107 protein-coding genes, 1 other RNA gene and 1 pseudogene (1 of these 109 cut by a window edge) are annotated in these 110851 nt (G+C 64.0%); 37 read left to right on the top strand and 72 right to left on the bottom strand.

Annotated elements, in window-relative coordinates:
* The 4 genes from RFN28_RS13555 to RFN28_RS13540 all read right to left on the bottom strand — a co-directional run.
* On the bottom strand, positions 1-378 hold the 5' portion of the coding sequence (locus RFN28_RS13555; protein WP_320287833.1) for an ATP-binding cassette domain-containing protein. Its footprint begins 417 nt before the window's first position; 378 of the gene's 795 nt are visible here — the first part of the coding sequence; it begins with the start codon at positions 376-378; the stop codon falls past the left edge of the window.
* Positions 379-464: 86 nt separating this feature from the next.
* Entirely contained in the window at positions 465-1478 is a 1014-nt protein-coding gene (locus RFN28_RS13550; RefSeq protein WP_320287832.1) for a substrate-binding domain-containing protein, read from the bottom strand.
* Between the two features lie 81 nt (positions 1479-1559).
* Positions 1560-2465 (bottom strand): sugar phosphate isomerase/epimerase family protein, encoded by a 906-nt coding sequence (locus RFN28_RS13545; RefSeq protein WP_320287831.1) that lies wholly within the window; start codon positions 2463-2465, stop codon positions 1560-1562.
* A gap of 2 nt (positions 2466-2467) precedes the next feature.
* Positions 2468-3499, bottom strand: a complete 1032-nt coding sequence (locus RFN28_RS13540; RefSeq protein WP_320287830.1) for a Gfo/Idh/MocA family protein — start codon at positions 3497-3499, stop codon at positions 2468-2470.
* 194 nt (positions 3500-3693) lie between these two features.
* Here RFN28_RS13540 and RFN28_RS13535 point away from each other — a divergent pair, with 194 nt between their 5' ends.
* From RFN28_RS13535 to RFN28_RS13525, 3 genes are all read left to right on the top strand, one after another.
* Positions 3694-4719 (top strand): LacI family DNA-binding transcriptional regulator, encoded by a 1026-nt coding sequence (locus tag RFN28_RS13535; RefSeq protein WP_320287829.1) that lies wholly within the window; start codon positions 3694-3696, stop codon positions 4717-4719.
* Between the two features lie 164 nt (positions 4720-4883).
* On the top strand, positions 4884-6365 hold the full coding sequence (locus RFN28_RS13530) for an esterase-like activity of phytase family protein (protein WP_320287828.1): 1482 nt from the start codon (positions 4884-4886) through the stop codon (positions 6363-6365).
* A 100-nt stretch (positions 6366-6465) separates the two neighbouring features.
* Complete coding sequence (locus RFN28_RS13525) at positions 6466-7938, top strand: MATE family efflux transporter (RefSeq protein WP_320287827.1); 1473 nt, start codon at positions 6466-6468, stop codon at positions 7936-7938.
* A gap of 20 nt (positions 7939-7958) precedes the next feature.
* Here RFN28_RS13525 and RFN28_RS13520 read toward each other — a convergent pair whose 3' ends face one another.
* Complete coding sequence (locus tag RFN28_RS13520; protein ID WP_320287826.1) at positions 7959-9164, bottom strand: MFS transporter; 1206 nt, start codon at positions 9162-9164, stop codon at positions 7959-7961.
* Between the two features lie 138 nt (positions 9165-9302).
* Here RFN28_RS13520 and RFN28_RS13515 point away from each other — a divergent pair, with 138 nt between their 5' ends.
* On the top strand, positions 9303-9878 hold the full coding sequence (locus RFN28_RS13515) for a TMEM175 family protein (protein ID WP_320287825.1): 576 nt from the start codon (positions 9303-9305) through the stop codon (positions 9876-9878).
* Between the two features lie 58 nt (positions 9879-9936).
* Here RFN28_RS13515 and RFN28_RS13510 read toward each other — a convergent pair whose 3' ends face one another.
* On the bottom strand, positions 9937-10218 hold the full coding sequence (locus tag RFN28_RS13510) for a hypothetical protein (protein WP_320287824.1): 282 nt from the start codon (positions 10216-10218) through the stop codon (positions 9937-9939).
* Between the two features lie 149 nt (positions 10219-10367).
* Here RFN28_RS13510 and RFN28_RS13505 point away from each other — a divergent pair, with 149 nt between their 5' ends.
* The gene (locus RFN28_RS13505; RefSeq protein ID WP_320287823.1) at positions 10368-11234 is read left to right on the top strand and encodes an SDR family NAD(P)-dependent oxidoreductase; all 867 of its coding nucleotides are present in this window, start codon (positions 10368-10370) and stop codon (positions 11232-11234) included.
* A gap of 63 nt (positions 11235-11297) precedes the next feature.
* Here the strand turns inward: RFN28_RS13505 and RFN28_RS13500 are convergent, their stop codons facing one another.
* The 3 genes from RFN28_RS13500 to RFN28_RS13490 all read right to left on the bottom strand — a co-directional run bounded on the left by RFN28_RS13500 (position 11298) and on the right by RFN28_RS13490 (position 13196).
* Positions 11298-11726, bottom strand: coding sequence for a low affinity iron permease family protein (locus tag RFN28_RS13500; RefSeq protein ID WP_320287822.1), 429 nt, complete (start codon positions 11724-11726; stop codon positions 11298-11300).
* 279 nt (positions 11727-12005) lie between these two features.
* Complete coding sequence (locus RFN28_RS13495; protein ID WP_320287821.1) at positions 12006-12647, bottom strand: DapH/DapD/GlmU-related protein; 642 nt, start codon at positions 12645-12647, stop codon at positions 12006-12008.
* Between the two features lie 63 nt (positions 12648-12710).
* Entirely contained in the window at positions 12711-13196 is a 486-nt protein-coding gene (locus tag RFN28_RS13490; protein WP_320287820.1) for a CreA family protein, read from the bottom strand.
* A 204-nt stretch (positions 13197-13400) separates the two neighbouring features.
* Between RFN28_RS13490 and RFN28_RS13485 the strand changes: the two genes are divergently transcribed.
* The 3 genes from RFN28_RS13485 to RFN28_RS13475 all read left to right on the top strand — a co-directional run bounded on the left by RFN28_RS13485 (position 13401) and on the right by RFN28_RS13475 (position 16794).
* Positions 13401-13985, top strand: coding sequence for an SCO family protein (locus RFN28_RS13485; protein WP_320287819.1), 585 nt, complete (start codon positions 13401-13403; stop codon positions 13983-13985).
* A complete protein-coding gene (locus tag RFN28_RS13480) occupies positions 13985-14857 on the top strand; it encodes a 50S ribosomal protein L11 methyltransferase (protein WP_320287818.1) in 873 nt (290 codons plus the stop codon). The genes RFN28_RS13485 and RFN28_RS13480 overlap by 1 nt, the downstream gene beginning before the upstream one ends.
* A gap of 92 nt (positions 14858-14949) precedes the next feature.
* Entirely contained in the window at positions 14950-16794 is a 1845-nt protein-coding gene (locus RFN28_RS13475) for an aminopeptidase P family protein (RefSeq protein ID WP_320287817.1), read from the top strand.
* Between the two features lie 3 nt (positions 16795-16797).
* Here the strand turns inward: RFN28_RS13475 and RFN28_RS13470 are convergent, their stop codons facing one another.
* From RFN28_RS13470 to ligA, 4 genes are all read right to left on the bottom strand, one after another.
* Positions 16798-17094 (bottom strand): AzlD family protein, encoded by a 297-nt coding sequence (locus RFN28_RS13470; protein WP_320287816.1) that lies wholly within the window; start codon positions 17092-17094, stop codon positions 16798-16800.
* Positions 17091-17819 (bottom strand): AzlC family ABC transporter permease, encoded by a 729-nt coding sequence (locus RFN28_RS13465; protein WP_320287815.1) that lies wholly within the window; start codon positions 17817-17819, stop codon positions 17091-17093. Before RFN28_RS13465 ends, RFN28_RS13470 begins: the two co-directional genes overlap by 4 nt.
* A 107-nt stretch (positions 17820-17926) precedes the next feature.
* Positions 17927-18613, bottom strand: coding sequence for a DUF2461 domain-containing protein (locus tag RFN28_RS13460; protein ID WP_320287814.1), 687 nt, complete (start codon positions 18611-18613; stop codon positions 17927-17929).
* Positions 18613-20820 carry an NAD-dependent DNA ligase LigA gene (ligA, locus tag RFN28_RS13455; protein ID WP_320287813.1) on the bottom strand — a complete coding sequence of 736 codons (2208 nt, stop codon included), beginning with the start codon at positions 20818-20820 and terminating at the stop codon, positions 18613-18615. The genes RFN28_RS13460 and ligA overlap by 1 nt, the downstream gene beginning before the upstream one ends.
* 60 nt (positions 20821-20880) lie before the next feature.
* Between ligA and RFN28_RS13450 the strand changes: the two genes are divergently transcribed.
* Positions 20881-21018 carry a hypothetical protein gene (locus RFN28_RS13450; RefSeq protein WP_320287812.1) on the top strand — a complete coding sequence of 46 codons (138 nt, stop codon included), beginning with the start codon at positions 20881-20883 and terminating at the stop codon, positions 21016-21018.
* Between the two features lie 83 nt (positions 21019-21101).
* Here RFN28_RS13450 and recN read toward each other — a convergent pair whose 3' ends face one another.
* The 19 genes from recN to mraZ form a co-directional block, all read right to left on the bottom strand.
* The gene (gene recN / locus RFN28_RS13445) at positions 21102-22775 is read right to left on the bottom strand and encodes a DNA repair protein RecN (RefSeq protein WP_320287811.1); all 1674 of its coding nucleotides are present in this window, start codon (positions 22773-22775) and stop codon (positions 21102-21104) included.
* 10 nt (positions 22776-22785) lie between these two features.
* Positions 22786-23655 carry an outer membrane protein assembly factor BamD gene (locus RFN28_RS13440; RefSeq protein WP_320287810.1) on the bottom strand — a complete coding sequence of 290 codons (870 nt, stop codon included), beginning with the start codon at positions 23653-23655 and terminating at the stop codon, positions 22786-22788.
* A 203-nt stretch (positions 23656-23858) separates the two neighbouring features.
* A complete protein-coding gene (gene lpxC / locus RFN28_RS13435) occupies positions 23859-24806 on the bottom strand; it encodes a UDP-3-O-acyl-N-acetylglucosamine deacetylase (protein ID WP_320287809.1) in 948 nt (315 codons plus the stop codon).
* Between the two features lie 359 nt (positions 24807-25165).
* Positions 25166-26827 (bottom strand): cell division protein FtsZ, encoded by a 1662-nt coding sequence (ftsZ, locus tag RFN28_RS13430; protein ID WP_320287808.1) that lies wholly within the window; start codon positions 26825-26827, stop codon positions 25166-25168.
* A gap of 68 nt (positions 26828-26895) precedes the next feature.
* Positions 26896-28203 carry a cell division protein FtsA gene (ftsA, locus tag RFN28_RS13425; RefSeq protein ID WP_320287807.1) on the bottom strand — a complete coding sequence of 436 codons (1308 nt, stop codon included), beginning with the start codon at positions 28201-28203 and terminating at the stop codon, positions 26896-26898.
* The gene (locus RFN28_RS13420; protein ID WP_320287806.1) at positions 28200-29141 is read right to left on the bottom strand and encodes a cell division protein FtsQ/DivIB; all 942 of its coding nucleotides are present in this window, start codon (positions 29139-29141) and stop codon (positions 28200-28202) included. The genes ftsA and RFN28_RS13420 overlap by 4 nt, the downstream gene beginning before the upstream one ends.
* Entirely contained in the window at positions 29129-30055 is a 927-nt protein-coding gene (locus tag RFN28_RS13415) for a D-alanine--D-alanine ligase (RefSeq protein WP_320287805.1), read from the bottom strand. Before RFN28_RS13415 ends, RFN28_RS13420 begins: the two co-directional genes overlap by 13 nt.
* 518 nt (positions 30056-30573) lie before the next feature.
* Complete coding sequence (gene murB, locus RFN28_RS13410) at positions 30574-31539, bottom strand: UDP-N-acetylmuramate dehydrogenase (RefSeq protein ID WP_320287804.1); 966 nt, start codon at positions 31537-31539, stop codon at positions 30574-30576.
* Complete coding sequence (murC, locus tag RFN28_RS13405) at positions 31536-32942, bottom strand: UDP-N-acetylmuramate--L-alanine ligase (protein ID WP_320287803.1); 1407 nt, start codon at positions 32940-32942, stop codon at positions 31536-31538. Before murC ends, murB begins: the two co-directional genes overlap by 4 nt.
* The gene (murG, locus tag RFN28_RS13400) at positions 32939-34063 is read right to left on the bottom strand and encodes an undecaprenyldiphospho-muramoylpentapeptide beta-N-acetylglucosaminyltransferase (protein ID WP_320287802.1); all 1125 of its coding nucleotides are present in this window, start codon (positions 34061-34063) and stop codon (positions 32939-32941) included. The genes murC and murG overlap by 4 nt, the downstream gene beginning before the upstream one ends.
* Before the next feature lie 6 nt (positions 34064-34069).
* The gene (ftsW, locus tag RFN28_RS13395; protein ID WP_320287801.1) at positions 34070-35221 is read right to left on the bottom strand and encodes a putative lipid II flippase FtsW; all 1152 of its coding nucleotides are present in this window, start codon (positions 35219-35221) and stop codon (positions 34070-34072) included.
* Positions 35221-36621 carry a UDP-N-acetylmuramoyl-L-alanine--D-glutamate ligase gene (gene murD, locus RFN28_RS13390; protein ID WP_320287800.1) on the bottom strand — a complete coding sequence of 467 codons (1401 nt, stop codon included), beginning with the start codon at positions 36619-36621 and terminating at the stop codon, positions 35221-35223. Before murD ends, ftsW begins: the two co-directional genes overlap by 1 nt.
* Before the next feature lie 8 nt (positions 36622-36629).
* Positions 36630-37712 carry a phospho-N-acetylmuramoyl-pentapeptide-transferase gene (mraY, locus tag RFN28_RS13385; RefSeq protein WP_320287799.1) on the bottom strand — a complete coding sequence of 361 codons (1083 nt, stop codon included), beginning with the start codon at positions 37710-37712 and terminating at the stop codon, positions 36630-36632.
* 27 nt (positions 37713-37739) lie between these two features.
* Positions 37740-39173, bottom strand: coding sequence for a UDP-N-acetylmuramoylalanyl-D-glutamyl-2,6-diaminopimelate--D-alanyl-D-alanine ligase (locus RFN28_RS13380; protein WP_320287798.1), 1434 nt, complete (start codon positions 39171-39173; stop codon positions 37740-37742).
* Positions 39170-40624 carry a UDP-N-acetylmuramoyl-L-alanyl-D-glutamate--2,6-diaminopimelate ligase gene (locus RFN28_RS13375; RefSeq protein ID WP_320287797.1) on the bottom strand — a complete coding sequence of 485 codons (1455 nt, stop codon included), beginning with the start codon at positions 40622-40624 and terminating at the stop codon, positions 39170-39172. Before RFN28_RS13375 ends, RFN28_RS13380 begins: the two co-directional genes overlap by 4 nt.
* Before the next feature lie 54 nt (positions 40625-40678).
* On the bottom strand, positions 40679-42403 hold the full coding sequence (locus RFN28_RS13370) for a peptidoglycan D,D-transpeptidase FtsI family protein (RefSeq protein WP_320287796.1): 1725 nt from the start codon (positions 42401-42403) through the stop codon (positions 40679-40681).
* Positions 42400-42795: a cell division protein FtsL gene (gene ftsL, locus RFN28_RS13365; protein ID WP_320287795.1), complete on the bottom strand. Its 396-nt coding sequence runs from the start codon at positions 42793-42795 to the stop codon at positions 42400-42402. Before ftsL ends, RFN28_RS13370 begins: the two co-directional genes overlap by 4 nt.
* Before the next feature lie 4 nt (positions 42796-42799).
* The gene (gene rsmH, locus RFN28_RS13360; protein ID WP_320287794.1) at positions 42800-43816 is read right to left on the bottom strand and encodes a 16S rRNA (cytosine(1402)-N(4))-methyltransferase RsmH; all 1017 of its coding nucleotides are present in this window, start codon (positions 43814-43816) and stop codon (positions 42800-42802) included.
* On the bottom strand, positions 43813-44271 hold the full coding sequence (gene mraZ / locus RFN28_RS13355; protein WP_320287793.1) for a division/cell wall cluster transcriptional repressor MraZ: 459 nt from the start codon (positions 44269-44271) through the stop codon (positions 43813-43815). Before mraZ ends, rsmH begins: the two co-directional genes overlap by 4 nt.
* A gap of 395 nt (positions 44272-44666) precedes the next feature.
* Here mraZ and RFN28_RS13350 point away from each other — a divergent pair, with 395 nt between their 5' ends.
* Positions 44667-45782, top strand: coding sequence for a cystathionine gamma-lyase (locus tag RFN28_RS13350; protein WP_320287792.1), 1116 nt, complete (start codon positions 44667-44669; stop codon positions 45780-45782).
* 5 nt (positions 45783-45787) lie between these two features.
* On the opposite strand, the gene RFN28_RS13345 is transcribed toward RFN28_RS13350, so the two are convergent.
* The 7 genes and pseudogenes from RFN28_RS13345 to RFN28_RS13315 all read right to left on the bottom strand — a co-directional run bounded on the left by RFN28_RS13345 (position 45788) and on the right by RFN28_RS13315 (position 49812).
* Entirely contained in the window at positions 45788-46015 is a 228-nt protein-coding gene (locus tag RFN28_RS13345; RefSeq protein ID WP_320287791.1) for a type II toxin-antitoxin system RelE/ParE family toxin, read from the bottom strand.
* A gap of 75 nt (positions 46016-46090) precedes the next feature.
* Positions 46091-46364, bottom strand: a pseudogene (locus RFN28_RS13340) (type II toxin-antitoxin system ParD family antitoxin).
* A 149-nt stretch (positions 46365-46513) separates the two neighbouring features.
* An RNA gene (rnpB, locus tag RFN28_RS13335) (RNase P RNA component class A) lies at positions 46514-46914 on the bottom strand.
* A gap of 163 nt (positions 46915-47077) precedes the next feature.
* Positions 47078-47788 carry a lytic transglycosylase domain-containing protein gene (locus RFN28_RS13330; protein ID WP_320287879.1) on the bottom strand — a complete coding sequence of 237 codons (711 nt, stop codon included), beginning with the start codon at positions 47786-47788 and terminating at the stop codon, positions 47078-47080.
* 186 nt (positions 47789-47974) lie between these two features.
* Positions 47975-48742, bottom strand: coding sequence for an N-acetylmuramoyl-L-alanine amidase (locus RFN28_RS13325; protein WP_320287790.1), 768 nt, complete (start codon positions 48740-48742; stop codon positions 47975-47977).
* Positions 48739-49458 (bottom strand): TerB family tellurite resistance protein, encoded by a 720-nt coding sequence (locus tag RFN28_RS13320; protein ID WP_320287789.1) that lies wholly within the window; start codon positions 49456-49458, stop codon positions 48739-48741. The genes RFN28_RS13325 and RFN28_RS13320 overlap by 4 nt, the downstream gene beginning before the upstream one ends.
* Before the next feature lie 150 nt (positions 49459-49608).
* Positions 49609-49812 (bottom strand): hypothetical protein, encoded by a 204-nt coding sequence (locus tag RFN28_RS13315; RefSeq protein WP_320287788.1) that lies wholly within the window; start codon positions 49810-49812, stop codon positions 49609-49611.
* A 172-nt stretch (positions 49813-49984) separates the two neighbouring features.
* Between RFN28_RS13315 and RFN28_RS13310 the strand changes: the two genes are divergently transcribed.
* A complete protein-coding gene (locus RFN28_RS13310; RefSeq protein WP_320287787.1) occupies positions 49985-53644 on the top strand; it encodes a hydantoinase B/oxoprolinase family protein in 3660 nt (1219 codons plus the stop codon).
* A gap of 26 nt (positions 53645-53670) precedes the next feature.
* Here the strand turns inward: RFN28_RS13310 and RFN28_RS13305 are convergent, their stop codons facing one another.
* Positions 53671-54771: an acyltransferase family protein gene (locus RFN28_RS13305; RefSeq protein ID WP_320287786.1), complete on the bottom strand. Its 1101-nt coding sequence runs from the start codon at positions 54769-54771 to the stop codon at positions 53671-53673.
* Between the two features lie 392 nt (positions 54772-55163).
* Between RFN28_RS13305 and RFN28_RS13300 the strand changes: the two genes are divergently transcribed.
* Complete coding sequence (locus tag RFN28_RS13300; protein WP_320287785.1) at positions 55164-56462, top strand: BtaA family protein; 1299 nt, start codon at positions 55164-55166, stop codon at positions 56460-56462.
* The gene (locus tag RFN28_RS13295; protein WP_320287784.1) at positions 56459-57124 is read left to right on the top strand and encodes a class I SAM-dependent methyltransferase; all 666 of its coding nucleotides are present in this window, start codon (positions 56459-56461) and stop codon (positions 57122-57124) included. The genes RFN28_RS13300 and RFN28_RS13295 overlap by 4 nt, the downstream gene beginning before the upstream one ends.
* An 8-nt stretch (positions 57125-57132) precedes the next feature.
* Here RFN28_RS13295 and RFN28_RS13290 read toward each other — a convergent pair whose 3' ends face one another.
* On the bottom strand, positions 57133-58518 hold the full coding sequence (locus tag RFN28_RS13290; RefSeq protein ID WP_320287783.1) for a serine hydrolase domain-containing protein: 1386 nt from the start codon (positions 58516-58518) through the stop codon (positions 57133-57135).
* Here RFN28_RS13290 and RFN28_RS13285 point away from each other — a divergent pair.
* The 3 genes from RFN28_RS13285 to RFN28_RS13275 all read left to right on the top strand — a co-directional run bounded on the left by RFN28_RS13285 (position 58496) and on the right by RFN28_RS13275 (position 60952).
* Positions 58496-58756 (top strand): hypothetical protein, encoded by a 261-nt coding sequence (locus RFN28_RS13285; RefSeq protein WP_320287782.1) that lies wholly within the window; start codon positions 58496-58498, stop codon positions 58754-58756. The two genes, RFN28_RS13290 and RFN28_RS13285, sit on opposite strands and share 23 nt — an antisense overlap.
* Before the next feature lie 42 nt (positions 58757-58798).
* Entirely contained in the window at positions 58799-59590 is a 792-nt protein-coding gene (locus RFN28_RS13280) for a glycoside hydrolase family 25 protein (protein WP_320287781.1), read from the top strand.
* A gap of 183 nt (positions 59591-59773) precedes the next feature.
* Complete coding sequence (locus RFN28_RS13275; RefSeq protein WP_320287780.1) at positions 59774-60952, top strand: lytic murein transglycosylase; 1179 nt, start codon at positions 59774-59776, stop codon at positions 60950-60952.
* Positions 60953-60969: 17 nt separating this feature from the next.
* On the opposite strand, the gene RFN28_RS13270 is transcribed toward RFN28_RS13275, so the two are convergent.
* Positions 60970-61866: a LysR family transcriptional regulator gene (locus tag RFN28_RS13270; RefSeq protein WP_320287779.1), complete on the bottom strand. Its 897-nt coding sequence runs from the start codon at positions 61864-61866 to the stop codon at positions 60970-60972.
* A gap of 121 nt (positions 61867-61987) precedes the next feature.
* Between RFN28_RS13270 and RFN28_RS13265 the strand changes: the two genes are divergently transcribed.
* Entirely contained in the window at positions 61988-62719 is a 732-nt protein-coding gene (locus tag RFN28_RS13265; RefSeq protein ID WP_320287778.1) for an SDR family oxidoreductase, read from the top strand.
* Here the strand turns inward: RFN28_RS13265 and RFN28_RS13260 are convergent.
* Positions 62716-63936: an alanine racemase gene (locus tag RFN28_RS13260; RefSeq protein ID WP_320287777.1), complete on the bottom strand. Its 1221-nt coding sequence runs from the start codon at positions 63934-63936 to the stop codon at positions 62716-62718. The genes RFN28_RS13265 and RFN28_RS13260 overlap by 4 nt on opposite strands.
* A 205-nt stretch (positions 63937-64141) precedes the next feature.
* On the opposite strand from RFN28_RS13260, the gene RFN28_RS13255 reads away from it, so the two are divergent.
* A complete protein-coding gene (locus RFN28_RS13255; protein ID WP_320287776.1) occupies positions 64142-65062 on the top strand; it encodes a DMT family transporter in 921 nt (306 codons plus the stop codon).
* 450 nt (positions 65063-65512) lie between these two features.
* Here the strand turns inward: RFN28_RS13255 and metF are convergent, their stop codons facing one another.
* Positions 65513-66430 carry a methylenetetrahydrofolate reductase [NAD(P)H] gene (gene metF, locus RFN28_RS13250; protein WP_320287775.1) on the bottom strand — a complete coding sequence of 306 codons (918 nt, stop codon included), beginning with the start codon at positions 66428-66430 and terminating at the stop codon, positions 65513-65515.
* Positions 66430-67437 carry an ArsR/SmtB family transcription factor gene (locus RFN28_RS13245; RefSeq protein WP_320287774.1) on the bottom strand — a complete coding sequence of 336 codons (1008 nt, stop codon included), beginning with the start codon at positions 67435-67437 and terminating at the stop codon, positions 66430-66432. The genes metF and RFN28_RS13245 overlap by 1 nt, the downstream gene beginning before the upstream one ends.
* Before the next feature lie 148 nt (positions 67438-67585).
* On the opposite strand from RFN28_RS13245, the gene tsaA reads away from it, so the two are divergent.
* The 3 genes from tsaA to RFN28_RS13230 all read left to right on the top strand — a co-directional run bounded on the left by tsaA (position 67586) and on the right by RFN28_RS13230 (position 69484).
* Positions 67586-68092: a tRNA (N6-threonylcarbamoyladenosine(37)-N6)-methyltransferase TrmO gene (gene tsaA / locus RFN28_RS13240; protein ID WP_320287773.1), complete on the top strand. Its 507-nt coding sequence runs from the start codon at positions 67586-67588 to the stop codon at positions 68090-68092.
* Positions 68089-68403: a DUF2293 domain-containing protein gene (locus tag RFN28_RS13235; protein WP_320287772.1), complete on the top strand. Its 315-nt coding sequence runs from the start codon at positions 68089-68091 to the stop codon at positions 68401-68403. Before tsaA ends, RFN28_RS13235 begins: the two co-directional genes overlap by 4 nt.
* A gap of 124 nt (positions 68404-68527) precedes the next feature.
* Positions 68528-69484, top strand: coding sequence for a D-amino acid aminotransferase (locus tag RFN28_RS13230; protein WP_320287771.1), 957 nt, complete (start codon positions 68528-68530; stop codon positions 69482-69484).
* A 51-nt stretch (positions 69485-69535) separates the two neighbouring features.
* Here RFN28_RS13230 and RFN28_RS13225 read toward each other — a convergent pair whose 3' ends face one another.
* Positions 69536-70153, bottom strand: a complete 618-nt coding sequence (locus RFN28_RS13225; RefSeq protein ID WP_320287770.1) for an MOSC domain-containing protein — start codon at positions 70151-70153, stop codon at positions 69536-69538.
* Complete coding sequence (locus RFN28_RS13220; RefSeq protein ID WP_320287878.1) at positions 70128-70919, bottom strand: TetR/AcrR family transcriptional regulator; 792 nt, start codon at positions 70917-70919, stop codon at positions 70128-70130. Before RFN28_RS13220 ends, RFN28_RS13225 begins: the two co-directional genes overlap by 26 nt.
* Here RFN28_RS13220 and RFN28_RS13215 point away from each other — a divergent pair.
* The 3 genes from RFN28_RS13215 (at position 70918) to RFN28_RS13205 (ending at position 72450) form a co-directional block, all read left to right on the top strand.
* The gene (locus RFN28_RS13215) at positions 70918-71337 is read left to right on the top strand and encodes a tautomerase family protein (protein ID WP_320287769.1); all 420 of its coding nucleotides are present in this window, start codon (positions 70918-70920) and stop codon (positions 71335-71337) included. The genes RFN28_RS13220 and RFN28_RS13215 overlap by 2 nt on opposite strands.
* Positions 71338-71366: 29 nt before the next feature.
* The gene (locus RFN28_RS13210; RefSeq protein WP_320287877.1) at positions 71367-71765 is read left to right on the top strand and encodes a VOC family protein; all 399 of its coding nucleotides are present in this window, start codon (positions 71367-71369) and stop codon (positions 71763-71765) included.
* 118 nt (positions 71766-71883) lie between these two features.
* Complete coding sequence (locus RFN28_RS13205; protein ID WP_320287768.1) at positions 71884-72450, top strand: methyltransferase family protein; 567 nt, start codon at positions 71884-71886, stop codon at positions 72448-72450.
* 7 nt (positions 72451-72457) lie between these two features.
* On the opposite strand, the gene RFN28_RS13200 is transcribed toward RFN28_RS13205, so the two are convergent.
* The 3 genes from RFN28_RS13200 to ettA form a co-directional block, all read right to left on the bottom strand.
* Entirely contained in the window at positions 72458-73579 is a 1122-nt protein-coding gene (locus tag RFN28_RS13200; protein WP_320287767.1) for a beta-ketoacyl-ACP synthase III, read from the bottom strand.
* Between the two features lie 121 nt (positions 73580-73700).
* Positions 73701-74468, bottom strand: a complete 768-nt coding sequence (gene tam, locus RFN28_RS13195) for a trans-aconitate 2-methyltransferase (RefSeq protein WP_320287766.1) — start codon at positions 74466-74468, stop codon at positions 73701-73703.
* Positions 74469-74507: 39 nt separating this feature from the next.
* Complete coding sequence (gene ettA, locus RFN28_RS13190) at positions 74508-76157, bottom strand: energy-dependent translational throttle protein EttA (protein WP_320287765.1); 1650 nt, start codon at positions 76155-76157, stop codon at positions 74508-74510.
* Positions 76158-76469: 312 nt separating this feature from the next.
* On the opposite strand from ettA, the gene RFN28_RS13185 reads away from it, so the two are divergent.
* Positions 76470-77696, top strand: coding sequence for a GGDEF domain-containing protein (locus RFN28_RS13185; protein ID WP_320287876.1), 1227 nt, complete (start codon positions 76470-76472; stop codon positions 77694-77696).
* Between the two features lie 34 nt (positions 77697-77730).
* Here the strand turns inward: RFN28_RS13185 and RFN28_RS13180 are convergent, their stop codons facing one another.
* Entirely contained in the window at positions 77731-78741 is a 1011-nt protein-coding gene (locus RFN28_RS13180) for a ribonuclease T2 family protein (RefSeq protein WP_320287764.1), read from the bottom strand.
* Positions 78742-78948: 207 nt separating this feature from the next.
* On the opposite strand from RFN28_RS13180, the gene RFN28_RS13175 reads away from it, so the two are divergent.
* The 3 genes from RFN28_RS13175 (at position 78949) to RFN28_RS13165 (ending at position 82846) form a co-directional block, all read left to right on the top strand.
* Positions 78949-79881, top strand: coding sequence for an alpha/beta fold hydrolase (locus RFN28_RS13175; RefSeq protein WP_320287763.1), 933 nt, complete (start codon positions 78949-78951; stop codon positions 79879-79881).
* A 143-nt stretch (positions 79882-80024) separates the two neighbouring features.
* Complete coding sequence (locus RFN28_RS13170; protein WP_320287762.1) at positions 80025-81200, top strand: CaiB/BaiF CoA transferase family protein; 1176 nt, start codon at positions 80025-80027, stop codon at positions 81198-81200.
* Positions 81197-82846, top strand: coding sequence for a thiamine pyrophosphate-binding protein (locus RFN28_RS13165; protein WP_320287761.1), 1650 nt, complete (start codon positions 81197-81199; stop codon positions 82844-82846). The genes RFN28_RS13170 and RFN28_RS13165 overlap by 4 nt, the downstream gene beginning before the upstream one ends.
* Before the next feature lie 100 nt (positions 82847-82946).
* On the opposite strand, the gene RFN28_RS13160 is transcribed toward RFN28_RS13165, so the two are convergent.
* The gene (locus tag RFN28_RS13160) at positions 82947-83396 is read right to left on the bottom strand and encodes a CHRD domain-containing protein (protein ID WP_320287760.1); all 450 of its coding nucleotides are present in this window, start codon (positions 83394-83396) and stop codon (positions 82947-82949) included.
* Between the two features lie 166 nt (positions 83397-83562).
* Positions 83563-84846, bottom strand: coding sequence for a cystathionine gamma-synthase family protein (locus tag RFN28_RS13155; protein WP_320287759.1), 1284 nt, complete (start codon positions 84844-84846; stop codon positions 83563-83565).
* Positions 84847-84967: 121 nt separating this feature from the next.
* Here RFN28_RS13155 and RFN28_RS13150 point away from each other — a divergent pair, with 121 nt between their 5' ends.
* Positions 84968-85426 (top strand): Lrp/AsnC family transcriptional regulator, encoded by a 459-nt coding sequence (locus RFN28_RS13150; protein WP_320287758.1) that lies wholly within the window; start codon positions 84968-84970, stop codon positions 85424-85426.
* 39 nt (positions 85427-85465) lie between these two features.
* On the opposite strand, the gene RFN28_RS13145 is transcribed toward RFN28_RS13150, so the two are convergent.
* The 4 genes from RFN28_RS13145 to RFN28_RS13130 all read right to left on the bottom strand — a co-directional run bounded on the left by RFN28_RS13145 (position 85466) and on the right by RFN28_RS13130 (position 89699).
* Complete coding sequence (locus tag RFN28_RS13145) at positions 85466-86437, bottom strand: ABC transporter substrate-binding protein (RefSeq protein ID WP_320287757.1); 972 nt, start codon at positions 86435-86437, stop codon at positions 85466-85468.
* Positions 86438-86476: 39 nt separating this feature from the next.
* Positions 86477-87631 (bottom strand): ABC transporter permease, encoded by a 1155-nt coding sequence (locus tag RFN28_RS13140; RefSeq protein WP_320287756.1) that lies wholly within the window; start codon positions 87629-87631, stop codon positions 86477-86479.
* Positions 87628-88506 (bottom strand): ABC transporter permease, encoded by an 879-nt coding sequence (locus tag RFN28_RS13135; protein ID WP_320287755.1) that lies wholly within the window; start codon positions 88504-88506, stop codon positions 87628-87630. The genes RFN28_RS13140 and RFN28_RS13135 overlap by 4 nt, the downstream gene beginning before the upstream one ends.
* 401 nt (positions 88507-88907) lie before the next feature.
* Positions 88908-89699 carry an ABC transporter ATP-binding protein gene (locus tag RFN28_RS13130; protein WP_320287754.1) on the bottom strand — a complete coding sequence of 264 codons (792 nt, stop codon included), beginning with the start codon at positions 89697-89699 and terminating at the stop codon, positions 88908-88910.
* Positions 89700-89818: 119 nt separating this feature from the next.
* Here RFN28_RS13130 and RFN28_RS13125 point away from each other — a divergent pair, with 119 nt between their 5' ends.
* Positions 89819-90223: a cupin domain-containing protein gene (locus RFN28_RS13125; RefSeq protein WP_320287753.1), complete on the top strand. Its 405-nt coding sequence runs from the start codon at positions 89819-89821 to the stop codon at positions 90221-90223.
* Positions 90224-90246: 23 nt separating this feature from the next.
* Here RFN28_RS13125 and RFN28_RS13120 read toward each other — a convergent pair whose 3' ends face one another.
* The 4 genes from RFN28_RS13120 to aptA all read right to left on the bottom strand — a co-directional run bounded on the left by RFN28_RS13120 (position 90247) and on the right by aptA (position 94788).
* Positions 90247-90624, bottom strand: a complete 378-nt coding sequence (locus RFN28_RS13120) for a hypothetical protein (protein WP_320287752.1) — start codon at positions 90622-90624, stop codon at positions 90247-90249.
* Positions 90625-90626: 2 nt separating this feature from the next.
* Positions 90627-92078, bottom strand: a complete 1452-nt coding sequence (hydA, locus tag RFN28_RS13115; protein ID WP_320287751.1) for a dihydropyrimidinase — start codon at positions 92076-92078, stop codon at positions 90627-90629.
* A gap of 63 nt (positions 92079-92141) precedes the next feature.
* On the bottom strand, positions 92142-93392 hold the full coding sequence (locus tag RFN28_RS13110) for a Zn-dependent hydrolase (RefSeq protein WP_320287750.1): 1251 nt from the start codon (positions 93390-93392) through the stop codon (positions 92142-92144).
* Positions 93393-93459: 67 nt separating this feature from the next.
* Positions 93460-94788 (bottom strand): omega-aminotransferase AptA, encoded by a 1329-nt coding sequence (gene aptA / locus RFN28_RS13105; RefSeq protein ID WP_320287749.1) that lies wholly within the window; start codon positions 94786-94788, stop codon positions 93460-93462.
* Between the two features lie 253 nt (positions 94789-95041).
* Here aptA and RFN28_RS13100 point away from each other — a divergent pair, with 253 nt between their 5' ends.
* Positions 95042-95671 (top strand): TetR family transcriptional regulator C-terminal domain-containing protein, encoded by a 630-nt coding sequence (locus RFN28_RS13100; protein WP_126093035.1) that lies wholly within the window; start codon positions 95042-95044, stop codon positions 95669-95671.
* Positions 95672-95975: 304 nt separating this feature from the next.
* Here RFN28_RS13100 and RFN28_RS13095 read toward each other — a convergent pair whose 3' ends face one another.
* A complete protein-coding gene (locus RFN28_RS13095; RefSeq protein ID WP_320287748.1) occupies positions 95976-96848 on the bottom strand; it encodes a helix-turn-helix transcriptional regulator in 873 nt (290 codons plus the stop codon).
* 103 nt (positions 96849-96951) lie between these two features.
* Between RFN28_RS13095 and RFN28_RS13090 the strand changes: the two genes are divergently transcribed.
* Positions 96952-97797, top strand: coding sequence for an SDR family oxidoreductase (locus RFN28_RS13090; RefSeq protein ID WP_320287747.1), 846 nt, complete (start codon positions 96952-96954; stop codon positions 97795-97797).
* On the top strand, positions 97794-98516 hold the full coding sequence (locus tag RFN28_RS13085; protein ID WP_320287746.1) for an SDR family oxidoreductase: 723 nt from the start codon (positions 97794-97796) through the stop codon (positions 98514-98516). Before RFN28_RS13090 ends, RFN28_RS13085 begins: the two co-directional genes overlap by 4 nt.
* Before the next feature lie 12 nt (positions 98517-98528).
* On the opposite strand, the gene RFN28_RS13080 is transcribed toward RFN28_RS13085, so the two are convergent.
* The 6 genes from RFN28_RS13080 to RFN28_RS13055 all read right to left on the bottom strand — a co-directional run bounded on the left by RFN28_RS13080 (position 98529) and on the right by RFN28_RS13055 (position 103864).
* Positions 98529-99023 (bottom strand): DUF3592 domain-containing protein, encoded by a 495-nt coding sequence (locus tag RFN28_RS13080; protein WP_320287745.1) that lies wholly within the window; start codon positions 99021-99023, stop codon positions 98529-98531.
* A gap of 216 nt (positions 99024-99239) precedes the next feature.
* Positions 99240-99698 (bottom strand): carboxymuconolactone decarboxylase family protein, encoded by a 459-nt coding sequence (locus tag RFN28_RS13075; RefSeq protein ID WP_320287744.1) that lies wholly within the window; start codon positions 99696-99698, stop codon positions 99240-99242.
* Positions 99699-99710: 12 nt separating this feature from the next.
* Positions 99711-100238, bottom strand: coding sequence for an RrF2 family transcriptional regulator (locus RFN28_RS13070; RefSeq protein ID WP_320287743.1), 528 nt, complete (start codon positions 100236-100238; stop codon positions 99711-99713).
* Between the two features lie 97 nt (positions 100239-100335).
* A complete protein-coding gene (gene preA, locus RFN28_RS13065) occupies positions 100336-101649 on the bottom strand; it encodes an NAD-dependent dihydropyrimidine dehydrogenase subunit PreA (RefSeq protein ID WP_320287742.1) in 1314 nt (437 codons plus the stop codon).
* Between the two features lie 2 nt (positions 101650-101651).
* Positions 101652-103016, bottom strand: a complete 1365-nt coding sequence (locus tag RFN28_RS13060; protein WP_320287741.1) for an NAD(P)-dependent oxidoreductase — start codon at positions 103014-103016, stop codon at positions 101652-101654.
* Between the two features lie 113 nt (positions 103017-103129).
* Positions 103130-103864: a gamma-glutamylcyclotransferase gene (locus RFN28_RS13055; RefSeq protein WP_320287875.1), complete on the bottom strand. Its 735-nt coding sequence runs from the start codon at positions 103862-103864 to the stop codon at positions 103130-103132.
* A gap of 180 nt (positions 103865-104044) precedes the next feature.
* On the opposite strand from RFN28_RS13055, the gene RFN28_RS13050 reads away from it, so the two are divergent.
* Positions 104045-104815 (top strand): VOC family protein, encoded by a 771-nt coding sequence (locus RFN28_RS13050; RefSeq protein WP_320287740.1) that lies wholly within the window; start codon positions 104045-104047, stop codon positions 104813-104815.
* 144 nt (positions 104816-104959) lie between these two features.
* Here the strand turns inward: RFN28_RS13050 and RFN28_RS13045 are convergent, their stop codons facing one another.
* Both RFN28_RS13045 and RFN28_RS13040 read right to left on the bottom strand, forming a co-directional pair.
* Complete coding sequence (locus RFN28_RS13045; RefSeq protein WP_320287739.1) at positions 104960-105187, bottom strand: hypothetical protein; 228 nt, start codon at positions 105185-105187, stop codon at positions 104960-104962.
* On the bottom strand, positions 105184-105447 hold the full coding sequence (locus RFN28_RS13040) for a hypothetical protein (RefSeq protein ID WP_320287738.1): 264 nt from the start codon (positions 105445-105447) through the stop codon (positions 105184-105186). The genes RFN28_RS13045 and RFN28_RS13040 overlap by 4 nt, the downstream gene beginning before the upstream one ends.
* A 201-nt stretch (positions 105448-105648) precedes the next feature.
* Here RFN28_RS13040 and RFN28_RS13035 point away from each other — a divergent pair, with 201 nt between their 5' ends.
* Positions 105649-106047 (top strand): DoxX family protein, encoded by a 399-nt coding sequence (locus tag RFN28_RS13035; RefSeq protein WP_320287737.1) that lies wholly within the window; start codon positions 105649-105651, stop codon positions 106045-106047.
* 21 nt (positions 106048-106068) lie between these two features.
* On the opposite strand, the gene RFN28_RS13030 is transcribed toward RFN28_RS13035, so the two are convergent.
* On the bottom strand, positions 106069-108495 hold the full coding sequence (locus RFN28_RS13030) for a GcvT family protein (protein WP_320287736.1): 2427 nt from the start codon (positions 108493-108495) through the stop codon (positions 106069-106071).
* A gap of 71 nt (positions 108496-108566) precedes the next feature.
* Complete coding sequence (locus RFN28_RS13025) at positions 108567-110105, bottom strand: trimethylamine methyltransferase family protein (protein ID WP_320287735.1); 1539 nt, start codon at positions 110103-110105, stop codon at positions 108567-108569.
* Here RFN28_RS13025 and RFN28_RS13020 point away from each other — a divergent pair.
* Entirely contained in the window at positions 110104-110295 is a 192-nt protein-coding gene (locus RFN28_RS13020) for a hypothetical protein (RefSeq protein WP_320287734.1), read from the top strand. The two genes, RFN28_RS13025 and RFN28_RS13020, sit on opposite strands and share 2 nt — an antisense overlap.
* Before the next feature lie 21 nt (positions 110296-110316).
* The coding region (locus tag RFN28_RS13015; RefSeq protein WP_320287733.1) for a transglycosylase SLT domain-containing protein at positions 110317-110851 on the top strand (535 nt) is incomplete at its 3' end.

Below are 110851 nucleotides of genomic sequence, written 5' to 3'. Positions count from 1 at the left end.
CAGCCGGCTCGCTTCCTCGATCTCCTTGTTGACCTTCAGCCAACCGAGAAAGCCGGTGAGCTCGCGGCCCATGAAGATGTTGCGCACGATCGTCTGCTGGACGGCCAAGGCCCGGTCCTGGAACACCGTTTCGATGCCGGCGTCGCGCGAGCGGGCGGCACTCCATCCGGTCACCGGCTTGCCGCGCACGAGGATCTCGCCGCTGGTCGGCTTGACCACGCCGGACAGGATCTTGATCAGCGTCGACTTGCCGGCGCCGTTGTCGCCGATCAGGCCGACCACCTCGCCGCGATCAACGCTCAGGTTGACGCCGCCTAGTGCATAGACCTGGCCATAGGATTTCTTGATGTCGCGCAGTTCGATGATGCGTTCGCCCATGCGATCCTCGCTTGAATTGTCTGCCTGCCGACCGCTTGCCGGCGATCCGGCCGGCCGGGCGTAGTCCCGGCCGGCCGCCTGGGAGGTTAACGCAGCGCCTGCTTGGCCAGCTCGGAAACAATCTCGTAGTTCTGCGGCGTGACGAAGCCGGCGCCGGTGTCGACATTCATCGGCGCCAGCCCCAGCACCACCTGCTGGCAGAGGCTGAGGATCGGCAAATAGCCCTGCAGGAACGGCTGCTGGTCGGCCGTCAGCTGCACCCAGCCGCCCTTGAACCCTTCGACGATCTGCGGGCTGGTATCGAAGCCGAAATTAAAGATGTCGCCCGGCTTGCGGCCTGCCGCCTGCATGTAGGTGGCGACGTTGCCGAGCATCTGTCCGCCAGGATAGCCGACCGCCTTGACATCAGGGTGGTTGAGCAGCGCCGCGGTGATCACCGGAATGGCGAGGTTCGGATCGGACGCCCACTCGCCGCTCGGCGGCGAGGAGAGCTGGATCACCTCGACACCGGCTTCCTTCAAGGCCGCCACCGTGCCGCGCTCGCGCGCGCCTCGGTTCTCGTTCTCGAACGGACCGATCATGATCGCCTTGTCGCCGGCCTTGAGCTTGCCGAGCTTGAACGCCTCGACGCCGAGCGCGCGGCCCTGCTGCTCCTGCTGGGCGCCGACATAGCCGCCGCCGAACGCCGCCACCACTTTCGGCACCGGCACGTTCTGGTACATCATCTTGATGCCGTCCTTATGCGCCTGCTCGGCCAGCGGCATGATCGCAGCGTCGCCCGGATGGCCCATCATGGCGATGCCCTGGGGCTTGACCGCGACCGCCTCGCGCAATTGCTGGACCATCTTCTCGACATCCCATTGGGAGAAGATGTAGTCGACCTTCGGCCCGAGATCGGCAGCCGCCTGCTTGGCGCCATTGTAGACGATGGTGCCGAAGGCGTCGCCCTCGGCGCCGCCGACGAAGAAGCGGATATGGACGTCCTTGCACCATTGGCCGTCCAGCGCGAGCGCCGGCAAGCTGGAGATCGAGGCGCAGAGCGCCGCGGCAGCCGCCACGACGGTCGAGCGCAGAACAGTCCTTCTGGTCGTGATGCTCATGCACGTTCCTCCCTTTTGTCCCTCGCAACAGAGGGTTTTCGAATTGATCTGGTCGGCCGGCTCCTCCCGCCGGCCGTGTCCTCACACCGGGTTTGGCAGGTAGCTCGTTCCTCCCCTGCACTGCTTCAGATATTCCAGCGCCCGCACCTGGCCGGTGATCTCGAGATCCCCGCGATAGACCGGGTCGTGCCAGCCTTCGATGTCGATGGCGCCCGTGTAGCCGGCGAGCCGCAACTCGCTGATCACCCGCGTCCAGTCGCTGTCGCCGAAGCCCGGGGTGCGCATCTGCACGAAAGGCAGACGGCCGAACACGCCATGCTCTCGGATCACGTCCCAGCGCACGGTCGCGTCCTTGCCGTGGACGTGGAAGATGCGCGGCGCCCATTTGCGGATCTGAGGGATCGGGTCGATCAGATAGACGAGCTGGTGGCAGGGCTCCCATTCGAGGCCGAGATTGTCGTTGGGCAATTCGTTGAACATCAGCTCCCAGGCGTCGGGATTGTGGGCGATGTTCCAATCGCCGCTCGCCCAGTTGCCGTCCATCGCGCAATTCTCGAAGGCGATGCGCACGCCCCTGTCGGCGGCGCGCCTGGCCAGCGGCCCCCACACCTCGCGGAAGCGCGGCAGGCTGTCGGTCAGCGGCTTGCCGCGGATGCGGCCGGTGAAGCCGCTGACCGTGGAAGTGCCGAACAGATGCGCATTGTCGATCATCGTCTCCCAGGCCTTGAGCACGCCGCGGTCGACATCGCCGCTTTCCAGCGGATTGCCGAACACGCCGATCGACGACACCGTCACATCGGCATCGCCGATCGCCTCGCGGATCTCGCCGGCCAGCCGCGGCAGGTCCTTATCCCCCAGCGTCTGCCAGAAGAAGGGCTGGATGCTCTCGAAGCCAAGCGGCAGGATCTGCCTGACATAGGCGGCCGGGTCGTCGAGATTGGCCCGCACCATCGTGCCGATCCTGATGTCGAGAAGCGGGTTTGGCATCGTCATCCTTCCTGGGTCGCGATCGCCACGCGCCGTCCGGTCTCCGCGCTTTCGATCGCGCCGAAGACCATGGCGAGGCTTTTGATGTTGTCGGCGCCGCGGGTCTCCGGCTCGGTGCCGGTTTCGATCGCACGCATGAAATCCTGTATGATGCCGAGATGTCCGCCGACGCGGTCGGTCGGGTCGAGCGCTGGCACCTCGATCGGCTGGGTCTTGTCGATGATACCGTCACGGCCGGACGCAACCACCTCCGCCTTCAGGCCGTCATGGCCGTCCCACAACAGGCTGCCGCGCTCGGCGACGATGCGCCAGCTGCCCTCCCAGCTGGTGCGGAAGCCGTCGGCGCACCAGGAGCCGGCATAGGTGAAGACCTTGCCGCCGCCGAGGTCGAAGACGGCGCTGGCCGACGAGCCCTGTCGGTACCAGGAACTGGTCGGCTCCCATTCCTGGCAATAAACGCTGGCCGGCTCGCCGGCGACCATGTAGCGCGCGGCGTCGAAGGTGTGGATCGCCATGTCGAGCAACAGCACATGCGCCATCTCCTCGCGAAAGCCGCCGAAATGCGGCGCGATGAAGAAGTCGGCGTGGACGCTGGTCGGCTTGCCGATGGCGCCGGAATCGAGGAAGCGCCGGATCCGCCTGACATTCGCGACATAGCGCCGGTTCTGGACGACGGCATGGACGCGCCCGGCCTGCCGCGCCGCCGCGATGATGGCCCGCGCGTTGTCCGGGCTGTCGGCCAGCGGCTTTTCGGTGAGCAGATGGCAATGGTGGGCGAAGGCGGAGAAGGCGACTTCGCGCCGGGCCGCGGGAACCACGACGTCGAACACGGCGTCGGGTTTTGTCTCATCGAGAACGGCGTCAACGCTGGTGCCGATGACGGCGGCGGCAAGCCCATATTCGCGAGCCCTCGCCTGCGCCCGCTCGGCATCGAGATCCACGAGGCCGACGATCGCCAGCCCCTCGATCCGCCTTGCGGCATCGAGCCACTGCCTGCTCATAGCTCCGCACCCGACCAGGACGACCTTCATCATCCAGCGCTCCTCCTCCGCTCGGCCCCTCCAGGCCGAGTGTCACGGCATCCACGTCACCGTAAACGTTTTTCCGTAAACGTTTACGACAACACACCCGATAGCGTAGAATGTCAATCACCTGCTCGCGAAAATCGACATCCACTGCTTGGCCTGAAGGGCGGCCGGTGCTAGCGAAGACAGGGGGAGAACCGGCTTTGGCGTCCAGCATCCACGATCTCGCGCGTCACCTGAACATTTCGATCGGCACCGTGTCCCGCGCGCTGAACGGCCGCGCCGATGTCAATGCGGAGACGCGCCAGCGCGTGCTTGAGGCAGCCAGGAAGCTGAACTATTCGCCCAACCAGTCGGGCCGCAGCCTGCGCCAGGGCGCCACCCGTTCAATCGCTTTCATGCTGCAGCCGCATCCCGGCGACCAGCAATATGGCGAGCCGTTCTTCATCCCGTTCCTGACCGGTCTGCAGGCGCGGCTCGCCGAGTATGACCTGGATCTGATGGTCGTCATGGGTGAGCCCGGCCAATATCAGCAGGAGAGGCTGCGCCGCGTGGTTGAGACGCGCCGGGCCGATGCGGTCGTGTTGGCCAATACACGACGGGAAGACGATCGGATCGACTATCTCAGCAAGGCCGGCTTTCCTTTTGCCACGCTTGGCCGAAGTCAGTCCGGCGGCGACACCTATCCTTCGCTTGATATCGATTTCGAGAAGGCGGGTGATGAAGCCGTCGACCGGCTGGTCGCGCGCGGCCACCGCCGCATTGCCGCCATCCGCCCTTCGCTTGATCTCAACTTCGGCTACCTGTTCCTCGACGGCTACCGCAAGGCGCTGAAGCGGCACGGCATCGAAGTCGACCCCGGCCTGATCGCCGACGGCTTCATCAACGAGGCCGGCGGCTACCAGGTGACGCCGCGCGTGATGCTCTCCAAGGACCGGCCGACAGCCATCATCTTCAACAATGACGCAATGGCGCTCGGCGGCTGCAAGGCGCTGGCCGAGATGGGCATCAGGCCCGGCCACGACATCGCGGTGATCGTCATCGTCGACACGCCGCTTTGCCGCTACTTCTCGCCGGCGCTGACGGCCTTCCGTCCATCACTGGAACCGATGGGCCGGCGGCTGGCCGAAATGCTGCTCGCCTCCCTCCCCGCCTTCGCCGGCCCTGAAGGCACGCGCATCATGCGCGAAGTCTGGCCGCTGGAGCTCGTCGCGCGCGAGAGCGATTGAGCGGCCTCCTTCTCCCTTGTGGAGAAGGATAGGGCGCACCCCTTCTGTCACGCAACCATCACGTTCAAGTCCTAGACCGCGTGTCGGAAAGGTGGCCGCACTCCGGATGCCGCCCCCCATTCAGGCTTTGGCCTCCGGCATGCTCGACAAGAAGGGGATATTTCATGAAGCATCTCAACCGAACCGTCGTGCTCGGCGCGGCACTGGCCCTGTTCACCGCCCTCACCCCGGCGCTCGCCGACGGCGTCGCCTATGTCAACAAGGGGCTTGTCGGAGTCGGCCGCATTCCGGCCAGCCAGAAGGACAAGTTCGGCGAGACCTTCGGTTCGGGCTCGGGCATGGCGATCGACACCAAAAGCTGGGCGCGTGACGGCGCGGGCTACAAGGGCTCGCTCTGGCTGCTGCCGGATCGCGGCTACAACGTTGCCGGCACCACTGACTACCGCCCGCGCCTCAACACCGTTGCGATCGAACTGACCCCGACCGCCCCGGGCGCCGCGCCCGCCGCCGGACACGAACAGTCGGGCCTGAAAGCGACGCTCGCCGACACGAGGCTCTTGACCGACGACAAGGGCGCCGACGCCACCGGCCTCGACCCGTTGAACGGCGTGCGTAAGGCCGCCGGCGACATGCCGATGCTGCCGCAGGCCGACAACGGCAAGCTCTCGCTGGACGACGAGGCGATCGTGCGCCTGCCCGACGGCACCATGTTCATCTCCGACGAATACGGCCCGAATATTTACCGCTTCTCGGCCGACGGCCACCTGATGTCGGCAACACAGCCGCCGGCCGCCCTGGTGCCGATGCGCCGCGGCAAGCCGAACTTCGCTTCGGACAATCCCGGCCCCGGCGCTGCCGAGCCCGATCCGAAGGATCCCGAGACCGGCCGCCAGAACAACCAGGGTCTCGAAGGCATGTCGATGACGCCGGACGGCAAATTCCTGATCGCCGTCCTGCAGTCGGCGACCCGCCAGGATGGCGGCGATTCCGGCTCGACCCGCCAGAACACGCGCGCGCTGGTCTATGACGCCTCCGACCTCGCCCACCTCAAGCTGGCGCACGAATATGTCGTGCCGCTGCCGGTGTTCAAGGACGCCAAGGGCAAGACCAAGGTGGCCGCGCAGAGCGAGATCGTGGCGCTGTCCGACAAGAGCTTCCTGATGCTGGCGCGAGACAGCGGCAACGGCCAGGGCGTGAAGGGCGACGAGTCGCTCTATCGCAAAATCGAGGTCGTCGACCTCTCCGCCGCCACCGACATCGCGGGCGGCCCGTTCGACGCCGCCGACAAGCCGGTCGCGCCGAAGGGCGTGCTCGACCCGTCGGTGACGCCGGCGAAGCTGACGGCCTTCATCGACATCAACGACAAGGGCGAGCTCGGCCGCTTCGGTCTGCACAATGGCGCGCCGAACGACAAGAACAACCTCTCGGAGAAGTGGGAAGCAATGTCGCTGGCGAGCGTGCTCGATCCGAAGCTGCCCGACGACTATTTTCTGTTCGTCGCCAACGACAACGACTTCCTGACCCAGGACGGCTTCCAGGTCGGCGCGCCCTACAAGGCCGAGGACGGCGCCGATGTCGACACCACCTTCCTCGTCTATCAGGTTACGCTGCCCGGCCTGTCGGGAAGCAGCCTCGCCGCGAACTGACGCTGCCATTGACCGCCAGCGTCCGGCCCAGCCTGGAAGGGATGCATCCATATCAGGCCTGCGATAGCATCGCGGGCCTGATTCATTTTCGGTGCCCGCCATGGATGACGACAAGCCCGCTCGCCGGCGGACCAGCGATCTGACCAGCGGCCCCATTCCCCGCACGCTGCTTTTGTTTGCCCTGCCCGTGCTCGGCTCCAACGTGCTGCAGTCGCTCAACGGCTCGATCAACGCCGTCTGGGTTGGACGCTTCCTCGGCGAGGCGGCGCTGACCGCGACCTCCAACGCCAATCTGGTTCTGTTCCTCATCCTCGGCACGGTCTTCGGCATCGGCATGGCGGCGACCATCCTGGTCGCGCAGTCCGTCGGCGCCCGCGACCTTCCCGAGGCGCGGCGCATCGTCGGCACCAGCGCCACCTTCTTCTTCCTCGTCTCGGTGGTGTTCGCTGTCTGCGGCTGGATCTGGGTCGACGCCATTCTCGCCGGCCTCGGCACGCCGGCCGACGCCTTGCCGCTGGCGCGCGCCTATCTGCGCATCATCTTCGTCGCCGTGCCGATGATGAACCTCTTGTCCTTCGTCATGACGGTGCTGCGCGGCGCCGGCGATTCGCGCACGCCGTTTGTCTTCATGGCCCTGGCTGTGGTGCTCGACGTCGTCCTGAACCCGCTGCTCATTCGCGGCGTCGGCCCCTTCCCCGAGCTCGGCATCGCCGGTTCGGCCACCGCGACGCTGATCGGCCAGACGGTGAGCGTGGTCGCCATCCTGATCGTGCTCTATGCACGCAAGAATCCGCTGCGGCTGGCGGGCAGCGATCTCGCCCTGCTCACGCCCGACCCTGCGCTTTTGCGCATCGTCGTCTTCAAGGGCATTCCGATGGGCCTGCAGATGATCGTCATCTCGGCCGCGGCGCTGACCGTGATGGGGATCGTCAACGCCTACGGCTCGCAGGTCGCGGCCGCCTACGGCATTGCGGCGCAGCTCTGGACGTATATCCAGATGCCGGCTTTGGCCATCGGCGCCGCTGTCTCCTCGATGGCGGCGCAAAATGTCGGCGCCGGACGCTGGGATCGTATCGGCAAGGTCGCCGCCTCGGGAGTCGGCTTCAACCTCGCGCTAACCGGCGCACTGGTGGCGCTGCTTTTCCTCTTCGACAGGTCCGTGCTCAGCCTTTTCCTGAGCGGCGACAGCATGGCGATCGACATCGCCGCCCACATCAACAAGGTGGCGTCCTGGTCCTTCATCCTGTTCGGTGTCACCATCGTGCTGTTCGCCACGGTGCGCGCCACAGGCGCTGTCATGCCGCCGCTGGTCATCCTGATCATATCGGTGCTTATCGTGCGCACCGGCTTCGCCTATTCCTTCCGAAGCATCATCGGCCAGGAGGCGCTGTGGTGGAGCTTCCCGGCGGGCTCGATCAGCTCTCTGCTGCTGGCCGCCACCTACTATCGGTTCGGCCGTTGGCGGACCATGCAAACGATCGAGGGGCGTCCTGCCGCCGGCGAACCGCCGGACACCGGCCTCGGCGTGCCGCGCCAGCGCGCCCGTCTCGCGCCCGAGACACCGAACGGCTGACATCAGATTGGAACGGCAAATCACCGGGCGTATTTGGCGCCGAACCCCAGCGCTACCAGCGCAAAGATCGTGATCATGCCGGCAAAGGCCAGGCTTGCCACGGTCGCGCTCGTCCAGCTCGACAGCACGCCGATGCCGATGACCGGCAGCGCGTTGCCGCAGAAGCAGCAGACGAAGAAGGCCGAGACCACCTCGCCGCGGCGGTCGGCCGGTGCGATGTGGTTCACCACTTGCAGACCGCCGCGATAGCCGAACGCGGCGGCAACGCCGCACAGCGCCGTGCCGATGATCATGGTTGCCGCGGAGGCGAAGACCTGCGCCGCGACGATCAGCGCCACGGTCGGGATCATCAGGACAAGCGCCGCGAGCATGGTAAAGCGGCTGGACAGCCGCGCGGTCGCCAGGATCGTCGCCGCCGCCACAATCGACAGCTCGAAGAACAGACCGCCGGCCTCCGCATGACTGGTGACATGAAGCTGCTGCGCCAGGATGCTTGGCGCCAGCGCCGCGTAGAAGCCGACCAGCGCCATGGCGCCGAAGCCGGTCACCGCCGGGGCGACGAATTGCGCGCGGATGCCGGCCTGAACCGAAAGCCGCGGCCGCATCGGCATTTCGGCGAGCCGCCTGGTTTCAGGCACGGTTTCTCGCGTGCGCCAGATCAGCAAGGTCACCAGCAGGAGCAGGGCGAGATAGACGGTAAAGATCAGCCTGAGCGGCCAGGGCGCGTATTCGGCAAGCAACCCCGACAGCAACGCGCCGCCCCCAAGGCCGAGGAAGTTGGTGCTGGTGGCAATGATGGCGGCACGCGATTTGTCCTCGCCTTCGATCAGTTCGGCGAGCCACGCGGTGCCGGTGCCCGCCCCTACCCCGATGCCGAGGCCGCTGAGGATGCGGGCGATGTCCAGCCAGGCGACATTTTCCGCCAGCAGGAAGAACGCGGCGCTGACCACGGCAACGCTCATTGCCGCCAAAGCGGCCGGACGGCGGCCGATGACATCCGACAATCGTCCGAAAAACAAGAGCGCCGCCAAATTGCCGACCACATAGACGGCGTAGACCAGCGTCAGTGTGATCTGCGAGAAGCCGAAGGCTTGCTTGTAGATCACATAGAGCGGCGTCAGGGCCGTGCTGCCGGCAAAGAGCGCCGCGATCATCGCGGCAACGGCAACCATTGCGACGCCGCCGCCGAGTTCATTGTCGCGCGTCATGGATTGAGCGTAGGTCATGAGAACCTCCGGCCGGTTGCAGGTCCAAACCATGTAATGCTGGCCTCGCCGCTTTCCGAACGCCCTCCTGACAATTCTGTCAGTATGGCCTTGGGCGAAATCCTCCCGTAACGTCTGCCGACCTGCGAAGGAGGAACCATGGGCAAGGGAAGGGTCGAGGCGTTCACCGACGGCGTCGTCGCCATCATCATCACCATCATGGTGCTGGAGCTGAAGGTCCCGCACGGCGAGGACCTTGCCGCGCTGGCGCCGCTCTGGCCGATCTTCTTCAGCTACGTCCTCTCCTTCGTGAACGTCGGCATCTACTGGAACAACCTGCACAACATGTTCCACACCGTGCAGAGGGTCGATGGCCGTGTACTGTGGGCGAACCTCAACCTTCTGTTCTGGCTGTCGCTGATGCCGGTGACCACCGCCTTCATGGGCGAGAACCACTTCGCGCCGGTGCCGGTCGCCGTCTACGGCGTCGACCTGGCGCTTTGCGCCGTTGCCTACAACATCCTGGTCATCAAACTGCGCCATCTGCACGGCGCCGAGACGACCTTCGCCAGGGCCTTAGGCCAGGACCGCAAGGGCAAGATTTCACTGGCCCTCTATCTGGCCGGGATAGCGCTGACCTTCGTCAGCCAGTGGATCGGCGTGGCCATCTATGTGCTGGTTGCGACCATCTGGTTCGCGCCGGACAAGCGCTTCGAAAGGCTGATCGAAAAATAGCCGGGGCAATTCCAGGAAAAGTGCGTAGCGGTTTTCCGTCCAGAAGTTGCGAACCGCCCTACTTCCGCATCGCCTTCAGCTTCTCGGCCGCCGAAGCGGCAAGGTCGGCATAGCGCTCTTCCAGCCGCTCCGCCGCCTTGATGACGGGAAAGTCATGCCCGAACTTCTCCAGCGCCAAGCGCAGTTTCTCGGCGAAGTCCGCCTGTTGTTCCAGCGCCGAAAACAGCGTCTTGACCTGCGCCTCGCTGATTTCGGGGTTGGCAAGCATCTTCGGCACATCGCGGCCCATCTGCTCGCCGGTGGCGGTCTGCTCTTTCAGGATTCCGATCCAGTCGGTCAATACCGAACTCCTTTTTCCGGCAGCATGCGCGGCGCAAGCTGCTGCGGTCAACCCATTGCCGCTGTTGCGGTCAACATTGCGGCGATCGAGGCTTGTCTCGGCTCCGGCCGGCGTTAAGTTCGGCTCGACCTCGAACAAGGACATCGACCATGACCGCCGACGCCGAAATCCAGACCGCCCTGCCCGCCTTCGCCTCCGGCAATGTCGCCGTCATCACCGGCGGAGCCAGCGGCATCGGCCTTGCCGCAGCCAAGCGCTTCGCGGCCATGGGCATGAAGACGGTGCTTGCCGATATCGGCGGCGCGCGCCTCGACCAGGCCAGGCAGGCGCTCGCCGCGATCGGCGGCGACGATGCTGTTCTGACGGTTCCCACCGACGTCTCCAAGGCCGACCAGGTCGACCGGCTGGCGGAAGCGGCCTATGGCGCCTTCGGCGCGGTCTCGGTGCTGATGAACAATGCCGGCGTCGGCAACAATCCGGGCAAGCCATGGGAAAACCGTGACGCCTGGAAGCGGCTGCTGGACATCAATTTCTGGGGCGTCGTGCACGGCGTCGAGGCCTTCGCGCCGCGCATGCTGGCCGCGGACAGGCCCGGCCTGATCATCAACACCGGCTCCAAGCAAGGCATCACCACGCCGCCCGGCAATCTCGCCTACAACGTCTCCAAGGCCGGCGTGAAGACATTCACCGAGGGTCTGGCGCATGCGCTGCGCAACGAGCCTGGGGCAAAGGTCTCGGCGCACCTCTTGATACCGGGCTTCACCTATACCGGCCTGACCGAAGGCGCGACGGAAAAGCCGGCCGGCGCCTGGACGGGCGAGCAGGTGATCGATTTCATGCTGGCATCGCTCACACGCGGCGACTTCTACATCCTGTGTCCGGACAACGAGGTTGCGCGGCCCATGGATGAAAAACGCATGGCCTGGGCGATCGGCGACATCATCGAGAACCGCCCCGCCCTGTCACGCTGGCATCCGGACCACAAGGACGCATTCGCAGCCTTCATGAACCGCTAAAGCAATTCCAGGAAGTGTGAAAAGCTTTTGCGTCCGGAGTTGCGTCAAAACGAGGAGGTCCGTTCAGGCGGCTTTCCTCTTGGGACCGTGCTTCCTCGCCACGGCCTTCTTCGCGGCTTCTTCGGCAACCTTTCGGTCATGCCGTTTTGCCGCCGCCTCGCATTTGGCGCGAATCTCCTCGACCTCAGATTCCGTCAGATGCTCGATGCCAATGAACTGATTGTGGGCGCGGCTGACACGGATCAGCTCGTCGAGCTTGGTCTGGATAGCGGCGCCATCCCGGTTCTGCGTGTTCTGGATGAGGAATACCATCAGGAAGGTGACGATGGTGGTGCCGGTGTTGATGACCAGTTGCCAGGTATCCGAGAAACCGAAAACCGGGCCGCTCAGCGCCCAGACGATAACGATCGCCACGCAGACCGCGAAGCTTGGGGGCATGCCGGCAAGGTGAGACACCCAACTGGCAACCTTGGTGAAGAGTTTCTCGATCATCCATCCCTCGACAAACCGCACAAGCGCGGCATTTCGAGAGAAACAATGCGCCGGCCCCTCCGGTTCCCGACGTGCGAATTTTCCACCTCACGCACTTCGCAATCAAATACACGCGAAAGGCGTGGGCGCGCGAAGAAACACCTTATTCGATTGTTGCCATAGTGCCCCAGCAGGTCAAAAAGCCTGCTCCTTCCGCTTCACGGCGGTTTACTCCAGCCCCTTCCGCCGGCCACCCCCGCATGGCGAAAGGGGCACCGCCTTCCGGAAAATCGTGGAGAATCAAGGCGCTTCGTTTTCCCAGCGATCGAGGAAGGCCTCGATCGGCATGGATTGCATGTCGGGAATGGCCTTTGCCAACTTCTCCGGCGCCCAGTCCCACCAGGCGAGGCTCTCGATGCGTGCCACTATGGCAGCGGCGAACCTCTGGCGCAGCGGCTTCGCCGGGACGCCGGCGACGATTGCGTAAGGCGGCACGTCATGCGTCACCACGGCATTGGCGCCGATGACGGCGCCGTTGCCGATCGTCACACCAGGCATGACGACGGCGCCATGGCCTATCCAGACATCGTGGCCGACGTTCACGGGCCTCGCTTGCCGGCGTTCGCGAAATGCCGCGTCGACGCCAAGCCAGCGGAAATACTCGTTCGGCCGGTAGCTGACCTTGTGCTGGGTCAGCCGCTCGATCGGATGCTCGAGCGCATTGATGCGGCTATTGGCGGCGATCGAGCAGAACTTGCCGATCGTCGTGTAGATCGCTTCCGAATGCCGCTCGAAATAGGAAAAGTCGCCGACCGTCACCTCGCGCAGGATCACCCGTTCGCCGATTGCAGCATAGCGGCCGAGCTTGCACGCCTTCAGCTCCGCGGTCGGATGGATGCGCGGCTCGGGATCTTTCGGGACAAGGTGTTCGGGACGGTCCATGGCGCGGCTTTACGCCCGAGCGATTGGTCCCGCAAGCGGGACCATGATCCGCCCAGGCCGGCGCTATTGTGGCTTGCCCTTCGTCCAGTTCACGGTCTGGCCATAAAGCGGCACGGTCGTGACCGACATCTTCGCCGAGCCGTTCTGCACCTGGCGCGAATGCGAGAGATAGATCAGCGTCTCATTCTTCTTGTCGTAGATGCGGTTCACCACCTGCTTTTTCCAGATCAGGCTGAGGCCCTGCTTGAACACTTCCTCGCCGCTCTCGCTCATGTCGATGTCGCCGATGGTGATCGGGCCGGTCTGGCGGCAGGAGATCGAGGAATCGGACGGATCCTCGAACCAGTTGCCCTTGTGCAGCCGGTCGATGAGGCTGCGATCGAAATAGGCGACGTGGCAGGTGACGCCGTCCACTTTCGGGTCCTTGATGGCGTCGATCATGATGTCGTTGCCGACCCAGTCGACGCCGACCTTACCGACCTCGTCGGCCGCCGCGGCGCCGGCACCCAGGGCAAGGCATGCGGCGAATACGCCGATCAGTTTTCGCAAGGAAGCCTCCTCGGTTTGCGTTAGCCGATGTCAGGTGGGATAAGACCATGGCTTTTGCAAGCAGATCGATGGCCCCGCTCACGGGCGCCACGGTTGCGGCAACGCGACATCTTTGCGCCCGCGGCGCCGAGTCGCTAGAACTGTTGTCGAAACAGGCTAGCGCCCGATCCGGCGCGCCACGGCAATCACGACGGACACCCACTGATGATGCGTTCAATCCTGATCGGCATTCTCGTCCTGATGGCGGCAGGCATCGGCTGGCTCACCTTCGACTGGTACCGCGGCCATTATGGCGGCGAGCCTTATGGCGCGCCGTTCGCGCTCACCGACGAGAAAGGCGCGCCGATCACCGAGGCCGCGTTACGGGGCCATCCAAGCCTCGTCTTCTTTGGTTACACGAATTGTCCCGACGTGTGCCCGACCACGCTCTTCGAAATGGCCGGGTGGCTGAAGACTCTTGGCGATGATGGCAAGAACCTCCGTGGTTATTTCGTCACAGTGGATCCGGAGCGCGACACGCCTGAGGTCATGAAGACCTATGTGAGCAGCCTCTCGGATCGCATCACCGGCATTACCGGCGATCCGGACAAGGTGCACGCCATGGCCAAGGCCTTCGGCATATACTTTAGGAAGGTCGAGACGGGCGATGGCAACTACAGTATGGACCACACGGCTTCTGTGCTGCTGCTCAACGCCAAGGGCGAGTTCGCCGGCACCATCGCTTACGGCGAAAGTGCCGACACCGCTATTGCCAAACTGAAGCGGCTGGCAGCGGGTGGCCAAGCTTGATGGCGCAGACCAGGCTCCATTTCACTGCCGGCAAGATCGAGGCCGACCGCATCTTCGCAGCGCTGGACGCCGCCTTCGAGGATGAAGGCCTGCCGCTTGCCGTGCTGGAGGTCGACGAGGATAGCGACATCCACGAAGTGTCGCTCTACGCCGACGGCGATGTCGATGCGATTGAGGCTCGCATAAGGGACATCCTTGCGGGCCTCGCGTTATCGAAGCCTGTCGAGCGCGAAACTCTCCCCGACATCGACTGGGTGGCGCGCTCGCTCGAAGGCTTAAGGCCGGTGCGCGCGGGCCGCTTCTTCGTCCACGGTTCGCACGATCGAGCAAAACGCCATAGCGGCGATCTCGCCATCGAGATCGAGGCTGGCCTCGCCTTCGGCACCGGCCACCACGGCACCACCGCCGGCTGCCTCGAAATGCTGGACCAGGTGGTGCGGCGCGAACATCCGCGCAACGCGCTCGATCTTGGAACGGGAAGCGCGGTGCTCGCGATCGCGCTGGCGAAGCTCGCGCATATCCCGGTGCTGGCGACCGACATCGACCCGGTCGCAGTGTGCGTAGCCGCTGCCAATGCGCGTCTCAACCACGTGAAGGCCCTTGTCGAGACGGTGACGGCGCCCGGGTTCCACCATCCGATCTTTGCCAGGCGCGCGCCCTTCGACCTGATCGTCGCCAACATCCTGGCGCGACCGCTGATGCGGCTGGCGCCACAGATGGCGAAGCACATCAGGCTCGGCGGCTCGCTGGTGCTCTCCGGCATTCTCGAGCGCCAGCGCGACGCGGTGATTTCGGCTTATGTCGGCCAGAGCTTCCGCCACGTCCGCACCTTGCACCGCGAGGGCTGGGTGACGATCCACCTCAAGCGCTGAGGGCAGGCAACGTCTGGCCCTGCCGAAATCGATTCCGGTTTCCAAGGTCATGCGCTACGGTCTCCGCAAGCCACTCGAGGAGATGTCAAAAAATGTTCCAGACCTTTGATTCTGCCGGCGATCCGGCTGTCGGCAAGCCGCGTGTGGCGATGCTGCGCCAATGGCTGGCCGAGAACGGCCTGGACGGCTTAATGGTGCCGCGCGCCGACGAGCACCAGGGCGAATATGTCGCCGACCGCTCGGCGCGGCTGAAATGGCTCACGGGCTTCAGCGGCTCGGCCGGCGTCGCCATCATCCTGCGCGACCGCGCCTTCATCTTCGTCGACGGCCGCTACACGTTGCAGGTGCGCAATGAGGTCGACCTTTCGATCTTCACCATCGAGAGCCTCATCGACAACCCGCCGCCCAGCTGGATCAAGGACAATCTCGGCAAGGGCGCGAGGCTCGGCTTCGACCCGTGGCTGCACACCATTGGCGAGGTCAAGGCGCTGAAGGCCGCGGCCGAGCAGTCCGGCGCGACCTTGGTGCCGCTCGACCGGAACCCGATCGACATCATCTGGAAAGACCAGTCGGAGCCGCCGCGCGCACCGGTGGAGCTCCACCCGATCGCCTTTGCCGGCGAGCTCGCCAAGGACAAGCTGGCGCGGCTAGCGAGCGCGATCAAAAAGGATGGGGCGACCCATGCCATGCTGACCGACCCCTCCTCCATCGCCTGGGCCTTCAACATCCGTGGCGGCGATGTCGCACATACGCCGCTGGCGCTCGGCTTCGCCATCCTCGCTGCCGACGGCAAGCACCAGCTCTTCATGGACCAGCGCAAATTCTCGCGCCAGGTCGCGGCCTATCTCACCCAGCTTGCCGATCTGCATGATCCAGGCGAATTCGAAGCGGCGGTAGCCAAACTTGCCAAGGGCGGCGCAAAAATCGCGCTCGATCCAGTTCTGGCGGCGGAGAAGCTGAGGATGCTGGTCGAGGACAATGGCGGCAAGGTTGTGTCGGCGGCCGACCCCGCCCGCATTCCGCGCGCCACCAAGAACCAGGCCGAGATCGCCGGCAGCCGCGCCGCGCACCGCCGCGACGGCGCTGCGGTCGCCAGGCTGCTCTGCTGGCTCGACCGGCAGAAGCCGGACACGCTCGACGAGATCGACGTTGTGACCAAACTTGAAGAGGTGCGTCGGCAGACCGGCGAGGAAACGCAGATGCCGCTGCGCGACGTTTCCTTCGATACCATTTCCGGTGCCGGCCCGAACGGCGCCATCATGCACTATCGCGTGTCGCGCGCCACCAGCCGCAAGCTTCGAACCGGCGAGCTGTTCCTGCTCGATTCCGGCGGGCAGTATCAGGACGGCACCACCGACATCACCCGCACCGTGCCGATCGGCCAGCCGACCGAGGAGATGCGCGAGCGCTTCACGCTGGTGCTGAAAGGCATGATCGGCATCTCGACACTGCGCTTCCCTGCCGGCACGCGCGGCTCGGAAATCGATGCCGTCGCCCGCATGGCGCTGTGGAAGCATGGCTGCGACTTCGCCCATGGCACCGGCCACGGCGTCGGTTCCTATCTTGCCGTGCACGAAGGCCCGCAGCGCATCGCCCGTACCGGCACCGAGAAGCTGCTTGCCGGGATGATGCTTTCCAACGAGCCAGGCTACTACAAGGAAGGCTCCTACGGCATCCGCATCGAGAACCTCGTTCTGGTGACGCCGGCCGAACAGATCGAGGGCGGCGACATCGCCATGCACGGCTTCGAGACGCTGACGCTGGCGCCGATTGACAAGCGCCTCATCCGCAGCGACCTGCTGACCCGCGACGAGCTGCACTGGCTCGACCAATATCACGCGCGTGTGCTGGCCGAGATCGGCCCGATGGTGGACGGCGAGACGCTGGCCTGGCTGGAGAAAGCCACCGCGCCGCTGCCGCACGACGCCAAGATCTGATTTCTATCTGACGAACTGCCGCGCCAGAATCAGCACCGCCGCCCCGGCCAAGAACATCGCCATCAGGCCGTCGCGCAGCGACACTATCGCGGTGACCATCAGCGCCGCCCATTCGGCGGGTCCGGCATGTAGGAGCTCCGGCGCCACCAATGTCGTCAGCACTGCCGCGGGCACGGCGTTGAGACCTGCCTCGACGCGCGGATGGATGGTCTCGAAGCGCGAGATGACGAGGTGGCCGCCGACGCGGGTGAGATAGGTGGCTACAGCGCCGGCGAGGATGATCCAGAAGGTCGTGCTCATGGCCGCTCTCCCACGCCGCTGTGATGCGGCGGCAGGATCACCGCCAGCAGCACGCCGGCAATCGCGCCGATGGAAACATGCCAGGGCGATCCGACCGTCCTGTAGGCGACGATCGAGGCGGCCGCACTTGCGGCGACCACTGGCAGCCAAAGCGGCCGCTTGCGGAAGCCCATGACGAGGCCGAGGAAATAGATCGGCAGCAGGAAATCGATGCCCAGCGCATGCGTGTCCGGGATCATCTTGCCGAACACCGCGCCAAGCGCGCTTTCGGCCACCCAGAACACATAGACCGGCAGGCCGAGCCCCAGATACCAGACGAAGCCGACCGGCTGCCCGGACTCTGCCTTGGCCTCGGCAATGGCATATTGCGGATCGGTGAGCACGAAGTAGCCGAGCGCCTGCTGCAGCACCGGCCAATGCGCGATGCGCCGTCCGATGCCGGCGGAATAGAGCACGTGGCGGAAATTCACCGCGAAGATCGAGAGCACGACCAGCCATGGCGCGACATGCTGGCCGAACAGCTCGATGCCGACCATCTGACTGGCGCCGCCGAAGATCATGGCGCTCATCAGAAAGGCTTCGAACACGGAAAATCCGTTGTCGACGGCGAGCGCGCCGAACAGGATCGCGAACGGCGCCGAGGCGACGACGACCGGCATCGACAGCCGCACGCCGTCCCAGAAATCGCTTCTCGCACGGCTTTCGAAGATTGCTTCCGCAGACATCCGACTACTCCCTTGGGGTGCCTGATGTAGGGAGCGTCGCCTTCCTTGTCACACCAATTCGCTTGAGCCAACGACCAGCGGAACTGATCGCCAAGCGCTTAAATGGCTCAGGCAGCCGTGCCTTGGATCGCCCTGCCCCAATCGAGCAGCGGCTTGGCGCGCAAGGTGAAGCCGACGAGGTCGTCGACCAGCGCGGACGAGTAAATCGCCGCCGGATCGATCTCTTGCCGGACTAAAAAATGCCGGTTGCGCACGGCCTGGGCGAGATCGTCTTCGCCCACGTCCTCGAAGCCGCGCGGAGCGCGCTTCAGACAGTCTTCCGTATCGAGCGCGAGACCGCCCTTCTTCAGCGCCGCCACCATGGCGCGGAATGCCGCCGGCTTCGTCACGATCGCCTTGCGCATCGCCCGCAGCAGTTCGGGGCCCGGCTGCCACCAGGCGACGCCGGCAAAGCAGTTCTCGAGCCCGATATGCACATAGAAGACGCCCTGCTCCATTTTGGTGCCGTCGGGCGACAGGATCGCCGACAGATGCCGGTTGTAGGGGCGCTTGTCCTTGGAGAAGCGCACGTCACGATTGATGCGGAAGAGCGACCGCTTGCGGTCGCCGCGCAAGCCGAGCCCCGCTGCCGCAAAACGCTCGCTCAGCGTCTCGACGAGATCGCAGAACGGCTCATGCAGTTCACTCTGGTAGAGGTCGCGGTTTTCCTGGAACCATTCCCTGCTCTGATGGAAGTCGAGCGCCTTCAGGAACGGTATCGCCTTCTCGCCAAAACCCTTGAACGCGCCGGCCATCAGCCGCTCCTGCCGATGCGCTGCAGCCAGGTGTCCTCGTCGATCACTTCGATGCCGAGGTCGGTCGCAACCTTGAGCTTGGAGCCGGCGCCAGGTCCCGCCACCACCAGATCGGTCTTGGCCGAAACCGAGCCAGCGACCTTGGCGCCGAGCCGCTCCGCCATCGCCTTGGCCTCTGAGCGCGTCATCTTTTCCAGCGTGCCGGTGAACACCACCGTCTTGCCGGAGACCTCGCTGCCGGCCGAGACCTCCATGACATACGGCTTCGGATGAACTTGCGCCAGCAGCGCGTCGAGCACGTCGTCATTGCGTTCGTTGCCGAAGAAATCGCGCAGCGCGCCGATCACCGTATCGCCAATGCCGTTGATCGACGGGAAAACATCATGCGGATTCTCCGCCTTTGCCGTCTCCTTGCCGATGCGGATCAGTTCCTCGATCGTCGAGAACTCGCGGGCGAGCACCGCGGCCGTCGTCTCGCCGATATGGCGGATGCCGAGCGCGAAGATGAAGCGGTCGAGCTCGGGCTCGCGGCGCGCGTCGATGGCTGCGAACAGCTTGTCGAGGCCCTCGTAGTTGCGTTGCTCGACGCTGCGCACATTCTTGCGCGTCTTACCCGATGCGGCCTCGCGCTGCCTTGCCTGCTCCTCGCGCCGCTCGGCCAGCGCCCTGGTGACGGCCGGCCGGCGATCCTTGAGCGTGAAGATGTCGGCGGCTGTCTTCACCAGCCCGGCATTGAAGAAGAGGTCGATGTTTTCCGCGCCCAGTCCTTCGATATCCATTGCGCCGCGCGACACGAAGTGGCGCAGCCCCTCCACGGCCTGCGCGGCGCAAATCAGCTCGCCGGTGCAGCGCCGGCGCGAATCCTCCTTGCCGGTCTTCTCGTTGATCTCGCGCGTCGCCGGCGAGCCGCAGACCGGACAGGTGTGCGGGAATTCGTAAGGCACGGCGTCCGCCGGCCGCTTGTCGATGACGACGCTGACGATCTGCGGGATGACGTCCCCTGCCCGCTGGATCACCACCGTGTCGCCGATGCGCACGTCAATTCCGTCACGGATAGGCTGGCCGTTGCTGTCGAAACCCTTGATATAGTCTTCGTTGTGCAGCGTGACGTTCTCGACCACCACGCCGCCGACCGTGACCGGCGCCAGACGCGCGACCGGCGCCAGCGTGCCGGTGCGGCCGACCTGGATGTCGATCTTCTCGACCGTCGTCATCGCCTGCTCGGCCGGGAATTTATGCGCCACCGCCCAGCGCGGCTCGCCGGTCACAAAACCCCAGCGCCGCTGCAGCTCGAGCTGGTCGATCTTGTAGACGACGCCGTCGATATCGTAGCCGAGCGACGAGCGCTGCTCCTCGATCCGATGATAGTGCGCGATGAGCTCGTCAATGGACTTCGCCCGCACCATCAGCGGACTGACCTTGAACCCCCACTCCTTGAACTTCTGCACGGAATCGTACTGGGTCGGAGCCGGATCCGCCGTGGTGTAGCCCCAGGCATAGGCGAAGAATTTGAGATTCCGGCTGGCGGTCACCGCCGGGTCCTTCTGGCGCAGCGACCCGGCCGCGGTGTTGCGCGGATTGACATAATCCTGGCCGCCGATAGCCGCCGAGCGCTGCTTCAGCGCCTCGAATTCGGCATAGGTCATGTAGACCTCGCCACGGATTTCGATGACCTCGGGCCAGCCCGAGCCCTTCAGCGTCTTCGGGATGTCGTCGATGGTTTTCAGATTGGCGGTGATATCCTCGCCGACGGCACCGTCGCCGCGCGTCGCGCCCTGCACGAACACGCCGTTTTCGTAGCGCAGCGACGCCGATAGCCCGTCGATCTTCGGCTCGGCGGTGAAGGCGATGTCGAGATCCTTGTCGCGGTCGAAGAAGCGCCGGCCGCGCTCGATGAAATCGGCGACATCCTGGTCGGTATAGGCCTTGCCGAGACTGAGCATCGGCACCGCGTGGCGCACCTTGGCAAAGCCTTCCGCCGGCGGCGCGCCGACCCGGCGCGACGGCGAATCCTCGCGCACGAGATCGGGAAAGCGCTCCTCGATCGCAAGGTTGCGCCGCGCCAGCGCGTCATACTCGGCGTCCGAGATCGTCGGCGCGTCCTCGGTGTGGTAGCGCCGGTCGTGCTCCGCGATCTCCGCCGCCAGCCGCTTCAGTTCTTCCGCGGCCTCGCTCTCGCTCAGCGATTCGACTGGTTTTTCCGACATGCATCAGTCCCTGATCAATGCATGTCGCCCAAAGGTGTGCTGCAGTTTTGGGATGACGACATGCATAAGAACAACAAGCCAAAGCGCGACGCTACGCGACGCGCCTTGGCGGCGCGCCACTATAAAACAGGATTCGCTGCAAGGGAGTCGGCTTGCGAAGAAATCATTGCTGAACAGCAAGATGCAGCCATCTGCTGACTCAACCTTCGAAGCCAGAAAATCAAGCGTACGGGTGTGTTGAGATTCAGGTCAGGCTGGCATCACCTGAATATCGACGCAGCCTAGGCTGCCGCCGTATTTTCGCGTAGCAATCGCTCGGCCGCGGCGCGCGCCTCGTCGGTGATAGTGGCGCCGGCCAGCATCCGCGCGATCTCTTCCTGGCGTGCCGCGCGATCCATTTCGGCAATACCGGTGGCGACGCGGTCCTTGCCGCCGGACTTGGAGATCAGGAAATGCGTTGCTGCGCGCGCCGCAACTTGCGGCGCATGCGTGACGGAAAGCACCTGCACCCGCTTCGAAAGCCTGGCCAGCCGCTGGCCGATGGCGTCGGCTACCGCGCCGCCGACGCCGGTGTCGATCTCGTCGAAAACAAGCGTCGGCGCCGAGCCGCGATCGGCAAGCGCCACCTTCAGCGCCAGAAGGAAGCGCGAGAGCTCGCCGCCGGAGGCGACCTTCATCATCGGCCCGGGCCTGGTGCCCGGATTGGTTCGCACCCAGAACTCGACCTGGTCGATGCCCTCTTCCATGCGGCTTTCGGCGTCACTCACCATTTCGACGATGAACTCCGCTCGCTCGAGCTTGAGCGCCGGCAATTCGGCCATCACCGCCTTGCTCAGGCCGACTGCGGCGGCGTAACGGAGCGAAGAAAGCTGTGCCGCGGAAATATCGTAAGCCTCGCGCGCCGCGGCCGCCTGCTTCTCCAGCCCGTGCAGACGTTCCTCGCCGGCATCGAGGTCGGCAAGGTCGGCCGCCATCGTGTCGCGCAGCTGCGCCAGGTCATCGACCGTGACATTGTGCTTGCGTGAGGCTGCGCGCAGCGAAAACAGCCGCTCTTCCGCCTTCTCAAGGCGTTGCGGATCATATTCGGTGGCGCGAAGCGCCGTCTCGACGCCGGACTGCGCCGCGTCGAGCGAGATCATCGCCTCGTCGAGCGATTTCACCACGTCATCGAGCAGGCCGGGCACCTCACCCGACTTGCGCTGCAGTCGCCTGAGCAGGCTGGCGAGCTGCGGCAGAGGCGAGGACGGTCCCGACAGCACGTCCTGCGCATCGTGGATCTCGGAAGCGATCTTTTCGGCGCGCATCATCTGCGCGCGCAATTCGGCGAGCTCGGTCTCCTCGCCCGGCTGCGGATCGAGCTTCGCAAGCTCGGCGACGGCGGCCCTGAGATAATCGGCCTCGCGCGCCGCCGCCTCGACCTTGGCGCGATGCCTGGACAGCTCCTGCTCGCAGCTTCGCCAGTAGCGCCAGGCCTCGCCTGTCCCGCGCACGGCGCCCAAATGGCCGCCGAAACTGTCCAGCAATTCACGATGCGCGCCGGGATCGACGAGGGCGCGCTCGTCATGCTGGCCGTGGATCTCGACCAGGGCGCGGCCGACATCGCGCATCAGGGTCACGCTGGACGGCTGGTCGTTGACAAAGACGCGGGTGCGGCCGTCGGCGGTTTGCACGCGGCGCAGGATGATATCGCCGTCATCCTCGATGTCGTTGTCGGCGAGCAGCGCGCGCGCCGGATGATTACGAGGCACGTCGAACACGGCGATGACCTGGCCCTGTGCCGCGCCGTGGCGGACAAGCGAAGCGTCGCCGCGCGCGCCAAGCGCCAGCGACAGCGCATCGAGCAGGATGGATTTGCCGGCGCCGGTCTCGCCGGTCAGCACCGAAAGTCCGGGCAGGAAGTCGATGTCCAGCTTCTCGATCAGGACGATATCGCGGATCGACAGTCTGGACAGCATCAGCGAAGCTTCAGGCGCCGGTAATCAGCTTCCCGGCCTTGGAGATCCACGACCCGGCATTCTCGCGCGGTTCAAGCCCATTGCTCTGCAGGAGCTTGTAGGAATCCTTGTACCACTGGCTGTCCGGATAGTTGTGGCCAAGCACCGCCGCGGCCGTTTGCGCTTCCGAGGTCAGGCCCATCGCGTAGTAGGCTTCGGTCAGGCGGGCGAGCGCCTCCTCGACATGGCGCGTGTTGGAGTAATTCTCGACCACGGTGCGGAAGCGCTTGACTGCGGCAATATACTCGCGGCGTTCGAGATAGTAGCGGCCGATCTGCATCTCCTTGCCGGCGAGCTGGTCGGTGGCAAAGCGGATCTTGTCCTTGGCGTCATCGACATATTCCGAGGTCGGCCAGCGCGTCACCAGGTCCTGCATGGTCTGCACGGTCTGCCGCGCTTCCTTCTGGTCCTGGGTGACGTCCTTGATCTGGCGATAGTAGCTCAAGCCGATGATATACTGGGCATAGGGGGCGTCGTCGGTCGAAGGATAGAGCGTGAGATAGCGCTTGGCCGAGCCGATCGCCTCGTCATAATTGCCGGCGCGATAGTCGGCGAAGGCGCCCATCACCATCGATTTGCGGGCGAATTCCGAATAAGGATGCTGGCGATCGACGGCGTCGAACTTCTTGCTCGCCTCGTCGAGGCGGCCGGCATTCAGGTTAGCGAGGCCCTGGTTGTAGAGCACGTCTGCCGGTTCGGTCTGGTCGACATAGGTCGCCAGATTGACGTCCTTCTCCGACGACATGCAGGCCGACAGCACCAGCGACGGCGCAATCAACGAAAACGCCAGGAAAACAGCCCGATATGGCGCCTTCGATTGACCAACTCGCGAAAAAAACATGTCTGGATTCCGCCCTTTCGGCGTCGTTTCGGTCCGGGCCGCAGCCATAAACCATTATCCCCTTGCCCGGCAACGCTATGTCCGGCCAATCGCACATTTTTGTGGCGGCTTGGCGCTGTGCTCAAGGCTGCACAATTTCACCGGGCCTGTGATGCAATCGTGCAACACAAGCTTGCGATACAAAGCCAGAAAACGGTTAAAAATCAGATCACCCAGGGCGCGTAGACCGGTCCGCTGACGGCGATCATCTCGGCGACGCGGCCACGCTCGCGGCGCCTCGTCTCGACGATTTCGAAGGCCGTGCGGTCGGACAGCAGGCGGCGAAGCGCTGCCGCGTTCATCCGGTGGCCGCCGCGATAGGAGCGGAAGCAGCCGATGAAGCGCGCGCCGGCAAGCGCCAGATCGCCCATGGCGTCGAGCGTCTTGTGGCGGGCGAATTCGTTTGGATAGCGCAGTCCGCCAACATTGATGACGCGGTTGTCGTCGCCGATGACCAGCGAGTTTTCCAGCGACGAGCCGAGCGCATAGCCGGCGGCCCACAGCCGCTCGACATCCTTCATGAAGCCGAAGGTGCGGGCCCGCGCGATGTCGCGGCGGAAGATGTCTGGGTTGATGTCGGAGGCAAAGAGCTGCCGGCCGATCGCCGGGCTCTCGAAGTCGATCTCGACCTCGAATCGCGTGCCGTCATAGGGGCGGAACTCGGCCCAGGACGCGCCGGCTTCAATGCGGACCGGCTTGACCACGCGGATATAGCGGCGTTTGACAGCCAGCGTCTCGATGCCCGCCTGGTCGAAGGCCTCGACGAAGGCCACGGCGCTGCCGTCGAGAATCGGAACTTCCGGACCGTCGATCTCGATGATGAGGTTGTCGATGCCAAGTCCGAACACAGTCGCCATGAGATGCTCGACTGTTCCGATGTGCTCGCCGGCCGGATCGCCGAGCATGGTGCAGAGATCGGTGGCGCCGACCTCGGAGACCAGCGCGCGGAACTCGCGGCCCTCGCCGCCATTCGAAAGGTGGAACACGATACCGGTGTCGGCGTCTGCCGGCAGGAAGTGAACCGTGACGGGCTTGCCGCTGTGGACGCCCGTGCCGGTCAGCGTCACGCGCGCTTTAACTGTCGTCTGATAGTCGTGCAAGACAAACCCCATAAGCCCAAACTGCCTGCGTCCGCTTTGTCGGCCTCTTGAGCATTTTCCAGCCAGGCGGATGACCTAGCGTCCGCACAAATGCGGCGAAACAAGCAAAGGCATGCGGCTCTGATATGATCGGCAGGCAGGGCCAACTCCCCGAATCCCGGCAAACCGACTTTAGTCCGACGCGAAGATAATGGCCCGTCCGGGAGACTCCAAATCACGGTTTCTTACCCCGTGTAACCGCGACCTTGAACGAGAAGGCTCCCGTAGCGCTTTGTTTTATAAGCTCTTTTAACGCCAACAGGCAGACGACTTCTCGTCTGCCTGTTAACAACCGTTATATATCGTTAACGATCAGCGGCCAGCTGTGTCGATCAGTTGGCCTGGCGGCGCAGGAATGCCGGGATCTCCAGCTGGTCGTCTTCCTGGATGGTGCGGCTCTGCGGCGTGAGTCGGCCCTGGTCGTCGAGCTGGCCGCGGCGCGGCGCGTAGAGCTGCGGGTCCTGGCTGGCAAGGCGGCGCATTTCCGGTGCTGCCTGGCGCAGCTTCGGCTCGCGCGGCTGCGCCGGCTGGAGCCGGGCCGGCTCCTCCTCGCGGCGGGTCAGGCCGTTGGTCAGGCGCTTGATCAGCCCCATCGGTCCGCTGTTCTCATGATCCGCGGGGCGGCTCTTGGCTTCCACCTCGGCCCTCACGACGGGCGGAAAGTCCTCGACGCGTGGCATGCGCTGCGGGGCTGCCGCCACCGGCTGCAGCATCTCGCGCTGCGGCGCAGGCTGCATGACCGGCTGTTGGGCGACAGGCTGCGGCGCCGGCTGAGGCTGGGCCGGCGGAGCCTGGAAGATCTTGCTCTGCGGCCGGAAGTCGTCGACCGGCGCCGGACGCGGCTGCGCCATCGCGGCGGCATTGGCCTCGGCAAGCTGGATCGCCTCGGCGACCGGATCGACCGCGCGCGGCTCGTAAGTCTGCTGCTGAACCGGTGCCGGACGGCTTTCCTGAACGGGCGCCGCGGGACGGGCGACCGGCTTCTGCGGTGCGCGGATCGAGATCGGCGCTGCAGCGATTTCGGCCGCCGACTTGTCGATGCCGGTCGCGACCACCGAGACCCGGATCACGCCTTCCAGCTCCTCGTCGAAGGTGGCGCCGAGGATGATGTTGGCGTCCTGATCGACCTCCTCGCGGATGCGAGTCGCGGCTTCGTCGACCTCGAACAGAGTGAGGTCGCGGCCGCCGGTGATCGAGATCAGCAGGCCCTTGGCACCCTTCATCGAGGTCTCGTCGAGCAGCGGGTTGGCGATCGCAGCCTCGGCGGCGGCCATCGCACGGCCCTCGCCCGATGCTTCGCCGGTGCCCATCATCGCCTTGCCCATCTCGCGCATCACCGAGCGGACGTCGGCGAAGTCGAGGTTGATCAGGCCTTCCTTGACCATCAGGTCGGTGATGCAGGCAACGCCGGAGTAGAGCACCTGGTCGGCCATGGCGAAGGCGTCGGCGAAGGTGGTCTTGTCATTGGCCAGCCGGAACAGGTTCTGGTTGGGGATGACGATCAGGGTATCGACGCATTTCTGCAGTTCCTCGATGCCCATATCGGCCGTCTTCATGCGGCGCTGGCCTTCGAAATGGAACGGCTTGGTGACGACGCCGACGGTGAGGATGCCCTTCTCGCGCGCCGCGCGGGCAACGACCGGAGCAGCGCCTGTGCCGGTGCCGCCGCCCATGCCGGCGGTGACGAAGCACATATGCGTGTTGGACAGATGATCGATGATCTCGTCGATGCATTCTTCCGCCGCCGCGCGGCCGACTTCCGGCTGCGAGCCGGCGCCGAGGCCTTCGGTGACATGCGCGCCGAGCTGGATCAGCCGCTCGGCCTTCGACATCGTCAGCGCCTGCGCGTCGGTGTTGGCCACCACGAACTCGACACCGCGCAAGCCGGCGGTGATCATGTTGTTGACCGCATTGCCGCCGCCGCCGCCGACACCGAACACGGTGATGCGTGGCTTAAGCTCGGTGATGTCCGGCTTCTTGAGATTGATGGTCATAGCTCTCCGTCCTTTGCCTTTCCCGCCGCCTCGCCGCTGCGGCCGCCTATGGGGCTGTCCCCGTCAAATTAAAAACTGTCTCTCAACCACTGACTCATGCGATGCAGTTTTCCGCCCGTTCCGGTCATCCTGAAACCGGAAAGTCCTTTCGCCGAATGGCTCTCGAAGCTCGCCATCTGCGGATAGATCAGAAGTCCGACCGGGGTCGAGAACGCCGGCCCCTTGGCCGCTTCCGGCAGGCCTGCCACGCCGAGCGGCCGGCCGATGCGCACATTGCGTCCGAGGATGCGGCGCGCCGCCTCCGGCAGGCCGGCCAGCTGGCTGGCGCCGCCGGTAAGAACCACACGCTTGCCGACGGCGTTGCCATAGCCCGATTTGTTCAGCCGGTCGCGTAGCAACTCCAGCGTCTCGTCGATGCGCGCGCGGATAATGCGCGTCATCACCGAGCGCGGTATCTGCAGCGGCAGCTCTCCTTCCTCGCCGATCGGCTGGATGGAAACCAGGTCGCGATCGTCGGCGCTGCCTGGCAACGCCGAGCCGTGCATCACCTTCAGCCGCTCGGCCGCGTCGAGCGAGGTCGACAGGCCCTTGGCCATGTCGAGCGTCACATGATTGCCACCGATAGCGATGGCGTCGCCATGCACGAACTTGCCTTCCGAGAACACCGAAATGGTGGTTGTGCCGCCGCCCATGTCGATGCAGGCCGCGCCCATTTCGAGCTCGTCGTCGACCAGCGCCGCGAGACCGCTGGCATAGGGCGTCGCCACCATGCGCTCGACCGACAGATGCGAACGGTTGATGCAGAGCTCCAGGTTGCGCATCGGCGCGGAATCGCCGGTCAGCACATGCATGTCGACGCCGAGCGCGTCGCCGACCATGCCGCGCGGATCGCGCACGCCGCGTTCGGCATCGAGCGAGAAGCCCACGGGAAGCGAGTGCACCACCTCGCGTTCGGCCCGCAACGCCTGCTTGGCGCCGGCGGCAAGCACGCGCTTGATGTCGGCCTCCTCGACCTGGTGACCGCCGAGATTGATGGTTGCGGAGAAGGCTTCGCTCTTCAGCCGGCCGGCCGTCATGTTGACGATGAGGGAATCGACGGTGAGCCCCGCCATGCGCTCGGCCGCGTCGACGGCAAGCCGAACGGCATGCTCGGCGCGGTCGAGATCGACGACCACGCCCGACTTCACACCTTGCGATTTCTGATGGCCGATGCCGATTACCTGGATGCGATGCGAGCGCCCGCGCAGAAGCTTGCCGTCCTCGCGCGGCTTCAGCTTCGCCACCACGCAGCAAACCTTGCTGGAGCCGACATCGAGCACCGTGAGCGTGCCCGACCGGCGCGAAGAAGCATCACCGCTGCCGCCAAGCCAGCTCATATTTTCGTCTCCGGCTTGCGCTTCGTCAGGCTCTTCGGCTTTTCGCTGAGCGCGGCCTCGCGCTGCGTCGCGGCTTCCGGTGAGAGCTCCACCACCAGCCGATCAGAGAGCCGCATGTCGACGGCGGCGATGTCGCGCGTCAAAAGCCCATTGTCATGGTCGAGCTTCACGAGCTCGGCGATAGCCTGATCCTCGCCGTCTTCCGGCAACTTGACCGTGATGCCGTTCTCGAGCTTGAGATCCCAGCGCCGCTCGCCGACGCGGATATAGCCCTTCACCCGCGCCGCAAGTTCAGGATAGCGCTTGATCTTCTCCAGGAAGTCCGGCGCCTTGGCCGGCGCGCCCGTGCCGATGATCAGCGGCAGCAGAGCCTGCTTGCCGCCCGAGAACGGCGCGATCACCTCGCCCGACCGCTCGATCACCGAAAGCGAATCCCCCTGCTGCCAAAGCGCGAAGGGCTCGCGCTCCTCGACACGAACCTCCAGCGTATGCGGATAGATCTTGCGCACCGCCGCAACCTCGACCCAGGGCAGCGTCGCGATGCGCTCGCGCGCGGCCTCGGCATCGAAGCCTATCAGCGACGTCCAGCCGTCGAGGCCGAGCTGGCCCAGTATGTCGATCTCGGACGTCTGGCGATTGCCGACGACCTTGATCTGGTCGACGGCAAAACCGGTGCGGGCGGTCACGCCCTGCACGATGCCGTCGGCATAGCCGCCGAGATAGGAGCCGTAGGCTCCGGCGGAAGCCAACAGCGCAGCCGAGAGGATCGCGGCGGAAAAACGCGGCGCCTCATACTCGCCGTCGCAGAGGCGAGTAAGCAGTCGCACCGGTCGGCGAAGCTGGCGCGGCAACACGAAATGGTCGAACGACAGCGACACGCCGAACAGCGAGAGACCAGCCCCGCCGCCTTTGCCCTGTCCCCACCTCAACGCAGACACGAAGCGTCCTCCACCATCCAACTCAACAAATCGCCGAACGAGTGTCCCGCTTGCGCGGCGATTTCAGGCACCAGAGACGTCGGCGTCATGCCCGGCTGGGTGTTGATCTCGAGCCAGACAACCTCGCCGTTTTCGGAGTGACGGTCGTCGTAACGGAAGTCCGACCGGGAAACGCCCCGGCAGCCGATAGCAAGATGAGCCTTGAGGGCCAGTGTCTGTATTTTTTGGTAAATATTCGGTGAAATTTTTGCAGGGGTTTCGTGTTTTGACCCGCCGGGCACGTACTTTGAATCGTAATCGTAGAAGGAATGGCCCGTCGGGATGATCTCGCAGACCCCCAGCGCCACATCGCCCATCACAGCACAGGTCAATTCGCGCCCATGGATGTAGCGCTCGACCATGACGGTCTCGCCATACCTCCATTCGGACGAGCCGATCACCTGCGGCGGATGCGATTGCCCCTCATGCACGATGACGACACCGAAGCTCGAGCCCTCGTTGACCGGCTTCACCACGTAAGGCGGCTTCATCGGATGCTTGTTCCGAACAGCGAAGCGGTTGACCACCTTCGATTCCGCGACCGGGATGCCGGACGCCTTGGCAACCTTCTTTGCCTGCTCCTTATTCATGGCCAGCGCCGAAGCGAGCACACCCGAATGGGTGTAGGGGATTGCGAGATATTCGAGAATTCCCTGGATGGTGCCGTCCTCGCCGAACGGGCCATGCAGCGCATTGAAGGCGACATCAGGCCTGAGTTCGGCAAGCACAGAGCCGACATCGCGCGAAACATCGACGCGGGTGACCTGATAGCCTTCGTTCTCGAGCGCATCCGCACATGCCTTCCCCGAGGACAGAGACACGGGCCGCTCCGAGGAAAATCCCCCCAGGAGAACAGCCACATGCTTCTTCTTCATCCCGTCATTCCCTCTCACGCCGGGCCTGCAACCGATATTTCCGCACGCAACATTCCCGCATAGTGAGTCCGAGTCTTCCGGCAGGTTGCCCCCCAGACGGAAAACGCGGGTAACGCGTCAAACGACTCAAATCAGGAAACGCTTTAGGGCAGAGAATCAGAGAGTTGATTCCCTGGCAAGTGCCTATGATTCCGAGAGATTCACTTTCCGCGAAAACAGGAGAAAAAAGCGTGTCGTTGAGTCTTTACGGCAACGCCTGACGACCGTTGCCGACCAGGGAAGTTCACGTACTACTTGAACTTTCTACTACGGTGAGGCGTGTTGAGATTCAGGTCAGGCCGAGCCGAGAATGGTGGTTTCCGAGAACCGGAGCGGAGCGTACTTGAAGTACGTGAGCACCGGCCTACGCCGGCCGTAGCCTTAACTACCACGCCACTCATGAGTGCCTCGGCCGGCGAAGGCCGGAAGCGCATGAAGCCGCCTTTCGCAGGCCGGCCTCACCTGAATATCAATACGCCTCAGAGAAGTTGCCCCAGAAATTCCTGCACCTCGTGACCCGGCCGGAAATTGCCGAGCCGCTGGATCTCCCAGTGCAGCCGGATGCCGGAATTCTCGAGCACCCTCGCCCGCACCGTCTCGCCGAGATATTCGAGGTCGTAGCCGGTCGCGGTGCCAGTGTTGATCATGAAGTTGCAGTGCATCGGCGACATCTGCGCGCCGCCGATCATCAGCCCGCGGCAGCCCGCCTTGTCGATCTCCTTCCAGGCCGAGGTGCCTTCGGGATTCTTGAAGGTCGAGCCGCCGGTCTTCTCGCGGATCGGCTGCACCGTCTCGCGGTGGTTCTGCACGGCGTCCATCGCCGCCTTGATCGCCTCCTTGTCCTCCGGAACGCCTTCGAAGATGGCGGAGGTGAAGATCAGCCCGGAAGGCGCCGACGAATGGCGATAGGCATAACCCATGTCGGCGTTGCTCAGCGTATGAACATTGCCCGCACGGTCGAGAGCTTTGACTTCGACCACGCGCTCGCGCGTCTCGGCGCCATTGGCGCCCGCATTCATCCGCAGCGCTCCGCCGACGGCGCCCGGAATGCCATGATAGAAGTGGAAGCCGCCGATGCCGGCTTCGTAAGCCACGGCCGCCAGGCGCTTGTCCGGCGTCGCGGCGCCCGCCTTGATGGTGGTCGGCCCGGTGATCTCGGCCTCGCCGAAGCCCTTGGCCGAAAGCCTGACGACGAAACCAGGGATGCCGCCGTCGCGCACCAGAAGGTTCGAGCCGACGCCGACGACCGTGATCGGCATCTCTTCCGGCACAGCGCGCAGGAAAGCCGCGAGATCTTCCTCGTCGGCCGGCTGGAACAGCGCTTCCGCCTGTCCGCCGGCGCGGAACCAGGTGATCTTGTCCATCTCGGCGTTGGGCGTGATGCGGCCGCGCAGGCCGGCAAGCTTGTCGCCGAGTTTGTCGATCAGGGCTTGGCCACGCATCATGAGAGCGTTCCCCCCAGTTCCTTCGGCAAAGCATAGGCCCATTGGGTAATGTTGCCCGCGCCAAGGAAGACGACGAAGTCGCCGGGCTTGGCCAGATCGCGGATAGCCGGCGCGATCGCCGTTGGGCCTTCGATATAGCGCGCGTCGCGATGGCCACCGGCGCGGATGCGCGACACCAGCGCGTCCGAGGTCACGCCCTCGATCGGCTCCTCGCCGGCCGGGTAGACCGGCGCCAACATCACCGTGTCGGCATCGTTGAAGCAGACGGAGAACTCATCGAACAGGTCGTGCAGCCGGGTGAAGCGGTGCGGCTGCGCGATCGCGATGACGCGGCCCTTGGTCGCGCCCCGCGCCGCTTTCAGCACCGCCGCGATCTCGACCGGGTGGTGGCCGTAGTCGTCGAACACATCGACGCCGTTCCAGGACCCGGTGTGCGTGAAGCGGCGCTTGACGCCGGCGAAGGACGAGAGGCCTCTCTTGATCGCTTCCTCCGACAGGCCGAGCTCATGCGCGACCGCGATCGCCGCCGTGGCGTTGGAGACATTGTGCCGGCCCGGCATCGGCAGCCGCAGGCCCTCGATCGTCGTCGTGCCGCGGCCCTTGCGGTCGCGGATCACCACGTCGAACTCCGATACCGCGCCTTCCATGCGATGGTTGGTGAAGCGCACGTCGGCCTGCGCATTCTCGCCATAAGTGATGACGCGCCGGTCCTCGATGCGGCCGACAAGCGCCTGCACCTCCGGATGGTCGGTGCACATCACGCCGAAGCCGTAGAACGGCACATTCTCGACGAACTGGCGGAAGGCCTCGCGAACCTTGTCGAAGCTGCCATAGTGATCGAGATGCTCGGGATCGATGTTGGTGACGACGGCGATATCGGCCGGCAGCTTGAGGAAGGTGCCGTCGCTCTCGTCGGCCTCGACCACCATCCACTCGCCGCCACCCATGCGGGCATTGGTGCCATAGGCATTGATGATACCGCCATTGATGACAGTCGGATCGAGCCCGCCGGCTTCGAGCAGCGCCGCCACCATCGAGGTGGTCGTCGTCTTACCATGCGTGCCGCCGATGGCGACGGCCTGGCGGAAGCGCATCAGCTCGGCCAGCATCTCGGCGCGACGCACGATCGGCAGCAGCTTTTCGCGCGCGGCCTTGAGCTCGGGGTTGGATTTCTTGATGGCCGTCGACACCACGACCACCTCGGCGTCGCCGACGTTCTCGGCCTTGTGGCCGACGAAGCATTCTATGCCCTTGTCGCGCAGCCGCTGCACATTGGCGCCGTCAGCCTGATCGGAGCCCTGCACCTTGTAGCCCAGATTGTGCAGCACCTCGGCGATGCCGCTCATGCCGATGCCGCCGATGCCGATGAAATGCACGAGGCCGATCGTCTGCGGCATCTTCATGCGCGCGTCCTCCTGTAGTCCGAAACCGTCTTGCCGGACGCAATAGCCTCTGTCAGATCGGCGAGCAACCGCGCCGCGTCGGGTTTTCCGGCCGAGCGGGCGGCAGCGGCCATCGCTGCCAACCGGCCAGGGTCCTGCATCAGCCCGCCGACCAGCTCGGCGATCCGCTCGGCCGACAGCGTCGATTGCGGATGGAGCTCGGCGCCGCCGGCCGCGGCAAGTGCTGCGGCATTCGCCGCCTGGTCATGGTCGAGAGCGTGCGGATAAGGCACTAGTAGCGCCGGGCGGCCGATGACGGCGATCTCCGATACGGTCGAGGCGCCGGAGCGCGACATCACCAGATGCGCCGCCGCCATGCGCGCCGCCATGTCTGTGAAGAAGGGCGAGACCTGCGCGTCGACGCCGAGATTGGCATAGGCGGCCTTCACGCGCGCCACGTCTTCGGCGCGCGCCTGCTGGGTGACTGCCAGCCGCTTGCGCTGCGCTTCAGGCAGAAGCGCGATAGCCGCCGGCACCGCGTCGGAAAAGAACTGCGCGCCCTGGCTGCCGCCGAACACCAGGAAGCGGAACGGTTCGCCGTCGTTGGATGCCGTGTAGGGTGTCTTCGCCGCTTCGAATATCTGCGGCCTGACCGGATTGCCGGTGGTCACCGTCTTGGCGCCGGCGGCACTTGCCCCTTCTGGCAGAAAGCCGCCTGCAATCGCATCGACGCGGCTCGACAGGGCCTTGTTCGCCCGGCCCATGACGGCGTTCTGCTCATGAATCAGCGTCGGCACCTTGCGCCGGGTCGCCGCATAGAGCGGCGGCAGCGTCGGATAGCCGCCGAAGCCGACGACGGCCTCGGGCTTGATCCTGGCGATCACCCGCCCCGCTTGCCGCACGCCTTGCCAGATTGTCCAGAAGGCCGAGAGCACGGCGAAGGGGTTCTTCGAGCCCAAAGTCGCCGAGCGGATGGAGTGAATCGCGACGGCGGGAAAGTGGCCGGAGTAGCGTTCGGCGCGATGGTCGGTGGCAAGATGCACCTCCCAGCCGCGCTCGATCAGTTCATGCGCAAGCGCCTCGGCCGGGAACAGATGCCCGCCCGTTCCGCCGGCTGCGAGCAGGATGACACCCTTCGACATCCTGCCTCATTCCGCCGGCATGGTGCGCTGCGAGAAGGTATAGCCCATCTGCTTGCGCTTTTCGGGATGTCTGCGCGTCAGCGCCAGCACCATGCCCATCGAGACGGCAATCGCGATCTGCGAGGAGCCGCCATAGGAGATGAAGGGCAGCGTCATGCCCTTGGCCGGCATCAGCTGCAGGTTGACGCACATGTTGATGGCCGACTGCAGGCCGAAAATGGTGACGAGCCCGCCGACGGCGTAACGGGTGAAATCGTCGTGTTCCTTGAGCGCGATGCTCAATCCGCGCAGCACGATGAAGGCGAAGATCGACATGATGAAGAAGCACATGATCAGCCCGAACTCCTCGCCCGCGACCGAGAAGACGAAGTCGGCGTGGCTGTCCGGAATGACGCGCTTTACCGTGCCCTCGCCCGGGCCGACGCCGAACCAGCCGCCATTGATCAGCGCCTCGCGGCCCATGTCGACCTGGAAGGTGTCGCCTTCGCCGGTGAGGAACTTGTCGATGCGGGCAGCGACATGCGGAAACACCGTGTAGGCCGCGAACACGCCGCCGATGCCGGCGGCACCCAGCGCGACGATCCAGAACCATGGCAGGCCGGCCATGAAGAACATCACGCCCCAGGTGCCCAGCACCAGCATGGTCTGGCCGAGGTCAGGCTGCGCCACCAAAAGCGAGATCACCAAGGCCAGCAGCAGCATGGCGAAGAGGTTGCCGGGAATGTCTGGCTGGCGCTTGTGCTCGGCGAACAACCACGCGCAGATGACGACGAAGGCCGGCTTCAGGAATTCGGACGGCTGGATCGAAAGGCCGGCAAGCGAGACCCAGCGCCGCGCGCCCTTCACCTCGACGCCAATGTAGAGCACTGCCACCATCAGCACCAGCATGATGCAGATCATCACCAGCGACATTCGCCTTATTTGCCGGGCCTCCAGGAAGGAGACCGCGAGCATCACGATGAGCGCCGGGATAGTGAAGATGATCTGCCTGGTGGCGAAGTGGAAGCTGTCGAGACCGATGCGCTCGGCGACCGCCGGGCTCGCCGCAAAAGACAGAACGATGCCCAGCCCCATCAGCGACAGGAATGCCGCCAGGAACCAGCGATCGATCGTCCACCACCAGGTTGCAACTGGACTTTTGTCGAGACGGCTTTGCATCAACGTGGCCCTCCGATGGGTTTCACCCCATCAATAGCAGTCGCAGCTTGCCTGAAGGCTTCGCCGCGCACCTCGAAATTCTTGAACTGGTCGAAACTGGCGCAGGCCGGCGAAAGCAGCACCACGGCTTCGCCGCCGGCATCGCTCGCAGCGTCGTGCGCGGCGTGCGCGACCGCGGCAGCCAGCGTTCCGGAAATCTCGTAAGGCACCGCCTCGCCGAGCGTGGCAGAGAAAGCAGGGGCGGCCTCGCCGATCAGATAGGCCTTGGCGATGCGCGGGAAGAACCCGCGCAGCGGCTCGATGCCGCCTTCCTTGGGCAGGCCGCCGGCGATCCAGTAGATGCGGTTGAAGCTCGACAGCGCGGGAGCGGCCGCATCGGCATTGGTCGCCTTGGAATCGTTGACGAACAGCACATGATCCTTGCGGCCGACCTGCTCCATACGGTGCGCCAGCCCCGGGAAGCTCTCCAGCCCCGCCTGGATCTCGCCGAGTTCCAGCCCGACCCTGAGACAGGCAGTGACAGCGGCGAGCGCGTTCTGCGCATTGTGCTGGCCGCGCAACGAGCCAATGCCTTCGAGGAAGGCGATACGGCTGTAACGGCCGTTCACAGCTTCCATCAGATTGGTGCCGTCGGCGAAATAGCCGTCGGTCAGCGGCAGGCGCTTGGATATGCGGATCACTTGCTTTCCGGCTCGCTCCAGTCGGTCGGCGATCTGGGCGCACCAGGAATCGTCGACGCCGATGATGGCGGTGTCGCTGCCGGCGACCAGCCTTTCCTTGATCGAGGCGTAATGCGCCATCGTGCCGTGACGGTCGAGATGGTCCGGCGTCAGGTTGAGCAGCACGCCGGCCGTCGGGTTGATCGAGGGCGCGAGATCGATCTGGTAGGACGAGCACTCGACCACATAGTGCCGTTCGAGCCCGGGCGGATCGAGCGTCATGACGGCGCGGCCGATATTGCCGCCCATCTGCGTGTCGCGTCCGGCCGACTTCAGGATATGCGCCGTCAGCGCCGTCGTCGTCGATTTGCCGTTGGTGCCAGTAATCGCAATGAACGGCGCCGCAGGCACTTGCTGGATACGCTCTCGGCAGAACAGCTCGATGTCGCCGATTACCTCGACGCCCGCGCCGCGCGCCAGTTCCACCGCCCAATGCGGCTTCGGATGGGTGAGCGGTACGCCGGGCGACAGGACGAAGGCCGCGAAGCGCGACCAGTCGGCGCCGCGCAGGTCGCCCGTCGCAATGCCGGCGGCGGCCGCCTTGGCGACGCTGTCCGGATTGTCGTCCCAGGCGAGGATCTCGGCGCCGCCCGCGATCAGGGCATGCGCGGTCGCGATGCCCGAACCGCCGAGCCCGAAGAGCGAAACGCGTTTGCCTGCGAAGGAAGCGGCGGGGATCAAGCGGTGTCCTATCTGAGCTTGAGGGTCGAAAGGCCGACCAGCGCCAGGATCACGGCAATGATCCAGAAGCGGATCACCACCTGGCTTTCGGTCCAGCCGAGCTTTTCGAAATGGTGATGGATCGGCGCCATCAGGAAGACGCGCTTGCCGGTCATCTTGAAGTAGCCGACCTGGATGATGACCGACAGGATCTCCACCACGAACAGACCGCCGACGATGACCAGCACGATCTCATGCTTGGTGGCTACCGCAATGGTACCGATCAGGCCACCCATGGCGAGCGACCCGGTATCGCCCATGAAGATCGCGGCCGGCGGCGCGTTGAACCAGAGGAAGCCGAGGCCAGCGCCGATCACCGCGCCGAGCACGACCGCGAGTTCGCCGGTGCCGGGAACGAAATGGATCTGCAGGTACTCGGCAAAGACCGCGTTGCCCGAGAGGTAGGCGATGACGCCGAACGACGCCGCCGCGATCATGATCGGCACGATCGCCAACCCGTCGAGACCGTCGGTCAGATTCACCGCATTGCCCGCGCCGACGATGACGAAGCAGGAGAACGGCACGAAGAACCAGCCGAGATTGACGAGGAATTCCTTGGCGAAGGGGAAGGTCAGCGAGGACGAGAACGGCGCCTGTCCGTTGCGCATGATGATCCAGGCGGCGATGCCGGCGATGACGAACTCGATCGCCAGCCGCGCCTTGCCGGAGAAGCCCAGATGCGACTGTTTCGTCACCTTGAGATAGTCGTCGTAGAAGCCGATCGAACCGAAGCCCAACGTGACCATCAGCACCACCCAGACATAGATGCTGGAAAGGTTCGCCCACAAAAGCGAGGAGCCGATGATGCCGGACAAGATCATCAGCCCGCCCATGGTCGGCGTTCCCGCCTTCTTGAAATGCGTTTGCGGTCCGTCGGCACGGATCGGCTGACCCTTGCCCTGACGAAGTCGCAGCGAATTGATGATTGTCGGCCCGAAGATGAAGACGATCAGCGCGGAGGTGATCAGCGCGCCGCCGGTGCGAAAAGTGATGTAGCGGAAGACATTGAAGACCGAGATCTTGTCCGCGAAATCAACGAGTAGAGTGAACATGCGCTTTCGTCCCCCGGACGCCCGACCTCAAGTCGGTTCAACGGTTGTGGCTTCCGCCGGAAATTTGCCGAGCAATGCCTCGACCAGCTTTGAAAATCCGATGCCTTTCGACGACTTGACCATCACCACGTCGCCCGGCCTGATTGCCGACATCACGACCGGCTTCAGCTCTTCCGCTCCTGCCCGGTATTCTGTTTCGACATCGGAAGGCAAAACGTCGGCCAGCGCCCGCATCTCCGGGCCGCCGAGAAAAACGTTGCGCGTCTGCGTGCCGACGATCAGTTCGGCGAGCGCCGCATGGAGCTTCGCGGAGTGGCTGCCCAGTTCCAGCATGTCGCCAAGCACCGCGATGCGCCTGCCCTCACCCGAGACAGGCGTTGCGTTGAGCAGCGCCATGGCTGCCGCCATCGACGCCGGATTGGCGTTGTAGCTCTCGTCGATCAGCGTGATCGGGCCGTTCGGGTGATGCAATATGTGACGCCTGCCGCGTCCGCGCTCGGCCGAAAGATCGGCAAGCGCGGCCGCCACCTTGTCGAGGTCGGCGCCGACCAGTTGCGCGGCGCCCAGAACGGCGAGCACGTTCTGCACGATGTGCCGGCCGGGCGCACCGACGCGGGCCGTCACTTCCTTCTTGCCTATCCTGACAGTGATGTCGGAATGGTCGGCATGAAGCGCGCAGTTGGTGAGCCGGAAGGTCGAGCGGGCGTTTTCGCCGAAGCCGAAGACATGCGCGACGCCGGCCTCCTTCGCCATTTTCCCGAGCAGCATCCAGCGCCGATCGTCTCGGTTGAGCAGCGCGGCGCCGCCGGGCTCCACCCCCTCGAAAATCTCGGCCTTGGCCTTCGCGATCTCATCGAGATTCTTGAAGAAGCCGAGATGGGCGGCGGCAATGAGCGTCACGATGGCGACATGCGGCCTAACCATCTTGACCAGCGGCCTGATCTCGCCGGGATGGTTCATGCCGATCTCGAAGATCGCGTAGTCGCAATCCTGCGGCATGCGCGCCAAGGTCAGCGGCACACCCCAGTGATTGTTGAAGGACTGCGCCGAGGCATGCACCTTGCCGACAGCCGACAGCACATGGCGCAGCGCTTCCTTGGTGGTCGTCTTGCCGGCGGAGCCCGTCACCGCGATGATCTTTGCCTTTGAGCGGGCCCGCGCGGCAACGCCGAGCTTCTCGAGCGCTGCAAGCACGTCCTGCACCACGATCATCGGCGCCGTCAGCCGGCCGAGGGACGGGAGCTTGGCCTCGGCGACGACCAGCACGGCAGCACCCGCCTTCACCGCGGCGGTGGCGAAATCGTGGCCGTCCATCGTCTCGCCCTTGATGGCGAAAAACGCATTCCCGGGCTCGAGGCTGCGGCTGTCGATGGAAATGCCGGTGATGCCTTCCGGCAGCAAGCCGATCGGCCTGCCGCCCATGGCCTCGACAAGCGCTTCCGACGTCCAGAGCAAGCTCATGCCGCGCGCTCCTGGAGCGCCTCGCGCACTTCCTCATGGTCGGAGAAGTGGAAGGTTTCGGTGCCGACCGTCTGGCCTTCCTCATGTCCCTTGCCGGCGACGATCAGCGTATCGCCGGCGTGAAGCATGGCCACGGCATCATGAATCGCCTTGCGGCGGTCGCCGATCTCGATGGCGCCGGGGGCTGCGGCAAGGATTGCCGCGCGGATGGTTTCGGGAACTTCCGTGCGCGGATTGTCGTCGGTGACGATGACGACATCGGCGAGCCGGGTCGCGATCTCGCCCATGATCGGCCGCTTGCCGCGGTCGCGATCGCCGCCGCAGCCGAACACCACAACGACGCGGCCGGTGGTGAAGGGGCGAACCGAAGTCAGCACGTTTTCAAGCGCATCCGGCTTGTGGGCATAGTCGACATAGACCGGAGCGCCGGCCGACGTCGTGCCGACGAGGTCGAGCCGGCCCGGCGCGCCTTTCAGTTTCTCCAACGCGGCCAAGGCTTTGCCGACGGATGTTCCAGTCGAGATGGCAAGCCCGGCCGAAACCAGCGCATTGGCGATCTGGAAGTCGCCGGCGAGCGGCAGGTCAATTTCATGGAGGACACCGTCCACCTCGACTTCGGCGCGCTGGCGGTGGCGCTCGTGCTCGACCCGCTTCAGCGTGAGGAAATCGCCGTGACGGCCGACAGTCAGCACCTTTAGACCCGCCGCCCTCGCGGCTTTGATCGTCGGCTCCGACCATGGATCGTCGGCAAAGATGATGGCCGGCGCGCCTTTCGGCAGCAGCGTATCGAACAGGCGCAGCTTGGCGCGATGATAGTCCTCGACCGTCGGATGGTAATCCATGTGGTCGCGGCCGAGATTGGTGAAGCCGCCGGCGGCAAGCTTGACCCCGTCGAGGCGGCGCTGGTCGAGACCATGGCTGGAGGCTTCCATCGAAGCGTGGGTGACGCCCGCGTCCGCCAATTCCTTCAGCAGCTTGTGCAGCGCCACCGGATCCGGCGTGGTCAGCGAGCCATATTCGTTGCGGCCGGGCGCCACGACGCCCGTCGTGCCGATCGAAGCGGCGGCAAAGCCTGCCTGCTCCCAGATCTGGCGGGTGAACGCGGCAACCGATGTCTTGCCGCTGGTGCCGGTGACGGCGACCATCGTTTCCGGCTGCTTGCCGAAGAAGCGCGCCGCGCTCAACGCCAGCGCCAGGCGCGGATCGTCCACGGCAACGACCGGGGTCGACAGACCTGAGATTGCGTTGCCTCTGGCCGCCACGATTGCGGCAGCGCCACGGCCGGCCGCGTCGGCGGCGTAGGTTGAGCCATCGGCCTTGCTGCCGGCAAGCGCGAAGAAGACGACGCCCGGCCTTACCTGGCGGGAATCGGAGGAAATTCCGGTCACCTCCAGATCGGGGGGAACTGTTCCCTCGACAGGCAGGATACCGGCTAGATCTTTCAGATGCATCGAGTCCCGTTCACCGCAACAAAATAGCGCGCAGTTACCGGCGCGCCCCAAGAATCACTGATAGGAAACCAGCGTTGCACCATTTTCATGGCTGAAATCTGGCTTCACGCCAAGCATGGATGCCGCACGCCTGATGATGTTGGCTGCCATGATGCCCGCATTCGAGGCGGCGGTGGCCCCCATACCGGGCTTTTCCGGCTTCGGCTCGTCGGCGATCGTCAGCACGATATATTGTGGATCGTCCATCGGGAAAGCCGCGACGAAGGCATTGAAATTCTTTTCCTTCGAGTAGCGTCCGTTGACTACCTTCTCCGCCGTGCCGGTCTTGCCGCCGACGCGGTAGCCCGGAACCCTGGCGTTCTTGCCGGAACCCTTCTCGGCGTTGAGCGCGTAAAGGTAGCGCATCCCTTCCACGGTCTTGTCCTTGACCACCCTTTTGGCTACCTCCATTGCCTGTTCTGCCGTGCGCGGCAGAAAAGTCGGCTCGATCAGATAGCCACTCATCAATGCGGCGCAGCCGACGGCGGTCTGCAGCGGCGTCGTCGAGACGCCATGGCCGAAGGCGATGGTGATCGAATTGACCTGCTTCCAGATTTTCGGTTCGGTCGGGCGCGCCACTTCCGGCAATTCCGTCTGCATCTTTTCGAGCACGCCAAGCCGATGCAGGAACTCGCGATGCCCTTCGATCCCGACAGCCTCGGCTTCTTTGGCTGAGCCGATGTTGGACGAATAGATGAACACTTCAGGCACCGAAAGCACACGGCCCTTGCTGTGGAAGTCATGGATGGTCTGGCGGCCGATCCTGATCGGACGGGACGCGTCGAAGCGGCTCTCCAGCGTCACCTTGCCGGAATCGAGCGCCATGCCGGTGGTGAAGCTCTTGAAGGTTGAGCCCATCTCGTAGAGGCCGGCCGACATGCGGTTCAGCCGGTCCTTGTCCTGGGCGTTGTAGGGATTGTTGGGATCGAAATCCGGCACCGAGGCCATGGCCAGCACTTCGCCGGTCTTGATGTTGAGGACGACCGCGCCCGCAGCGATCGCGTGGAACCGCTCCACGCCGGCCGCCACCTCGTCGCGCACCACGTGCTGGACACGCAGGTCGATCGACAGCTTCACCGGCTTCAGGTCTCTGGCCACCGCCAGTCCCGACGCCTGCAGGTCGGTCAGACCCTGGTCGTCGATATATTTCTCCATGCCGGAGATGCCCTGATTGTCGATGTTGGTGAGCCCGACAACGTAGGAGGACGTCTCGCCGCTCGGATAGAAGCGGCGCTTTTCGGTGCGGAAGCCGAGGCCGGGAATGCCGAGCGCCATGATGTCGGCCTGCTGCTTCGGCGTCAGCTGCCGCTGTAGCCAGACAAAGCCGGCGCCGCTCTTGAGCTTGTGATAGGTCTGCTCATAGTCGATCTCGGGAAGCACCGTCGAGAGCTTCTCGATCGCCTCGTCGGCGTCGACGATGCGGCGCGGCTCGGCAAACAGCGACGCCGTCTTGATGTCGGTCGCCAGCACCTCGCCGTTGCGGTCGACGATATCCGGCCGTGAGGCGGTCACCCGGCTCTGCGGGCCGCCCGAAGTGTCCGGGTTCTGCAGGCCAAGATAGACCAGCCGGCCGGCAATCGTCGAATAGATGGTGAAGAACACCGCCATCGTCATGACGATGCGGGTTTTGGCCTTGCCGCCGGTTGCCTTGCGGGCGGCATCGACGACGATCGAGCCGTCCTCGGCCGCCTTCCTTCGCTGCCTCAGCAGGTTACCGATCCTTGGAAGCCTGCCGATCATTGAACGGTGCTCCCGGTCACCACCGGATCCTTGCCGTCCGCGGGCCCTTTGCCGGCATTGTCGGCCATGCCGCCAAGCCGCTGCGAGGACAGGTCCTCGATGGTGACCGGCTTCACGGGCACGTCGTCGAGGCCGCCGATCTGGCGGGCGTTGAGGGGCTCGAGCCCGAGCTGCGTCTTGTAGATTTCGGCAAGCTTCTGCAGCCGCGAAGGCTGGGTGAGCAGGCTCCAGTCAGCCTTCAGAAGATCGATCGTGTCTTCCTCATAGCGGATTTGCGCCTGCAGCTTCTGCACTGCCGCCAATTGGTCCTCGGCCTCGCGCTTGGTCTTGTAGGTCAGGGCCGCCGCAGAGACCATGATGGCGATCAGGACTATGTCGCTGGTACGAAACACGTGTTCACCTCTCCCCCGGCCGCTCGACGGCGGGAAGCTTTGGAAGGCCGAAAATCGAAAAATCGCCGGCGCGCGCCGGCACGTCGGTGCGGATGGCAGCGCGCAGCCTGGCCGAGCGTGCCCGCGGATTGGCGGCGATCTCGGCCTCTCCCGGCGTTACCCCGCCTCCGGATTTGCGGAAGGTCGCCAGCCGCGCCGGCGCGTCGGGCATGTGGCGCGAGCCCGATGCCGCATCGGCGCGATCGGCGATGAAGCGCTTGACGATGCGATCCTCCAGCGAATGGAAGGTCACGACGGCCAGTCGTCCGCCAGGTTTGAGCACCCGCTCGGCGGCGAACAGCGCGCTAGCCAACTCGCCAAGCTCGTCATTGACGAAGATGCGCAGCGCCTGGAAGACGCGGGTGGCCGGATGGATCTTGTCCTTCGGCGCGCGGCCGATATGGGTGGCGATGGCGTCCGCGAGGTCGAGCGTGCGCTCGAAAGGCCGCTTCTCGCGCCGGCTCTCGATCATGCGGGCGATGCGGCCGGCATGCCGCTCCTCGCCGAGAAAACCGAAGATGCGGGCAAGGTCGCCAGCCTTGAAGGTGTTGACGACATCGGCGGCGCTCAAGCCCGCCTGCGCCATGCGCATGTCGAGCGGCCCGTCGGCGCGAAAGGAAAAGCCGCGCTCGGCCTGGTCGAGCTGCATGGAAGAAACGCCGATGTCGAGCACGACGCCGTCTGCGCTCTCGACATGTTCGTCCAGCGTCGAGAAGGGCGCCTGAACGAGCTTCAGCCTGCCGCCGGCCTGCTGCTCCAGGGCCCGGCCCGCGGCGATCGCATCCGGGTCGCGGTCGATCGCCACGACCGAGGCGCCCCGCTCGAGGATGGCGCTGGTATACCCGCCGGCGCCGAACGTCCCGTCGACAATTGTTTCGCCGGCCTTGGGCTGAAGCGCCTCCAGCACTTCGGCAAGGAGGACCGGAATGTGACGGACCAGTCCGCCAACGGCGTGAGGATCATCGCCGTGGCCAGCCATCATTCCGGTCGCTCCCCGCGCTTCGTCCCCTGCCGAAGCTGCAAAAGCCTGGCGCGCGCCTGCGCCCCATAGGCGGCAAGCCGGCCCGGCTCCCAGATCTGGAAGAAATTGCCGCGGCCGACAAAGGCCGCTTCCGTCGAAATTCCCGTATGCTCGCGGATGAAATCGGTCATGGTGATGCGTCCGTCCTGGTCGAGCCTCAGGAATGTCCCGTCGCCATGGCAGAAGAACGACATGTCGTCCGCCGTCTGCAGGAAGGGATCCTCGAGCGCGATCCGCTGCTCGTAGCGGTCTAGCAGGTCGAGCCCGCCGACATCCATCGCCGGACGATCCAGGCAGCGCAGCGCATAGAGCTCCGAATAGCCGCGCTTCTGCACAACCGCGCGGAAATGCGCCGGGACGGACACTCGCCCCTTCGCATCGATCCTGTTCACTGCGTTTGACAGAAACCGGTCCACTACGCGCTACAGCCGCTGTCGCCGCCGTACCCCTTCCCATGTTTTTCTCCGCGCCGCCGCGCATCGCCTCGCGACAAATCGCTTCATTCACCAAGGCAAAAACCGGCAAACGCGCAGCCGCCGCGACTGCCCGATTGGCGTACGCTTCACCCTGACGCGGAACGAAGGCTTGATGATGCGAATGGGATATCATGGGGCACTATGGGCGTCAACGGGAAGAGGCATCACAAACACACTCGCCACAACCAGGAAGAGCAGGCCGACGGCGCGTCTCGTCTTTATCGTCTATTAAGCCTAACGAACCGTTTAGAGCGCTCTGGCCCAAGAAGACGCGGCTTGCTGCGAATGGCCGGCACGCATAGCGTCGGACCTCTATTCAGCGAAGGAACGAGCCCATGTCCGAAACCGCGAGGTCACGCGCCGCAGCGCTTGCACATCTGCGCAGCGGCGATTTCGCCAAAGGCGATCCTATCCCCTTACCGCTGACCATGGCCTCCATCTTTCATTCGCCGGGCGACGCAACTGGCTTCGATCAGTACGGGCGTTTCAGCAATCCGACATGGCACGCAGTCGAGCACGCGCTTGGTCATCTGGAAGATGCGCAATGCATTGCCTTTCCGTCGGGAATGGCCGCGATTTCGGCAACGTTCTTTGCGCTCGTTAAATCGGGCGACCGCATTCTCTTGCCTTCGGACGGCTACCACACGACGCGCGCGCTGGCGGAGCGTTTCCTGAAACCGCTCGGCGTCGCCTATGACGTGAGACCCACATCGAGCATGCTCGACGGCGGTTTCGCCGGCTACCGGCTGGTCTTCGTCGAAACCCCGTCCAACCCGCGGCTGGACATCTGCGACATCGCTGCCGCCGCCAAGGCCGCCCATGAGCAAGGCACGCTCCTCGTCGTCGACAACACCACGATGACGCCCTTCGGCCAGCGCCCGCTCGACCTCGGCGCCGATATCGTCGTGTCGGCCGACACCAAGGCGATCAATGGTCACTCGGACGTGCTGTTCGGCCATGTCGCGAGCCGCGACCCGGACATTGTCGCCAAGGTCAAGGATTGGCGCGAGACCGCCGGCGGCATTCCCGGACCGTTCGAGGCTTGGCTCGTGCATCGCGGTCTCGAAACGCTCGAGGTGCGTTTCGACCGCATGTGCTCCTCGGCGGAAACGATCGCTCGTCGTCTTGAGGGGCATCGCGCCGTAAACGGCTTGCGCTTTCCAGGCCTCGAGGGCGACCCCTCGTACAATCTGGCGCGGGCTCAGATGGAGCGTTTCGGTTTCATCATCTCGTTCGAGCTGGCCTCGGAAGAGAAGGCCGAGGATTTCATCAACAATTGCGCATTGATTGAATCGGCGACATCATTCGGCGGCGTGCACAGCTCGGCCGAACGGCGCTCGAAGCGTGGCGACGCCGTGCCGCCCGGCTTCGTACGGCTGGCCATCGGCTGCGAGCCGGTCGAGGAACTCTGGCAGGCGATCGAGGCGTCGTTGGATAAGATCGGCAGCTAAGGTCATCACGGCGCCAGATCGTCGGCTCCGATCTGGCGCCTGCCATGGAGTACACGAAGGATTTCGATCGCGTCGCCGCTGACGCGGTACAAGGTCAAATACTCGCCGACGATAAGATGGCGAATGCCCGACGCGATGTCGTCACGAGGAGGGCCGGATAAGGGATAGGCGGGCGGCCAGTTGCCGCCAGCGCCCTTCGATGCGATCGGGCAGACGATCCGCATCGGCGTCATTGTCGGCTGCGACGTAAAGCCAGATGGCGATCAGGTCTTCTTCAGCTTGCGCAGCTCGAGCGATGGGCAGAGAGCTCATGCCGCTCCGTTTGACTTCCAGCGCCTGCGTGCCTCGGCCTTTATTTCATCCATCGACACGTACCGTCCCGCCCCGCTGTCGATCCCCTCTTGCACCAGCTTGCGCAGTTCCTCGACCGTATAGCCGAGCAGGTCGCGCCGGTCCTTCCATTGCCTGAGCCTCCCGGATCACTTCGCTCGCTGAGGCATATTCGCCCGCCGCGACGACATCGTCGACGGCCGCCGCCAGTTCCGGCGAAAGCGTGATGCTGCGTTTGCCGACTTGGCCCATGACGTGCTCCTGTGCTTTCGGCAAGGTACGATTAATCGTACCGGTTTCAAGGAACACAGCGGCTCGCACCGAAGGCGACCAGGCCAAGACTTGAACCAGAAGGGACGTCGGCCGGCGCAACCTTTTGCTGTTAGAGAGCGATATCGGAAGACGCCAGCTGGCCTGTAAGCCGGGTTCTGTATGGCCCTCGCGCCTTGCGGCGCGAGAACGTGGCGGCCATTCATCTTGGACGCATGTCGCCATGCGCCTCACGCAACCTACCCGGGCGGTGGGCCGGAAACAGCCCTCGAAGGTTTCCCTTCGCACCGCCCCTATTCGGTCTTGCTCCCGGTGGGGTTTGCCGTGCCGCTCCTGTTGCCAGTCGCGCGGTGGGCTCTTACCCCACCCTTTCACCCTTGCCGCAGCATTTGCCGCGGCGGTTTGCTTTCTGTGGCACTTTCCCTGGGGTCTCCCCCGCCGGCCGTTAGCCGGCACCGTGTCTCCATGGAGCCCGGACTTTCCTCACCCGCAGCCTTTCGGCTCTTGCGGGCGCGGCCGCCCGGCCAGCTGGCAATGGCGTATAAAGGGGTTCGCGCCTGAAAACGCAAACAAAAAAGGCAGCTATCCCGCTTTAAAGCGCGTCGCGCCGAAGCGGATTCAGGCGACGCGCTTTATGTCCTGTATTTACGCATGACGTTTTCCCAAAACCGCTGCGCACTTTTGGGCGACATGCGTTAGGCAGGCGAACCGAGCGCCGCCATCTGCACCTTCACCTTGCTGCAATAGGCGGCCGAAACCGGATTCATCCGCGTCGCGCCATGGCCGGCATTGTATTTGAGGATGGTGCCGCAAGTCGTGCCGCCGCCCAGGCCCTGTGCCATGGCGAGGTACTTCATGCCGTATTTGATGTTGGTGTCGGGATCGAACAATCCCTTTGCCGAACCGGTATAGCCCATCATTCGCGCGGTCGCCGGCTTGATCTGCATCAGGCCGATCTCGCCGGCGCTACCGACCATGTTCGGCCGGTAGTTGCTTTCGATCTTGATGACGGCCCTGGCGAGCGACACCGGCACGCCATAGCTTGCCGCATAGCGGGCGATGATCGCAGAATATTGGCCGCCGCCCGTAGTGGCGGACGCCGACGTGGATAGTTCTGGATGGATGGAAGCGGTCGTTGTCAGATCGATGGTCTGCCTGCTGCTGCGCTTCGTACTGCGTTTAACCGTTGATTTTGCCGGCCTCGAGGCGGCGGCTTTCTGTACCTTCGCCGGGGCGGCTCTCTTGGTCGTTGAAGCCTTGGCGCCTTGGGCAGCTTTGGGCGTTGCCGGAGCGGCAGCGAAGCTATTATCTGCCCGGAGGCTCATTGGCGCGCTGTTCGCCGGGCTGAAGGCAAAAGTCATCACTCCGGCAGCAATGGCTGCCGCTACAACGGTCAAATTTTGCATGTAGTCCTGTTCTGTTAGAACCGTGCGAAGAACTTCGCACGGCGAGGCCAATTCAACATCGGAGCATCTTGGGGGGATAGATGTCCGACAACTTGCGGAAGTCGCCTTTGACGAGCGAATTGGCGCCAAAGAAGGCGAGGCAATTCACTTTGTATGACGAATTGTAATTTAGTTAGTTCGGCAGGATTATTTGGGTGAAGTTGCCTTTACGGCAGCCAGCAGCCTTTCCAGCGTGCGGATGGTCGAGCCATCCGCCACGCCATCGACCTGCCGCCGCCGGAAATGCCGCTGAAACGCCGCCACCACGATTTCGGTCTGGCGATCGAAGGCGCCCGATATCTCGACGCCATAACCATAGAGCGCCAGCATCGACTGCAGCGCCTCAACGCCGGCGCCTGTATCGCCGGCCTTCAGCGCCGCGCCCGGCCTGATCGGGGCCGCAGGAACGAGATGGCCGACGCCGGCCGCAAAAAGCGCTCTCCAGGGAAACTTTTCGCCCGGATCGAGCTTGCGCCCCGGCGCGACGTCCGAATGCGCAAGCACCCTTTGAGGTGGAATAGGGTGCCGGCCGACGATCCCGGCGCACAAGCCGATGACGGCATCGATCTGCCGCTTCTGAAAGGCTTTGTAGCCGAGCGAATGCCCGGGATTGACGATCTCGATGCCGACCGAACAGGAGTTGATGTCGGTGCGACCGAACCAGGAGCTCTTGCCGGCGTGCCAAGCACGGTCGCTCTCGCGCACCATCTGCACGATGCGGCCGTCCTCATGGACGAGATAATGCGAGGATACCTCGCTTGCCGGATCGCACAGCCAGGCTTCGGCGCCGGCCCCGGTCGCCATGCCGGTATAGTGCAGCACGATCATGTCGGGTCTGAGCGTCTCGCGTCGCGGACCGAAATTCGGCGACACCCTGACCTCGGCACCCGGCTGGTCGGGCAAAAAACCGCTCATGCGTGCCTGAGGCCCCGTTCGATCATCTCATAGGCCGCGTTGATCGCCGCGACCCTTGTCGTGGCGATCTTGATGAACTCCTGTGGCAGGCCGCGCGCGATCAGCCTGTCCGGGTGATTGTCGGAGATCAGCTTGCGGTAGCGCTTCCTGACCTCCTCGAACGGCCTCCCCCGCTCGATGCCGAGAACGACATAAGGATCGGCGGCACCGAGATTAACGTGCCGCGACAGGATCGCCTGGTAATGCGCCTCGTCGATCCGGAAGATCTGGGCAATGCGATGCAGGAATTGCCCTTCCCGCTCGTGGATCAGACCGTCCGCCTTGGCGATGTGGAACAGCCCGTCGAGTATATCTTCCAGCATCATGCAATTCGCATGACCGGAACCGCAGAGCTGCGCCATGCGCTGGGCATAGATTTCGAACCCGGCGACATCGCGTTTGGCAAGGTCATAGAGGCGAGCCACGTTGCGCGTCTCGCGCGGCGGCACCTCGAAGATTTCCTGGAAAGCGCGCACCTCGTCCTGGGTGACGATGCCGTCAGCCTTGGCCATCTTGGCCGAGAGCGCGATCATCGCTACGGAGAAGGCAACGCGCCGGCGCAGATCCGCGTCGCCGGAGAACACGGTCCGCACGGCCTCGACGACATCGGCGACGCCCGAGGACGCCGACGACGAAACACGAGCGATGAAGTCGCCGAGGCGGTCCCAAATCGACATGCAGGCTTCTTAGTGCGAACCGGCCATTGCTATCAAGCCGAGACGATGCCGCAGGTCTGGCGGGCGGCGGGGTTGGAAAACCGCTCGCGGAAACAAAAAATACGGAAGGCCGGCGCAAGGCGGCCTTCCGTATTGCAGTCAGTTCGATTTCTACTGCGCAGGCGCAGCAGGTTTTGCCGGAGCCGGTTCGGCTGGTTTCGAAGTGCTGGGAGCAGCCGGCTTCATAGGCTGTTCGTTGGCCGGCGGATTGGTGCTCTGGGTGGTTGTGTTGTCTGTACCGGTGCCGCTGTTGCTGCAAGCCGCGACCCCCAGCAGGGCGAGCGCTGAAACAGACGCCAGGATGAGCTTCTTCATGGTATCTCTCCTTCAACTAACGCTCACATTTCGGTGAACGGTCGCAGAGGAAATGCATCAGGTGGCCCGCGGTTTCGTAACGTTGCGTTTCCATATGTAACATCGACTGGCGATTGCCGGCGCCGAAAAGGCGAATTAACAGAACATGTTCTCGCAGACATTGGATAATGGAATGGAAGACGCAGCCAACGGGAAATGGGATTTCTGGATCGACCGGGGCGGCACCTTCACCGACATCATCGGCCGCGACCCGCAAGGACGACTGCATCCGCGCAAGCTCTTGTCGGAGAATCCTGAAGCCTATGCCGACGCAGCCATCCAGGGCATCCGCGATCTGCTTGGCTTGAAATCCGGCGCCGCCATCCCCTCGCACCGGATCGGCGACATCAAGATGGGCACCACTGTCGCCACCAATGCGTTGCTGGAGCGCAAGGGCGACCGCGTGCTCCTGCTCGTCACCAAGGGTTTTCGCGACGCGCTGCGCATCGCCTATCAGGCGCGGCCGGACATCTTCGCCAAGGAGATCATCCTGCCGGAACAGCTTTACGAGCGGGTGGTCGAGATCGACGAGCGCGTGCGCGCCGACGGTTGCGTCGAGCGCCTGCTCGACATCGCCGCCTGCCGCCCGGCCATCGAGCAGGCCAAGGCGGACGGCATCGACGCGGTCGCCATCGTGTTCATGCATGCCTGGAAATATCCCGATCACGAAAAGGCGGTGGCCAAGGTCTGCGGCAAGATCGGCTTCAGCCAGATATCGGTCAGCCACGAGGTCTCGCCGCTGATCAAGCTGGTCGGCCGCGGCGACACCACCGTGGTCGATGCCTATCTGTCGCCGATCCTGTCGCGCTACGTGCAAAGGGTGGCCGGAGAGCTGGGCGCGTCGCCAATCTCCACCCTTGAGGGTGAGATTGGCGACGCGCCCCGCCTGATGTTCATGATGTCGTCGGGCGGGCTGACCGCCGCCGACATGTTCCAGGGCAAGGATGCGCTGTTGTCCGGTCCGGCCGGCGGCGTGGTCGGCATGGTCGAGACGGCCCGGCGAGCAGGCTTCGACAAGGTCATCGGCTTCGACATGGGCGGCACCTCGACCGACGTGGCCCACTATGACGGCGAATATGAGCGCGCCTTCGACACCGAAGTCGCCGGCGTGCGCATCCGCGCGCCGATGATGCGCATCCACACCGTTGCCGCCGGCGGCGGCTCGATCCTCCACTATGAGGCCGACCGCTTCCGCGTCGGCCCGGACTCGGCCGGCGCCAATCCGGGCCCCGCGGCTTACAGGCGCGGCGGGCCGCTCGCCGTCACTGACGCCAATGTCATGCTCGGCAAGCTGCAGCCAGATTTCTTTCCGGCGATCTTCGGTCCCGGCCAGGACCAGCCGCTCGATGTCGCCACCGTGCGCGACAAATTCGCGGCTTTAGCCGCCGAGATCGGCGACGGACGCACGCCGGAAGCGGTGGCCGAGGGTTTCGTCACCATCGCCGTCGAGAACATGGCCAATGCCATCAAGAAGATCTCGGTGCAGCGCGGCTATGATGTCACCGAATATCTCCTGAACTGCTTCGGCGGCGCCGGCGGCCAGCACGCTTGCCTGGTCGCCGATGCGCTCGGCATGGAAGCAGTGCTCATTCACCCCTTCTCCGGACTGCTTTCGGCCTACGGTATCGGGCTGGCGACGGTTTTCGCCTCGCGCCAGCAGGCGTTGCTCAAGCCGCTCGCCGAAGAGTCACGCTCCTCGATCGAGGACCTGATTGCGGCATTGCATCAAGGCGTCGTCGCCGAACTTGCAGCGCAGGGCATTGCGGAAGCCGCCATCGCCTCGAAGCCGGTCCTGCAGATCCGCTATGACGGCACCGACACGGCTTTGCCGGTGAATTTCGAGCACGGCTCGATCTTCCGCGCCAGGAGCGATTTCGAGGCTGCGCACAAGGCGCAGTTCGGTTTCGTCTACGAAGACAAGCCAATGATCGTCGAGGCGGTGGGTGTCGAAGGCAGCGATGCCGGGACCGCCGGTCGCGACGAAACTGAATCAAGTCTCGAAGACAAGGCGGCAGGTCCCTGGCAGACGCGGCAATTCTTTGCCGACGGCGCCTGGCGCGATGCAGGCATTTTCCGGCGCGATGGCCTGAAGCCCGGCCACAAGGTGGCCGGCCCTGCGCTCGTCATCGAGCCGAACCAGACCATCGTCGTCGAGCCCGGCTGGCAAGCCGAGATCACGGCCAGGAACCATGTGCTGCTGCGCCGCATCGAAAAGAAGCGCCGTCTGGCAGCGCTCGGCACCGATGCCGATCCGGTGATGCTGGAGGTATTCAACAACCTCTTCATGTCGATCGCCGAGCAGATGGGCGTGACGCTGCAGAACACCGCCTATTCCGTCAACATCAAGGAACGGCTGGACTTTTCCTGCGCTGTGTTCGACCGCCATGGCGCGCTGGTCGCCAACGCGCCGCACATGCCGGTGCATCTCGGCTCCATGGACCGCTCGGTCGAGACCATCATCCGCCTCAACTCGGGCGACATTCACCCGGGCGACGTTTTCGCGCTCAACGCGCCGTACAATGGCGGCACGCACCTGCCCGACATCACCGTCGTGACGCCGGTGTTCGACGGCGCTCGCAAGGAAATCCTCTTCTACGTCGCCTCGCGCGGCCACCACGCCGATGTCGGCGGCACGGCGCCCGGCTCGATGACGCCTTTAGCCACCACCGTCGACGAGGAAGGCGTGCTGTTCGACAATTTCCGCATCGTCGATCGCGGCCGCTTCCGCGAGAAGGAGCTGGAGACCCTCCTCACCGACCATCCCTACCCCGCCCGCAATCCCGCCCAGAACATCGCCGACCTCAAGGCGCAGATCGCCGCCAACGAAAAGGGCGTTGCGGAACTGCGCAAGATGGTCGCGCATTTCGGCCTCGATGTCGTCGAGGCCTATATGGGCCATGTCCAGGACAATGCCGCCGAGAGCGTGCGCCGCGCGCTGGAGCGGCTGCCCGACAGTTCCGTCTACGAATACCCCACCGACACCGGTCAGGTGATCAAGGTGAAGATCAGTGTCGATCGCGAAAAGCGCGAGGCGACGGTCGATTTCACCGGCACCTCGAAGGTCGAGAAGAACAATTTCAACGCGCCGGAGCCGGTGGCGCGAGCCGCCGTGCTCTACGCCTTCCGCGTCATGGTAGAGGACATGATCCCGATGAATGCGGGATGTCTCAGGCCGATCAACATCGTCATTCCCGACGGTTGCATGCTCAAACCGTCCTACCCTGCCGCCGTCGTTGCCGGCAATGTCGAGACCTCGCAGCACGTCACCAACGCGCTGTTCGGCGCCATGGGCGCGATGGCCAACGCGCAAGGCACGATGAACAATCTCACCTTCGGCAACAAGCAATACCAGTATTACGAGACGATCTGTTCCGGCTCGCCCGCGGGCCGGATGAATTCGGGCCGCGGCTTTGCCGGCACCTCCGGCGTCCACACTCATATGACCAACTCGCGGCTGACCGATCCCGAAGTGCTGGAACTGCGCTTCCCCGTGGTGCTGGAGGACTTCCACATCCGCCAGGGCTCCGGCGGCAAGGGCAAGTGGAACGCCGGCGACGGCACCAAGCGCACCATCCGCTTCCTGGAGAAGATGGAATGCGCCATCTTATCCTCGCACCGCAGCCGGCCGCCCCAGGGCCTCAACGGCGGCGGCGATGGCGAGGCAGGCTCGACCAAGATCAGGCGCAACGACGGATCGGTCGATGTGCTGAAAGCCTGTGACCAGACCACGCTCGACGCCGGCGAGGCCGTCATCGTCATCACCCCGACGCCCGGCGGGTTCGGCAAGGCGTGAGCGACGCGCCGACCCGGCGCAATCTGTCAGCCGTCGTGCACTTTGCCGGCTTTGCAGGCCACGGCGGAGGATGCGTTTGCGAACGACCCAGGCTTCTCGACACCAAGCAAATGGCCGCCTGGAAATGCGGTGACGGTGGCATTTGCCCAGCCTGCCTCTGATGGCATTCGCCGCTTTATCCAGGCAATCATGGGCTTTTCTATCCGCTCGTGAACACGCCAAGACGCTAATAGCGAGACGAGGATGGCAACCACGATGATCACATTCGGCTCAACTGGATAGAAGACCCACATGATCGCGAGCGCGGATATCAAAATCGGATGCACAAGGTAGAGCGAATACGAAGCCTCGCCGAGATAGGTCCACACGCTCTGTTGAGCTCGGAAGTGCATGGTGCCGTATACGATAAGGACAGCGGGGATCCCGAGAACGGCTATGCGCTGGAGATTTTCCTCACCGGTCAGAAAGAGCCCGGTATGGCCGTTTGGGATAACCTCCAACCAGGCTGTAAAGAAAAGGGCTACAACCCCCAACGGCAGCATGCCAAAGCCCCACCGAACCTTGCCGATCCTGGCGATCGCCACGCCAGCGATGAATTCGAGAATGATCGGGTTGCCAAGAAATTGAAAAACAGGGCCGGCCCAACGAAGCAGAAATGCACCGATGAAAATGGCCCCAAGGGCATATAGCCATCGCCGATCGCACAGGACGAGCGCAACCGCGGCATAAAACAGCATCTCGAAGCATAGTGTCCACGCCACGCCGAGCGCAGGCGCCGCCATCTGGTCCGTTGCCGGCCACAGGAACAGCGTGGCCAGTATATTGCGCCAACACAGTCCAGGGCCGATGGCCATCATCGGCAGCGCCGGAATGCTGCACAACAGGTAGATTGGGACGACCCTGAGCACTCGTGCCTGGATGAACTCGGCGGCTGTTCTGCCAGGGGCCACCGTCGCCATGATGACACCGGAAATGACGAAGAAGATGTCGACGCCGGCTGAGCCCACGAGTGCGTATTGGTAGGGAACTGCTCCGACGCCGGAAATCCGCATCGCGGATTGCACCGCATGCAGAAACAGGACCATCGACGCGGCTACAAACCGCAACGTTTGAAGCGACCAGATCATAATTTACTAATGTAGCTAGCGCTAAACAATAATACCATAATGTATCAGTTAAGTTAGCGACGACCCCTATCCGCGAATAAAGCCCAAATACGCACGGAATGTTGTTATAGGCAGAAAACTTCCTATTTTTCCTTTAAACAAATCTAAGAATATCGAGTGGATTTGATTGGCAAAGGCAAGTCCCGACGAAGGAATGGCGGCGGCCAAAGCCGATAGGAGTTTCACAAGCTGCCGCGCCAACCGCCAGAAGGAGCAGTCCCTGATCAACGGCTTCCAGATGGCTGGATGAAACTCTGATGCCGGATTCCTAAGTGAGCTCGGGCGAAGGTGCCCGGCGATTTTGCGTCCTACCTAGCGGCAAGTCGACGTCAACAGACTGTCACCTGCCTGTCATGACGCTGCGCTACCCGCTTGCGCCAACGCAAACGGGGAATCACTTCGCCATGTCGGATGTTTCGGGAGAACTCGTTTTTCGCCGTGGCAAGGAAGTCGGAAAAGCCGTCTATCAGAACCGCGCGCTGTCGAAGGACGGCATTTCCGAGCGGCTTTTCGCCTTCCTGTTTTCCGGTCTTGTCTATCCGCAGATCTGGGAAGACCCGGACGTCGATATGGAGGCTATGCAGCTTAGCGCCGGGCATCGCGTCGTCACGATCGCGTCGGGCGGCTGCAACATTCTGGCTTACCTCACCCGCACGCCCGCCCGGATCGACGCGGTCGACCTCAACGCGGCTCACATCGCGCTGAACCGCATGAAGCTGGAAGCGGTCCGCCACCTGCCGTCGCAGGGCGACCTGTTCCGTTTCTTCGGCGCCGCCGATACCAGCCACAATTCCCAAGCCTACGACCGCTTCATCGCGCCGCATCTCGATCCGGTGAGCCGCCACTACTGGGAGCGCCGGAACTGGCGCGGCCGTCGCCGCATCTCGGTCTTCGACCGCAACTTTTACCAGACCGGCCTGCTCGGCCTGTTTATCGCCATGGGCCATCGCGTGGCAAAACTGTTCGGTGTCGATCCGGCCGGCATCATGAAGGCCGAGAACATTGGCGAGCAGCGCCGCTTCTTCAACGAGGAACTGGCGCCGGTCTTCGACAAGAAGCTTTTGCAGTGGGCAACCTCGCGCAAGGCTTCGCTGTTCGGCCTCGGCATCCCGCCGGCCCAGTACGACTCGCTGATCACCTCCGGCGACGGCTCGATGGCGAGCGTCTTGAGGGCGCGGCTGGAAAAGCTCGCCTGCGACTTCCCGCTGAAGAACAACTATTTCGCCTGGCAGGCCTTCGCCCGCCGTTATCCAGAACCGGGCGAGGCTGCGCTTCCCGCCTATCTGGAAAAGCGCAACTACAAGACGATCCGCGCCAACATCGATCGCGTTGCCATCCACCATGCCAACCTGATCAAATTCCTCGCTGGCAAGGATGCAGGCTCGGTCGATCGCTTCGTCCTGCTCGACGCGCAGGACTGGATGACCGACGACCTGCTCAACGATTTGTGGACCGAGATCACCCGCACCGCCTCGGTTGGCGCCCGCGTGATCTTCCGCACTGCGGCCGAACCCAGCCTGCTGCCGGGCCGCGTCTCCAACTCCCTGCTCGACCAATGGCACTATGATAGCGAGGCCTCGCGCGAATTCTCGGCCCGGGACCGCTCGGCGATCTATGGCGGCTTCCACCTCTATGTGAAGCGCGCCGCATGAGCACGACTGAGCTGCCGGCCAGCCATGCCGAACTGATGGACGGCGTCTATCGCTGGCAGCGCCACATCTACGACCTGACCCGCAAATACTATCTGCTCGGCCGCGACCGGCTGATCGAAGGTCTCGACGTGCCGCAAGGCGGCACCGTGCTGGAGCTTGGCTGCGGCACCGGCCGCAACATCGTGCTTGCCGCCCGCCGCTATCCGGATGCCCGCTTCTTCGGTCTCGACATCTCGGCCGAGATGCTCGAAACCGCGAATGTCGCGATGGCCCGCGAAGGTCTGGCGGCGAGGGTCAGCCTGGCGCGCGGTGATGCCACCGACTTCGACGCAAAGGCGCTGTTTGGCAGCGCGCGCTTCGATCGCGTCTTCGTGTCCTATTCGCTGTCGATGATCCCCGGTTGGGAAAAGACCGTCTCGGCAGCATTGGCTGCCCTTGCGCCAGGCGGCTCGCTGCATGTCGTCGATTTCGGCCAACAGGAAGGCCTGCCGCGCTGGTTCAGGGCATTGCTGCGCGGCTGGCTGCGGAAATTCCATGTCGAGCCGCGTGCTTCGCTGCGCGACGTCCTCGAATCGGAATCCGAACGGACCGGCGCGACCTTCCATTTCAGGACGCTTTATCGTGGCTATGCCTGGCTGGGCGTGATCGGCGCTCGAAATTAGGCCGCCCCTTACTGATGTAAGGCTTTCAGCAGCGCGGCTACCATCGTCTGCGGCCGGTAACCGAGCTTGGCGGGCGTCAGACCGAGCCTTACCACCACCAGTTGCTCCGATGGAATGATGGCCACTGTCTGGCCGTCATGGCCCTCCATCCAATAGGTATCCTTGGGCAGGCCGGCGGCGGCGCCCGCGCCAGGATTTTCCTCGTCGCCCGGGCCTTCGATCCATACCTGGCCCTTGCCGTAGACCTTCGAGGCCGGCGCCGGCTGCCGCATCCAGTCGACGAAGCCGGCTGGCAGGATCTGCGCGCCGTTCCAAACGCCGCCCTGCAGCAGGAACTGGCCGAAGCGGGCCCAGTCATGCGCGGTGGCATAGAGATAGGACGAGCCGACGAACGTGCCCCGCTCGTCGGTCTCGAGCACGGCGCTGCGCATGCCGAGCGGCTCGAACAGCGCCGTCCGCGGCCAGGCCAGCGCCTTCGCCTTGTCGCCGATCGCGTCCTGCCACAGCCGCGACAGCATCACGGCCGTGCCGCTCGAATAGGAAAATGCCTTGCCAACCTCGCCGCCGAGCGGCTTTGCCTCGGCGAAGCCCGCCATGTCCGGCTCGAGATAGAGCATGCGCGTCACGTCGGCGACATCGCCATAATCCTCGTTGAACTCCAGCCCGCTCGACATCGCCATCATGTCGGCAAGGCTGATCGCCGCCCGCCCATCGGCCTTCCACAGCGCGAACAGGCCCTTGCTCTCGAGCCCCATCTTGCCGTCCTTGACCAGCGTGCCGACGATCGCGGCATTGACCGTCTTGGTCATCGACCAGCCAAGCAGCGGCGTCTTGGCTGAAAAGCCGTCGCCATAGCGTTCCGCGACAATGCGGCCGTTCTTCACCACCACAACCGCGCGCATGCCGGTTCCGACGATCGCGGCATCGTCGACGATTTTCGTCACTTCGGGGTTTTGCAAGGCGTCCACCCTCTCACCCTCCGGCCAGAGCGCGTCCTGCGAGGCCACCGCCAGAGGTTCGACATGCACGGAGGCCTGCCGCGCCTTACCGGTGTCGCCGTTGGGAACCGACGCGCAGCCGAGCCCATCTCGCTCGACGGCGACGCTTCTGCCCAGCACCCATAGCAGGCCCGCCGAAACAAGCCCCCTCTCCTTGTCGACGGAGACCTTCATCAGGCGGAGCAGCGGATGGCCCGGCGCCTGTACGTCGACCGCAAGCACTTCACTCGGATCGCGCCCGGCAATGAAGACATTGGAGCAGACGATCTTGGCCGAGTAGCCGGAGCCGACACGGATCAGCTCGGGCGGTGCAAAGTAGAGCCAGCTAACGAGCGCGACCACCGCCAGCACCACAAGGCCCAGCAGCCATTTGATGAACTTCACCACAGCCCGCATCTTTCCCGCCTTTTTGGATTTCCGGCCCGCTTTATGTCATCGATTTGCCGTCATTGCTTCCGCAAAATCGTGGGTGTTGTCGAGCGCCGTCAATGGATTATCAACCATGTCCGGCGATTATGGAGGGATGTCGCCCAAAAGCGCCAAGCTGCTTTGGGACAACGACATGCATGAAGGAAGGGCGGTCCTGTGGGGCGATCGTCCGGAGGGGGCCCGCGTAAGCGACCACCATCAGTGAAGGACCCATCAGCGGCCGGCTGATCCCGGCTCGGGGGATACCATGCGCCGTCTTGCGGCCATCCTGATGCTTACGCTGTTGGGCGCCTGCTCGACTGTGGACGATCTTTCGCCGCTGGCGCCATCGTCGCAGACGTTTGCCGTGCGCGCGCCCCGTTTCGAGGATTCCAAGCCGCATGAATGGGACAGCGGCGCGCCGTGGAGCTACGCCATCCATGGCACCGATGTCTCCAAATACCAGACCTCCGTCGACTGGCCGACGGCCAAGGCCAGCGGCATCTCCTTCGCCTTCATCAAGGCGACCGAGGGCGGCGACCGGTTCGACGACCAGTTCAACGAGCACTGGGCGCGCACCAAGGCCGCGGGAATTCCGCGCGCGGCCTATCATTTCTTCTATTTCTGCACGCCTGCCGCCACGCAGGCACGCTGGTTCATCGCCAATGTTCCGAGGGATCCGTCGGCAATGCCGCCGGTGCTCGACATGGAATGGAACCCGAAGTCGCCGACCTGCAGGCTGCGCCCAGATCCCGCAACGGTGCGCAGCGAGATGACGACCTTCCTCGAAATGGTCGAGCGTCACTACGGCAAGAAGCCGATCATCTACACCTCGCTTGACTTCTTCGACGACAACCAGCTGGCGACCTTCCGCGGCTATCCCTACTGGCTGCGTTCGGTCGCTGGCCATCCGCGCCAGAAATATGGCAGTAATCCTTTCACCTTCTGGCAGTACACCGGCACCGGTATCGTGCCCGGCATGACCGGCAAGTCCGACATCAACGTTTTCAACGGCTCGGAAGCCGCCTGGAACAAGTGGTTGCGGCAGAACACCCGTTGACATCGGCCCGCGCGCCTGCTTTTCGACACGGCGGGCGGGCGATAGTTGCAACCGCTGATGATGCGGAGCGGCGCACCCCCTGCCGGGTGCCGGATGACGCTCCTGAACTTTGAAATCTACGCATGATCCTGTCCAAACCCGGCCGGGTTCCGCGGATCATGCCGCGGTCTCGAAAGGGAAGCGATGCGATTGCGCGTTGATATCCTGGCGGCGCTGGTTCTCGGCGCTCTGGCTTGGCCTGCGGCGGCGCAGGAATGCGGGGGCGATTTCGAAACCTGGAAACAGGGCGTCGCGGCCGAAGCCAAGGCGGCCGGCGTCGGCGCGGTCGGCCTAGACGCGCTGGAAGATGCCGCCATCGACGAGAAGGTGCTGGCGCGCGACCGCGCCCAGGGCGTGTTCACCCAGACCTTCACCGAGTTCTCGAACCGCATGATCTCGGCCTACCGCCTGAAGCAGGGCGCGGCCAATCTGAAGAAATACGCCGACGTCTTCGCGCGCGCCGACAAGGAGTTCGGCGTCCAGCCGGCCGTCATCACCGCCTTCTGGGGGCTGGAGACCGATTTCGGCGCGGTTCAGGGCGATTTCCATACGCTCGATGCGCTGGTCACGCTCTCGCATGATTGCCGCCGGCCTCAGCTCTTCCGGCCGCAGCTCGTGCCGCTGCTGACGCTGATCGACCGCGGTACGGTGCCGGCCGACGTCAAGGGTGCCTGGGCCGGCGAGATCGGCCAGACGCAGATCCTGCCCACCGACTACCTCGCCCGCGGCGTCGACGGCGACGGCAACGGCAAGGTCGACCTCAGGAACAGCGCGCCGGACGTGATCATGACCACGGCCGACAAGATCCTGTCGCGCGGCTGGAAGCGCGACCAGCCCTGGGTCGAGGAAGTGCGCGTTCCGGACGAGATGCCGTGGGATCAGACCGGCCGCACCAACAAGCTGCCTCTGTCGCAATGGGCGCAGTGGGGCGTCACCAATCCGAACGGCACGCCGCTGGTCGACAATGGCCTGAAGGCCGGCCTCGCCTTGCCGATGGGGCGCAAAGGTCCGGCCTTTCTGACCTACGACAATTTCGACGTTTACCTGGAGTGGAACCAGTCCTTCACCTATGCACTCACCGCTGCGGTGCTTGCGAGCCGTCTGGCCGGTGCGCCGCAATTCGACCCACGCACGCCCGAACCCGGCCTCAACGGCGACCAGATGAAGGCGCTGCAAGCGAAGCTCGAAGCCAAGGGCTACGATGTCGGCGCGGTGGACGGTATCCTCGGCACCAACACCCGCGAGGCGATCCGCAAGGAACAGATGCGGCTCGGCCTTCCCGTGGATGGCTGGCCGACGCCGGAGTTGCTGGCGAAATTGTGAATAGTAGCGAAATTCCGCTACTCTCGTCTCGACCGCACGAAATCAATGAACGCGCGCAGCGCCGGCGGCACAAGCCGTCGACTTGGGTGGTATAGATAGAAGCCCGGAAAGCTAGGCGACCACGATTCGAGAAACCGTACCAGCCTGCCCTTCTCGATCCATGGCTGGACTTGATAGTCAATCATGTAGGCCACACCTGCCCCATCCAGCGCCGCCCTGAGCATCAGTTCGGTATCGTTGACGGTGAGACTTCCCTTCACCGCGATTTCCAGCGATCGCTTGCCGCGCGAAAACTCCCATCGGTAGATGTTGCCGCCGCTGGGCCACTGGAAATTGATGCAGCGGTGCTGGTGCAGGTCCTGTGGGTGACGGGGGATTGCGCGGCCCTCCAGATACGCCGGAGCAGCCACCGCTGCCATTTGCAGATCGTCACTCAGCTTCACCGCCACCATGTCTTTTTCCAACCGCTCACCGAGGCGGATACCGGCGTCGAATCGTCCCTCGACAATGTCGGCCAGCATGTCGTCGACGATGACTGTCAGCGCAACGTCGGGATAGGCGTGCTGGAAATCGCCGAGGACCGGCGCGACGAAGCGCATTGCGGCAACGCGCGGAACATTGATCCGCAGCGAACCGGCCGGCCTGTCCCGTGCGGCCTGAACCTCGGCGACAGCGTCTTCCAGCTCTCCGAACGCAACGCCAAGGCGCCTAAACAGCGTCTCGCCAGCCACGGTTGGCGAGACGCTGCGCGTCGTGCGATTGAGCAATCGAACGCCGACACGCGCCTCCAAATGTCGGATCGTCTGGCTGAGCGCCGGCGGCGACACTCGCAGCCGCGCCGCCGCACGAACGAAATTGCCCTCTTCCACGATTGCAGCGAACGCCTTGAGCTCGGTGAATTCGGACCCGCGCATTATGTATCTCTGGATTAACAAGACAGTCAGATAATAGGCGATTATCCGATCAATTGCATGTCGCTATTTCTCAACCAGCCGCCACATCGGCGCGACGGTGAAGGGTTGAAGGAAATCGATCATGTCTCAGTCGTTGCAGGGCAAAACCGCAATCGTCACCGGCAGTTCACGCGGCATCGGCCGTGCCATAGCCGAGGGTCTAGCCGCCAACGGCGCGTCCGTCATCGTCAACTATGTCGGCAACAGGAAAGCCGCCGATGATGTGGTCGCCGCCATCTTGGCCAACGGCGGAAAAGCCTTAGCCATTCAAGCGGATATTTCCATTCCGGCCGATGTCCGCAGGCTGTTTGACGAAACCGAGAGCCAACTGGGCGCCATCGACATTGTCGTTGCCAATGTCGGCGTCGCCGTCATCAAGCCGCTCGCCGAAGCAAGCGAGACCGATTTCGACCGCGTCTTCGGCACTAATGCCAAGGGCACGTTCTTCACGCTTCAGGAAGCGGCCAGGCGTGTTCGCGACGGCGGCCGCATCATCGCCGTCTCCACCGGCGGCACCAAGATGTTCTTCACGCAGACGGCGCTCTATCTCGGCAGCAAGGGTGCCGTCGAACAGTTCGTTCGCGTGCTCTCGCGTGAGCTTGGGCCGCGCAGCGTCACCGTGAATGCGTTGTCGCCAGGCTTCACCGACACCGACTTGCTGCCGGAGCGGGATCGTGCTGTGGCGGCCGGTATGTCGCCGTTCGGCCGGATAGGCGCACCACGCGATGTTGCCGATGTTGCCGTCTTCCTCGCCAGCGACGAAGCCCGCTGGCTGACCGGCGAGAATATTCAGGCGGGCGGCGGGGTTGCCTAGTCCGCCATCGTCTCCAGACTCGCAAACCCCTGCGGCGCATCGCCTTCGTCGAAGGGTGTTGTAACCTCGACGAAGGTATCCGGAAAGAATCCGTTGAAGCGCGTCCTCAGCGACAGCGAGTAGGCGCCGATATGGCCGATCTCGATCCAGTCACCGGTGTCGACCGTCTCAGGCAGCCAGAATGGCCTGGACAGGATATCGACGGAATCGCAGGTCGCGCCGCAGACCTTGAAGGGCACGATGGTCTTCTCACTGCCATTGCGCGTGCGGATCGCCGGGTCGGGGATGAAGCGCGCCGGCAGCGTGATCTTGCCGGTCCACGAATCCGACAGCGACGCCCAGATGCCGTCGTTGATGTAGAGCCGTTTGCCCTTGCGCAAGAGCACGCGCACGATCAGCGACAGGCAGCGCGCCACGATCACCCGCCCGGGCTCGGCCACCAGCGGCATCGCGTCGAACTGATACTCCTTGAGGTCGCCGGCCAGCCGCGACATGAGTTGCCCGAGCGAAGGCATCTCGATGTGCCTGCGGTTGGGATCGTGGCCATATTCAGCTGGAAAGCCGCCGCCGACATCGAGCCCGGCAATGTCGAAGCTCAGCCGGTTGCGCACCCAATCGGCCGAAGCCAGCGCGCGCTCATAGGTGTCTGGGTCCTCGATCTGGCTGCCGACATGAAAGCAGAGGCCGACCTTGTAGCCGGTCCGGTTGAGCCGCTCGGCAAGCTCCACCGCATTGGCAGGCCCGGCGCCGAATTTCTTCGATAGCTCGTAGGCGGCGTGGCCCTTGGTCTGGATACGCACGAACACCGTCACCGCACCCGGGTCGATATCGAGCGCCCGCACCACGCGCGTCAGCTTGGTGATCTCGTCCTCATGGTCGAGCGAAATCACCCGGATGCCGTATTTCTCCAGCGCCAGCTTGATGTCGGACTGCGCCTTGACCGGATGCATGTAGAGCATCTCGGCGTCCGGCGAGACGGCGCGCACGGCGGCGAACTCGCCTGGCGAGGCCACGTCGAAGGCGCTGACGCCCGCTTCCACCAGCGTCTTCAGCACGATCTGCTCGCCATTGGTCTTGACCGCATAGGCGGTCTTGCCTGGGAACATGCCCATGAACTGCAAGGCATCGGCCTTCAGCACTTGCGGGCGGATGCAATAGACCGGATCGTCCGGACGAAGCGCCAACGCCGCCTCGCGAGCATTTTCGAATCGCTGCATGGACGAATCCTCAATCAGGCGCGCACAATTAATCCTAGCTAGCCGCCAAAGAAAACAGTTCTGTGTCTCTCCTTCCCGCGCGGTCCGCTGCACTTTCCGCCAACGCTAAGCCAGCGGTCAGGTTTCGGGTGGCCCTTGCCGCCGGAACGGATATCGGTTGCAGATGCGGCGGCTGAGATTGCGATCGGCCTGGGAGGGTGACGACATGACGATGACGGCTGGCGCGGCGGTGACGCGCGGACCGATGACGATCAGGGACTGGGCACAACTCCTGTTGCTCGGCGCGATCTGGGGCGGCTCGTTCTTCTTTGCCCGCATTGCCGTGTCAGAGATCCAGCCGCTGGCGCTGGTGCTGTTTCGCGTCGTCATCGCGGCGGCCGCGCTTCAGCTCTATCTGGCGATCCGCGGGCCGTCTTTCCGCCTCGCCTTTCCCTATGCCGGCCTGTTCTTTCTGCTGGCGCTGACCAACAACGTCATTCCCTTCTCACTGATCTTTGCCGGCCAGACCGAGCTTGGCGCCGGCGTCGCCTCCGTTCTCAATGCCACGACGCCGTTCTGGACGCTGATCCTCGCCAATGCGCTGACCGCCGACGAGAAACTGTCCTGGAACAAGCTGGCCGGCATCGCGCTCGGCGTCGCAGGCACCGCCGTGATGATCGGACCCGGACTGGTGGCCGGGCTCGGCGGCCCGGTCTGGGCCAAATTCGCGCTGATCGGCGCCTCGCTGTCCTACGCCGTCGCACTGATGATTGCGCGGCGCCTCAAGGGCGTGCCGTCGCCGGTCATCGCAACCGGACAGTTGACCGCTTCGACCGTAATCATGATCCCCGTCGTGCTCCTCACCTACGGCCCGGCCGGGCTGTTCTCGGTCTCGCCGCCGGTCTGGGCCGCAGTGCTGGGGCTGGCGCTGCTGTCCACCGCCATCGCCTACATTCTCTATTTCAACCTCGTCGCCTCGGCCGGCGCCACCAATGCCTCACTGGTCACTTTGATCGTGCCGGTGAGCGCCGTGCTGCTCGGTTTCCTGTTCCTCGGCGAGCGGCTGCAGTTCTTCGAGATGGGCGGCATGGCGCTGATCGGACTCGGCCTGATCACCATCGACGGCCGCCTGTTCGGCCGATGGTAGCGGTGTCATGTCACGCCGCCGCCACAATTTTTGCACAACTTTTGAGGCCGCTTTTGCCGAGGAGTTTCAATGGCTAACGGCAAATGGCAAGTCGCAAATTCCACAATCATGTCGCATTGCAGCACGTTTTCCGCTTGCCTGTAACCCAAATGACTCTAGATTCCGGCCATAGCTCTGAAGAGGAGACTATGGCATGGGACTGACGAGGCCAATCAACGCATTGATGATTTGTGCTGCGTTTGCATTCATCGGCGCCCTCATCATAGGCGTTCTTCCCTGACCCGCCGAAGCCGGGAAGACCAGCACCGAAAATAGTCCAATCAATTTGAAAAGGCCGGGTTCCACCCGGCCTTTTCCATTTCAGCCTGCTCAAAGCGCGTTGCGCTTTGAGCGCCTTGCCTTACGCATGTCGTACCCCCAAAACCGCTGCGCACTTTTGGGCGACATGCATCAAGCCGCGGCCGACCCGGCCGCCTCCGATTCATGCGAGCGGATGCCGATCATGTGGCAGACGGCAAAAACCAGGTCGGCGCGGTTCATCGTGTAGAAGTGGAAGTCGGCGACCCCGCGCTCGATGAGGTCGAGCACCTGCTCGGCCGCCACCGCCGCGGCCACCAGCGCGTGCGTCTGCGGGTCGTTCTCCAGCCCCTCGAAGCGCTCGGCCAGCCATGCCGGCACTAGCGCACCGCAGCGCGACGAGAAGTTGGCGACCTGGGTGAAATTGTGCACCGGCAGGATGCCCGGCACGATCGGGATGTAGATGCCGGCGCGGCGCGCCCGCTCGACATAACGTTCGTAGAGGTCGTTATCGAAGAAGAACTGGGTGATCGCCCGCGTCGCGCCATTGTCGGCCTTGCGCTTCAGCATGTCGATGTCGGTGGCGAAATCCGGGCTTTCCGGGTGCTTTTCCGGATAGGCCGAAACCGAGATGTCGAAATCGCCGACGCTCTTCATCGCTCCGACGAGTTCGGCGCCGTTGGCATAGCCGTCGGGGTGCGGTCGATAGGCGGTTCCCACGCCCGCCGCCGGATCGCCGCGCAAGGCGACGAAACGCTTGACGCCGAACTCGGCGAATTCCCGGATGACGGCATCGACCTGATGGCGGGCGGCGTCGACGCAGGTCATGTGCGCCGCCGGCGTCAGCGTCGTTTCGTTGAGGATGCGCTTCACCGTGCGCGCGGTTCGCTCGCGCGTCGAGCCGCCGGCGCCGTAGGTCACCGACACGAATCTCGGCTTGAGCGGCTCGAGCCTGGTCACGGTGTCCCAGAGCCTTGCCTCCATCTCGTCCGTCTTCGGCGGGAAGAACTCGAAGGAAACCCGGACCTTCTCGCCAATGTCGGGGCGGCGGGAAAAGCGGAACTGGTTCATCAGGCTGTTTCCCTTGCTGGTAGCGAGTCATTGGACGGATCGGCGATCAGCAGCCGGCGGTCGCGGCCGAGCCAGAGCTTGACGGTCAGTTTTGCCTCCGCCTGGCCGCGCGGCTCGAATTCCTGGCTGTCTTCGAGATCGAGCCCAGCCTCCTCGAACCAGTCCGCGATCTGCCGGTCGGAGAAGCCTAGCCGCATATGGGCGTGCTGGTCGCGCAGGAACTCCAGATTATGGGGCGCGAAGTCGACGATGACCAGCCGGCCCGCCGGGCGCAGCAGCCTCGCCGCCTCGCCGATGGCGCGGGCCGGATCGTCGAGATAGTGCAGCACCTGGTGGATGGTGACGAGATCGAAGGCGTTGCGTTCGACCGGCGGCGAAAAGATATCGCCCTGGCGCACCTGCGCATTGGCGACCCCCGCTCTGTCGAGATTGGCGCGCGCCACCGTCAGCATCTCGCGCGACATGTCGATGCCGACGCCGCGCCTGTAGAGCGGCGCAAAGATCTCCAGCAGCCTGCCCGTGCCGGTGCCGAGATCCAGCATCGACTGGAACGGCCGCTTGCCGACGAGCTTCAACAGTGCTGCCTCCACCGCACGGTCCGGCACATGCAGCGAGCGTATGCGATCCCAGCTCGCGGCATTGACCGAGAAATATTCGGCGGCCCGGTCCTGCCGCTTGCGCTTGACCGCCGCCAGCCGCTCCAGATCGCGCACCACCTGCGGATCGGCCTCGCGCACGCCCGCGACCAGGCGCTGCACGAAGTCGCGCGAGCTGTCTGTGTCCGAAAGCCTGAAGAAGGCCCAGGACCCTTCCTGGTAGCGGCCGATCAGCCCGGCATCGAGCAGGAGCTTCAGATGCCGCGAGACGCGCGGCTGCGACTGGCCGAGGATTTCGGTAAGGTCGGAGACCGTAAGATCCCCGCGCGACAGCAGCACCAGGATGCGCAAGCGGCTGGATTCGGCCGCCGCCTTCAATGTATCTACCATCGTGTCGAGCGTGACATGCATGAGCGGGCTCTCGCTGAAAGATATAAAGATATGTTTATGTCGATTTTGAAACCCTGGCAAGCGCTATGTCGCTTGCGGACAAGAAAATGGCGCAGCCATGATCGGCGCACGGCAAGCCGGTCCCCTGCGAACTGATCGGACGAAGGCGATGTTCGAGACACGCGAAGGTGAGAAGCTCCTGAAGACCGACCCGGCGGACCTGCCGCCGGACGACCATGTCGTCTTCATCGGCCATATCGCCTCGCCCTGGACGAGCCGCGAGGATTGTCCGAAGAACATGCGCGCCGCCCGCGAGACCGGGCGGACGGCGACGGTCCTGATCGACGAGCCTTACCGCCCGGGACTGCAAGACCTCGGCCGCGCCAGCCACATCGTCATCCTGTCCTGGCTCGATCATGCGCCGCGGAATCTCATTGTGCAGAAACCGCGCCACGCAGCTGAACCGAAAGGCGTTTTCTCGCTGCGCTCCCCTGCCCGGCCGAACCCGGTCGGCCTGCATATCGCCAAGCTCGTCGTGCTCGATATCGGGGCCGGCCGGATCGAGATCGACGCTATCGACGTGCTCGACCGTACGCCGGTCATCGATATCAAGCCCTACTATGCTTCGATCGATGCCTTCCCTGAGGCGACCATTGCCGGGCGAGATGAGAAATGAGCGCACCCACCGGCCGACGCCGCGCCATTGCCAAGGCGCTGACCGCGCTCTTGCCGCTCGCCCCTTACGCGGACATGGAAAAGATCCGCGCCGATGCCGGGGCCGCGCATATGAAGACCTTGCCGCCGACGATCGCGGTGTGGCTGGCAACCATCGCTCATATCCGCCACGCCCATACCGACTACGAGAAGCTGCTTGGCGAAGGCTATGACCGGGATTCGGCACGCTTCTTCGTCATCGAGCAGACCAATGAGGTGCTCACTCACTGGCGCGCGACGCGCTTGTTGGAGGGGGACGACGAGGACGAGTGAGGCTGATGGAAACCGCCTGGAACGCGCCGTCGCCTCGCAGGCCAAGCGGCGCCCGTGACCTGGCTCTACTGCATTCGGAGCCGGACGCTAGCCTGCCTTGCCGCAGACGACGTGGAGGAATGAAATGAGCCAAGCCGCCTCCAAGCCCGCCGGGCTGCTCCCAGTTCTTTCAGATCGTCACGTCGACCCGCACGCCTATCCCGACGGCGTGGCTCACCTGGATGGCCAATACCTTCCGACGTCGCAGGCCAAGGTCTCGGTGTTGGACTGGGGCTTCCTGCATTCGGACGCCACTTACGACACGGTCCATGTCTGGGACGGCCGCTTTTTCCGACTCGACCTGCATCTCGAGCGTTTCTTCGGCGGGCTGGAAAAGCTTCGCATGACGATCCCGTTCGACCGCGACGGCGTTGCCGAAATCCTGCACAACTGCGTCGCCTTGTCCGGCCATCGCGCCGCCTATGTCGAGATGCTGTGCACGCGCGGCGCATCGCCGACCTTCAGCCGCGATCCGCGTCAGGCGATCAACCGGTTCATGGCTTTTGCTGTTCCCTTCGGCTCGGTCGCCAATGCCGAGCAGTTGCGTCGCGGCTTGCATGTCGCGATCAGCGACAAGGTCCGCATCCCGCCTGCCTCGATCGATCCTTCGATCAAGAACTACCATTGGCTGGACTTGGTGCGTGGGCTCTACGATGCCTATGACCGCGGCGCCGACACCGCGCTGATCCTCGACTTCAACGGCAACGTCGCCGAAGGTCCGGGCTTCAACGTCTTCTGCGTCAAGGCAGGCAAACTGTCGACGCCCGCCGTCGGCGTTCTGCCCGGCATCACGCGCCGCACCGTGTTTGACCTATGCGCCGAGGCGGGACTGCCCGCGGTTGCAGCGGATGTCGGTGTGGCCGCGCTCAAGACAGCCGACGAAGTCTTCATCACCTCGACCGCCGGCGGCATCATGCCTGTCACGGTGATCGACGGCGCGCCGGTGGCCGACGGCAAGGTCGGCGCGATCACCGAGCGCCTGATGCGCCTCTACTGGCAAAAGCACGAGGATCCGGCCTGGTCGAGCGCGGTGCGCTATTAGAGCAATTCCAGGATAGAGCGGTTCGCCGTTTCCGTGAAACGGTGAAACGCTCTAAGCGCGATAGATCCACTGCTCCGGCACCCGCACCGATATCTCCTCGCCTGCCTTGATCACGCCCGGCCTCTCGACCCAGGCGACAAGGCCGCGCAGGCGCTTGGCTGCCTTCGGAAACAGCAATGCCCCAGCCTCGTGATCGGCCATACCGGCATGCTCGGCCACCGAGCGACCGGAGAAGCGGCAAGGCCCGTTCTGCGCATCGACCTTGACGGTCACGCCGCCCTTGAAGAACAGCAGCGATCCCGCCGGCAGCATCGAAAGATGCGGCACGCCTTCGATCAGCAGATTGGCGCCGATCCACTCCGGCTTGATGTCCGCAATGCCCATCCGCTCGGCGACGATGGCGAGTTCGTCCGCCGCCACCAGCGACAATTGCCTTTCGTTGCGCATCTCGGTGCCGCGCGGATACCAAGGCTCGCGGCCGCCGGAACGCCGCGTCGCGCCGGCGTGGAAATCGCCCTCGATGCCGTCGAACCCAAGCCGTAACTCGTCCACCGGCCTCGTCTCGAAGTGATCGAAAGGCGCTTTGTAGAGCGCGGCCGCCCTCGCTGCGAGCTTGCGGCCCGGCACGATGTCGACGGCAGGTTCAGTCGTTGGCAACAGGTCCGACATCGGCCTCACCTTTTGAGTCGGCCGCTTTTCGCACTTCGGCTGCCCAGGCAGCAAGGGTGGTCTCGGCCAGAGCCTGCAGGTCTTCGGCCGAAGCGCCGTCACGCGCCTGGATCGACATTCCGTGCATGACGCCGGTCAGGTATTTGGCCAATCGCTCGACGGATAGACCCGCCGGCAATTCGCCCGCATCACGTCCCTTGGCTAGCCGGGCCGCGATCGCCGCCTCAGTTGCCTTGCGGTATGTCTTGAGCTCGTCCGCGATACCTTGCGCCTGCGGCGACGCCGCCAGCGCGCCACTGATGAACAGGCAGCCGCCGGGCTTGCCCGGCCGGGTGTAGGCCATGGCCGCTCCCGTCAGCAGCAACCGGATCGCCTCCTCGGTCGGTATCGCCGCGCTGAGCGCGTCCAGCGCAAACCCGATCTCCCTGTCGTGGTACCGGGCCAGCGCCCGACGGAACAGCGTCTCCTTGTCGGTAAAGGCGTTGTAGATCTGCGGCGGCGTCAGACCCATGGCCTCGCGCAGCATGGCAAGCGATGTCGCCTCATAGCCATGCTCCCAAAACAGATGCATCGCGGCATCGAGTGCAGCCTCCGGGTCGAATGCGCGCGGCCTGCCCCCCCGAGGCCTCTCCAAATTTTCCATAACGATCGATACGAAACCTATTGACTCATCGTTCGCAAGAAACGTATCAATCAATACGAAACATGGCAAGCAGAAAGCCCTGCTGTAGGAGTCGCTCGCAACCAGGAAAGGAGACCCAAACATGCCGATCACCGTGACCGCGCCCGAAGGCGTGCTGACCCCGGCGGGAGAGCGCGAGATACTGCCCCGCTTGAGTGCCGCTCTGATCGAGGCCTCCGGGGCAACCGGAAATTCGTTCTTCACAGCGATTGTCGGCGGAACAGTGCATGTCCTGCCGCTTCATCGCATCTATGCGGGCGGAGCCAACCGGCCTGTCGTCATGGTGGAGTTGAAGCTGCCAAACATCGGCCTGGCGTCCATCGAGGCCCGAGAGGCATTCATCACGGCAGCCGCCAGGATCGTCGCCGAGTTCTGCGTGCCCGGCCACAAACCTGAAAACACCTGGATCAACATCGTCAACGCGCCCGACGGCGGCTGGGGCATCGGCGGCCGGCAATATTCGGGCGATGCGCTTGTCGCAGCCGTGATGGCCGCAGCGTGACGACCACGGTTGAGGAGCAAGGGCACGCGATGCGGTTTTCGCCCTCGCTGTTCTTCACGGTCAACTGCGAGGAGGCCCTTGCCTTCTACGAACGGTGCGGCCTCGGCCGGGGAACGGTCCTGCTGCGCTGGGGCGAAAACGATATGCCCGTGCGAACTGAAGCCATGCGAGGGAAAGTGCTGCATGCCCGGTTCGAGGGGCCGGGCGTCCTTTTTCACGCGTCTGACAATGACGACGCCGAGCCCATGAAGGGGTCGGCACTGATGTTGGAATTCGACGACCTTCTCACGATGCAGGCTCTGTTCGGCACCATGGCCGAGGATGGCAGGATCACGGTGCCTCTGGCGCGTCAAGATTGGGGGACGAGCTTCGGCATGCTCGTCGATGCTTTCGGCATGCAATGGTTGTTCAGTTGTTCGAGCGAATAGTAGCGGTGTCTGCTCGGCCCTCGCCTTGCGATCACAACGATCACGACGTTCTTACTGCCCTCCACTATCTTTCGCCGCGCGGCATCGCTTTGATGGCGGTGCGAGTAGGAGGTCGACCATGCATCCCGGACCCGCAATCGCGGCCCTGTGGCTGATCTGGCTGGTGTCCTGGGCTCTCGCCTCCTTCTGGGCCGACCCAGTGAAAAAGCGTGCAGGCTTCAAGGCGGAAGCCCGTTACCGGGCTCTGTGGCTCGCCGGCACTATACTGCTGTTCGTGCCGGCGCATGGCTATGTCGGCCGGCTGCGGCTGTGGACGCCAACCCTTGCCGAGGCGTGGATCTGCGTCGCCCTGATCGCCCTCGGCCTCGCCTTCGCCTGGTGGGCGCGCCTGCATCTCGGCAGGCTGTGGTCGGGCACCGTCACGGCCAAGGCCGATCACCGCGTCGTCGACACCGGGCCCTACGGGCTGGTCCGCCACCCGATCTACACCGGACTGCTGCTTTCAATCCTCGCCACTATGGCCGCGAAAGGTACGGTATGGGGCATCGCCGGCGCCGCGTTGTTGCTTGTCGGCATCGTCGTGAAGGCCAGGCTGGAAGAGAGCTTCCTGCGCGGCGAGCTTGGCAGCGCCTATGACGACTATGCCAGGCGCGTGCCGATGCTGGTGCCCTTCGCGCCGGCCTGACGCCCTTTCACAGCATTCTAAGAAGCGCGCCGCCGATCGAATAGCCGGCGCCGAAGGCGCAGATCAGCCCGAAATCGCCGGCCTTCATATCGGCGTGGTTTTCCGACAGCGCCACGATCGCCCCGGCGCCCGCCGTGTTGCCGAGCCGTTCCAGCACCATCGGCGCGCGGTCATGGTCGACATCGTGGCCGAAGGCGAGTTTCAGGATCATCGCATTCATGCGCGCATTGGCCTGATGCAGCCAGAAGCGGCGGATGCCCTGTGGCGTCAGCCCATGTTCGGCCAGGAACTCGACGATGAACTTGTGCCCGGCGACGGTGACTTCCTTGAACACCTTGTTGCCGACCTGCTTGATCAGGTTACCCTCGAGATCGATCATGTAGGGATCGTCCTGCGCGGCGCGAGTATGGTAGCCGAGATTGGTGCGGATGTTGTTCGACAATTGCGTCCAGGTGCGCGTGTCGAGCACCTCGAAGCGTCCCGGCCGCTTCTCGCCCTGGTCGAGCCCTTCGACGATCATGGCCACCGAAGCGTCGCCGAAGATGAAATGCGTCTGCCGGTCGCGGAAATTGAGATGGCCGGTGATGATCTCGGGCGTCGACACCAGGATGCGCTTGTGCGCCCCTGCCCTGACCAGATTGACCGCGACGTGCAGCGCAGCCGCGGCGGAGGAGCAGCCGAGCCCCATGTCGAAGCCGGCGCCCCTGGTGCCCAGCGCCTGCTGCATCTCGATGGCGATCGCCGGATAGGGCCGCTGGTGGTGCGAGGCCGAGCAGATCACCAGGTCAATATCCGACGGCTTTAGCCCGGCATGGTCGAGCGCCTTCCTGGCGGATGCGATGCCGAACTCAGCCTCCAGCGACAGGGCGTCGTCCGGCCGCGCCGGAATGCGCGGCGCCATGCGGCTGGGATCGAGGATGCCTTCGCGCTCGATCACATGGCGGGTCTGCACGCCCGACGCATGGACGATGAAGTCGCTGTCCGACTTCTGCAGCAGCGTCTCGCCGGTCAGGGCGCGGCGCCCATTCTCCGTGTCGACCCAGCTGTTGAAGCTTTCGACCAGCTCTTCATTGGTGATGACGGGCGCAGGGATTTCGGCGCCGATGCCGCTGATGATGACGCGATGCATGTCCAATCCGTCCGAGGCGCGGCCTTTGGTGCTCGAGCGAGCCTTGGCTACCCTTGTCGCATTCGGCCGGTTTATGCCAGCTTAAATCGGCCACCGCTGCTGGTATTTTGGTCGTGAGTGGTCAGGCGCGCTTGGCGATGATGAAGATGCGGGGAAAGCGCAGCAGCACCTTGCCGTTCGCCGTCTTCGGATAGGCCTTTGCAATCTTCGCGGTATAGCCTTCGAGGAACAGCTTCTTCTCATCCGCGTCGAGCGGGTCAAGGAACGGCTTCAGCCCTGTTGACTTGACCCATTCGACGATCGCTTCGGCGTCGGCAAGCGGGTGGTTGTAGATCGTGTGCCAGATGTCGAGCCGGTCGGCGAGCGGCGACAACAGATCATAGTAGAAGGAAACCGGCGGCAGCGGCGCCCGCGCCGCGCCCTTGAGCTTGGCCGCGAACGACATCTCGGCCGCCGTTTCCCGCATCAGTTGGTGCGAGGGCTCGGCGAGATTGTCCGGCATCTGGATGGCTAAAGCGCCGCCTGGAGCGAGCAACCCCATCAGCCGCTGGAACACCGCCGGATGCTCCGGCAGCCACTGGAAGACCGCGTTGGCGAAGATGACGTCGACCGGCTTTTCCGGCTGCCAGGCGGAAGCATCCGCGAGCTCGAAATTGACGTTGGGAAGCCGCTCCCTCGCCTTCTCGATCATGTCGGGCGAAGTGTCGAAGCCGCTGACCTCGGCATCCGGCCAGCGCTCGACCAGAAGCTCGGTCGAGTTGCCCGGCCCGCAGCCGATGTCGATGACGCGGCGCGGGAAGTCGACGGGAACTTGCGCGGCCAAGTCCCGCGCGGGCCGCGTGCGCTCGTCCTCGAATTTCAGATATTGGGCGGCGGACCAGTCAGCCATTTGATCACCTCGCTCGTGTCTCGCCGCCCTGCTTGGTTTTTACCTTGTCAGTCGTTTGTGCGTCATGCGGTGCGGGGTGGCCGCTTCCGCGCCCAGGCGGCGGAGCTTGTCCTTCTCATATTCCTCGAAATTGCCTTCGAACCATTCGACATGCGCGTCGCCCTCGAAGGCGAGCATGTGGGTCGCCATGCGGTCGAGGAACATGCGGTCGTGGCTGATGATGACGGCGCAGCCGGCATAGGCTTCCAGCGCGTCTTCCAGCGCACCCAGCGTTTCGGTGTCGAGGTCGTTGGTCGGTTCGTCGAGCAGCAGCACATTGCCGCCGCCCTTCAGCATCTTGGCCAGATGCACGCGGTTGCGCTGGCCGCCCGAAAGGTTGCCGACCTTCTGCTGCTGGTCGCCGCCGCGGAAGTTGAAGGACGAGCAGTAGGCGCGGCTGTTGACCTCGTGCTTGCCGAGCTTGATGACCTCGGCGCCGCCGGAAACCTCTTCCCACACGGTCTTGTTCGGGTCGAGCGCGTCGCGACTCTGGTCGACATAGCCGAGCCTCACCGTCTCGCCCATGCGGATCGAGCCGGCGTCCGGCTTTTCCTGGCCGGTGATCATCTTGAACAGCGTCGTCTTGCCGGCGCCGTTCGGGCCGATGACGCCGACGATGCCGCCCGGAGGCAGCTTGAACGACAGGTTCTCGATCAGAAGCTCGTCGCCGAAGCCCTTGTTGAGGCCTTCGATCTCGACAACCACATTGCCGAGGCGCTCGCTCGACGGAATGACGATCTGCGTGTCGGTCGGCTTGCGGTTCTGCGACTGCTCGACCAGTTCCTCATAGGCCTTGATGCGCGCCTTGGACTTGGTCTGGCGCGCCTTCGGCGAGGACTGGATCCACTCGCGCTCGCGCCAGATCGCCTTCTGGCGGGCGTCGTCCTCGCGGCCTTCCTGGATCAGGCGCTTGGCCTTGGCGTCGAGATATTTGGTGTAGTTGCCCTCGTAGGGGATACCGCGGCCGCGGTCGAGCTCGAGGATCCAGCCGGTGACATTGTCGAGGAAGTAGCGGTCGTGGGTGATGATCAGCACCGAGCCCGGATAGTCGCGCAGGTGCTTTTCCAGCCATTGCGTGGTCTCGGCGTCGAGATGGTTGGTCGGCTCGTCGAGCAGCAAAAGGTCGGGCTGCTCCAGCAGTAGCCGGCAAAGCGCCACGCGGCGGCGCTCGCCGCCCGAGAGGTTGGTCACCTCGGAATCGGCCGGCGGACACTGCAGCGCGTCCATCGCCATCTCGACCTGCTGCTCAAGATCCCACAAGTTCAGGCGGTCCATCTCGTCCTGGAGCTTGGCCGACTCGTCCGCCGTCTCGTCGGAATAGTTCATCATCAGCTCGTTGTAGCGCTCGATGATGGCGGTCTTCCTGGCGACGCCGTCCATGACGTTTTCGCGCACGGTCTTGCTTGCGTCGAGCTGCGGCTCCTGCGCGAGGTAGCCCACCGTCGCGCCCTCGGCCAGCCATGCCTCGCCCTGAAACTCCTTGTCGAGCCCGGCCATGATGCGCAGGATGGTCGACTTGCCCGAGCCGTTGGGGCCGAGGATGCCGATCTTGGCGTCCGGATAGAAGGACAGGTGGATGTTATCGAGCACCTTCTTGGTGCCGTAGGCCTTCGACAGGCCTGACATGTGATAGATGAACTGGCGTGCCACGCGCGCTTTCCCTGAAACTGAACTGTCGAGTTTGATGGAGGTTGCGCGCTATGTAGGCGATGAAGCGCCGAACGGCAATCGCTTTCGGCATGCCTCAATTTGTCCCGGAGCCTTCGCCAGGCCCGAAGCACCTCATTCGATATCGATCTTTCCCGGTGTCGCGCAGGTCAGCGAAAGCCGCGGTTAACCATTCCCGTTCAGAACGGAGAAGGTTGGGAAATCGCGGTTCGGACCGCGATTTCCGGAAAAGATCGGATCGAGTCGTTGAACGCTCTCCTGCTCCTTGCCGAAGCGGTTCTTTATTTCGGCGCCATGGTCACGTTCTTCCGTTTCAGGAACCGCATCGGGCTCGGCGTGTTCCTCTGCGCGCTGGGTGTCATGCACTTCCTCGAAACCTACCTTGCCAGCGTCTTCTACGTCGCGACGCCCTTCGGCATGGTTTCGCCGGGCTCGGCCGTGCTCTTTTCCGGCAAGCTGGCGATGCTGCTCCTGCTCTATTTGAAGGAGGACGCCGCGACCGTCCGCCAGCCGATCTACGGCCTGCTGCTCGGCAATGCGCTGATGATCGCGCTTGTCCTGATCCTACGCCTGCATGCGATTTCGCCGCTCCCGGACGGCAAGATGCCGGATATCGGCTTCATCGACGAGATGGGCTGGCTGATGGGCTGGGGCACCACCTTGCTGTTCGTCGACGCCATCTTGATCATCCTGCTCTACGAGAAGCTCGGCGCCTATCTGCGCCACATGCCTTTCGCCCGCATCCTGGCGTCCGTCGCCTGCGTGCTGACATTCGACCAAGCGGGCTTCTTCACGGCGCTGCATTTCGTCGCCAGCGCGCCGATCGGGGTCTTCTTCGGGGGCTGGTTCGCCAAGATGGCGGCGGCACTCGTCTACAGCGGCATGCTCGTCGCCTACCTCCGATGGGTCGAGGATCACGAGATCGCGCTCCCGCGCGGCCTTTCCGATATCTTCGATACCCTCACCTACCGCGAGCGCTACGAGGCGCTCGTCAAGCATGTCGGGCGCGACGGGCTGACCGGGCTATTGCATCGCGGCAGCTTCGATGCCGACGGCGAGGCCGCCGTGGCGGCCAGCATCAGGACCGCCAAGCCGCTCAGCCTGCTGATCGTCGATGTCGATCACTTCAAGTCGATCAACGACCGCTTCGGCCACGCGGAGGGCGATAAGGTGCTGAAGTCCGTCGCTTCGGTATTGATCGAGACACTCGGCAATGCGGATCAGGTGTTCAGGATCGGCGGCGAGGAGTTTGCGATCCTATGCCAGCAGCCGCATTCGCTGGCCAAGCTGCTGGGCGAAGGCATCAGAAACGCGGTCAAGACTTCCGTGCACACCAGCCGCTTTAACATCACGGTTAGCGCCGGCGTCTCCACCGTCGGCGAGACGACACGCTGCCTGGCCGACATCTTCGCGCTTGCCGACCAGCGCCTCTACAAGGCGAAGTCCAGCGGCCGCGACCGGGTGATCGGCGAGCCGGGGGGCGATGCCGGTTCCCGCGAAGCAGCCCCAAAGACCGCCTGATTTCGACGGCCGAACACGACAGTTGGAGGTGCTCTTACTGGAATCCGATGGCATCGACGGTGCCTTTTGGGCAACCGGCCTTGCTCGTCGGGGCTGAGGCCAAAAGCAGCTCGCCGAGCTTGCTGTCGGGGCCGATCGGACCCGAGAGGCCGAGCGTCAGCTCGCCGATCAGCCGCCTGCCGCTTGAAGGATCGACCAGGCACGAGACACGCACGCGCTCGCCGGCACCCTTGCCAAAGGCCTTGTCGAAGGCATCGCGGATCTGGTCCGACGTAAGCTGCTTGCCGATGTTCTTGGTGAAGAGATCGCGCACCGGCGAGGCGTTCACCGCGCGCATCAGATTGACCGCGTCGGAGAAATAGTCCTGCTGGCTCTTGCCGTAGCAGGTCCCGTGCTTGATCCACTCGTGGCGTTCGAGCTTGGAGGCGGTGCCCGGCATCACCTGCTCGAGCTCGGTGCGCGTGTTGGCATCGAGTTTGACGGCCGGCAATTCCGCCCAATGCGCCGGATTGTCGTTGGCCTTGTCGCTCGCCGGCACTTGGCAATAGAAATTGCCGTTCGGTTGCGGCCAAAGCCCATGCAAGGTGAAATGAGTGGCATCGAATTCGTTGGGGTTCTGCGCCTTGCATTCAGGCTTGTTGGCCTTGGTCTCGCAGAAGGCCGGCTGCCAGCTCAGCGCGAACACATATTCAGGCTTGCCGGAGGCAGGCAGCGACGGTTTCATTGGGTCGGTGGGCGCCGATGTGGTCGACGCGCTGCTGCCGCTGACATGGCCGCAGCTGATCTTCACCCAGCGCCGTTCCGGATCGGCGCCGGGCACCTGGATCAGATAGTGAGTGGGTTCGTCCTTGTTGCCGGCCAAAAGTGGATAGCTTTGTCCCGCTCGGGTTGACACGTCCCCGGGGTTCTTGCCGCTCTTGATCGCCTGCGTCGCCGGACAGGCGCTGTCGGCCACGAAGGTGCCGCTCATCTTTACGTCGGCCTGCGCCGTGTTGGCGCCGGCCAGAGCCAGAACAACCGAACCCCACAATCCCCAAACCCGCATTCCCGCTCTCCCGGCGATCATTGAACCCTAGTGGATTCGTCACACTAGAACAGGCGACGTGTCAGAATTACGATCTTTTTCGTCGCGCGAAAATAATCCCCAGGTGAACGTTTTCGGCCCTGCGCATGCCGTCAACCCGGTCGACGCGGGCGCTGCTCTCTTGACGCCATCCAAACCCTCGCCCATCAGTCACGAAGGGAGCGAGACATGCCATTCGACAAGCAGACCAGGCTGGCCTCACCGACCGGGGTCGACCTCAACCTCTATGTGAAACATGCCGGCGGAAATCCGCGCGCCGTGGTCCAGATCAACCATGGGCTGGCCGAGCATGCGGCGCGCTACGCCCGCTTCGCCGATTTCCTCGGGGACCGCGGCTTCCATGTCTACGCCCATGACCATCGCGGCCATGGCGCGACGAAGGCGCCGGACGCGCCGCTCGGCAGGTTCGCCGATTCCGACGGCATCGCCAAGGTGATCGCCGATGTCGGTGCTGTCCACGACCTGATCGCCACTGAGCATCCGGGATTGCCGGTGATCGTCTTCGGCCATTCGCTCGGCGCCTCGATCGCTCTGAATTTCGTGCTGCGCCATTCCGCGCGCGTTCATGCCGCTGCGATCTGGAACGGCAATTTCTCGCAAGGTCTGCTCGGGCAGCTGGCGCTGGGCATTCTCGGCTGGGAGCGGATGCGGCTGGGCTCCGACGTGCCCTCGCGCCTGCTGCCCAGGCTGACCTTCCAGGCCTGGGGCAAGGCCGTGCCCAACCACCGGACCTTGTTCGACTGGCTGTCGCGCGATCCGGTCGAGGTCGACAAATACATCGCCGATCCGCTCTGCGGCTGGGATGCCTCCGTCTCCATGTGGCGCGACGTGGTCAATATGGCGCTCCACGGCGGCAAGGATTCCAGCTTTGCCGGCGTGCGCCGCGATCTCTTCGTCAATCTGGTCGGTGGCGGGAAGGACCCGGCGTCGGACTACGGCAAGGCTGTTCACCACCTCGCCCGGCGCATGGACAGAATGGGCTTTTCGAATCTGGTTTCAAAGATTTACGCCGACACGCGGCACGAAAGCCTGAACGAGGTGAACCGCGACATCATCATGAGCGATTTCGTTGCATGGGCTAACAGCGTGCTGAAGGCGTGACCGGCGTGGCCCACAGCATGAGTCGTGACAGCGCCCGCTACGATTGATAGTGCATGTCGCCCAAAAGTGTGCAGCGGTTTTGGGATAACGACATGCACAAAGCAGGATTCTGAGCTGCGCTTTCGACCCCATCACGGTGATCCATGGCCGAACCTCCGCTGAAAGGCATCCGCGTTATCGAACTCGCCCGCATCCTGGCGGGGCCCTGGGCCGGGCAATTGCTCGCCGACCTCGGCGCCGATGTCATCAAGGTCGAGAGCCCGGACGGCGGCGACGACACCCGCAAATGGGGCCCGCCCTTCGTCATGAGTCATGACGACGAGAACCTCTCGGCGGCCTATTATCATTCCTGCAATCGCGGCAAGCGCTCGATCGCCATCGATTTTTCCAAACCCGATGGCGCCGATACGCTGCGCCGCCTCGTCGCCACCGCCGACGTGCTGATCGAGAACTTCAAGCTCGGCGGCCTGAAGAAATACGGTCTCGATTACGAAAGCCTGAGGAGGATCAATCCGCGCCTCGTCTATTGCTCGATCACTGGCTTCGGCCAGGACGGCCCCTACGCGCCGCGCGCAGGCTACGATTTCATCATCCAGGCGATGGCGGGCATGATGTCGATCACCGGCGAGCCCGGCCGCGAGCCGCAAAAGGCAGGCGTTGCCATCTCCGACCTGTTCACCGGCCTCTATTCGGTGATCGCCATCCAGGCCGCGCTGCGCCATGCCGAAAGGACCGGCGAGGGCCAGCACATCGACATGGCGCTTTTCGACAGCCAGATCTCGGCGCTCGGCAACCAGAACCTCAACTATCTGGTTTCGGGCAAGTCGCCCGTGCAGATGGGCAATGCGCATATGAACATCGCGCCCTACGAGGTACTGCCGGTGAAGGACGGCCACATCATCCTTGCCGTCGGCAATGACAGCCAGTTCGCCAAGTTCTGTGCCGTTGTCGGCCTCACCGACCTACCCGCCAATCCGGATTTCGCCACCAATCCCGCCCGCGTCGCCAACCGCGCGAAACTGCGCGAGCTGATAATCGAGACGCTGAGCGCTTGGAATCGCGATCCGCTTTTGGCCAAGCTCGAAGCCGCAGGCGTGCCCGCAAGCCCGATCAACACGATTGGCCAGATGTTCGCCGATCCGCAGACGATCGCGCGCGGCATGCGACTCGACCTCGACGACGGCCACGGCAATCGCCTGCCTTCGGTGCGCGCGCCGATGGTGATGTCGGGCACGCCGCTCGTCTATGAGCGGCCCTCGCCGCGTCTTGGCGAGCACACTGCAGAAATCCTTGCCGAACTGGAGAAATCACCACAATGAAGACCGGCGGACAACTGATCGTCGAAGCGCTCGAAGCGAACGGCACGGACCGCATCTTCTGCGTGCCCGGCGAATCCTATCTGGCGGTGCTTGATGCGCTGCACGACTCGTCGATCCGTACCATCGTCTGCCGCCAGGAAGGCGGGGCTGCCATGATGGCCGACTGCCAGGGCCGCCTGACCGGCAAGCCCGGCATCTGCTTCGTCACCCGCGGTCCCGGCGCCACCAACGCCTCGGCCGGCATCCACATCGCCATGCAGGATTCGGTGCCGCTGATCCTGTTCATCGGTCAGGTCGCCAGCCACGCCAAGGAGCGCGAGGCCTTTCAGGAGGTCGACTACAAGCGCTTCTTCGGCGACATCGCCAAATGGGTGGTCGAGATCGACGATGCCACGCGCGTCCCGGAATTCGTTACCCGCGCATTCGCGGTGGCGACATCCGGCCGTCCCGGCCCCGTCGTGATTTCGCTGCCTGAGGACATGCTGACCAGCGAGGTCGAGGCGCCGGCAGCGCTCCAGCACACGCCGGTGGAGACGCGTCCCGGCGAAGCCGAGCTCGGCGCGCTCGAAATGCTGCTGAGCAATGCGAAGCGTCCGTTCGTCATTCTCGGCGGCACGCGCTGGAACGCGGAGGCCGTGGCGCAAATGCGCACGATCGCCGAGACTTGGTCGCTGCCCGTCGGCTGCTCCTTCCGCCGCCAGATGCTGTTCGATCATCTCCATCCTAACTACGCCGGCGATGTCGGCATCGGCATCAACCCGAAATTGGCGGCATCGATCAAGCAGGCCGACGTCGTGCTGCTGATCGGCGGCCGCATGGGCGAGATGCCGTCCTCCGACTACACGCTGCTCAAGAGCCCCTACCCCGACCAGGCGCTGGTACATGTCCATGCCGACGCCGGCGAACTCGGCCGCGTCTACCGCCCGACGCTGGCGATCAACGCCTCGCCCTCGGCCTTCGTCGAAGCCTTCGCCAAGCGCAAGCTGGCCGGCACGCCTGCATGGGCGGACGAGACGGCGAAACTCCATTCGGCCTATCTCGAATGGTCGACTCCGCCTGAGACTGGCCCCGGCGCCGTCCAGATGGGGCCGATCATGAACTACCTGGAAAAAGTGCTGCCGGAGGACGCCATCCTCACCAATGGGGCGGGCAACTATGCCACCTGGGTGCATCGCTTCCACCGCTTCCGCCGCTTCGCCACGCAGGCTGCGCCGACCTCCGGCTCGATGGGCTACGGCACGCCGGCGGCCGTCGCCGCCAAGGCACTGCACCCTGATCGCACCGTAGTTGCCTTTGCCGGCGACGGCTGCTTTCAGATGAATGGCCAGGAGTTCGCGACCGCCGTGCAATACGGCCTGCCGATCATCGTCGTCGTCGTCAACAACGGCATCTACGGTACGATCCGCATGCATCAGGAGCGGGAGTATCCGAACCGCGTCGTTGCCACCGACCTCAAGAACCCGGATTTCGCCGCCCTTGCCCGCGCCTACGGCGGTCATGGCGAGACGGTCGAAAAGACCGAAGACTTCGCGCCGGCCTTCGAACGGGCGCGCGCCAGCGGCAAGCCAGCTATCGTCGAGATCAGGCTCGATCCCGAAGCGATCACGCCGACCCGCACGCTGACGCAGATCCGCGACAAGTCGTGATCAACGCATGTCGTCCAAAAGTGTGGAGTGGTTTTGGGACATGCAAAAAACAAACAGGAAAAGAGGCGGTCGCCCGCCTCGTTGCTGTTGCGGATGGCTGCTACATCGAAGCGCCTGTTGACTTCTCGATCTGTCCTCGGATCTCGCCGTCCGGGTTAGCGGCGGTGTGGATGTTGACATAATATTTGCCGGCCTCCAGGTCGGTGGCCTGGGCATCCGTCAGCGTCGCCGAGCCCTTGATCGGGCTCTTGAGCTTTTTGAACGGGATCACGGGATCCGCGCTTTCACCCTTTGCCGCCGGGCCGTGAATGTGAGCTCCCGACGCCGGCCCGCTGAGACCGGAATATTTGACGTTCCAGCTGAGCTTCTTGCTGGTGGTGTTGAAGGTGAATGTGGCGGTTCCCTTGCCCTTGGTGGTGACGGGCGGGTTCTGCTGGCTGCCATCGAGCGTCGCCTTGAATTTCATCGTGTCGGCCATGGCCGGCGATGCGAGCAGGAAGGCGGTCGAAACCACGAGCGCCGAAAGCAGCGGCAGGGATTGGATGCGCATTGGAGGACCTCCGTTTGACTCACGCGTCCGCCACGGCTCCCCCGCGCGCGGATGCTCTACTGCAACGGTTGGCCGCCGCTTTGTATCCCTGCGCACGCATATTTTACCGGCACCAACAAAAAAGGGGGCGGTCGCCCGCCCCTTCTGGTTTCCATGAAGGCAAACATCAGACGGCCGCCAGCGCCTGCGCCAGATCCGCGATCAGATCATCCGGGTGCTCGACACCGATAGACAGCCTGACCGTGGTCTCAAGCACGCCGATGCGCTGGCGCACATCGAAGGGAATACCCGAATGGGTCATGGCCGCCGGATGACTGGCCAGCGATTCCGTTCCGCCGAGGCTTACCGCCAGCTTGAAGATCTGCAGGCTGTTGAGAAAAGCGAAGGCTGCCTTCTGCCCGCCGCGAATGTCGAAGGAGAACGTCGAGCCGGCGCCACTGCATTGCGTCCGGTAAGTGCGACCCGCAGGCGTGTCCTCGCCCACGAACGGCAGATAATGCACCTTCTCGACCTTGGGATGGTCGTGCAGGAATTCGGCGACCAGGCGCGCATTGTCGTTCGCCCGCTCCATGCGGATCGACAGCGTCTCCAGCGAGCGGCCGAGCATCCAGCAGGAATGCGGGTCGAGCTGCGTGCCGATCGCGCCGCGCAATGCCTTGATCGGCTTGGTGACCGCCTTGCTGCCCATGGCGGCACCCGCGATCAGATCGGAATGGCCGCCGACATATTTGGTCAGCGAATAGACCGAAACATCGGCCCCGTATTCGATAGGCCGCTGGAATACCGGGCCGAGCAGGGTGTTGTCACAGACGATGATCGGCGTCGTCCCTTGCCGGACGCCGATCTCGTCGGCGATCCTCCGCATCAGCGCAATGTCGACAAGGCTGTTGGTCGGGTTTGACGGTGTCTCGATCAGGATGACCGACACGCGGCCTTGGCTGACGGCTGCGTTGGCAGCTGCGCGCACCGTCGTCTCGTCGACGCCGTCCGCGAAGCCGACGGCGCCGATGCCGAAAACGGAAAGCGTGCGCGTCAGAAGCGTCTCGGTGCCGCCGTAGAGCGGCTGCGAATGCAGGATGACGTCGCCCGGGCGAGCATAGGCGAAAAGTGTCGTCGCGATCGCCGACATGCCGGACGAGAACAGGATGCAGGCGTCCGTCCCTTCATAAATCGCCAGCCGGTCCTCGACGATCTCGCTGTTGGGATGGTTGAAGCGCGAATAGACTAGACCGGAAGCCGCGCCGCTCGGAGGTTCCTTGCGGCCGGAGGTGTAATCGAAGAAGTCGCGCCCCTCTTCCGCTGATCTGAAGACGAAGGTCGAGGTGAGGAACACCGGCGGCTTGACGGCGCCCTCCGAAAGCTGCGGATCGAAGCCGTAGCTCAGCATCAGCGTCTCCGGGTGGAGCTTGTGGTTGCCGATATGGGTCTTCGAAGGGCGCGGCGCGGTCATGGCTTTTCCTGCTGTTTGGGAGTATCTCGCAGCAATTTATGCGATATTCCTCATGCAGTCCTTGCTATTTTTTCGTTGTTGTGGCTGCACTCCCGCAATGAATTGCCTTGAGAGTCCAAAAATGCAGCAGAAGATAGCCGACGATTTCGACCGCAAGATCCTGCGTGAGCTGCAAGCCGACGCCCGCATCACCAACAACGAGCTTGCCGAGCGTATAGGCCTGTCGCCGTCGCCCTGCCTGAGGCGCGTGCGGCGGCTGGAGGAAGCCGGCGTCATCAGGGGTTACACTGCGCTGGTCGATCCCGCCGCCTTCGGCTGGGGCATGGTCGCCATCGCCACCATACGGCTCAGCCGCCAGAACGAGGACGAGATCGTCATGTTCGAGGAAGCGATCCGCGGCTGGGAAGAGGTCCTGGAGTGCCATCTCGTCACCGGTTCGCGCGACTATGTGCTGAAGGTGGTGACAGGAAGCCTCGAACAGTACGAGCGCTTCATCAAGGAAAAGATCGCGCGGCTGAAATGCGTCGCCTCGATCGAGACCAGCTTGGTGATGAACACCATAAAGGAACGGCGCCTCTGAGGCGCCGTTGTCAAAATCAGGATGTGCCGTCTGGTCGGCCTACTTGATCGCCTTGTCGGTGATCGCCGTCGTGTAGGCGCCGGAAGGCTCCTTGGCGATGATCTTCTGGTCGAGCAGCGCCTTGGCGGTGCGCTCATAGGTCGCCGGATCGAGCTTGCCGTCGGCATTGTCGATCAGCTTGGCGACTTCGCCCATCATGCGCTTCTGGTGGTTCTCGTCCTGGCCGCCATTGTCCATAACGATCCCGGCCGCCTCGTCCGAATTGTCGACGGCGTATTTCCAGCCCTTCATCGAGGCGCGCACGAAGCGCACCATCTTGTCCGCGAAGGCCGGATCCTTCAGCTTGTCCTCGAGCGCATAGAGCCCGTCCTCGAGCAGGTCGTTGCCCATGGCCGAGTAGTTGAAGACGGTGAGCTGCTCCGGCTTGTAGCCGGCGTCGATCAGCTGCCAGTACTCGTTATAGGTCATGACCGAGATGCAGTCCGCCTGCTTCTGGATCAGCGGCTGCACGTCAAAGCTCTGCTTCAGCACGGTGACACCGTCCTTGCCGCCATCGGTCTTGAGGCCAAGCTTGTTCATCCAGGCGTAGAACGGATATTCGTTGCCGAAGAACCAGACGCCGAGCGTATGACCCTTGAAGTCGGCCTCGGTCTTGATCGGGCCGTCCTTCGGGCAAACCAGCTCCATGCCGGCCTTCTTGAACGGCTGGGCGATATTGACCAGCGGCACGCCCTTCTCGCGCGCGGCCAGCGCGCCGCCCATCCAGTCGACGATCACGTCGGCGCCGCCGCCGGCAATCACCTGCTCTGGCGCGATGTCGGGGCCGCCCGGCTTGATGTCGACGTCCAGGCCTTCGGCGTCATAAAAGCCCTTGGCCTTGGCGACGTAGTAGCCGGCGAATTGGGCCTGCGTGACCCACTTCAGCTGCAGCGTTACCTTGTCGGCGGCCATCGCCTGGAAAGCGGCGAGCGACATCGCGCCGGCTAGAGCAGAAATTACAAGTCTTTTCATATTCTTACCCTCTGAAGTTAGCACCCAAACCCACCGCCCCTATCCACCACGGACAGAGGGATGCCAAAACGTGACGGCTCTCTCGATAAGAGCGACCACGCCATAAAAGACCGAACCCGCAAGTGCTGCAACTGCGATTTCGGCCCAAACCATGTCGATGTTCATCCGACCGACTTCCGTCGAAATGCGGAATCCCATGCCGACAACAGGCGTGCCGAAGAACTCCGCGACGATGGCGCCGATCAGCGCCAGCGTCGAGTTGATCTTCAGCGCATTGAAGATGAACGGCATTGCCGCCGGCAGCCTGAGCTTTAGCAAGGTCGGCCAGTAGCTGGATGCATAGGTGCGCATCAGGTCGCGCTCCATATGGCCCGAGGCCGCGAGCCCGGCGACCGTGTTCACAAGCATCGGGAAGAAGGTCATGATGATGACGACCGCCGCCTTGGAGGGCCAGTCGAAGCCGAACCACATGACCATGATCGGCGCGACGCCGATGATCGGCAGCGCCGAAACCATGTTGCCGATCGGCAGCAGCCCGCGCCTGAGGAACGGCACGCGGTCGGCCAGGATCGCGACGACGAAACCGGCGAGGTTGCCCACGATGTAGCCGACCAGGACTGCCTTGAAGATTGTCTGCCGCACATCCTCGCCGAGCAGCGGCAGCGAATTGGCGATGCGGATGCCGATGGCGCTCGGCGGCGGCAGTAGAATGAAGGGGATACCGGCGCCGCGCGTGACCGCTTCCCAAATGATCAGGATCCAGGCGCCGAAGATCGCCGGGATGATCAGACGCAATCCAGTCTTCGCCCCGCTCGCAACAGGCCGCAGGGAGGATAACAAGGCCGCACAACGCCAAGCGAGCAGCCAGGCCGCGGCGAGAACGAGGAAGTAGGGCGCCAGCGCCGTGCCCTCGAAACCCGCGATGCCCTTGATCAGCAGCCAGGCGGCGAAATGAGCGCCGATGAACAGGATCACGGCCTCGACGATAGGCGCGAGCCTGACCGCCGAGACCAGCGCCGCGATCAGCAGCAATCCGACGATCAACCCCTTCGTACCCATATACGGGTAGGCGATCGTTGCTGTCGGCTCTGCCAGCGCGGCCGCTTCTGGCTTCGACATTGCGCCGAGCGCGAAGGCGATGAGGCAAAAGAGGATCGCCAGCACCGATTGCCAGGATGGTTTCAGCCAGGTCATGCCGGCCTCCCGCCCATGGCGCGGTCGACCAGGCGGCCGGCGATGCCGACCACCATGACCAGGAGCGCGGCGACCACCGAGCCCGCCACCAGCGCCGACCAGATGTCGATGGTCTGGCTGTAATAGGCGCCGGAGAGCAGCTTGGCGCCGATGCCGGCGACCGCGCCGGTCGGCAGCTCGCCGACGATCGCGCCGACCAGGCTCGCCGCCACCGCCACCTTCATCGAGGTGAACAGGAAGGGCACCGATGCGGGGACGCGCAGCTTCCAGAAGGTCTGCGAGGCACTGGCATTATAGGTGTGCATCAGGTCGAGATGCATGAGTTCGGGCGAGCGCAGGCCCTTCACCATGCCTACCGCGACCGGGAAGAAGGAGAGATAGGTCGAGATCAGCGCCTTGGGGATCAGGCCGGTGATGCCGATCGCCGCCAGCACCACGATGATCATCGGCGCCACCGCCAGGATCGGAATGGTCTGCGAGGCGATGATCCACGGCATCAGGCTGCGGTCGAGCGTGATCACATGGACGATACCGACCGCGATGACGATGCCGAGCGCGGTGCCGAAAGCGAAGCCGAGCAGCGTCGAGGACAGCGTGACCCAGGCGTTATAGACGAGGCTGCGGTTCGAGGTGAGGCTGCGCAGAAACGTGTTCTCGAAGAAGTTCACCGCCACTTGATGCGGCGCCGGCAGCGTCGGCTTCGGCTGCGACAGCGTCTTGCCGATGAATTCGACGGTGCCGGGCGTCTGGTTGGCCCTCTGGTCGAGATCGCGCTGGAACGGCGCGTTGAGGATGACGGCAAAGACATACCAGATCACCACCACGCCAGCGAGGATCGTGGTTACGGGGACGATCTTGGATCGGAAGCTATCCATGGAGCGGCGCTCCCGGAATTTGCGTGAGGCGCTTCCGCATCGAGGAACGGGCGCCGCCCTTGCGCTCACCTGAGGTGAAATGATCGCGGCGTCCGAACTTCGTCATCCTAGGGCGGAGCAAGGAGCGAAGCGACGCGGCGCAGACCCTAGGATCCATGCCGTTACTTCTCCGCTCCGCAACGGTGCAGAGCAGGGCTCTCTGCGCCTTGCGGTATTTAGCGGGCATTCTCCGCCGTTTTGACCCTTCGGCCGACGTCTCGGCATGGATCCTAGGGTCTGCGCAAGCCGCTTCGCGCTTGCTTCGCCCTAGGATGACGAAGGCGTGGTTGGCCACCCCCTCACCCGACCTCCGCTTCGCTCCGGCCACCCTCTCCCCGTTGGGGAGAGGAGGAAGATCACCCTCAATCATCATAGCTGTGCCCTGCCCGCAGGCCGTCGCGCACGCGTGCGGCGATCGCCAGGAATTCCGGCGTCTCGCGGATGTCGAGCGGCCGCTCCCTCGGTAGCGTCGATTCGATGATGTCAGTGACGCGGCCGGGGCGCGGCGACATCACGACGATGCGCGTCGACAGATAGACCGCTTCGGGGATCGAATGGGTGACGAAGCAGATCGTCTTGTCGGTCCGGTCCCAGAGGCTGAGAAGCTGCTCGTTCAGATGGTCGCGCACGATCTCGTCGAGCGCGCCGAACGGCTCGTCCATCAAAAGCAGGTCGGCATCGAAGGCGAGAGCGCGCGCGATCGAGGCGCGCTGCTGCATGCCGCCGGAAAGCTGCCAGGGATATTTCTTCTCGAAGCCGGAGAGGTTGACGAGTTCCAGCGTGCGCTTGATGCGCTCTGCCTGCTCGGCCTGGCCGAGGCCGATGATCTCCAGCGGCAGCGCCACATTGCGCTCGATCGTGCGCCAGGGAAAAAGCGCCGCCGCCTGGAAAACATAGCCGTAAGCGCGTTTCTCGCGCGCCTGCTCCGGCGTCATGCCGTTGACCGAGATCGTTCCCGAGGTCGGTTTCTCCAGGTCGGCGATGACGCGCAGCAGCGTGGTCTTGCCGCAGCCGGATGGGCCGATGAAGGAGACGAACTCGCCCTTGCCGATGGTGAGATCGACATTGGACAATGCCTGCACCGGACCGTCACTGGTCTGGAAGGTGAGGCCGAGCTTGCTTGCCGAAACGACGGCGGGCGATTGTCCGGTCATTGGCTGAAGCCTGCCTTTCGCAGCCGCTGCCGCGCCGGCTGGAATCCGGTTGCATTTGTGCTGATGTTGTTTTCCACTCGTTCAATCCCACTCGATCGACACCGCCTGGAGCCTTGCCGATGCCGCCTAAACCCACATGTCATCTTATTCACCCTGAAAGCACCTATGAAGGCAAACAGGGGCTGAGCTATTTCGCCGGCATCGCCGCCGAGACTGTTGGCTCCTCCGGCATCTGCATGCATCTCTTGACCATGCCGCCCGGTGCCCGCGCCAAGGCGCATATGCATGAGAACCACGAGACCGCGATCTATGTGCTCTCGGGCGAAGTCCATACCTGGTACGGCGACCGGCTCGAGCACCACATCGTCGTCAAGGCCGGCGACCTCTTCTACATTCCGGCCGGCGTGCCGCACCTGCCCGCCAATCTGAGCGGCGCGCCTTCCTCGGCGGTCATCGCACGCACCGACCCCAACGAGCAGGAAAGCGTCGTCCTGCTGCCGGAACTGGATGCGCTGGTTGCCTGAGGCTGAAGGGACCACTCTCGCCGCTATTTGCACCGGGAGACTTCGCCCATCACATTGCCGTCCTCGCCGGCGATCACCAGCTTCTTCGCGTTCTTGGCGCTGCGCTTGATCGTGAACTGGGCGGGCGACTGGTTCTCCTCGCCCTCCACCTCACATTTGGCCTTCGCCGTCAGCGACCCGTCGGCTTGCACCTGCTTGTCGCTGAAAGTGCAAGCCATCGTCACCGTGACCAATTCCTTGTCGGTCAAGAGCAGCATGTCTTCGGCATAAACCTGCTGGCCGTTCTTGTTGATGCAACCGGACCTGTTGCCGTAGGGCTTCGAAAGGTCGATGCCGGCCGCGATGGCCTGGCTGGCAGCCAGCAGGGCGGCCGCCGCGATGACAAGATGTACAGCCCGCACGCTCAAACTCCGGTCGCCGGAATGCCGGAACGCTCCACCTTGCGCGGCGCGCTGATTTCCTTCCAGGTCGACAGCGCCCGGTTGACCGCCGCATTCGGCTCGCGGGCGACGAACTCGCCATGGCCGATCTTGGCCTTGACGTCTGCCTCTTCGATCGACAGCTCGCCCCGCGAGAAGACGAAGCGCGGCAGGCCCGTCACCTCAAAACCTTCGAAGACGTTGTAATCGATCACCGACTGTTGGTTCTTGGCCGAGATCGTCTTCTTGCGCTTCGGGTCCCAGACCACGATGTCGGCGTCCGCGCCTTCGACGATCGCGCCCTTCTTCGGATACATGTTGAGGATCTTGGCGATGTTGGTTGAGGTCACTGCGACGAACTCGTTCATCGTCAGCCGGCCGGTGTTGACGCCGGTCGTCCACAGAATGGGCAAGCGATCTTCGAGGCCGCCGGTGCCGTTCGGGATCTTGGTGAAATCGCCGACGCCGTTGCGCTTCTGCTTGGTGGTGAAGGAGCAGTGGTCGGTCGCCACCACCTGCAGCGAGCCTGCCTGCAGGCCTGCCCACAGCGAATCCTGGTGCCACTTGCTGCGGAAGGGCGGGCTCATCACGCGGCGCGCCGCATGGTCCCAGTCCTTGTTGAAATATTCGCTCTCGTCGAGCGTCAAATGCTGGATCAGCGGCTCACCAAAGACGCGCATCCCCTTCTGGCGCGCGCGCCGGATGGCCTCGTGGCTCTGCTCGCAGGAGACGTGCACGACATAGAGCGGCACACCGGCCATGTCGGCGATCATGATGGCGCGGTTTGTCGCCTCGCCTTCCACTTCCGGCGGGCGCGAATAGGCATGGCCTTCGGGGCCGTTATTGCCGGCGGCAAGCAGCTTCTGCGAAAGCGCAGCAACCACGTCGCCGTTCTCGGCATGAACGAGCGGCAGTGCGCCGAGATCGGCGCAGCGCTGGAACGAGGAATACATCTCGTCGTCATCGACCATCAGCGCGCCCTTATAGGCCATGAAGTGCTTGAACGAGGTGATGCCCCTGTCGACGACGGTCGCCATCTCGTCGAACACCTGCTTGCCCCACCAGGTGATGGCCATGTGGAAGGAATAGTCGCAGGACGCCTTCGAGGTCTTGTTGTCCCACATCTGCAGCGCTTCGAGCAGCGACTGCTGCGGTGCCGGCAGGCAGAAGTCGACCACCATCGTCGTGCCCCCGGAGAGCGCGGCGCGGGTGCCGGATTCGAAATCGTCGGCCGAATAGGTGCCCATAAAAGGCATTTCGAGATGGGTGTGCGGATCGATGCCGCCCGGCATGACGTAGCAGCCCGTGGCGTCGAACTCATGGTCGCCATGCAGGTCCGAGCCGATGGCGATGATCTTGCCGCGGCTGAACACCACGTCGGCCTTCCATGTGCGGTCGGCGGTGACGATGGTGCCGTTCTTGATGACTTTGGTCATATCTGTTCCCCTGATCTTTTCGCGCTTCTTTGCGAGCGGCTTTTCGAGGTGACGTCTATTCGATCATTCGACGATTCCCGCCGTCTCGACCACCGCATGGAACAGCACGTCGGCGCCGGCCGCCGCCCATTCCTTGGAGATGTCCTCGGCTTCGTTGTGGCTGAGACCGCCGACGCAGGGGCACATGACCATGGTCGTCGGCGCGACCTTGGCCGCCCAGCAGGCGTCGTGGCCGGCGCCAGAGATGATGTTCATGTGGCTGTAGCCGAGCTTCTCGGCCGCCGTGCGCACGCGGCCGACCAGCGTCGGATCGAAGGTCACCGGATCGAAATGGCCGACCGCCTCGACCGCGCATTTCACGCCGAGCGCCTCGCAGATCTTCGGCGCTTCCTTCTCGATGCGGGCGCGCATGCCGTCGAGCTTCGCCTGGTCCGGCGAGCGGATATCGACGGTGAAGATCACCGTGCCCGGCAGCACGTTGCGGGAATTCGGCGAGAACTTCACTTGGCCCACCCCGCCGACGGCGCCCGGCTGGTTCTCCATGGCGACCGTCTGCACCATCTCCAGGATGCGGGCCATGGCCAGCCCGGCATTGACGCGCATGTTCATCGGCGTCGAGCCGGTATGCGCTTCCCTGCCGGTCAGCGTGAACTCCAGCCACCACAGGCCCTGGCAGTGGGTCACCACGCCGATCTGCTTGTTCTCGGCCTCGAGGATCGGCCCCTGCTCGATGTGATATTCGAAATAGGCGTGCATCTTGCGGGCGCCGACCTTCTCGTCGCCGACCCAGCCGATTCGCTTCAACTCGTCGCCGAAGGTCGCGCCCTCCAGATCCTTGCGGCCGTAGGCATAGTCCAGCGTATGAACGCCGGCAAAAACGCCCGAGGCGAGCATGGCCGGTGCGAACCGCGCGCCCTCCTCGTTCGTCCAGTTGGTGACGACGATCGGATGCTTGGTCTTGATGCCGAGATCGTTGAGCGAGCGCACGACCTCAAGCCCGGAAAGCACGCCGAGCACGCCGTCATATTTGCCGCCGGTCGGCTGGGTATCGAGGTGGGAGCCGACATAGACCGGCAGCGCCTCCGGGTCGGTGCCGGCGCGGGTCATGAACATGGTGCCCATCTGGTCCACGCCCATGACGAGCCCCGCCTGATCGCACCAGGACTTGAACAGCTCGCGGCCCTGTTTGTCGGAATCGGTCAATGTCTGGCGATTGTTGCCGCCGGCAACGCCGGGGCCGATCTTCGCCATCTCCATGATGGAATCCCACAAACGGTCTGAATTGATTCGCAGATTCTCGCCTGGGGCGGCCATTCGAAAGTCCTTCCATTTCAGTTCCCGTCGGGCGGCGGTTCCCGTCGCCGCCCGACAGTTTGTCCAACTAGTCTATCGACCTCAGCACGTCCCTAACATGGTCGATCAGTTCGTTGATCTGGCCCTTGGTGATGATCAGCGGCGGCGACAGCGCGATGATGTCGCCGGTGGTGCGGATCAGCGCGCCGCGCTCGAAGGCCTTGACGAAAGCCGAGAAGGCCCGCTTGGTCGGCTGGCCGGCGATCGGCGCCAGCTCGATCGCGCCGATCAGGCCGATATTGCGGATGTCGATCACATGCGGCTCGCCCTTCAGCGAGTGCAGCGCATCTTCCCAGTAGGACGAGAGCTCCTCGCCGCGGGTGAGCAGGCCCTCTTCCTTATAGGTGTCTAAAGTGCCGAGTGCGGCCGCGCAGGCGATCGGGTTGCCCGAATAGGTGTAGCCGTGGAAAAACTCGATCAGATGCTCGGGGCCGGTCATGAAGGCGTCGTGGATTTCCTTCTTGACGAACACCGCGCCCATCGGGATGACGCCGTTGGAAACGCCCTTGGCCGTGGTCATGATATCCGGCGTGACGCCGAAATAGTCCGCGGCGAATGGCGCGCCGAGACGGCCGAAACCGGTGATCACCTCGTCGAAGATCAACAGGATGCCGTGCTTGGTGCAGATCTCGCGCAGCTTCTGCAGATAGCCCTTCGGCGGCAGGATGACGCCGGTAGAGCCCGCGACCGGCTCGACGATGACGGCAGCAATGGTCGAGGCATCATGCAGCGTGACAAGGCGCTCGAGCTCGTTCGCCAGTTCCGCGCCATGGTCGGGCACGCCCTTCGAGAAGGCGTTCTTCTCCGGCAGGTGCGTGTGCGGCAGATGGTCGACGCCGCCGAGCAGCGTGCCGAACATCTTGCGGTTGGCGACGATACCTCCGACCGAAATGCCGCCGAAATTGACGCCGTGGTAGCCGCGCTCGCGGCCGATGAGGCGGGTGCGCGAGCCCTCGCCCCTGACACGATGGTAGGCGAGCGCCATTTTCAGCGCTGTGTCGACCGATTCCGAGCCGGAATTGGTGAAGAAGACGTGGTCCATGCCCTTCGGTGCGATGTCGACCAGGCGGTTCGCCAACTCGAACACGATCGGGTGGCCCATCTGGAAAGCCGGCGCATAGTCGAGCTCCGCGGCCTGGGCCTGGATTGCTTCGGTGATCTTCGGCCGGCAGTGGCCGGCGTTCACGCACCACAGGCCGGCGGTGCCGTCGAGCACCTTGCGGCCGTCACTCGTCGTGTAGTGCATGTCCTTGGCGGACACAAACATGCGCGGCGCCTGCTTGAACTGCCGGTTTGCCGTGAACGGCATCCAGAATGCACTGAGATCGTTCGGCGTGACTTTCAGCCGGTTGGACATGACCAAGACTTCCCCTTGTAACCTGTTTCGGTGCGCTAACGCTTGGTCTTCCCAAGGCTTGGTCTTCGCTGCGTTTTCGTGCTACGCAAATTTTGACCGATTGGACAAACGTTAGCACCGCCCTGTCGGCGGTCAAGGGATTACTAACGGAAATGCCGCATCGAACGCGCGTTCCACAGATCGGAGAAAAACTGGTCCAGAGAATTGGTCCAGATGGCTCCCGCGACGGCGGCCGGCAAGGATGACGGATACGATGGAAGGCTCAGCTCCTCGCCGCACCCGCATCCAGCAGGAAAAGCGCGAACTCATCCTGGAAGCCGCGCTCGAAGTCTTCTCCGCCAACGGTTTTCGCGGCTCGACCATCGACCAGATCGCCGAAGCCGCCGGCATGTCGAAGCCGAACCTTCTCTATTACTTCCGCCGCAAGGAGGACATTCACGAGACGTTGATGCAGCGGCTGCTCGACACGTGGCTGGCGCCGCTCAGGGAACTCGACGACATTGGCGATCCGATGACCGAATTGCGCAGCTACATCCGCCGCAAGCTCGAAATGGCGCGCGACTTCCCGCGCGAAAGCCGGCTCTTCGCCAACGAGATCCTGCAGGGCGCACCTCGCATCATGCCGATGCTGGAGGGCGAGCTTAAAACGCTGGTCGATGAGAAGGCCGCCGTCATCAAGGGCTGGATGCGGGCCGGCAAGATCGCCCGCACCGACCCCTGGCATCTGATCTTCGCGATCTGGGCGACGACGCAGCACTATGCCGATTTCGACGTCCAGGTGCGCGCCGTGCTCGGCCCCGACCGCGGCGGCGATGGCCGCTTCGAGGACGCCGCCAGATTTCTGGAGCAATTGTTCCTGGATGGGTTGAAGCCGAAGGGTTAGCGACTCGTCAAATAGGCTAAAGGAGGGGAGCAACCTGCCAGTCGTCTGGTTGTTGCAACCCGTGGGGATTGGGCGAAGCGTCTAACTTCGTCATCCCAGGGCGGAGCAGCCGCGAAGCGGCGTCGCGGAGACCCTGGGATCCATGCCGTTACCTCATACGTAGAGTGCAGCGGTGCAGAATTCTGGACCGCGGCGGCGCCTAAAGGTCACAGGATCCTCGGGTCTGCGCTGCGTCGCTACGCTCCTTGCTCCGCCCGTGGATGACGAAATGATGAGTGCTGATGAGCACTTCTGCCAACCAACCTTACGCGCTGCGCCGTTCGGCCGGTTGCGCTTCGAGCAGCTTCTTGAGCTTGGCGATCGAGTTCTGCTCAGGCAACGGCGTGTAGACGATCAGCCGCATGTCCGAGCCGTCGTCGATCGACAGGCTCATATGCTCAAAGGCCATCGCGCCCGCCGTGGGATGCCGCACATGCTTCACCCCCGTCAGTCTTCGCGCCACGTCGCGCCTTGGCCACCAGTCGCGGAACTCCGGGCTTGAGCGCATCATGAGCGCGATCAGCCGCTCGAAATCCGGATCGCCGACATATTTGGCGCTCTCGGCGCGAAACGAAGCGAGCACCACGCGGGCGAGTTCTTCCCAGTCGACCAGCAGCCGGCGATGGTGCGGGCTGGTGAACACCAGATGGACGATGTTGCGTGCATCGCCCTCGAGCAGGCCATAGTCGCCGAACACGGCTGCTGCGGCATCGTTCCAGGCCAGCACGTCCCAGCGCCGGCCAACCACATAGGCCGGCTGCAGGACAAGGCTTTGCAGCATATGCAGGAGCGTCCCGTCGACTTTTTCGGGCTCCGGCACGCGGCGCTCGGGCTGCTGGCGGCCGGCGAGGATGAACAGATGCCGCCTCTCGACGGCGTCGAGGCGCAATGCCTCGCAGAGCGCGGTCAGCACCTCGACCGAAGGCCGAACGTCCCTGCCCTGTTCCAGCCAGGTGTACCAGGTGGTGCCGACGCCGGCGATCATCGCCACTTCCTCGCGCCTAAGGCCGGGCGTGCGCCGCCTGGCGCCGGTCGCGATCCCAATTTCCGCAGGCGACAGCCTTTCGCGGCGGGAACGCAGAAAGGCGCCAAGCTCGCGGCGGCGGCTATCCTCAGGGGAATGGGTCACGGCATCCATGAAGTTATTATAGCAGTATCGATACCAGGATAAAGTTTGAACTGTTTGAGGCGCCTGCCGCGCCCCATCTTCCCGTTCAGAGCAACATAAGGAGGCTCTGAACATGGAACTCAGAAACAAGACCGTTCTCGTCACCGGCTCGACCGACGGCGTCGGCCGCGTGGTGGCCGAAAGGCTCGGCGCCGCCGGCGCCCGCGTGCTGGTGCATGGCCGCGACCAAGCTCGCGGCAAGGCGACAGTCGCCGCCATCGAAGCCAAAGGCGGCAAGGCCGAATTTCTCGCCGCCGACCTCGCTTCGCTCGCCGACGTGCGCCGTCTCGCAGACGCCGTGCGCGCAAGAACCGACCGGCTCGACATATTGATCAACAATGCCGGCGTCGGCACCGGCGGCCAGGGCGCGAAAAGGCAGGTGAGCGCCGACGGCTATGAGTTGCGCTTCGCCGTCAATTATCTCGCCGGCTTCCTGCTGACGTCGGAGCTGCTGCCGCTGCTTAAGGCAAGCGCGCCGGCGCGCACCGTCAATGTCGCCTCGGCCGGACAGCAAGCGATCGATTTCGACGACGTGATGCTGACGCACGGCTATAGCGGCGTGCGCGCCTATTGCCAGAGCAAGCTGGCGCAGATCCTGTTCACCGTCGACCTGGCCGAACAGCTCAAGGGCACCGGCGTCACCGTCAACGCGCTCCATCCGGCAAGCTACATGGACACCACCATGGTCCGGCAGGCCGGCATCACACCGTGGAACTCGGTCGAGACCGGCGCCGAAGCCATCCTCAACCTCGCGGCCTCGCCGGCCCTCGAAGGACGCAGCGGCCTCTATTTCGACGGCCAGCGGGAATCGCGCGCCGATGCGCAGGCCTACGACGAAAAAGCCCGCCGCCAGTTGCGGGCGCTCAGCCTCGAACTGACCGGACAATCTTCCGCGACATCCAGGGAACAGCGTTCATGAGCGACAATATCGAACATTGCGTGATCATCGGCGGCTCGTCCGGCATTGGCCTTACCACGGCCAAACGGCTGGTCAGCCCGACGATGAAAGTGACGATCACCGGCCGCAACGAGGAGAAGCTCAAAAGCGCATGGAAGAGCCTTGGCGGCACCGTCGGCAAGGCCGCTTTCGACGCGAGCAGGCCGGACGAGGTCCGCCGCTTCTTCGACGATCTCGGGCCGTTCGACCACCTCGTTCTGGCGGCGAGCGGCGGCAAGGGGCTTGGGCCGTTCGCGACCCTCGACCTTGCCGACATCGGCAGCGGCGTCGACGAGAAGATCAAGCCGCAGCTGACCTGCCTGCAGGCGGCCCTGCCGACCTTGAGCAAGACCGGGTCGGTCACCTTCATTTCGGCCGTCTCGGCGCAGCTCGCGACGCCTGGCGTCGCCGGCATCGGCGCCATCAACGGCATGCTGCTCACCGTGGCGCCGATCCTCGCGGTCGAGCTGAAGCCGCTGCGCGTCAACGTCGTGGCGCCCGGCGTTATCGATACGCCCTGGTGGGACTTTCTGCCGGACGCGCAGCGCCAGACGGTCTTTGCCGAATATGCCGGCAAGACGCCGGTCGGCCGTATCGGCCGCGCCGAAGACGTTGCCGACGCGATCGCCTTCCTGGTCTCCAATGGCTTCATGACCGGCCAGGTGCTGACCTGCGACGGCGGTCTGCGCTTTGCCGCCTGAACGGCGAATAGATCAATTGGAAATGAGGCCGGGCAAGAAGGCGAGTGCCATCAGCCCCGCAACAACCGCATACCAGACAATCAGGTGGACCGTCTTCATCAGCGGGCGGCCCATCTCGCGTGCCCGCTTCGGGTGAAAGGGATCGTACATCACCTCGACCGGTGCGCCGACACTCCTGGTCGTTCTGTTGACCGGCAGATGCGACTCGAAGCGCCATATCTTGCCCAGCCGGTCGGCGAATTCGATGATCGGCGTATCCGGCCCGTCGCTCGACTTGTCGATGCCGACCACCTTGCCGGTGGCAACGGCGCCGCGCCGCCTGAGCACGATGTCGCCATAGGTTTGTATGGCGACCACCGTCAGAAAGAAGACGCCGCACAGGAAGCACCATATCTGAATGTCGCTCGGATGCCCGCCAAGGGCTTCGGCAACAGCCCGAAACGGAAACAGCGCCTGACGGAAGGCTTCCGAAACACGGGCCCAGAACGTAGTCCAGCTCTGCTCCATGAACGCTCCGACGGGCGAACCTGCATTTGCTAATACAGGACAATCGCGACAGAGCGATTAACGCCGCGCCATCAAATCCGCCGGCCGGCAGTCAGGCATTGTGCGCGATCAGCGCCCGGCAAACAGAATCTCGTTCTGAAAATTCTCGAACATGTTATTGATCTCGCAAATGAAAGCCGCGCGGAGCGTTTTACCGATCCGCGCGACCGCTGATGCTCAAGCAGCCTTGGCGGCCGGCATCGGATGGATGGCGTGAAAGGACACGCAGAGCCGGTTCCAGGTGTTGATCATGCCGATCACCACCGTCAGCTTGACCAGTTCCTCCTCCGAGAAATGCTCCAGTGTCCGGGCGTAGAGATCGTCCGGAACGCCGTTGTCGGAGATGTTCGTCACCTTCTCGGTCCAGGCAAGCGCAGCGCGCTCGCGCTCGGAAAACAGCGGCGACTCCTTCCAGGCGGCGACCAGATAGAGCCGGGTCTCGGTCTCGCCGTCGCGCCGGGCCTCGCGGCTGTGCATCTCGACGCAATAGGAGCAGCCATTGATCTGCGACGCCCGGAGCTTGATGAGGTGCATCAGGCTTTTCTCCAGCCCGCACTCCTCCACGGCCTTGTTGAGCGCCATCACTGCCTTCATGATTTCAGGCGCCTTGGCGAAGAACTGCAGCCTCTGTTTCATTTCACTTACCTTTCACGCTTTGCTTGGTTGGGAGCTTGATTGAACTTTCTGCGGCCGCTGGCGGCGCTCGACGAAGGCGCAGCTTGCAGCGACCGTGCGGGGATCGGCGTCGTTCATGAAATCGGCGACGATGTCGGAGAGCGTCGCCTCGGCAAGAGCGGCGCGATAGGCGCGCTCGGCCTTCAGCATCGCGGCATTGATGCCGCATGGTTTCACGTAGGCGGAGGCGTCGAGCTTGACCGGACCGCGCTGGCGGATCTCGCCGCAGCGGAAGGCAGGCTCCCTGCCCTCGACCGCAAGCACGATGTCGAGCAGCGTGATGCGCTCGGCAGGCCGCGCCAGCCTGTAGCCGCCGGCGGGTCCCGGCACCGATTCCAGGATGCGCGCCGTCGTCAGCTGATTGAGATGTTTCAAGAGATAGCTCGGCGACAGGCCGAAGGCCTCGGCCATGGCTGCGCCCGACATGGTGCTGTTGCCGTCGACGCCGGCAAGCATGGCGGCGCAGTGGATCGCCGCTTCGACGCCCTCTCCCAGTTTCATGGCCTGCCACTCCTATTCATGGATATTTTTTATCCACAATAGAGCAAACAGAAAACGGCGCCGGAGGGCGCCGTTTTCTGTTCGAATGCCTGTTCCCTTACTCCGCCGCCACCTTGGCCATCGGATTGTTCGGATGCGTCGTCCAGTTGGCATAGATCGGCGATACCGGCTTGCCGGTGCGCTGGTCCACCGAGCCTGCCGCCAGCGGCTCCATGGTGATGCAGCCCTCGACCGGGCAGACATTGACGCAAAGATTGCAGCCGACGCATTCGGCCTCGATCACCTCGAAATGCCTGACACCGTCGACCATGCTGGTGATCGCCTGGTGCGAGGTGTCCTCGCAGGCGATGTGGCAGCGGCCGCATTTGATGCAGGCGTCCTGGTCGATATGCGCCTTGGCGACGTAGTTGAGGTTGAGATATTGCCAGTCGGTGACGTTGGGCGTGGCGCGGCCGATGATGTCGGAGAGCGAGGCGTGGCCCTTCTCGTCCATCCAGTTCTCCAGCCCCGCGATCATCTCCTGCACGATCTTGAAGCCGTAGGTCATCGCCGCCGTGCAGACCTGCACGTTGCCGGCGCCGAGCGCCATGAATTCGGCAGCATCCCGCCAGGTGGTGATGCCGCCGATGCCGGAGATCGGCAGGCCATGCGTTTCCGGATCGCGCGCGATCTCGGCCACCATGTTCATCGCGATCGGCTTGACCGCCGGACCGCAATAGCCGCCATGCGAGCCCTTGCCGTCGATGGTCGGCTGTGGTGCGAAACTGTCGAGATCGACGCCGGTGATCGAGTTGATGGTGTTGATCAGCGACACCGCGTCGGTGCCGCCGGCCTTCGCCGCCCTTGCCGGCTTGCGGATATCGGTGATGTTGGGCGTCAGCTTGGTAATGACGGGCATGCGGGTGTACTGCTTGCACCAGCGCACCACCATCTCGATATATTCCGGCACCTGGCCGACAGCCGAGCCCATGCCGCGCTCGCTCATGCCGTGCGGGCAGCCGAAATTGAGCTCGATGCCGTCGGCGCCGGTCTCTTCGACCAGCGGCAGGATCGCCTTCCAGCTCTCTTCCACGCAAGGCACCATGATCGAGGCGACAAGCGCCCGGTCCGGCCAGTTCATCTTCACCTGCTTCATCTCGCGCAGATTGGTCTGCAGGTCGCGGTCGGTGATCAGCTCGATGTTGTTCAGGCCGAGCAGGCGTCGGTCGGCGCCCCAGATCGCGCCGTAGCGCGGGCCGTTGACGTTGACGACCGGCGGGCCTTCTTCGCCCAGCGTCTTCCACACCACGCCGCCCCAGCCGGCCTTGAAGGCGCGCTCGACATTATAGGCCTTGTCGGTCGGCGGCGCGGAGGCGAGCCAGAACGGATTGGGCGACTTGATGCCGACAAAAGTGTTGCGGATGTCTGCCATGCTCATGCCCTCCCGTTAGAGGTCAGTGCCCGGTGGATCGATTCGGCGGCGTCGCGGCCCTGCGCCACGGCCGAGACGGTCAGGTCGTCGCCGCCGAAAATGCAGTCGCCGCCCGCCCAGACTTTCGCCAGCGAGGTGCGGCCTTCCGCATCGACCTTGATGCGACCGCCTTCGAGCGCGATCGAGGCGACGCTGCCATTGAGCACCGCGGGCGTAAAGCTCTGGCCGATCGCCTTGAACACCTGGTCGGCGGCGAGCGTAAGCCGCTCGCCTGTACCGGCAAGCTTGCCGTCATTGATCGAGGTGTATTCGAGCTCGATCGCAGACACCTTGCCGTTTTCGGCAATGACGCGCTTCGGCTGCAGCCAGTGGCGGATGGTGACGCCGTTGGCGGCGGCCAGATCCTGCTCGAAGCCGGAGGAGTTCATGTGCTCCTGCCCGCGCCGGTAGCAAATCGTCACCTCCTCGGCGCCGAGCAGCTTCGACTGCACCGCGGCGTCGATCGCCGTCATGCCGCCGCCGATGACGACGACGCGCCGGCCGACCGGCAGGCTGGCAAGGTCGCTCGCCTGCCTGAGCTCGGCGATGAACTCGACCGCGTTGGCGACACCGTCCGCGTCCTCGCCTTCGGCGCTGAGCGCGTTGACGCCGCCGAGCCCGAGGCCAAGGAACACCGCGTCATAGTTCCGGATCAGGTCGGAAAGCTGGAAGTCGCGGCCGAGCGCCTTGCCGTGCTGGATGTCGATGCCGCCGATCGAGGTCACATAGTCGACCTCGGCCTGGGCGAAATCGTCGACGCTCTTATAGGCGGCGATGCCGTATTCGTTGAGGCCGCCGGCCTTCGGCCGCGCCTCGAGTATCGTCACATCATGGCCGTGACGCGCGAGGCGATGCGCCGCCGCGAGACCCGAAGGTCCGGCGCCGACCACGGCAACCGATTTTCCGGTCGGCTCGGCGCGCTTGTAGAACTGCTTGCCTTCATCCATCGCGGCGTCGGTCGCGTAGCGCTGCAGCCGGCCGATCTGCACCGGTTTGCCTTCCGCCACCTCGCGCACGCAGACCTCTTCGCAGAGCGTCTCGGTCGGGCAGACGCGGGCGCACATGCCGCCGAGGATGTTCTGGTCGAAGATGGTCTTGGCCGAGCCCAGCGGATTGCCGGTCGCGATCTGCCGGATGAACATCGGGATGTCGATCGAGGTCGGGCAGGCATTCATGCACGGCGCGTCGTAGCAGAAGTAGCAGCGATCGGCCTCGACCAGCGCCTCGTGGTGATCGAGCGGCGGATGCAGATCGGAAAAATTGTCGGCATATTGCTCGGCCGACAGCCTTCCGCCGGCGATGCCTTCGATGAAATGACCAGTCGCCATTCCAGTTCCCCTTGTTTTGTTTTGGGGAAGGCTAGCACGTTTTATTTTTTTATCAATTGGTCAATTTTCGACCAAGTCGCTGTAATGGCTGGATAAAAACTTGATAATTGTAGTCATATTATAGCGGCGACTGTTGTCTCCGACGGCTCACCGCTTCCAATCCTGTGGCCATGGATCGACCTGATCTCATCGGCGACCAGCTCCTGCAGCCGCCACAGATTGCGGTCGTGGATGCCGAATGTCTCGAGGTGGCTGACAGTGTTGTGGAGATACTCCGCGCCGGAGCCGACATGGCCGCACGCGCGTGCCAGCACCCATGCCACCTTCTCCAGCGGCTGTCCGAGAGATGTGCCCCTGCCGCTGACGCCGACCCAGAAACCAAGCGCTCGCAATGACCCTTGCATCGTGCGCACCGGAACCCATCTGACGGCGCTGACAGCCTCGTGATCGTCGATTTCACGCCGCAGCAGTCTCTCGATCTGGGCAGGCTTCTCGCCCTCGGGCAGACGGTAGATCACGCCGTCGCAACGGCCGCCGCGTTCGAGCGCCATCATCAGGCCCGGCTGCTCGGCGCTGCCCCTCCAGCGCACCAGGTCCAGGCAGAAAGACCGGTGCCAGCCATAGGCGGAGGCGCGCCGCTGCTCGACGGATTCGAAGGCCGGCTTCCAGATCAGCGAGCCATAGGCGAACACCCAGAGCGGCCCCTCGTCGGCTTCGGCCGACAGGCGCAAGGCAAGCGTGCGGAAATCGTCGTCATTCAACTGCGTCCATTCCCCGCTCGGGCCAGGATCGGCCTCCTCCCTGTGGCACAGAGCGACAAGCTCAGGCGTGAGCGACATTCGACGGATGGAAAACAAGAGCCCCTCTTTCAGGGACAGCAAAGTCGAAAACCGCGGGACACGCAAGATCGCAGGCTCAGCGCCTTGCCGTTCTCGATTTCTGGACCAGATGTCGGATTTCTGTCGCGGAGATCGTCTTACGATGGATCGAACCGCGATCGCTGCCTGAACCCGGTGAGGAGACTGACCATGCCGAATTCCCCTTTCTTTTGGTACGAACTGATGACCACCGACCTCGACGCCGCCGAGGACTTCTATACCGCCGTTGTCGGGTGGAGGGCCGAGCCCTTCGACAAGACGCCGGGCATGCCGCGCTACATTGTGATGAATTCCGGAGAGCGCGGCGTCGGCGGGCTGATGACGATGCCGGAGGATGCCGCGAAGATGGGGATGCCGCCGGCATGGCTCGGCTACATCCACACCAAGGATGTCGATGCCTCGACGAAGGCCCTGCAGGAAGCGGGTGGCACTGTCCACCGTGCGCCGGACGACATTCCAAGCGTCGGTCGCTTCGCCGTCGTTGCCGACCCACAGGGCGCGACCTTCATGCTCCTGCAGCCCAACGGCCCAGACCAACCGCCGGTGCCGGCCACCACGCCAGGGCATATCGGCTGGCATGAGCTTTACACATCGGATTGGAAAGCGGCTTTCGACTTCTATTCGGGCCAGTTCGGCTGGGAGAGCGCCGGCGAGTTCGACATGGGCGAGATGGGCATCTACAAGACCTTCACCGCAGGGCCGGAATCGGGCGGCGGCATGATGAACAAGCCGCCGCAGATCCCGGTCCCGGTCTGGCAGTTCTATTTCAACGTCGACGCCATCGATGCCGCCGCCAAGCGCGTGACCGACAATGGCGGCAAGATCCTGATGGGACCGATGGAAGTGCCGAGTGCGCAGTGGGTGGTCCAATGTCAGGACCCGCAGGGCGCGCATTTCGCTCTGCTCGCCCCGGTTCGGTAACAACATCGCGTCGCGATTGGCGAAACCGGCGGCAACAGCTGTTCTCCCCTCGCGGCCACATCGCGGGGGATGTCCGGCCACCCTCCGCAGCCGCTGCGGAAGACCGGCAGGACAGTGATGGCGCTGTCCCGCGGACATTACCGTCTACTCCGGCGTCAGCACCGCCACTTTGAGGTCGGCCTTCTTGGCCCCGCTGAGTTGAACAGTCGCCGGACCAGCGGATAGTTTGAAACGCACGCTCTTGCGAATTCCCGGGCAGGTCTTCACGCCGCTGAAACCCGCCGACTTCACGGCGTGGCCATCTTGCACGACATCGATCCAGGCCTCATCCGACAGGCTGAACTGAAGCTCGCCTTCAGGTGGCACGATCACGCTTGCCGTCGCGCCGAACGTGCCGGCTGCCGGTGCGCGTTGCGGTGCACTTCAAAGCTGATCGTGTCGACCGCTGCGAGTGTGAATTCCATCGCTTGCCCGACTGTCAGGGCAGCGCCGGACTGCGCGGCGGGCGCAGTCGGAAACAGGGCCTGCTCGCGTGTCATCGGCCATTTGAAGCCATCACAACCGGCGTCGCCGGCGATGGCGAAGCTCGTGCCTGCAAGGAATGCGAATAGGCTGATAGCGGCTTTCTTCATGGCAAAGGTGACCCAGACAGTTTGGAGTAGTGCACACTGATACAACCATAGCGATACAAATGCAACCAGTGAGGGAATAGAACACGTGAACTGAGGAACCTTTCCATCACCGATTGTTGATGGCAGGCCTTAGGAAGTGAATGGTCCATTGTCGGGCGATAATCTATGGCCGGTGCCGAAGGGGGTAAAATGGAGTTCTAGATGAAGCTTTTCCAAAGCCTTGCCCAATACCGTCCGCAGCTGCTGGGCGTGCTGCGCATCATGACGGCGTTGCAGTTCATCGAGCACGGCACCCAGAAACTGTTCAATTTTCCTCCCGGCGCCCATGCCGAAGCCCTGAGCGGACTTGCACTGACATCCGCGATCCTCGAATTTGCCGGCGGCGTCCTGCTGGCGTTGGGGCTCTTCACGCGCCCGGTGGCGTTCCTGCTCTGCGGCGAGATGGCGGTCGCCTATTTCATGGTGCACATGCCGCGCAACTTCTTTCCAGCCAACAATGGCGGCGACGCAGCCATCCTGTTCTGCTTCGTCTTCCTTTATCTCTTCTTTGCCGGCCCGGGCTCCTTCGCGCTGGACAATCGCGACAACGCCAACGCCTGACAGCCGGGCGCGCGCCTGCGTTCAGGCGCGCATCCGCTCGAAATTGGCATCGAAGAGCGGCGCCGTCTGCACTCGCGCGGCATGGCGCTTGCCAAGAATCTCGATCTCAAAGCCGTCCGGTCTGTCGGCGATCTCCTTCGGCACATAACCCATCGCGACCGATTTCTTCGAATTGTGGGCATAACCGCCGGACGTGACCCAGCCGCGCACGATGCCGTCATGCCAGATCGCCTCGTCGCCGATGACATCGGCGTCGGTGGCGTCGACGATGAAGGCACGCAGCCTCAGCTTGCCGCCATTCTTACGCTCGGCAAGGGCCGCTTCCTTGCCGATGAAATCCGCCTCCTTGCCATAGGCGACGAAACGGTCGAGCCCGGCCTCGACCGGTCCGTAGATCGGCCGGTATTCGCGCGCCCATGAGCCGTAGTTCTTTTCGAGCCTGAGCGCATTGAGCGCGCGCGAGCCGAGCAGGCCGATGTCGAATTCCTCGCCTGCTGCCGTCAGCGCCTGGTAGGCGGCGCGCTGATATTCCGGCGCCACCCAAATCTCATAGCCGAGGTCGCCGGTGTAACTCACGCGGCCGACCAGGCAGGGCGCCATGCCGATATCCATCCTGGCCACCGCCATGAAGGGGAACGCGGTGTTGGAGACATCGGCGCGGGTGACCTTGGCCAGCACCTCCCTCGCCTTCGGGCCGGCGATGGCGAGACCGGTGAGCTTCTGCCCCAGCGTTTCGATTTGCACCGAGCCGTCCCTGGGCAGATGCGCCTCGAACCAGCGCATATGGTACTGCTCGGCAATGCCGGAGCCGGCGATGAACCACTCGCCGCCCCCGATATTGGCGAGCGTGAAGTCGCCGATCAGCTTGCCGTCTTCCTTCAGCATCGGCGCCAGCGTCATGCGGCCGGGCTTGGGCAGTTTGCAGGCGAGCACCCGGTCGAGCCAAGCTGCCGCCCCCTCGCCGGTGACCTTGTATTTGGCGAAGCTCGAAATCTCCGACAGGCCGACGCCGTCGCGAACGGCCGCCACCTCCCTGGCGACATGATCGAAATCGCTCGAGCGCCGCCACGAGAACTCGTCCTTGACGCCTTCGGGCGCATACCAGAGCGGCACCTCCAGCCCATAGGCCACGCCCCACTGCGCGCCCCTGGCCGACAGCGTGTCGTAGACCGGCGTCGTCTTGAGCGGACGTCCGGCGGGCAGTTCCTCGTTCGGGAAGCGGATCGAGAAGCGGCGCGAATAGTTCTCGCGCACCTTGGCGTTGGTGTAGGCCATCGTTGCCCAGTCGCCGTAGCGCGCAACGTCCATCGCCCAGATGTCGGCGCCCGGATCGCCCTCGATCATCCAGTTGGAAAGCGCCAGGCCAACGCCGCCGCCTTGGCTGAAACCCGCCATGACGCCGCAGGCGACCCAGAAGCCCGGCAAGCCGCGCACCGGGCCGACAAGCGGATTGCCGTCCGGCGCGAAGGTGAAGGGGCCGTTGATGATCTGCTTGATGCCGGTCTTCTGGAAGGCAGGGAAATGGCGGAAGCCGACTTCCAGCGACGGCGCGATGCGGTCGATGTCTGGCTCCAGCAGCTCATGACCGAAATCCCATGGTGTCTGGAACTCGGACCAGGGCTTGTTGGCCTTCTCGTAAGTGCCCATCAGCATGCCGCCGCGCTCCTGGCGCAGATAAAGCTCACCGTCGAAGTCGACGGCGTGGATGATCTCGGTGCCGGTCTTCTTGTTCCAGTCGGCGACCTCGGGCATGTCCTCGGTGATCAGGTACATGTGCTCCATCGCCAGCACCGGCAGTTCGAGCCCGACCATGCGGCCAACCTCGCGCGCCCACAGCCCGCCGGCATTGACGACATGCTCGGCCACTACCTCGCCCTTGTTGGTGATGACGCGCCACAACCCGTCGGGGCGGCGCACGATATCCTCGACCTTGGTGAAGCGCTCAACCTCGGCGCCAAGCTTGCGCGCGGCCTTGGCATAGGCATGCGTCACGCCCGACGGATCGAGATGGCCGTCCTCCTTGTTGCGCACCGCGCCGACGAATTGCTTCGGATCGAGGAGCGGCATCAGTTCGGCCGCCTCCTTCGCCGAGATCACCTCGAGATCGATGCCGAGATAACGGCCTTTCGAGACGACGCCGCGCAGCCAGTCGAGCCGCGCCTCGGTCGCTGCCAGAAGCACGCCACCGGTGAGATGCACGCCGGTCGCCTGGCCAGACAGCTCCTCGATCTCCTTGTAGAGCGAGATCGTATATTTCTGCAGCTTGGCGACGTTGGGGTCGCCATTGATGGTGTGCATGCCGCCGGCCGCATGCCAGGTCGAGCCCGAGGTCAACTCATCGCGCTCCAGAAGCACGACATCGGTCCAGCCATGGCGGGCAAGATGGAACAGCACGGAACATCCGACGACACCGCCGCCGATGACTACGACCTTTGCATGCGACTTCATGGGTTCTTCTCGTTATTTCAATGAGTTGAGCGTTCAAAGCGAATCGGAATGGGAGATAAACCGGCCAGGCATCACGGCTCGCCCTGCCCGATCGCTTCCTTGCGGCGCGCGATATAGGCTTCGAGCGCCTCGCGCACGGCGGGGTCCATGGCCGGCTGCACATATTCCTCCAGCGCCTTCTGCCAGAGCCGAGTCGCGCGTGCCGTCGTGTCGAGCGCGCCGGCTTCCTGCCAGGCCTCGTAGTTCTGCCAGTTGGAAAGCATGGGCTGATAGAAGGCGGTGGCGTAGCGTTCCAACGTATGCGGCTCGCCGAAGAAATGGCCGCCGGTCGGCACCGCGCCCAGCGCCTCCACCGCAAGCTCCCCTTCATCGACCACGATCGGCCGCAGGAATTCCATCATATGCTGGATCATCTCGACATCGATGATGAGCTTCTCGAACGATGCCGTCAGCCCGCCTTCCTGCCAGCCGGCTGCATGGTAGACGAGGTTGCCGTGACCGAGCACCGCGCCCCATAGCGCCATCAACGTCTCATAGGCGCCTTGCGCATCCGCGGCGTTGGAAGCCGAACCCGGCGTCGTTCGGTACGGCAGCTTATAGCACCGCGCCAATTGCCCGGAGGCGATGTTGGCCTTGGTGTTCTCCGGCGTGCCGAAGGCCGGCGCGCCTGACTTCATGTCGACATTGGAAGTGAAGGCGCCATACATGACCGGCGCGCCCGGCCGCACAAGCTGGGTCAGCACAATGCCGAACAGCGCCTCGGCATTCTGCTGCGCCAACGCGCCGGCCAGCGTCACCGGGCTCATCGCCCCCATCAGCGTGAACGGTGTCACTGCCACCGACTGGCCGTATTCGGCCATGGTCATCAACCCTTCGGCCATCATCTCGTCGAAGCGTCGCGGCGAATTGACCGAGATGATGGTGGTGACGCCGGGATCCTCCGACATCTGCTCCAGCGTCAACCCGCGCGAGATCGCCATCATCTCGATGCCGTCAAGCGCCCTGCCGCGGCCGATCGCCGAGACGTGGAAGCATTTGTCGGTCAGTGTCAGGTTGGCGAAATAGGTGTCGAGATGGCGCGAATTGGCCGGCAATTCGATCGGCGCGCAGACCTGGTTGCCCAGCATGTGGATGCAGTTGAAATGCTGCGCCAGCCGGACGAGGTCCGAGTAGTCGCCGAGATTGCCCGCGCGGCGCCCGCGTTCCATGTCGTGCACGTTGGGCGGCCCGGCCACCAGCGTGAAGTTGATGGTGTTGCCGCCGAGATGGATGGCGCGGGCCGGGTTGCGTGGAGTAAGCGTATAGCTGGCGCGCGTCGTCTTCAGCGCTTCGTCGACCATGCCGCGGTCGAGGCGCACATTCATCGAGCCGCGATCGACCTTGGCGCCGGCACGCTCGAACAGCGAGAGCGCCCGCTGACTCATCACCTCGATGCCGAAATTCTCGAGGATATGCATCGAGGCCTGATGGATGGCTTCGATCTGATCGGCCGAAAGCACCGCCATCGGCGGATAGGGATTCACCACGCGCCGCAGCGGCAGTTGCGGGATGGCGGTCGCCCCCCGGTTGCTGGTCCTCTCCGCGCCGCGCCTTCGTCTTGGTTCTGTCATGCGCCCATCAGAGCGTCAGCCGCGCGCGGCAGCTGTCAGGAATTCGTCATTTGCCGGCGTGATTTTAGCCAAGGCGGCATTTTTCGAAATCGACAAAGAGAAAAACGACGTAGACAGTCGGAATATCGACAGGCAGTTTTTCTACGCGCAGGCGCAGACGTTAAGGAAGCTCGCAAGAATCCTTTTATGATTTCGGCCTATTCGTTTTCCAATGCGTAGGTCGAGTTTTAGTAAAATTGTCGCTGTCTCCGTGCTGCTGGCGCTTTCGGCCTGCGCGACGGCGCCCAGCCATATCAACAATGTCTGCGCCGTCTTCGACCAGAATGACGGCTGGTTCGACAACTGGCAGTCCTCCGCCGAGCGCACCGAGCGGAAATACGGCATTCCCGTTCCGGTGCTGATGGCGACCGTGCGCAAGGAGTCCGGCTTCAAGAGCAACGCCCGGCCGCCGCGCACCAAGCTGCTCGGCTTCATTCCCTGGACGCATGTCTCCAGCGCCGCCGGTTACTCGCAGGCGCTCGACGGCACCTGGTCGCAATATCAGATGGAGACCGGCAACTGGGGGGCGCGCCGCAGCCGTTTCGCCGACGCCATCGATTTCGTCGGCTGGTACCACTCCAAGACCGCAGACACCTTCGGCGTCGCCCGCAACGACACCTACAATCTCTATCTCGCCTATTATCTCGGCTGGTCGGCCTACGGCCGCGGCAATCGCGGCGACGCCGGCGTGCAGAACTACGCGCGCG

The sequence above is a fragment of the Mesorhizobium album genome (genome assembly GCF_033977205.1).
Taxonomy (GTDB): domain Bacteria; phylum Pseudomonadota; class Alphaproteobacteria; order Rhizobiales; family Rhizobiaceae; genus Mesorhizobium; species Mesorhizobium album.
Note: the sequence above shows the minus strand (reverse complement) of the source record. Positions and strands in the feature narration are given on the sequence as shown.

Excerpts from the sequence above, each read along its gene's own strand:
- RFN28_RS13320 (WP_320287789.1), bottom strand. The coding sequence starts at position 49,458 with ATGTCGATTTGGGACCGCCTCGGCGACTTCATCGCTCGTGTTTCGTCG.
- RFN28_RS13485 (WP_320287819.1), top strand. The coding sequence starts at position 13,401 with ATGATGCGTTCAATCCTGATCGGCATTCTCGTCCTGATGGCGGCAGGC.
- RFN28_RS13130 (WP_320287754.1), bottom strand. The coding sequence starts at position 89,699 with ATGACCGGACAATCGCCCGCCGTCGTTTCGGCAAGCAAGCTCGGCCTC.
- RFN28_RS13170 (WP_320287762.1), top strand. The coding sequence starts at position 80,025 with ATGGCCGAACCTCCGCTGAAAGGCATCCGCGTTATCGAACTCGCCCGC.
- RFN28_RS13480 (WP_320287818.1), top strand. The coding sequence starts at position 13,985 with ATGGCGCAGACCAGGCTCCATTTCACTGCCGGCAAGATCGAGGCCGAC.
- tsaA (WP_320287773.1), top strand. The coding sequence starts at position 67,586 with ATGTTCGAGACACGCGAAGGTGAGAAGCTCCTGAAGACCGACCCGGCG.
- RFN28_RS13315 (WP_320287788.1), bottom strand. The coding sequence starts at position 49,812 with ATGAAGAAGCTCATCCTGGCGTCTGTTTCAGCGCTCGCCCTGCTGGGG.
- RFN28_RS13300 (WP_320287785.1), top strand. The coding sequence starts at position 55,164 with ATGACGCTGCGCTACCCGCTTGCGCCAACGCAAACGGGGAATCACTTC.
- RFN28_RS13210 (WP_320287877.1), top strand. The coding sequence starts at position 71,367 with ATGCGGTTTTCGCCCTCGCTGTTCTTCACGGTCAACTGCGAGGAGGCC.
- RFN28_RS13230 (WP_320287771.1), top strand. The coding sequence starts at position 68,528 with ATGAGCCAAGCCGCCTCCAAGCCCGCCGGGCTGCTCCCAGTTCTTTCA.
- RFN28_RS13450 (WP_320287812.1), top strand. The coding sequence starts at position 20,881 with ATGCATAAGAACAACAAGCCAAAGCGCGACGCTACGCGACGCGCCTTG.
- RFN28_RS13035 (WP_320287737.1), top strand. The coding sequence starts at position 105,649 with ATGAAGCTTTTCCAAAGCCTTGCCCAATACCGTCCGCAGCTGCTGGGC.
- RFN28_RS13020 (WP_320287734.1), top strand. The coding sequence starts at position 110,104 with ATGCGCCCATCAGAGCGTCAGCCGCGCGCGGCAGCTGTCAGGAATTCG.
- RFN28_RS13465 (WP_320287815.1), bottom strand. The coding sequence starts at position 17,819 with ATGTCTGCGGAAGCAATCTTCGAAAGCCGTGCGAGAAGCGATTTCTGG.
- RFN28_RS13025 (WP_320287735.1), bottom strand. The coding sequence starts at position 110,105 with ATGACAGAACCAAGACGAAGGCGCGGCGCGGAGAGGACCAGCAACCGG.
- recN (WP_320287811.1), bottom strand. The coding sequence starts at position 22,775 with ATGCTGTCCAGACTGTCGATCCGCGATATCGTCCTGATCGAGAAGCTG.
- RFN28_RS13265 (WP_320287778.1), top strand. The coding sequence starts at position 61,988 with ATGTCTCAGTCGTTGCAGGGCAAAACCGCAATCGTCACCGGCAGTTCA.
- RFN28_RS13155 (WP_320287759.1), bottom strand. The coding sequence starts at position 84,846 with ATGACCGCGCCGCGCCCTTCGAAGACCCATATCGGCAACCACAAGCTC.
- RFN28_RS13295 (WP_320287784.1), top strand. The coding sequence starts at position 56,459 with ATGAGCACGACTGAGCTGCCGGCCAGCCATGCCGAACTGATGGACGGC.
- RFN28_RS13215 (WP_320287769.1), top strand. The coding sequence starts at position 70,918 with ATGCCGATCACCGTGACCGCGCCCGAAGGCGTGCTGACCCCGGCGGGA.
- RFN28_RS13050 (WP_320287740.1), top strand. The coding sequence starts at position 104,045 with ATGCCGAATTCCCCTTTCTTTTGGTACGAACTGATGACCACCGACCTC.
- RFN28_RS13200 (WP_320287767.1), bottom strand. The coding sequence starts at position 73,579 with ATGCATCGCGTCATCATCAGCGGCATCGGCGCCGAAATCCCTGCGCCC.
- murC (WP_320287803.1), bottom strand. The coding sequence starts at position 32,942 with ATGAAGATGCCGCAGACGATCGGCCTCGTGCATTTCATCGGCATCGGC.
- RFN28_RS13495 (WP_320287821.1), bottom strand. The coding sequence starts at position 12,647 with ATGGACCGTCCCGAACACCTTGTCCCGAAAGATCCCGAGCCGCGCATC.
- RFN28_RS13220 (WP_320287878.1), bottom strand. The coding sequence starts at position 70,919 with ATGTTTGGGTCTCCTTTCCTGGTTGCGAGCGACTCCTACAGCAGGGCT.
- RFN28_RS13505 (WP_320287823.1), top strand. The coding sequence starts at position 10,368 with ATGACCGCCGACGCCGAAATCCAGACCGCCCTGCCCGCCTTCGCCTCC.
- mraY (WP_320287799.1), bottom strand. The coding sequence starts at position 37,712 with ATGTTCACTCTACTCGTTGATTTCGCGGACAAGATCTCGGTCTTCAAT.
- RFN28_RS13415 (WP_320287805.1), bottom strand. The coding sequence starts at position 30,055 with ATGAAGAAGAAGCATGTGGCTGTTCTCCTGGGGGGATTTTCCTCGGAG.
- RFN28_RS13075 (WP_320287744.1), bottom strand. The coding sequence starts at position 99,698 with ATGAAACAGAGGCTGCAGTTCTTCGCCAAGGCGCCTGAAATCATGAAG.
- murG (WP_320287802.1), bottom strand. The coding sequence starts at position 34,063 with ATGTCGAAGGGTGTCATCCTGCTCGCAGCCGGCGGAACGGGCGGGCAT.
- RFN28_RS13080 (WP_320287745.1), bottom strand. The coding sequence starts at position 99,023 with ATGGAGCAGAGCTGGACTACGTTCTGGGCCCGTGTTTCGGAAGCCTTC.
- RFN28_RS13515 (WP_320287825.1), top strand. The coding sequence starts at position 9,303 with ATGGGCAAGGGAAGGGTCGAGGCGTTCACCGACGGCGTCGTCGCCATC.
- RFN28_RS13150 (WP_320287758.1), top strand. The coding sequence starts at position 84,968 with ATGCAGCAGAAGATAGCCGACGATTTCGACCGCAAGATCCTGCGTGAG.
- RFN28_RS13070 (WP_320287743.1), bottom strand. The coding sequence starts at position 100,238 with ATGAAACTGGGAGAGGGCGTCGAAGCGGCGATCCACTGCGCCGCCATG.
- hydA (WP_320287751.1), bottom strand. The coding sequence starts at position 92,078 with ATGACCAAAGTCATCAAGAACGGCACCATCGTCACCGCCGACCGCACA.
- RFN28_RS13285 (WP_320287782.1), top strand. The coding sequence starts at position 58,496 with ATGAACTTCACCACAGCCCGCATCTTTCCCGCCTTTTTGGATTTCCGG.
- RFN28_RS13310 (WP_320287787.1), top strand. The coding sequence starts at position 49,985 with ATGGAAGACGCAGCCAACGGGAAATGGGATTTCTGGATCGACCGGGGC.
- RFN28_RS13145 (WP_320287757.1), bottom strand. The coding sequence starts at position 86,437 with ATGAAAAGACTTGTAATTTCTGCTCTAGCCGGCGCGATGTCGCTCGCC.
- RFN28_RS13440 (WP_320287810.1), bottom strand. The coding sequence starts at position 23,655 with ATGTTTTTTTCGCGAGTTGGTCAATCGAAGGCGCCATATCGGGCTGTT.
- ftsW (WP_320287801.1), bottom strand. The coding sequence starts at position 35,221 with ATGCAAAGCCGTCTCGACAAAAGTCCAGTTGCAACCTGGTGGTGGACG.
- RFN28_RS13275 (WP_320287780.1), top strand. The coding sequence starts at position 59,774 with ATGCGATTGCGCGTTGATATCCTGGCGGCGCTGGTTCTCGGCGCTCTG.
- RFN28_RS13330 (WP_320287879.1), bottom strand. The coding sequence starts at position 47,788 with ATGCAAAATTTGACCGTTGTAGCGGCAGCCATTGCTGCCGGAGTGATG.
- RFN28_RS13280 (WP_320287781.1), top strand. The coding sequence starts at position 58,799 with ATGCGCCGTCTTGCGGCCATCCTGATGCTTACGCTGTTGGGCGCCTGC.
- RFN28_RS13350 (WP_320287792.1), top strand. The coding sequence starts at position 44,667 with ATGTCCGAAACCGCGAGGTCACGCGCCGCAGCGCTTGCACATCTGCGC.
- RFN28_RS13095 (WP_320287748.1), bottom strand. The coding sequence starts at position 96,848 with ATGGATGCCGTGACCCATTCCCCTGAGGATAGCCGCCGCCGCGAGCTT.
- RFN28_RS13245 (WP_320287774.1), bottom strand. The coding sequence starts at position 67,437 with ATGCATGTCACGCTCGACACGATGGTAGATACATTGAAGGCGGCGGCC.
- RFN28_RS13160 (WP_320287760.1), bottom strand. The coding sequence starts at position 83,396 with ATGCGCATCCAATCCCTGCCGCTGCTTTCGGCGCTCGTGGTTTCGACC.
- RFN28_RS13470 (WP_320287816.1), bottom strand. The coding sequence starts at position 17,094 with ATGAGCACGACCTTCTGGATCATCCTCGCCGGCGCTGTAGCCACCTAT.
- RFN28_RS13090 (WP_320287747.1), top strand. The coding sequence starts at position 96,952 with ATGGAACTCAGAAACAAGACCGTTCTCGTCACCGGCTCGACCGACGGC.
- RFN28_RS13540 (WP_320287830.1), bottom strand. The coding sequence starts at position 3,499 with ATGATGAAGGTCGTCCTGGTCGGGTGCGGAGCTATGAGCAGGCAGTGG.
- RFN28_RS13545 (WP_320287831.1), bottom strand. The coding sequence starts at position 2,465 with ATGCCAAACCCGCTTCTCGACATCAGGATCGGCACGATGGTGCGGGCC.
- RFN28_RS13270 (WP_320287779.1), bottom strand. The coding sequence starts at position 61,866 with ATGCGCGGGTCCGAATTCACCGAGCTCAAGGCGTTCGCTGCAATCGTG.
- murB (WP_320287804.1), bottom strand. The coding sequence starts at position 31,539 with ATGATGCGTGGCCAAGCCCTGATCGACAAACTCGGCGACAAGCTTGCC.
- RFN28_RS13525 (WP_320287827.1), top strand. The coding sequence starts at position 6,466 with ATGGATGACGACAAGCCCGCTCGCCGGCGGACCAGCGATCTGACCAGC.
- RFN28_RS13260 (WP_320287777.1), bottom strand. The coding sequence starts at position 63,936 with ATGCAGCGATTCGAAAATGCTCGCGAGGCGGCGTTGGCGCTTCGTCCG.
- RFN28_RS13235 (WP_320287772.1), top strand. The coding sequence starts at position 68,089 with ATGAGCGCACCCACCGGCCGACGCCGCGCCATTGCCAAGGCGCTGACC.
- metF (WP_320287775.1), bottom strand. The coding sequence starts at position 66,430 with ATGAACCAGTTCCGCTTTTCCCGCCGCCCCGACATTGGCGAGAAGGTC.
- RFN28_RS13180 (WP_320287764.1), bottom strand. The coding sequence starts at position 78,741 with ATGCGGGTTTGGGGATTGTGGGGTTCGGTTGTTCTGGCTCTGGCCGGC.
- preA (WP_320287742.1), bottom strand. The coding sequence starts at position 101,649 with ATGGCAGACATCCGCAACACTTTTGTCGGCATCAAGTCGCCCAATCCG.
- RFN28_RS13175 (WP_320287763.1), top strand. The coding sequence starts at position 78,949 with ATGCCATTCGACAAGCAGACCAGGCTGGCCTCACCGACCGGGGTCGAC.
- RFN28_RS13325 (WP_320287790.1), bottom strand. The coding sequence starts at position 48,742 with ATGAGCGGTTTTTTGCCCGACCAGCCGGGTGCCGAGGTCAGGGTGTCG.
- ftsA (WP_320287807.1), bottom strand. The coding sequence starts at position 28,203 with ATGAGCTGGCTTGGCGGCAGCGGTGATGCTTCTTCGCGCCGGTCGGGC.
- RFN28_RS13345 (WP_320287791.1), bottom strand. The coding sequence starts at position 46,015 with ATGACGCCGATGCGGATCGTCTGCCCGATCGCATCGAAGGGCGCTGGC.
- RFN28_RS13530 (WP_320287828.1), top strand. The coding sequence starts at position 4,884 with ATGAAGCATCTCAACCGAACCGTCGTGCTCGGCGCGGCACTGGCCCTG.
- RFN28_RS13185 (WP_320287876.1), top strand. The coding sequence starts at position 76,470 with ATGGTCACGTTCTTCCGTTTCAGGAACCGCATCGGGCTCGGCGTGTTC.
- ligA (WP_320287813.1), bottom strand. The coding sequence starts at position 20,820 with ATGTCGGAAAAACCAGTCGAATCGCTGAGCGAGAGCGAGGCCGCGGAA.
- RFN28_RS13290 (WP_320287783.1), bottom strand. The coding sequence starts at position 58,518 with ATGCGGGCTGTGGTGAAGTTCATCAAATGGCTGCTGGGCCTTGTGGTG.
- RFN28_RS13060 (WP_320287741.1), bottom strand. The coding sequence starts at position 103,016 with ATGGCGACTGGTCATTTCATCGAAGGCATCGCCGGCGGAAGGCTGTCG.
- RFN28_RS13375 (WP_320287797.1), bottom strand. The coding sequence starts at position 40,624 with ATGCATCTGAAAGATCTAGCCGGTATCCTGCCTGTCGAGGGAACAGTT.
- RFN28_RS13140 (WP_320287756.1), bottom strand. The coding sequence starts at position 87,631 with ATGACCTGGCTGAAACCATCCTGGCAATCGGTGCTGGCGATCCTCTTT.
- RFN28_RS13255 (WP_320287776.1), top strand. The coding sequence starts at position 64,142 with ATGACGATGACGGCTGGCGCGGCGGTGACGCGCGGACCGATGACGATC.
- RFN28_RS13305 (WP_320287786.1), bottom strand. The coding sequence starts at position 54,771 with ATGATCTGGTCGCTTCAAACGTTGCGGTTTGTAGCCGCGTCGATGGTC.
- RFN28_RS13030 (WP_320287736.1), bottom strand. The coding sequence starts at position 108,495 with ATGAAGTCGCATGCAAAGGTCGTAGTCATCGGCGGCGGTGTCGTCGGA.
- RFN28_RS13165 (WP_320287761.1), top strand. The coding sequence starts at position 81,197 with ATGAAGACCGGCGGACAACTGATCGTCGAAGCGCTCGAAGCGAACGGC.
- RFN28_RS13520 (WP_320287826.1), bottom strand. The coding sequence starts at position 9,164 with ATGACCTACGCTCAATCCATGACGCGCGACAATGAACTCGGCGGCGGC.
- RFN28_RS13205 (WP_320287768.1), top strand. The coding sequence starts at position 71,884 with ATGCATCCCGGACCCGCAATCGCGGCCCTGTGGCTGATCTGGCTGGTG.
- RFN28_RS13380 (WP_320287798.1), bottom strand. The coding sequence starts at position 39,173 with ATGAGCTTGCTCTGGACGTCGGAAGCGCTTGTCGAGGCCATGGGCGGC.
- RFN28_RS13500 (WP_320287822.1), bottom strand. The coding sequence starts at position 11,726 with ATGATCGAGAAACTCTTCACCAAGGTTGCCAGTTGGGTGTCTCACCTT.
- RFN28_RS13040 (WP_320287738.1), bottom strand. The coding sequence starts at position 105,447 with ATGAAGAAAGCCGCTATCAGCCTATTCGCATTCCTTGCAGGCACGAGC.
- RFN28_RS13135 (WP_320287755.1), bottom strand. The coding sequence starts at position 88,506 with ATGGATAGCTTCCGATCCAAGATCGTCCCCGTAACCACGATCCTCGCT.
- RFN28_RS13370 (WP_320287796.1), bottom strand. The coding sequence starts at position 42,403 with ATGATCGGCAGGCTTCCAAGGATCGGTAACCTGCTGAGGCAGCGAAGG.
- RFN28_RS13085 (WP_320287746.1), top strand. The coding sequence starts at position 97,794 with ATGAGCGACAATATCGAACATTGCGTGATCATCGGCGGCTCGTCCGGC.
- tam (WP_320287766.1), bottom strand. The coding sequence starts at position 74,468 with ATGGCTGACTGGTCCGCCGCCCAATATCTGAAATTCGAGGACGAGCGC.
- lpxC (WP_320287809.1), bottom strand. The coding sequence starts at position 24,806 with ATGGGGTTTGTCTTGCACGACTATCAGACGACAGTTAAAGCGCGCGTG.
- rsmH (WP_320287794.1), bottom strand. The coding sequence starts at position 43,816 with ATGATGGCTGGCCACGGCGATGATCCTCACGCCGTTGGCGGACTGGTC.
- RFN28_RS13125 (WP_320287753.1), top strand. The coding sequence starts at position 89,819 with ATGCCGCCTAAACCCACATGTCATCTTATTCACCCTGAAAGCACCTAT.
- RFN28_RS13110 (WP_320287750.1), bottom strand. The coding sequence starts at position 93,392 with ATGGCCGCCCCAGGCGAGAATCTGCGAATCAATTCAGACCGTTTGTGG.
- ftsZ (WP_320287808.1), bottom strand. The coding sequence starts at position 26,827 with ATGACCATCAATCTCAAGAAGCCGGACATCACCGAGCTTAAGCCACGC.
- RFN28_RS13460 (WP_320287814.1), bottom strand. The coding sequence starts at position 18,613 with ATGGCCGGCGCGTTCAAGGGTTTTGGCGAGAAGGCGATACCGTTCCTG.
- RFN28_RS13475 (WP_320287817.1), top strand. The coding sequence starts at position 14,950 with ATGTTCCAGACCTTTGATTCTGCCGGCGATCCGGCTGTCGGCAAGCCG.
- aptA (WP_320287749.1), bottom strand. The coding sequence starts at position 94,788 with ATGTCCAACCGGCTGAAAGTCACGCCGAACGATCTCAGTGCATTCTGG.
- RFN28_RS13100 (WP_126093035.1), top strand. The coding sequence starts at position 95,042 with ATGGAAGGCTCAGCTCCTCGCCGCACCCGCATCCAGCAGGAAAAGCGC.
- RFN28_RS13225 (WP_320287770.1), bottom strand. The coding sequence starts at position 70,153 with ATGTCGGACCTGTTGCCAACGACTGAACCTGCCGTCGACATCGTGCCG.
- RFN28_RS13550 (WP_320287832.1), bottom strand. The coding sequence starts at position 1,478 with ATGAGCATCACGACCAGAAGGACTGTTCTGCGCTCGACCGTCGTGGCG.